Raw genomic sequence first — 115,343 nt, forward strand, 5'->3', positions numbered from 1 at the left:
CCGAGCTGCTGCGCCGGGGCGTACCGATCGACATCGTCACCGACCAGACCAGCGCGCACGACCCGCTGTCGTACCTGCCGGAGGGGATCGAGCTGGCCGACGCCCGCGACTACGCGGCGGCCAAGCCGGCCGAGTTCACCGAGCGGGCCCGGGAGTCGATGGCGAAGCACGTCGAGGCGATGGTCGGCTTCCTCGACGCCGGCGCGGAGGTCTTCGACTACGGCAACTCGATCCGCGGCGAGGCCCGACTCGGCGGGTACCAGCGGGCCTTCGACTTCCCCGGCTTCGTGCCGGCGTACATCCGGCCGCTGTTCTGCGAGGGCAGGGGCCCGTTCCGGTGGGCGGCGCTCTCCGGCGACCCGGCCGACATCGCCGCCACCGACCGGGCGATCCTGGAACTCTTCCCGGAGAACGAGTCCCTCGCCCGGTGGATCCGGCTGGCCGGCGAGCGGGTCGCCTTCCAGGGCCTGCCGGCACGGATCTGCTGGCTGGGCTACGGCGAGCGGGATCGGGCGGGCGTACGGTTCAACGACATGGTCGCCTCGGGCGAGTTGAGCGCACCGGTGGTGATCGGCCGGGACCACCTGGACTGCGGCAGCGTGGCCAGCCCGTACCGGGAGACCGAGGCGATGGCCGACGGCTCCGACGCGATCGCCGACTGGCCGTTGCTCAACGCGCTGGTCAACACGGCGAGCGGCGCGTCCTGGGTGTCCATCCACCACGGCGGTGGGGTGGGCATCGGCCGCTCCATCCACGCCGGACAGGTCTGCGTCGCCGACGGCACCGCCCTGGCCGGGCAGAAGATCGAGCGGGTGCTCACCAACGATCCGGCGATGGGCGTCATCCGGCACGTCGACGCCGGCTACGACGCCGCCCGCGAGGTCGCCGACCGCACCGGCGTCCCCGTCCCGATGGCGGAGGGTTGCCCGTGAGCGGGCTGGCCGGCCGGTTCCGCGCGCTGTGGGACGAGATCGCCCCGATCGGGCGGGACGGCCGCGGCGGTGGGTACCTGCGCTACGCGCTCACCGAGCCGGAGTTGCGGCTGCGGGAGTGGTTCCGGAAGCAGGCCGACGCGCGGGGCATGCCGGTGCGGGACGACGGCAACGGCAACCTCTTCGCCTGGTGGGGTGACCCGGAGGCCGGCGGTGCGATCCTCACCGGCAGCCACTTCGACTCGGTGCCGCACGGCGGCGCGTACGACGGGCCGCTGGGCATCGTCAGCGCCTGGCTCGCCGTGGACGAGTTGCGCGCGGCCGGTGTCACACCGGCCCGGCCCCTCGTCGTCGGCGCGTTCGTCGAGGAGGAAGGCGCCCGGTTCGGCGTACCGTGCCTGGGTTCGCGGCTGCTCACCGGGCAGATCGCGGCGCAGCGGGCGGCCGGGCTGCGCGACGCGGCCGGGGTGAGCTTCGCCGAGGCGCTGGGTGACCGGCCGGCGGGCGCCGACCCGGCGCTGCTCGGCCGGCTGGCCGCCTTCGTGGAACTGCACGTCGAGCAGGGCCGCGCGCTGGTCGACCAGGCCGCGCCGGTCGCGGTGGCCAGCGCGATCTGGCCGCACGGGCGCTGGCGCTTCGACTTCACCGGCGAGGGAAACCACGCCGGTACGACCCGGATGGCCGACCGCCGCGACCCCATGTTGACGTACGCCTTCACGGTGCTGGCGGCGAACAAGGAGGCCCGGCTGCGCGGCGCCCACGCCACCGTGGGTCGGGTGGCGGTGGAGCCGAACGCGACGAACGCGATCCCGTCCCGGGTGACCGGCTGGCTGGACGCGCGGGCGGCCGAGCCGGCCACCCTGACCGGGCTGGTCGAGGCGGTGCGGGCCAAGGTCACCGAGCGGGCCCGGCGCGACGGCACGGAGGTCACCCTGACCGAGGAGTCGGCGACGCCGCTGGTGGCGTTCGACGGCGGGCTGGCCGACCGGCTGGCCCGGCTGCTGGACGCCCCGGTGCTGCCCACCGGGGCGGGGCACGACGCGGGAGTGCTCGCGGCCCACGTGCCGACCGCGATGCTCTTCGTCCGCAACCCGACCGGGGTGTCGCACTCTCCCGCCGAGTCGGCCACCGACGCCGACTGCGCCGCCGGGGTGACCTCCCTGGCCCGCGTGCTGGAGGAGCTGACCAGATGACCTCGACCCGCTGGCTCGCGGAGTACGCCTGGCTGCCGGGGCAGGCCGCACCGACCCCGGACGTGCTGATCGAGACGGTCGACGAGCGGATCACCGGCGTGACCCCGCTGGCCCCGGCCGGCCGGCCGGACGCCGGCGTCGACGTGCTGGCCGACGCGGTGCGGCTGCCCGGGTTGACGCTGCCGGGCCTGGCCAACGCCCACTCGCACGCCTTCCACCGGGCGCTGCGCGGGCGCACCCACGGTGGCCGCGGTGACTTCTGGAGCTGGCGCGACCAGATGTACGCCGTCGCCACCCGGCTGGACCCCGACTCCTGCCTCGCGTTGGCGCGGGCGGTCTACGCCGAGATGGCGCTGGCCGGGATCAGCTGCGTGGGCGAGTTCCACTACCTGCACCACGGGCCCGACGGCACCCCCTATGCCGACCCGAACGCGATGGGTGCGGCGCTGGTCGAGGCCGCGGCGCACGCCGGGATCCGGCTGACCCTGCTGGACGCCTGCTACCTGACCGCGTCGGTGGACGGCCGGCCGCTGGTCGGGCCGCAGCAGCGCTTCGGCGACGGTGACGCGGCGCGCTGGGCGGAGCGGGTCGACGCGTTCGACCCCGACGGTGGGCACGCCCGGCTGGGCGCGGCGATCCACTCGGTCCGCGCGGTGCCGGCCGGACAGCTCGCCACCGTCGCCGGCTGGGCGCAGCGCCGGGACGCGCCGCTGCACGTGCACCTGTCGGAGCAGCCCGCCGAGAACGACGCCTGCCGGGCGGTGCACGGCCGCACCCCGACCCGGCTGCTCGCCGACCACGGTGTGCTCGGCCGGGCCACCACGGCGGTGCATGCCACCCACCCCACCAGCGCCGACGTGAGCCTGCTCGGGGAGAGCCGGACCGGGGTGTGTCTCTGCCCGACCACCGAGCGGGAACTCGCCGACGGCATCGGGCCGGCCCGCCGGTTGGCCGACGCGGGCATCCCGCTCAGCCTGGGCAGCGACAGTCATGCCGTGATCGACCCGTTCGAGGAGGCGCGGGCGGTCGAGTTGGACGAGCGGCTGCGTACCCGGCGGCGCGGCCACTTCGCCCCGGCGGAGTTGCTGGCCGCCGCGAGCGAGGCCGGGCACGCCGCGTTGGGCTGGGCCGACGCCGGCCGGATCGCGGTCGGCGACCGCGCCGACCTGGTCACGGTGCGGCTGGACACGGCACGCACGGCCGGCGTGCCCCGGCGGGCGCCTGGTTCGCGGCGAGCGCCGCCGACGTGGCGCAGGTGGTGGTGGACGGACGGGTGCTGGTCCGCGACGGCCGACACCTGACCGTCGACGTGGCACCGGAACTGTCCACGGCCATCGCGGAGGTGACCGGGTGAGCGCGGGCAGCCTGCTGGTGGACAACATCGGTGAACTGGTCACCAACGACCCCGGCCGGGGCGAGGGCGGTCCGCTGGGGATCCGGCGGCGGGTCGCGGTGCTCGTCGAGGACGGCGAGGTGGCCTGGATCGGCCCGGCCGTCGACGCGCCGGCCGCGGACCGCCGCGTCGACGCGGGCGGGGCCGCGGTGCTGCCCGGCTTCGTGGACAGCCACGCCCACCTGGTCTTCGCCGGCGACCGGGCCACCGAGTTCGCCGCCCGGATGGCCGGGCGGCCGTACACCGGCGGTGGCATCCGGACCACGGTCGGCGCCACCCGCGCCGCGAGCGACGGCGAGCTGCGGGCCACCGTGCGCCGGCTGCACGCGGAGGCGTCGCGACAGGGCACCACCACGATCGAGATCAAGAGCGGGTACGGCTTGACCGTCGCCGACGAGGCCCGCTCGCTGCGGATCGCCGCCGAGGTGACCGCGGAGACCACCTTCCTCGGCGCGCACGTGGTCCCGGCCGAGTACGCCGACCGACCCGACGAGTACGTGGGACTGGTCTGCGGGCCGATGCTGGCCGCCGCCGCCCCGCACGCCCGCTGGATCGACGTGTTCTGCGAGCGGGGCGCCTTCGACGCCGACCACGCCCGCGCGATCCTGACCTGCGGGCAGGCGGTGGGGCTGGGCGTGCGGGTGCACGCCAACCAGCTGAGCCCCGGTCCGGGCGTGCGGCTCGGGGTGGAGCTGGGCGCGGCCAGCGTCGATCACTGCACCCACCTGGCCGACGCCGACGTCGACGCGCTGGCCGGCGCGGAGACCGTGGCCACCCTGCTGCCCGGCGCCGAGTTCTCCACCCGGTCGCCGTATCCGGACGCCCGGCGGCTGCTCGACGCCGGGGTCACCGTGGCCCTGGCCACCGACTGCAACCCCGGCTCGTCGTACACCTCGTCGATGCCGTTCTGCGTCGCGCTGGCCGTCCGCGAGATGCGGATGACCCCGGCGGAGGCCGTCTGGGCCGCGACCGCCGGCGGCGCGCGGGCGCTGCGCCGCGACGACATCGGCGTGCTGCGGCCCGGCGCCCGGGCCGACCTGATCATCCTCGACGCGCCGTCCCACCTGCACCTGGCCTACCGGCCCGGAGTTCCCCTGATCCGCCGGGTCCTGCACAACGGAGTACCGCGATGACCGTGACCATCCAGCCCACCGGGATCTCCCCCACCGACGTGCTCGCCGTGGCGCGCGGCGGCGCCAAGGTCGTCCTCGATCCGGCCGCCGTCGACGCGATGGCGACCAGCCGGTCCATCGTGGACGGGATCGAGGCCGCCGGCCGTCCCGTGTACGGCGTCTCCACGGGCTTCGGTGCCCTCGCCAACACCTTCGTCGCCCCCGAGCGCCGGGCCGAGTTGCAGCACGCACTGATCCGCTCGCACGCCGCCGGGGTGGGCGCGCCGATGCCGCGCGAGGTGGTGCGGGCGATGATGCTGCTGCGGGCCCGCTCGCTGGCCCTGGGCCGCTCCGGGGTGCGCCCGCTTGTCGCCGCCGCGCTGGTGGACCTGCTCAACCACGACGTCACCCCGTGGGTGCCGGAACACGGGTCGCTGGGCGCCTCCGGTGACCTGGCGCCGTTGGCGCACTGCGCGCTGGTGCTGCTCGGCGAGGGCTGGGTGCTCGGCCCGGCCGGCGAACGGGTACCCGCCGCGGACGCCGTGCGCCGGGCCGGCCTCACCCCGGTGCAGCTGGCCGCCAAGGAGGGGCTGGCGCTGATCAACGGCACCGACGGCATGCTCGGCATGCTGCTGCTGGCGATCCACGACGCGGCACACCTGTTCACCATGGCCGACGTGACCGCCGCGCTGGCCATCGAGGCGATGCTCGGCTCGGAACGGCCGTTCCGGCCGGAGTTGCACGCCATCCGCCCGCACCCCGGTCAGGGCGTCTCGGCGGCGAACATCCACCGGTTGTTGCAGGAGTCGGCGGTGATGGACTCGCACCGCGACGACCTGGCGCACGCGGTCCAGGACGCCTACTCGATGCGCTGCGCACCGCAGGTCGCCGGCGCGGCCCGGGACACCCTGGACTTCGTCCGCACCGTCGCCGCCCGGGAGTTGGTCTCGGTGGTGGACAACCCGGTGGTGCTCACCGACGGCCAGGTGGAGTCGACCGGCAACTTCCACGGCGCACCGCTGGGCTTCGGGGCGGACTTCCTGGCCATCGCCGCCGCCGAGGTGGGCGCGATCTCCGAACGCCGGGTGGACCGGCTGCTCGACGTCACCCGTTCCCGGGACCTGCCGGCGTTCCTCTCCCCCGACGCGGGAGTCAACTCCGGCCTGATGATCGCCCAGTACACGGCGGCCGGCATCGTCGCGGAGAATCGCCGCCTCGCCGCGCCCGCCTCGGTGGACTCGCTGCCCACCAGCGGCATGCAGGAGGACCACGTCTCGATGGGCTGGGCGGCGGCCAAGAAGCTGCGCACCGTCCTGGACAACCTGACCAGCCTGCTCGCGGTGGAGCTGCTCGCCGGCGTACGCGGGTTGCAGCTGCGGGCGCCGCTGACGCCGTCGCCGGCCGGCCGGGCGGCGATCGCGGCGCTGGGCGACATCGTCGGTGAGCCCGGCCCGGACGTCTTCCTCGCCCCGCTGATGGAAGCCGCCCGCGCCGTGGTGGCCAGCCCCGACCTCCGCGCCGCCATCGAAGTCGAGCTGGGTCCGCTCGGCTAGCCGGCCGGGTGGTCAGGGTGTGGGTGGGAGCACCTTGGCGACCAGGGCGGCCAGCTCGCGCAGCGCCTTGCCGCGGTGGCTGATGGCGTCCTTCTCCTCCGGGGTCAGCTCGGCGTTGGTGCGGTCCTGGCCGTCGCCGAGGAAGATCGGGTCGTAACCGAAGCCGCCGTCGCCACGCGGGGCGCGCAGCAGCCGACCCGCCTGCCGGCCGTCGACCAGGTGCTCCTTGCCGCCGGGCAGCACCAGTGCGACCGTGCAGACGAAGGAGGCGCCCCGGTGCTCGTCCGGCACGTCGCCGATCTGGTCGAGGACCAGTTGGAGGTTGGCCTGGTCGTCACCGTGCCGGCCGGCCCAGCGGGCGCTGAACACCCCCGGCATCCCGTTGAGCGCGTCGACGGCCAGCCCGGAGTCGTCGGCGATCGTCGGCAGACCGGTACGCCGGCAGCCCTCCCGCGCCTTGATCAGCGCGTTCTCGCCGAAGGTCAGCCCGGTCTCCGGCAGCTCCGGATAGGCCTCGACGTCGTCCAGCCCGATCAGGGCGACCCGGTGCGCGCCCAGCGCCCCGTCCAGGATCCGCTGCAGCTCGATCAGCTTCTTGCGGTTCCGGGTGGCGAGCAGGACTGTGTTCATGGGGTGAGCGCCTTCCGCTGGGCTTCGGCGAGGTCAAGACAACCGAGGACGGCCAGGTCGAGCAGGTCGTCGAGCTGCTTGCGGGCGAACACGCCGGCCTCGCCGGTGCCCTGCACCTCGACGAAGTCCCCGGTGCCGGTGCAGACCACGTTCATGTCGACCTCGGCGGCCACATCCTCCTCGTAACACAGGTCCAGCCGCGGCGCGCCGTCGATCACGCCGACGCTGATCGCGGCCACCGAACGGTGCATCACGTTCTCCGGCTTGCCGGCCAGCGCCTTACGTGCGGCGAGCCAGCTCACCGCGTCGTGCAGCGCCACGTAGGCGCCGGTGATCGCCGCGGTCCGGGTGCCGCCGTCGGCCTGTAGGACGTCGCAGTCGAGCACGATCGAGTTCTCGCCGAGCGCCTTGAGGTCGACGGCCGCCCGCAGACTCCGGCCGACCAGCCGGGAGATCTCGTGGGTACGCCCACCGACCCGGCCCTTGACACTCTCCCGGTCGGAGCGGGTGTTGGTGGCCCGGGGCAGCATCGCGTACTCCGCGGTGACCCAGCCCTGGCCGGAACCACGGCGCCAGCGGGGCACGCCCTCCGTCACGCTCGCGGTGCAGAGCACCCGCGTCGCGCCGAACTCGACCAGCACCGACCCCTCCGGATGGGTGCTCCAGCCACGGGTCAGGGTCACGGGTCGAAGTTGGTCGGGTCGCCGCCCGTCAGGTCGCGCCATGCCTGCACCCTATGCGGTGCGCCGAGCGGACCGAGCCCGGGTGCCGCTCAGCCGCGCCGACCGGCCGCCTGGATCACCGGGAGGTGACCGTCAACGACGGATCGCCGGACGGCTGACCGGTGTCGATGCCGTGCGCGCGCAGGAAGCCGGTGACCGCGCCCGGCCAGCCGAACTCCTCGGCCCGGCGACGGGCAGCCGTGCGCCGATCCACCTCGGACCGTTCCAGCAGACGCACCACGGCCGCGGCGATCGCCGACGGCGTGCCGTCGGCGGCCCGCCCGCCCGGCCCGATCACCTCGGGCAGGGCACTGGCGGCGTTGGCCACCACCGGGGTGCCGCTGGCGAGCGCCTCCAGGCCGGCCAGGCCGAAGGTCTCCACCGGGCCGGGCGCCAGCACCACATCCGCCGTGGCGAGCAGCGCCGCGAGGGTCGCCCGGTCCGGCAGGAAGCCGGTGAAGTGCACCGGCAGGCCCGCCGCACGCCGGGCCAGCGCCGGCCGCAGCGGCCCGTCGCCGGCCATCACCAGCACCGCGGGCACGCCGTCGGCACGCAGCCGGGCGAGGGCGGCCAGCGCCAGCTCGGGGCGCTTCTCCACGGACAGCCGGGCACAGTGCACCAGCAGCACCTCGGTGTGGTCGGCGTAGCGCTCGCGCAGCACCGGGTCGGCGCGCCGGGGATGGAAGGTGGACAGGTCGACGCCGAGCGGCACCAGGTCGGCGCCCGGCCCGTCGAGCCGGTCGAACTCCTCGGCCGCCCACCGGGTGGTGCAGACGACCCGGTCGTAGCGGCGCAGGGTCTCCCGGTTGAGCCGGTCCGCGACCTGCCGGGCGGCGGCATCCGGCAGCCGCCACTGGCCGAGCAGGCCGGTCAGGCTCTCGTGGGAGACCATCACCGACGGCACCCCGTGCGCACCGGCCCAGCGGCCGATCCAGCGCAGGGTGCTGCGGTCGGAGACCTCCAGCCGATCAGGGGCCAGGTCGCCCAGGACCCGGGCCAGCCGCCGCCGGTCGGTCAGCACCCGGTAGCCACCGGTGCCGGGCAGCTCCGGGCCGGGCAGCGTGACCTCGCGGCCCCAGGGGCGACGGGTGTCGCCGTACCTGCTGCCGGGAAGGACCAGCACCGGCTCGTGCCCGGCGGCGAGGTAGCCCTCGCCGAGGTGTCGCAGCGCGGTCCGCAGGCCACCGGAGCGGCCGGTCACGAAGTTGGCCACCCGGACGATCCGTGCCGGCCGGGCGGTGGTGGTCGTCCTCACGCCGACAGGCCCATCGCCGGCATCCCGGCCAGCACCGCCTCGTAGTGCCCGATCAGCTCGTCGCCGACGGCGCTCCAGCTGCGCCGGGCGACCGCCGCCCGGGCGGCCCGGCCGTACTCCGCGCGGCGGCTGTGGTCAGCGGCCAGTTCCGCCACGGCGGCGGCGAGGGTCTCGCCGTCCTCCGGCGGCACGAGCAGCCCGGTGACGCCGGAGTCGACCAGGTCGACCGGTCCGCCGCTGGCCGGCGCGACCACCGGTACCCCGCTGGCGAGCGCCTCCTGGACGGTCTGGCCGAACGTCTCGTGCGGGCCGGTGTGCACGAACACGTCGAGGCTGGCGTAGAACCGGGCCAGGGCGTCGCCGTGCTGGACGCCGAGGAAGCGGACGCCGGGCAGGTCCCGTTCGAGCTGGCGGCGGGCCGGACCGTCGCCGGCGACGACGACCCGGACGCCGGGCAGCCGGGCGGTGGCGGCGAGCAGCTCGACCCGCTTCTCCGGGGCCAGCCGCCCGACGTAGCCCACCAGGAGTTCACCGCCGGGCGCGAACGTCCGGCGCAGGTCGGGGCAGCGCCTGTCGGGGTGGAAGCGCTCGGCGTCGACACCCCGGCGCCACAGCCAGACCCGCTGCACCCCGTGGGCGGCGAGGTCGGCGGCGGCCCAGGTCGAGGGGGCCAGGGTGCGCCACGCCGAATTGTGGATCTCCCGCAGGCGCCGCCAGGCCGCGGCCTCGCCCCAGCCGACCCGGTAGGCGCGGGCATAGGCGGCGACGTCGGTCTGGTAGACGGCGATGGTGGGTAACCCGTGCCGGGCCGCGAGCACGGCCGCGCGGCTGCCGAGGATGAACGGGCTGGCCAGGTGCACCACGTCGGGTGCGTGTTCCAGCAGCACGCCGGCCAGCCGGTTGTTCGTCGGCACGCCGAGCCGGAAGCCCTGGTAGCGCGGCAGCGGCACGCTCGGGATACGGACCACCGGGTAGGGATACCGGTCGGTGTCACGACTCAGCGTCCCCGGCGGGGCGGGCGCGATCACCAGCGGCTGGTGGCCGCGGGCGACGAGGTGCTCGGCGGCCCGCACGACCGAGTTGGCGACACCGTTGACGTCCGGCGGGAACGACTCGGTCACGATGGCGATCCGCATGCCTCCCACCGTGGGGGCACCAGCGAAGATCCAGGAGACGTCCGGCTGACGGGCCGGCGAACAGTGCGGCACGAACCCGCGTCGGGCCGGTCAGATCTCGTAGCTGGCGCCGGGGCGGACCACTTCCAGCGGGCCGGCGTACGCGGCGGAGGCGGCGGCGACCGTGTGCGCCTCACTGCCCCAGGCGGGGACGAGGTGGGTCAGCAGCAACCGCCCGACGTTGGCCTTCGACGCCGCCTCGCCCGCCTCCCCGCCGGTGAGGTGCAGGTCCGGCGGGTTGTCGACGCCGTCGAGGTAGCTGGCCTCGCAGAGGAAGACGTCGGCGTTCTGCGCCAGGCGCAGCAGGGACTCGCAGGGGGCGGTGTCCGAGGAGTAGCAGAGCACCCGCCCGCCGTGTTCCAGGCGCACCCCGTAGGTCTCCACCGGATGCAGCACCCGGTCGACGGTGACGCTGAACGGGCCGATCGGGAAGGTGCCGGGTTGCAGCGCATAGAACTGGTACACGTCCTCGACCGTGCTGTCCTCCTGCCCGTACGCGGCGGCGAGCCGGTCCGGGGCGCCGGCCGGGGCGTAGACCGGCAGCGGCGGGTAGGGGCCGTCCGGTGCGTACCGTCGCACCACCACGTACGTCGCGGCGTCGAGGATGTGGTCGCAGTGCAGGTGGGTCAGGAGGATCGCGTCGGGGGCGTGCAGCCCGGCGTAACGCTGCAGGGTGGACAGCGAGCCCGAGCCGAAGTCGACCAGGAGCCGGAAGTCCTCGGCCTCGACCAGATAGGCCGAGCAGGGGGACTCGGGTCCGGGGAAGCTGCCCGCACAGCCCAGGACGGTCAGTCGCATCGAGTTGTCTCGCTGTCACGGTAGGTAGTGATCGTGCTGGCCGCCGCTCCGGCCATGATCACTACCGACGCGTACGCCACGCTGCGCAGCCTACGCCCGCCCACGCGAGGGCAAGAATGATCTGCTGGAAGTTGTCATCAACGTGACACCGGGTTTCGGCCGTCCGATCGAGTCCCACTCACCGGAGTGGCCGGTCCGGACGGACCGACGCGACGAGGGCCACCGGCGGCCTGCCGGTGACCCTCGTCGATGCCACTCCCCGCGCAGGTCAGGCCCAGAGCTGACCGTCGAGCGCCGCCTCGGCGTCGGCGAGCGTGCCGCCGTACGCCCCGGTGCTCAGATACTTCCAGCCGCCGTCGCTGACCACGAAGGCCACGTCGGCGCGGCGGCCGTCGCGCACCGCCTCGTGCGCCACCGCCAACGCGGCGTGCAGGACCGCACCGGTGGAGAAGCCCACGAAGAGGCCCTCCACCTCCACCAACTGCCGGGTACGCAGCACCGCGTCCCGGGTGCCGACGGAGAACCGCCGGGTGAGCACGGTCGCGTCGTAGAGTTCCGGGACGTACCCCTCGTCGATGTTGCGCAGCCCGTAGACCAACTCGCCGTAGCGCGGCTCGGCGGCGATGACCTGGATGCCCTCGACCTTCTCGCGAAGGTATCGCCCGGTGCCCATCAGGGTGCCGGTGGTGCCCAGGCCGGCCACGAAGTGGGTGACGGTCGGCAGGTCGTGCAACAGCTCGGGGCCGGTCGTCTCGTAGTGCGCCCGGGCGTTCGCCTCGTTGCCGTACTGGAAGAGCATCACCCAGTCGGGGTGCTCGGCGGCGATCTGCTTGGCGGTCGCCACCGCCTGGTTGGAGCCGCCTGCCGCCGACGAGAAGATGATCTCCGCGCCGTACATCCGCAGCAGTTGCACCCGCTCGCTGGAGACGTTCTCCGGCATCACGCAGACCAGCCGGTAGCCGCGCAGCTTGGCCACCATGGCCAGGGAGATGCCGGTGTTGCCGCTGGTCGGCTCCAGGATCGTGTCGCCCGGCCGGAGCCGTCCGGCGGCCTCGGCGGCCCGGACCATGAACAGGGCCGCTCGATCCTTGATGCTGCCGGTCGGGTTACGGTCCTCGAGCTTCGCCCAGAGCCGCACCGGCGGCGCCCCGTCCGGCACCGTCGGCGACAGCCGGGGCAGCCCCACCAGGGGCGTACCGCCGCAGGCGTCCAGCAGGCTGTCGTACCGCGCCATCGCGGGCCGCCTCAGCCAGCCGCGACGGGCGCCCGGCGCCCGGCCGACGTGGCGGCGGCGTGTTGCGCGATCGCCGCGGCGGCCGCGAAGCCGAACGCGCCGCCGGCCACCGCGGGCAGGATGGTGACGCTGTCGCCGTCGTTGAGCTTGGCGTCCAGCGCGCCGAGGAAGCGAACGTCCTCGTCGTTGACGTAGACGTTGACGAAGCGGTGCAGCGCGCCGGCCTCGGTGACCAGCCGCCCGCGCAGCCCGCCGTGCCGGGAGTCCAGGTCGGTGAGCAGGTCGTCCAGCGTGTCGCCGCTGCCCTCGACGACCTTCGTGCCGCCGGTGTAGCTGCGCAGGATGGTGGGGATGCGAACCTCGATGGCCATGGTGTCGTACTCCTCGATCGGGTGCTCGGTGACGGGAAGGGGCGTGCGGGGGCTGAGAGGGTCAGCGGCCCGAACACTCGTAGTCGACCGTCGCCGGGCTCTGCCCGAACATGTAGGACTGCACGGCGTGCGGATCCACCCCGGCGTCGAGGATCCGCACCGGCTCCTCCGTCACCACGCCGTCCACGATCCGGAAGGAGCGGATCTCCTCGGTGTCGGGCTCGCGGGTGGAGACGAGCAGGTAGTGCGCGCCCGGCTCACCGGCGAAGGAGATGTCCGTCCGCGACGGGTACGCCTCGGTGGCGGTGTGCGAGTGGTAGATGACGATGGGCTCTTCGTCCCCGTCGTCCATCTCACGCCAGACCCGCAGCTGCTCCATCGAGTCGAACTCGTAGAAGGTCATCGAGCGGGCGGCGTTCTCCATCGGGATGTGCCGGGTCGGCGTGTCACTGCCGACGGGGCCGGCCACCACGCCACAGGCCTCGTCGGGATGATCCCGGCGGGCGTGGGCGACGATCGCGTCGACGATCGACCGGTCGATGCTCAGCACGCCGCCAAGCGTAGCGCCCGGCGGCGGCCAACCGCGAGGCGGCGCCGGTCACAGTCAGTCGATCAAGGCGTTGAGCAGGGATTCCTGGAGGTAGCCAAGATAGGCGTAGACCGAAAGCTGGAACACCCGGCTGGAGGTCGGATCGTCGGAGACCGCGTCGTCGAGTTCCACGCCCAGGTCCGTCCCGTCCTTGATCTCCAGCCGGACGCCCATCGCCAGCCGGGCGTCGTTGAGTGCCCGCAGCCACGCCTCGGCCGCCTCGGCGTCAAGGCGCACCTCCCCGCCGCTGTCGCCGGGCAACGCGGCCAGGATCGCCCCGGCCTGATCGATCTTGCTGGTCTTCAGGTCGCCCTCGGTGTACCGGCGGAACTCCGCGGTGCCCGTCGCGTCGTCGGGGTACGCCTCGGGGAAGAGCCGGCACACGACCGGGTCGGAGTGGTCGAAGCCCTCGGTGAGCAGGCCGACCACCTCGGAGGCGACCTTGCGGAGCACCCGCACCTCGTCCATGGCGAAGGTGGCGACGTACCGGTCACCCCGGCGGCGGAACATGCTCACGACCGGTCCACCGTCGCCCACAGGCCGTACGCGTGCAGCTGGGAGGCGTCGTGTTCCATGCGTTCCCGGGCACCGCTGGAGACGACGGCCTTGCCCTTGTGGTGCACGTCCAGCATGAGCTGCTCGGCCCTCTCCCGGCTGTAACCGAAAAGCTTCTGGAACACCCAGGTCACGTAGGCCATCAGGTTGACCGGGTCGTCCCACACGATCGTCACCCACGGCCGGTCCGAAGCCGGCACCTCATCGGTGTCCGGAGTCTCGACCGGTGCAACCTGCGGAGCCGCCATGCCTCCCATCGTGCCACCGGATCCGCGGAACCGAGGAACCGGAACGCCGGACCGGCCCGGAACGCCGCCGACGGCCGCGCCGCCACCGCGGCCGGTCACCCGGGCAGCGCACGTGCACCCCGCCGGCGCTGCCGGCGGGGTGGACGGCGGAACCCTCAGGCGAGCAGGAGGCCGTGTTCGGCGGCATCCGACAGCACCGTGCCGAGCGAGCGGCGGATCGCCTCGAACCGGCGGGCGACCTCCCGCGACAGTTCCAGTTCGATCTCCCGGAGCGCCCGTTGGGCCCAGGCCCGCGCGGCGCTCGTGTCGTTGTTGCCGGGGGCGCGCCAGTGCTGCCAGCAGCCGCCGGCCAGCGCCACCGCGACCGGCGGGAGCACCGCCGCGCGGGCCGGCGCGGGATAGGCGGACAGCACGTCGATCGCCGCGGCGCCGGTCAGCGACGTCACCCCCGCGGAGCTGGTGACGAGCAGCGCCCGCTCCAGTTCCTGCCCGGTGGTGTCGTCGGCCCAGCCCCAGCGGACCGCCTGCTCGATGCGCCGGCGGACACCCTCCGGCAGCGGCGTGCCGAAGAGCCGGCCCGCGACGTCGTCCACGAGTTCCCGTGCGTGGTGGTCGCACTGCGCGGTGGCCAGCAGCGACAGCGCCGCCATCTCCCGGTCGAGCAGCTGGGGAAGGCCGGCGCAACCGACCCCGAAGACGATCTCCTGCACCACCCGCAGGTGCATCTTGGCCAGCTCCAGCGCGAGGTGCTGACGGATGCGCTGGGCGGCGGTGCGGGCCTGCCGGTCCAACCGCTCGGCCCACTCACCCGGCTCGGCCAGCACCGGCACCCGGCCATGCGCGCCGGGCAACTCGGGCGGTTCCAGGCTGGCGCGGCGCAGCCCTCGTCCGACGCCCACCCGACCAGCGCCCGCTTCAGGTCGGCCGCACCGCCGCTGACCATCGCGAACCAGCGGGCCTCGGCCAGCCCGGGCACGGCGGCGAGCAGCGCGGCCCGGTATGCCTCGACGGTGACCGCGACCGGATCCACCGCCGGGCCCCCGGACTCCCCGAACCCTGCATCGCCGCCGCGCCTCGCCGACCGCCGCCCAACCGTCGACGCCCGGCGTGACCGCGAAGAAGACCCGCACCGCAGTCCCCGCGACCTCGGACAGCAGGCTCAGCTCGGCTGCGCTGAAGGTCTGGTCCGCCGCGATCACGAACAGGAGCGCGCCGGCCCGACCCACCGCGTCGAGCAGCACGCCGGAGCCGGCCGGACCCGGCGCGGCGATGTCCGGCGTGTCGACCAGGACGAAGCGTTTCAGCAACGGCTCGGGCAGGCTCAGCTCGACCCGGCGGGGCGGCCTGGCCAGCGCCGGCCCGGCGGCCGGCAGGTCCGGCCGGTAGGAGTGCGGCAACCGGTAGCCGGGCACGTAGGCGGCCCGGGTGGGTTTCGCGGAGTGGCGCACGACCAGCCAGCTGCCGGCCGGCGCGGTGAGTATCGCGGCGTCGATCTCCAGCAGTGCGGCGAGCACGCTCGCGCGTCCGGCGGCGGCGGGACCCGCGGCGATCACCGCCAGCGGCTCGCTCGCGCCGGTGCCGGAGACGCCGAGCCGCTCCGGGAGGGGTCGCGACCAGGCGGCCCGGCCGCGTCGTCGGGCGTGCCGAGGTCGTGAAGAGGGCCCGGCTTCATCAGGCGGCGGCCTCCGAGGCAAGGCGACCGGCGTGGCCGGTCGCGGTGTGCATCCGGTGACGACACCCGGATTCCGGAAGAGTAAAGGTGCCGGCGTCGGGATCGGGACAATTGCGGTACTCACGGGTAACTCGACGGCTACTCAACTTCACCCGCCCTGGCTACCGGTCCGCTGGCAGTTGCATCGATATGCTGCGCGAATGAGTCGGTGGAGCTTCGTGGGCCGGGCTGAGGAACTCGACCGTCTCCGGTTGGCGGTGACCGGCACCCGGGGCCGGGGCATCTTCTTCACCGGCAGCGCGGGCATCGGCAAGAGCCGGCTGCTGCACGAGGGCGTCGAGGCGCTCCCCGGCGAGGAGTACGCCGTCTGGCGGATCGCGGCCAGCGCGACCACCGCCGCGATGGCCTTCGGCGGCCTGGTCCAGGTGCTCCCCGTCGAGCAGCCGCAGGGCCTGTCCCCGGCGGGCATCCTGCGCTGGGCCGTCGACGTGCTGCAGCAGCAGGCCGCCGGCCGGCGGATCGTGCTCGCGGTCGACGACGCGCACCTGCTCGATCCGCCGTCGGCCGCGCTGGTGCACCTGGTGGCCCGCGCGGAGAACTCCTTCGTGGTCGGCACGCTGCGCGACGGGGAGCAGATCCCGCTGCCGATCCGGGCGCTGTGGACGGACGGGCTGGTCGAGCGTGCCGAGTTGAGCCCGATGACACCGGCCGAGACCAGCGGGCTGCTCGCCGCCATCCTGGGCGGCCAGGTGGACGGCAGCTCCGCCGACCGGCTGGGTCGGCTCAGCGCCGGCAACCCGCTGCTGCTGCGCGAGCTGGTGCACGCCGCCAACAACGGCGGCGAGTTCACCAAGAAGTACGGCGTCTGGGCCTGGACCGGCCGGCTGGAGCTGGCCCCCAGCCTGACCGAGCTGATCGACATCCGGATCGGCCAGCTCACTGCGGGGGTGCGGGCCGTGGTCGAGCTGGTCGCGTTCGGCGAGCCGCTCGGCCTGAGACTGCTGCACCAGGCGGTGGAGACCACCGACGTGGAGTTCGCCGAGGAACGCGGGCTGATCCAGATGGTGGAGTCCGACCGGCGGCTCGACGTGCGGCTGGCCCACCCGCTCTACGGCGAGGTGGTACGCCGGCAGTGCCCGGTCAGTCGTACCCGCCGGTTGCAGGCGCACCTCGCCGATCTGCTGGAGAAGGTCGGCAAGCGACGACGGGAGGACCTCCTGCGGGTCGCGAGGTGGCGGCTGGACTCCGGCACCGCGCAGGACCCGGCGATGCTGATCGCCGCGGCGGGTGAGGCATTCGCGCGCTACGACGTACCGCTGGCGACCCGGCTGGCCCGCGCGGCCCTCGACGCCGGGGGCGGATTCGACGCGGCCGAGTTGCTGGCCACCATCCTGATGTTCGCCGACCGGCCGGCCGAGGCGCTGGGCGTGCTCGACGCCGTCGCCACCGACACCGGCCAGGAGGAGCGGCTCAGCCGGTGGCTGACCGTCCGCGGCATGGTGAGCTACTGGGGGTTGAGCCAGTCGTCGACGGTGGAGGAGATCGCCGCGCAGGGTACGAAGCTGACCGACTCCGCCGCCCAGGCCCGGGTCCGCGCCTTCGAAGCGATCATGCGCCTGCACCGGCTGGACGCACCGACCGCACTGCGGCTCGCCCAGGGCGTCCTGGACCGGCCGGCGGCCAGCGTGGCCGCCCGCGAGCTGGCCCGCTGCACCATCGCCCATCTTCAGGCGGTGCAGGGACAGCTGTACCGCAGCGCCGCGGCGGTGGACCTGGTGCAGGCGAAGGTGGCCAGTTGGCGGGCGGACATGCCGTACCTCCAACTCGCCGTGGAACTGGCCCGGGGCACCCGACTGGCCCTGTCCGGCGACCTGGCCGGCATCGACACGCTGGTCGCCGACGAGTTCGCCGACCTCGCCGACGCGGGTGACTTCCGGCTCGGCACCGGCTACCTGGCGATCCTCCGGGCGTACGCGGCGCGGCTGCGCGGGCGCAGCGACACGGCGCTGCAAGCGGCGCTCGGCGCCTGCGCGGTCCTGGCGACCAGCCGGGTCTATGCGGGACTGGCCCAGGCCGAACGGGCACAGGCCGCCGCGCTGCGCGGCGACGCCCAGCAGGCGGCCGAGGCGATCGCCGAAGCCGACCGGCTCCACTCGCCGAGCATGGGGGTGCTGTATCCGTGGCTGGAACAGGCCCGGGCGGCGGCGCTCGCCGCGGGCGGCGACCTGCCCGGCGCGGTGACCCGGCTGCACGGTCTGGTGGACCGGGTGCGCGCCGACGGGTTCACCGGGCACGAGACCCTGGTGCTGCACGACCTGGTGCGGCTGGGCCAAGCCGGGGCATCGACGGGGCCGAGGTGTTCCGATGGCAGCCGCCGCTCGGTGGCCCAACGGCTCACCGAGCTGTCGGAGCAGGTCGACGGGGAACTGCCGCCGCTGCTGGCCCGGCACGCCCGCGCGGCGGCCGACGGGTCGCCGGAGCAGCTGCTGGCCGCTGCGGACGGTTTCATGGCACTGGGGCTCGCACTCCCGGCCGCCGAGGCCGCGGCCGGCGCCGTGCACCTGCTGCGGCTGCGGCGGTCGCCGGAGGTCGCCGATGCCCGGGAACAGCTCGCCAGCATGCTCGGCTGGTGTGACATGGTGCACACTCCGGCGCTGCGGGCGGCCACCCCGACCCTGACCGAGCGGGAGTGGGAGGTGGCCCGACTCGCGGCGGACGGCGGGACCAGCCGGGCCATCGCCGAGCAGCTGTTTCTCTCCGCCCGCACGGTGGAAAACCACCTGCAGCGCATCTACAGCAAGCTCGGCGTGACCGGCCGGGCCGACCTCAGGGCGGCGCTGCGGACGATCCCGGGCCATGACGGCACGGCGGCGACCTGAACCCTAGGCTGGGGATGTGCACACCCCTCGTCCCGCCCTGTTGACCGATCACTACGAGCTGACCATGGTCAGTGCCGCCCTACGGGACGGCACGGCAGACCGCCGCTGCGTGTTCGAGGTGTTCAGCCGCCGGCTGCCGGCCGGTCGCCGGTACGGCGTGGTCGCCGGCACCGGCCGGCTGGTCGACCTGATCCGCGGGTTCCGCTTCGACCCGGCCGACATCGACTTCCTGCTCCGCACCGGCGTGGTCGACGCGCTGGGCGCCGACTGGCTGGCCGGCTACCGGTTCACCGGCGACGTCGACGGGTACGCCGAGGGTGAGCTGTTCTTCCCCGGCTCGCCGATCCTGACCGTCTCCGGCAGTTTCGCCGAGTGCGTGGTGCTGGAGACGCTGGTGCTGTCGGTGCTCAACCACGACAGCGCGGTGGCCGCCGCCGCGGCGCGGATGGTCACCGCGGCCCGCGGCCGGGCGCTGATCGAGATGGGGTCACGCCGGGCCCACGAGGAGGCGGCGGTCGCGGCGGCCCGCGCCGCCTACCTGGCCGGGTTCCGGTTCACCTCCAACCTGGCCGCCGGCCAGCGGTACGCCGTCCCCACCGCGGGGACCGCCGCGCACGCCTTCACGCTGCTGCACGACGACGAGCGGGCCGCGTTCGCCTCGCAGGTCGCCACGCTGGGCAAGGAGACGACGCTGCTGGTGGACACCTACGACATCAGTCAGGGCATCCGCAGCGCGATCGAGGTGGCCGGGCCGGAGCTGCGGGCGGTCCGGATCGACTCCGGCGACCTGGCCGTGATCGCCCAGCAGTCCCGGCAACTGCTGGACTCGCTCGGCGCCACCGAAACCAAGATCATCGTTTCGGGCGACCTCGACGAGTACGCCATCGCGGCGCTCGCCGCCGAGCCGGTGGACATGTACGGCGCCGGCACCGCCGTGGTGACCGGCTCCGGCGCGCCGACCGCCGGTCTGGTCTACAAGCTGGTCGAGGTCGAGGGCCGTCCGGTGGTCAAGCGGTCCGAACAGAAGGCCACCATCGGCGGTCGCAAGGTCGCCGTCCGCCGGCACAAGCCGACCGGCACCGCGACCGAGGAGGTCGTCGTCCCGCAGGGGGTGCCGGACCGCCGCGCCAACGACCGGTTGCTGCAACGGTCGTACGTCGTGGACGGCGAGCCGGTGATCCTGCCGACGCTGGACGAGTCGCGGGAGCACCTGCGGCAGTGCCTGATCTCCATCCCGTGGGAGGGCCTCAAGCTCTCCGCGGGCGATCCGGCCATCCCGGTCACCGTGGTGCCGGCCTAGTGAGAGGAGTGAAGTCGGTGAGCAACGCGCTGATCGTCGTGGACGTGCAGAAGGACTTCTGCGAGGGCGGCTCGCTGGCCGTGGCCGGCGGTGCGGGTGTCGCGGCCGGGATCTCCCGGTTGCTGGCCGCCGAGCCGGCGCGCTGGGACCACATCGTGGCGACGAAGGACTACCACGTCGACCCCGGCATGCACTTCGCCGACGCGCCGGACTACGTGAGCACCTGGCCCCGGCACTGCGTCGTGGGCACCCCCGGCTCGGAGTTCCATCCCGAGCTGGCCACCGACCGGATCGAGGCGATCTTCCACAAGGGCGAGTACGCCGCCGCGTACTCCGGGTTCGAGGGGCACGCCGACGGTGGCGAGGGCCTGGCCGACTGGCTGCGACGGCACGGCGTGGACCGGGTGGAGATCGTCGGCATCGCCACCGACCACTGCGTGCGGGCCACCGCGTTGGACGCCGCCCGCGAGGGCTTCGCCACCACCGTGCTGCTGGACCTGACCGCGGCCGTCGCGCCGGACACCACCGACGTCGCGCTACGCGCCTTCGAAGGCGCCGGGATCACCACCCACGGCGCTCCTGTGATCAGGGCCGCATGAGCCGATAATCCGTTGGCGAGTGTCGTACCTCCGGTCGAGGATGTCCGGCGGAGGTACGGACCGACGTGAACATGAAGCCTTACCGGGAGGCGCTCGCCCTGCCCGGCCTGCGGTCGCTGCTGCTCGTGGCGGTGCTGGCGCGGGTACCGCTGACCGCGACCGGGGTCACGCTGACGTTCTACGTGGTGCAGGATCTCGGGCGCGGCTACGGCGCGGCCGGGCTGGTCGGTGCCGCGATCACCGTCGGCGCGGCGGTCGGCGGTCCGCTGCTCGGCCGCCTGGTGGACCGTCGCGGCCTGCGTCCCGTCCTCGTCCTCACCGCCGTGGCCGAGGCCATCTTCTGGTCGGCCGCACCGATGCTGTCGTACTTCCTGCTGCTGCCGGCCGCGTTCCTCGCCGGTCTGCTGGCGCTGCCGATCTTCTCGGTGATCCGGCAGTCCGTAGCCGCGCTGGTGCCGGCGGAGCAGCGCCGTCCGGCGTACGCCCTGGACTCGATGTCGGTCGAGCTGTCGTTCATGATCGGCCCCGCCCTGGCCACGGTGGGCGTCACCACCATCTCCGCCCGCCTCACGCTCTACCTGGTCGGCGCCGGCATCGTCGCCGCCGGTGTGGTGTTGTGGCTGCTCGACCCGCCGGTGCGCAGTGCCGGCGAGGCGACGACCGGGCCGCAGCCGCGGATCGCCCGACGGCAGTGGCTCACCTCGCGGCTGGTTGCCGTGTTCGCGGTGAGTGCTGCCGCCACCCTGGTGCTCGGCGGCACCGACGTGGCGGTCATCGCCGTGCTCCGGGAGAACGGTGACGTCGGCTTCACCGGCGCGGTGCTCTCCGTCTGGGCGGTGGCGTCGCTGGTCGGCGGCTTCGCCTACGGCGCCGTCCGCCGTTCGTTCTCCCCGGTGGCGCTGATGGGGGTGCTGAGCCTGTGCACCATCCCGGTCGGGCTGGGCGGCTCGCACTGGTGGCTGCTCTGCCTGGCCCTGATCCCGGCCGGCGCGCTCTGCGCTCCGACGATCGCGGCCACCTCCGACGCGGTGAGCCGGCTCGCCCCGGCCGTCGTCCGCGGTGAGGCGATGGGCCTGCACGGCTCGGCGGTCACCGTCGGCATCGCGGTCGGCGCGCCGCTGGCCGGCGCGGTCATCGACGTCTCGGCGCCGCTGTGGGGTTTCGCGGTCACCGGCGCGATCGGCGCCCTGGTGGCCCTCGCGGTGCTGCCGATCGAGCTGCGCCACCGCCGCGCCGACGTGGCAGCCACCAGCGCGAACACCGGCGGAAACACCGCGCCCGCCCTCACGCCCGCCGCCTCCTGACGCCACCGGCGGCTACCGCGCTCCGGGTTGGCCCGCACCTCGCGGGCGAAGAACCGGGCCGCGGCCACCTTGACCTCCGACCACTACGTTGAGTTGCCGCCGGCCACCGGCGCACCCCTCCCATGCGCCTCCTTTGCTCTGCTTCAACGGACGCAACGAATTACTTTCCGTATATCGGTCTCACTGCCGGTTCCCCACCGCGTCGGCACATCGCAGCAGCTCCTTAGCTGCTGCGTGGATTGAAGCAGAGCAAAGGACCGATAGAGCGATAGATGGAGGCGGGCGGTGACATCACAGAGGGTGACCTCCGCCGGAGAGCATCTTCGTCACGTAGAGTGGACCTCGAACGGGAGGTAGTCGCACCCGCGGCCAGGCGGTCAGGCACGCGAGGCGGGACGGGCGCCGGCCCCCTCAGGAAGGGGACGGCGCCCGTCTTTGCCGCCTGGTGGGTCAGTGCCGGTCGAGGTCGCTGGCGACGTCCTCGGTGTAGCTGGCACCGCCGTCGGATTCCCTGGTCAGCGGCTTGGAGCCGCCCTCGGGCGGGCCGGCCAGGGTGTGCCCGGCGGCCAGCTCGGGGAACTTGTGGTCGAACGCCGGCCGCTCGGAGCGGATCCGCGGCATCCGGTCGAAGTTGCGCAGCGGCGGCGGCGAGCTGGTCGCCCACTCGAGCGAGTTGCCGTGCCCCCACGGGTCGTCGACCTCGACCACCGGGCCGGCCTTGTACGACTTCCAGCAGTTGTAGAGGAACGGCAACGTCGAGATGCCGGTGATGAAGGCGCCGATCGTGGAGACCATGTTCAGCGTGGTGAAGCCGTCGCCGGGCAGGTAGTCGGCGTATCGCCGGGGCATGCCCTCGCTGCCCAGCCAGTGCTGCACCAGGAACGTGGTGTGGAAGCCAATCATGGTCAGCCAGAAGTGAATCTTGCCGAGCCGCTCGTCGAGCATCCGGCCGAACATCTTCGGGAACCAGAAGTAGATGCCGGCGAAGACCGCGAAGACGATCGTGCCGAAGAGCACGTAGTGGAAGTGCGCCACCACGAAGTAGGAGTCGTGCAGGTGGAAGTCGATCGGCGGGGCGGCCAGCAGCACGCCGGTCAGGCCACCGAAGAGGAAGGTGACCAGGAAGCCGACCGACCACAGCATCGGCGTCTCGAAGCTGATCTGGCCCCGCCACATCGTGCCGAGCCAGTTGAAGAACTTCATTCCGGTCGGCACGGCGATCAGGTAGCTCAGGAAGCTGAAGAACGGCAACAGCACCTGGCCGGTGGCGAACATGTGGTGCGCCCACACGCTCATCGACAGGCCGGCGATGGCGATGGTCGCGGCGACCAGGCCCTTGTAGCCGAAGATCGGCTTGCGGGAGAAGACCGGGATGATCTCGCTGATGATGCCGAAGAACGGCAGCGCGATGATGTAGACCTCGGGGTGACCGAAGAACCAGAACAGGTGCTGCCAGAGCATCGGCCCGCCGGTCTCCGGGCTGTACACGTGCGCGCCGAGGAGGCGGTCGGCGGCCAGCGCGAACAGCGCGGCGGCCAGCAGCGGGAAGACCAGGATCACCAGCAGGCTGGTGACCAGCATGTTCCAGGTGAAGATCGGCATCCGGAACATGGTCATGCCCGGCGCGCGCAGGGTCAGGATCGTGGTGATCAGGTTGACCGCGCCCAGGATGGTGCCCAAACCGGAGATGGCCAGCCCGACCACCCACATGTTGGCGCCGACGCCCGGGGCGTGCTCGCTGGTGCTCAGCGGGGTGTATGCGGTCCAACCGAAGTCCGCCGCCCCGCCCGGGGTGAGGAAACCGGCGGTGGCCATGGTGCCGCCGAACAGGTACAGCCAGTAGGCGAAGCTGTTCAGGCGCGGGAACGAGACGTCGGGAGCGCCGATCTGGATGGGCACGACGTAGTTGCCGAACGCGAACACGATGGGCGTCGCGAAGAACAGCAACATGATCGTGCCGTGCATGGTGAACAGCTGGTTGTACTGTTCGGGCGACAGGAACTGCAGCCCGGGCCGGGCCAGTTCGGCCCGCATGATCAGGGCCATCAGGCCACCGATCATGAAGAACACGAACGCCGTGACCATGTACATGATCCCGATTTGCTTCGCGTCCGTGGTCCGCAACAGCCGCGCGATAGCCGACCCCTTGACCGGCTCCCGGACCGGCCAGGGCCGGGTCACGACCGGCTTGGGTGCGACGGTGGTCACGAGTGGCCTCCGGTTCTGGGTTGTCCCGCTCGGCACGCGCTGGCTCGGCGGGCCGTCATCCGCAAGGAGGATAGTCCCCGGCAGGTGACAGCACCGCGTGGGGTCGTCAGCGGTGGATCACAGCGGGCCGAGGAGCAACCGGTAGTGCTCGCCGAAGATGCGGTTGCCGCGACCGCGCAGCAGCGGGTCGCGCAGCGCCGGCGGGACGTCGCGGGTGCGGTTACGGTCCCGGGTCCGGTCCTGCACCCATCGGGTACGCGGCCGGCGGCGGCTCTCGTACGCGGTCAGCGCCGCCTCCACGCTGCCCGCCGCGTGCAGCGACTCGGCGAGCACCACCGCGTCCTCCAGGGCCATCGCGGCGCCCTGCGACAGCGTCGGCGCGGTGGCGTGGGCGGCGTCACCGACCAGCAGCACCCGACCCCGGTACCAGCGTCCGAGTTCGACCTCGTCGGTGGTGCTGGCGCGCACCCCGTCGAGCGCGTCGAGCACCTCCGGCACCGGGCCGCCGTAGTCGCCGAACAGCTCGCGCAGCCGGGCCAGCGGGTCGCTCGGCAGTTCGGTGCCGGCCTCGTCGGCGTAGCAGTGCAGCCGGCCGGCGCCGATCGGCACCACGAGGAAGCCACAGCGCCGCCCGAGCAGGGCGGTCCACTCGTCGATCACCGGGCCGTCGCGTACGACAGCGCGGTAGACCACCTGCCCGGCAGGGCGGGGCGGACCGCCGAGGGCGGCCAGCGCACGGAGTGCGGAGCGCGGCCCGTCGGCGCCGATCACCAGGTCGTACTCGGTCTGGGTGCCGTCGACGAAGGTCACGCCGACGGCCGCCGGCAGCAGGTCGATGGTGCGCACCTCGGCGCCGTGCCGGACCGCGCCACCGGCCCCGCTCAACAGCACCCGGTGCAGGTCGGAGCGGGGCAGCGCGCGACACTCGCCGACCCCGGCCCAGAGCGTGTCGAGGTCGACCTCGCACAGCGGCGCGCCGGCCGAGTCCAGGAAACGTTGCCGGTGGATGACCTGCCCGAAGGGGCGTACCGGGCCGTCGAGGTCCAGCCGGCGCAGCGCGCGGGCCGCGTTGCCCGGCAGGTAGAGGCCGGCGTCGGTGAGGTCTCCCGGCGGCGCCTTGTCCGTGAGGTCGGGCCGGAAGCCGGCCAGGCGCAGCGCCCGGGCCACGGCCAGACCGGCGATGCCCGCGCCGACGACGAGGATGCGCAGGGGGGAGCCACGCATGGGGGTGTACGCCTCCGGGGGGATTCGGCACGCTTTGGAGGCAAGACACTACTCGGCGCAATCGGCGCACACCAGAGGCGACCGGCCGGCCCCGGACCCCCTCGGCGGCGGCTGCTGCCCCCGTCGGCGCTGGCCACCGGCCACCTGGGGACGACCGGGTAGCCGATGGTCCCGTCCGTGACACACGTCATATTCGGCACCATTCGCCCTCACCAGTTGCGCCCTTTGTTTCAAGTATGTAAATGTAACGATGAGCATGGGAGCGCTCCCGAGCCACCCCCGTCGGCGTTGCGTTCCGACCGCTCCGTCCGCATCCGTCCCGGCGTCCAGGTGGACGTCGCAGCGCAAGGAGCATCATGAGACGTCCCCTGCGGGCCATCATGGCCGTCGGCCTGCTCGCCGCCGGCTCGATCGTCGCCGTGGCCCTCGGCGGCACCGCCTCCGCCGACACCCAGATCTGCGACCAGTACGGCAGCACGGTGATCCAGAACCGGTACGTGGTGCAGAACAACCGCTGGGGCACCACCGCCCAGCAGTGCATCAACGTCACCGGGACCGGGTTCGAGATCACCACCCAGAACGGCAGCAGCCCGACCAACGGGGCGCCCACCGCGTACCCGTCGGTCTTCGTCGGCTGCCACTACACCAACTGCTCCCCCGGCACCAACCTGCCGATCCAGGTCAGCCAGATCAGCAGCGCCACCAGCAGCATCAACTACCGGTACGTCAGCGGGGCCACCTACAACGCCTCGTACGACATCTGGCTCGACCCGTCGCCCAAGCGGGACGGGGTGAACCAGATGGAGATCATGATCTGGTTCAACCGGCAGGGCCCGATCCAGCCCATCGGCTCGGCCGTGGGCACGGCCAACATCGCCGGCCGGAGCTGGGAGGTCTGGCGAGGCAACAACGGCGGCAACAACGTCATCTCGTACGTCGCACCGTCAGCGATCACCAGCCTGAACTTCAGCGTGCTGGACTTCATCAACGACACCCGCAACCGGGGCGCGATCACCAACTCCTGGTACCTGACCAGCATCCAGGCCGGCTTCGAGCCCTGGCAGGGCGGCGTCGGCCTGGCGGTGACCAACTTCTCGGCCACGGTCAACGGCGGCGGCAACCCCACCACCCCGCCGCCGAGCAGCCCGCCGCCCACCACGCCCCCGCCGTCGGGTGGCGGCTCGTGCGCGGTGGCCTACACGCCGAACTCGTGGAACAGCGGCTTCACCGCCGACGTGCGGATCACCAACACCGGGTCGAGCACCATCAACGGCTGGACGCTGGCGTACTCGCTGCCCTCCGGCCAGCAGGTGACCAACGCCTGGAACGCCACGGTGAGCCAGAGCGGATCATCGGTGACCGCCCGCAACGTCGGCTACAACGGCACGATCGCCCCCGGCGGCACGGCCAGCTTCGGCTATCAGGGCACGCTGAACGGGGGGTACTCCTCGCCCACCAGCTTTACCCTCAACGGCGCCGCCTGCTCGCGCTCCTGATGGGCTCCGGGTGGGGGTACGGCACGAGCCGCACCCCCACCGCAGGCCAGGCGGTGCCATCCACGAGCGGAAACTGGGAGACCTCGAAGGCGGGGAGGACGACGTGCGTCTGGAGGGGGACGGGGTCGTCCTGCGTCAGTGGTCGGAGCGCGACCTGGCGCAGCTGGTGACGATCTTCGACCACGACGAGATGGCCTACCGCCTGCCAATGGCCTCGCCGTTCGACCTGGCCGCCGCCAAGGCTTACCTGGCCACCGCCCGGCGGGCGCGGGAGGCCGAGGCCCGGATCTACCTCGCGATCACCAGCGGCGACGACCTGGCCCGTGGCGAGATCATGATCAACCTCGCCGCCGGCACGGTCGGCTACGCAGTCGGTCCGGCCTACCGGGGTCGGGGCCTGGCCGGTCGGGCCCTGCGGTTGATCACCGCGTACGCCCACACGGTGGCGGGTCTGCCGGCGGTTTATCTGGAGATCGAGGCGGACAACGCGGGCAGCACGGCCGTGGCGCGGTCAGCCGGCTTCCGGCCGACCGGCGGCGAGCCGGTGTTCGTGGAGGACAAGGGACGGCGCTACGCGCTGCACCGCTGGGCACACACGCGCCAACCACCCCCGCGCCGACCACCCCGGCGCCGGCCACCGGCTGAGGCTGCCATCGGGCACGGCCCGGCTCAGCCGGTGGCCGCCGTGCGTCGGGCGGCGGCAGTGGCGGTGACGGTCAGGACCTGCCGAGGGCGTCGATGTCGCGGATCTCCTCGGCGGTCAGCGAGAAACCGAACACGTCCGCGTTGGCCCGGATCCGCTCCGGGGTAACCGACTTGGGGATCGCCACGATCTCGTGGTCGACGTGCCAGCGCAGCACCACCTGGGCGGGCGAGACGTTGTGCGCGCCGGCGATCCGGGCCAGCACCGGGTCGGACAGATCGCTGGTCTTGAACGGGCTGTAGCCCTCCAGCACCACCCCGCGGTCCCGGTGCTCGGCGTGCCGCCGTCGGTCGTACAGCCATGGGCTCCACTTGATCTGGTTGACCGCCGGATTCTCCTCGGTGGCCTGGATCAGCTCGTCGATCTGGGCGGTGCTGAAGTTGCTGACCCCGACTGCGCGGGCCAGATTCGCGTCGCGGGCCGCGAGCATCTCCCGCCAGACCGGGATCAGGTCGCCGGCATCGCTTGGCGGCCAGTGCACCAGCCACAGGTCGACGTAGTCGACGCCGAGGGCGCGCAGGCTCGCCTCGATCGTCTCCCGTTCCCGGCCGACGCGCTCGGGTGGCAGCTTGGTGGTGATGAAGACGTCCTCCCGGCGCAGCCCGCTCTCGCGTACCGCCCGGCCGACCTCCTCCTCGTTGCCGTACATGGTGGCGGTGTCGAGGTGCCGGTAGCCGGCGTCGAGCGCGGCGAGCACCGCCTTGAAGCCCTCCTCCCCGGTGGCCTGCCAGGTGCCGAAGCCGAGCAGGGGGATCCGGACGTCACCGGGAAGAATGGCGGTCGGGTGGTCAGCATGGTCCATACCGACTGTTCTACCCCTGATGACCGGTGGCATGCCCGTAATCGGGTCCGGCGCCGGGCACACCGGTCCGGTTTGCCGGAGAATACGGGTGTGGCCGACCGGCTGCCGGAGCACCGCCGCAAGCGCGGCGCAGCCGCGCCTGGCGCAGCGTGGACGTGAGCTGAGACGGCGAGGAGCAGCAGCGTGTACCTGACCCACCTCGAATGCCCGCGCTGCGGCCGGGAGCACGACGCCGCCGTACCGCAGAACCTCTGCGGGTGCGGCTCGCCGCTGCTGGCGCGATACGACCTCGCGGCGGCGGCGCGGGTGGTCGAGCCGGAGCGGTTCGGGCTGCGCCCGGCCGACCTGTGGCGCTACCGGGAGCTGCTGCCGGTAACCGACCCGACGTGTGTCACGACGCTCGGCGAGGGGTGGACACCGATGCTGCCGGCCCCGGCCTACGGCGCGGACATCGGGGTCGACGACCTGCTGGTCAAGGACGAGGGCCTGACCCCGACCGGTTCGTTCAAGGCACGCGGGGCCGCCGTCGGCGTGAGCCGGGCCCGCGAGTTGGGCATCCGGCGGATCGCCATGCCGACCAACGGCAACGCGGGCGCCGCCTGGGCCACCTACGCGGCCCGCGCCGGGATGGGCGCCACGATCGCGATGCCGCTGTCGGCGCCGACCATCTGCCGCCGGGAGTGCGTCGCCGCCGGCGCCGACCTGCGCCTGGTGGACGGACTGATCAGCGACGCCGGGCGCCAGGTCGCCGCGCTCGTCGCGGCCTCGGGGGGCACCATCTTCGACGCCGGTACGCTGCGCGAGCCGTACCGCCTGGAGGGCAAGAAGACGATGGGGTACGAGATCGCCGAGCAGTTGGGCTGGCAGGTGCCCGACGTGATCGTCTACCCGACCGGCGGCGGGGTGGGGCTGATCGGCATCCACAAGGCCCTCGGCGAGCTGCGGGAACTGGGCTGGGTCGAGGATCGGCTGCCCCGGCTGGTGGCGGTGCAGTCCACCGGTTGCGCGCCGATCGTGCGCGCCTTCGCCGCCGGGGAGGACCGGGCCCAGCCGTGGGTGGACGCGCACACGGCGGCGTTCGGCATCACCGTCCCCGCCCCGCTGGGCGACGAGCTGATCCTGAGCGCGCTGCGGGCCACCGCCGGCACGGCGATCGCCGTCGACGACGCCGAGATCCTCGCCGACCTGCGGGCTTTCGCCGCCCGGGAGGGCCTGTTGCTCTGCCCGGAGGGGGCGGCCTGCCTGACCGCCACCCGCCAGCTGCGGGCCGGCGGATGGATCCGCGCGGGCGAGCGGGTGGTGGTGCTCAACACCGGGTCGGGCCTGAAGTACCCGGAGACGATCGACGTCACCGGCGTGCCGGTCCTGCCGGGCTGAGGCCGCCGGGCGGACCGGCGCGGGCGGTCAGCCCACGGTGGGGTCGGTCAGCCGCCAGGCGGCGTTGACCAGGCCGATGTGCGACAGCGCCTGCGGCATGTTGCCCCGGTGGGCTCCGCTGCTCAGGTCGATCTGTTCGCTGAACAGCCCGACGTCGTTGGCATGCCCGGTCACCCGCTCGAACAGCCGCGCGGCGCGGTCCCCCTCGCCGGCCAGCACCAGGCACTCCACCAGCCAGAACGAGCAGAGCACGAAGCCGGCCGGGTCGTCGTCCCAGCGGCGGACCAGTCCGCTGTCACCGCCCAGTTCCCGCTCCACCACGGTTATGGTGGCCCGCATTCGCGGGTCGGTGGCCGGCAGGAAGCCCACCACCGGCAGGTACAGGGCCGCGGCGTCCAGCTCGGACGAGCCGAAGGCGCCGGTGAAGACACCCCGGCGCTCGTCGAAGCCCTCGCGGAGCACGGTGGCCCGGATCTCGTCCCGGACCCCTGCCCAGCGCCGAGCATCCGCCCGCTCTCCCAGGTGCGGGGCCAGCCGCACCGCCCTGTCCATCGCCACCCAGCAGAGCACCTTCGACGACAGGTAGTGCCGCTCGCGGTCGCGCGGCTCCCAGATGCCCCGGTCGGGCAGCTGCCAGGTGGCGGCGACCTGTTCGGTCAGGCCCAGCACCAGATCACGCAGCTCGGCGGTGAACTCGTCGCCGAGGTAGTCGCGCAACCGCCAGACCGCCGAGACGATCTCGCCCGGCACGTCGAGCTGCCGCTGCCGCCAGGCGTCGTTGCCGATGCGCACCGGCCGACTGCCGGCGTACCCGCTCAGGTGGGGGCAGGCGTGCTCGGAGACGTCCCGCTCCCCCTCCAGCCCGAACAGCACGGGCACCGGGTCCGCGCCGACCCGGCCGACCGAGCGGGCCACCCAGTCGAACAGCCGGGACGCCTCGGTCGGGCATGCGGCCACCCACAGGGCGCGCATCGTCATCGCGAAGTCACGCAGCCAGGCGAAGCGGTAGTCGTAGTTGCGGTCTCCGCCGAGCCGCTCCGGCAGTGACGTGGTCAGCGCCGCGGCGACCGCGCCGCTGCGGGCGTACGTCAGACCGGTGAGCACCGTCCCGCTGTGCCGCACCACCTCGGGGTACCGGCCCTCGTACCGGTGGCTCTCGCGGAACGCCCGCCAGGCCCGGGTCGTGTCGTCCAGCGCCCGGACCGGATCCAGTTGCGCCGGTGGATCACCGTAGGCGGGCGCGTACGCGAGGTCGAAGCCGAGCACCTGCCCCGCCTCGACCTCGAAGGTGTGCCGGATCCGGTCGTGGTCGGCCCGCAGCCGCAACCCGTCGCAGCGCAGCACCAGCTCGACCGGCCCGGCACCGGCCAGCACCGCACCGTCCGCGCGCTCCCGAAGATACGGCGTGAGCAGGCCGTACTCCGGTCGGGGCCGGCAGTCCACGGCCATCTGCACCCGGCCGGACAACCCCTGCACGACCCTCAGCAACACGGCCGGCGAGCGCAGGCCGAACTCGTGGGCGCGGGCGCCGGGCTCGGCGGCGAGCGCGTCGGTGACCGCGACGCTGCCCTCGGGGGTGTGATGCACGGTGCGCAGCACCAGGGTGTCCGGCTGGTACGACCGCTGCACCCGGTGACCGGTCCGCCGCACGGCGACCGGCGCGAGCCGCCAGTGACCGCCGTCGGGGTCGAGCAGCCGGCCGAAGACCGAGGGCGAGTCGAACCGGTTCGGGCACCACCAGTCGATCGAGCCGTCGCGGCTGACCAGCGCGCCGGAGCGGCAGTCGGAGAGGAACCCGTAGTCGGAGATCGCCGGCTGCTCCATCCGGTGGGCGTACCCGGATCGTCGTTCTCCTCACCGCCGCACCGCCGCACCGCCGACGGTGCGGCGGTCCGCCGGCCCGGACCCCGGGCCGGCGGATGCCCCGTCAGGAGGTCGGGGGCTCGTCCCTGCCGGCTTCCTCGGCGGCGTCGGCCTCCTCCTTGGTCCGGTGGACCGCCTGGTCGGCGTGCTCCGGCGGGCCGTAGACGGTGTAGAGGACCAGCGGGTTCGGCCCGGTGTTGACGAAGTTGTGCCTGGTCCCGGCCGGTACGACCACCAGATCGCCCGGCACCACCTCGCGTTTCTTCCCGGCCACCTGCGCCTCGCCGACGCCGCTGACGAAGGTGAGGATCTGGTCGATGTCCTCGTGGACCTCACTGCCGATCTCCCCGCCCGGCGGAATCGTCATGATCACCAGCTGGGTGTGCTCCCCGGTCCACAGCACGCGCCGGAAGTCCGGGCTCTTCTCGGCGACGGTGGCGATAGTGAAGTGCTCCATGGTCGCTGGATACCCCGTTGCGGGCCCGGCCACGCCATGCTTCGCAAATGGTGGAATACCCCACGGCCGGAGGGTTTGGACCGTCGCCCAGCGGGGATCGACACGAGCGATCGGCTCCGTCCGGTCACGCCAGGTCCCCGCTGACGTACCGCCCTACGGCTGCGGCGGTGGGAGACGGCCGAGCGCGGCGACGTTCGACCCTCGGGTCAACGGCGCCGCGCGCTCGTGTGCGTCGCGGCACCGGGTTGACGTCAGGAGAGCACGGCCAGGTGGAAGGGCCGGTCGGCGGACGTTCCGGCGCCGTCGAAGGTGGTCACGAAGACCGCGTTCGGGATCCCGGTACGGCCGGCGACCGCGACCTGCCCGGCAGGGGCGAGCCCGGCGCTACCCGGCAGGCCGACGGTGCCGACGAAGCTGGCCCCGGTCACGTCCTGGTCGAAGACCACCTGGTACATCCCGGTGCTCAGCCGGTTGGCCGACGCCGCACCCAGTCCCCGGACCAACACGCCATCGGAGTTGACCACCGCGAACAACACCCTCGCGGTCAGGGGCATGCCGGCGCCGGCGCAGGTGGTGTGTTCGGCCTCGGCGCGGGCAGCGGCCTCCTCCGCGGGCACCGGCTGGCCTCTGCTCCTGGCCCTCGCGCTGGACATCGCTCTCCTCCCCAGCCCGGCCGAGCCGTCCTGGCATGTCTGGTTGTGGCGACTAAGGGGGATCAGCGCCGATCAGCCCCCTTTGTACCTCGAACGTATGTCCCGTTCCCCGCCGGCAGCCAGCCGGACGGCTGTCCGATACGGGACAGCGGAGCCGCGTCTATGCGGGCCAGCAGTGCGTCGCAGGCGCGGATCCGGCCCGGCAGGTTCGTTGCCCGGTGCAGCTCGCGGGCAGCCCGGCCGTGCCAGGAGGCGGCGTGCCGGTCGCCCATCGCCAGAGCCGCCCGGGCGAGCACGAGCAGCGCATCGCCCTGCACCGCCCGGTATGCCTTGCGGCCGGCGGTCTCGCAGGCCTCCTGCGCGGTCGCGTACGCCTGACCGATCGCGTCGTCGTACAGCAGCGTCTCGCTCAGGCCGACCCCGGCCTGCGCCTCGTAGTAGCGGTAACCGTACCGGCGGCTCAGCGCGAGCGCCTCGGTGAACCGCTCCTGCGCGTCGCTGACCGCCCGGGTGCCGAGCAGCGCGAATCCCAACGTGTTGAGGATTCCGGCCTCGGACCGGACATCGCGAAGCTCCCGGGCTATGCGGAGCGCGGCGACGGCCGTCTCCACCGCGGGGAACCACTCACCGAGCTGACGGTACAGCTGGCTGAGCTCGTCCAGCACGGCCATCTGACCGTTGCGCGAGCCGGTGGCACGGTAGTGCTCCAGCGCGGCGTCGAGGTGACCGCGGGCCGCGTCGAAGTCCTCCAACTGGCGTAACACCATGCCCAGATTCGCGCGGTTCGCGATCGACGACGGGCGACGGGCTGCCCCCCGGTTGATGGCCAGCGCCGCCTCGAAGTAGCGCACCGCCTCGTGGAACTCGCCCCGCTCCTGGCACATCGTGCCGAGGTCGTTCAGCGTGACCGCGCGGATGTGGTCGAACCCTGGGCCGGTGCTGATCCGCAGCGTGCGCTGATACAGCGCCTCCGCCTCGTCCAACCGGCCACGCTCGGCGTGTACCAGGCCGAGATTGTGCACCAGGTACGCCTCGCCGACCAGCCAGCCGCTGCGCGCAGCCGCGGCCACGCCCCGTCCGTATGCCTCTCCCGCCGGCTCCGGGCGGCCGATCGCCCAGTACGCCTGCCCGATCGTCTGGTGCATGGCGGCCTGCGCGCGTTCGTCGCCGGCCGCCTCCGCCGCGGCGAGCCCGGCCTCTCCACTGGCCAGCCACGCCACGGCGTCCCGGCGCACGAAGAAGTAGCCGCGCAGCTGATCGGCGAGCTGCCAGGCGCGAGCCCGGTGCGGACCGGCGGCGGCCGCCTCGATCCCGGCGACCAGATTGTCGATCTCCTCGTTGAGCCAGGCCATCGCCGCGTCGGTGTCCGGGAACGGCGACGGACCGAGCTCGACGTCGACCGGGAGCCTGACCATCTCCGCGTACACCAGCTGCATCGCGGCCACGGTCCGGGTCAGGTACCAGGTGAACAGCCGGCCGAGCGCGGCCGAGCGGTCCGCCGGGCTCTGCGCCTGCTCCGCGGACCGGGCTGCGTGGAGGCGCAGCAGGTCGTGGAAGCGGTAGCGTCCGTTGCCGTCGGCCTGCAACAGGTGGTCGGCTGTCAGGGCGCTCAGCGCCCGCCGGACCGCCGGCTCGCCTGCCGGCACCAGGGCCGCCACCGCGGCCGCGGAGAAGGACGCGCCAGGGATGAGCGCGGCGGACCGGAACACCTCGGCCGGCAGCGGTGCCAGCTCCCGGTGGCCGAGCTCGAAGCTGGTGGTCACGGCCACGTCGCCGATGGCGAGCTGCGTCATCCGGGCCCGCTCGTCGGCGAAGCGGTCGAGCAGGTCACCCAGCGTACGGTCAGGGTGTACGGCCAGCCAACTGGCGACGACCCGCAACGCCACCGGTAGCCGTCCGCACGCCTCGACGAGCGCCTGCGCGTTCGCCCGGTCCGCCTGCACCCGAGACCGGCCGATCCGTGCCGCGAGCATGCCGAGCGCCTCGTCGATGCCGGGCACCGGTAGGTCCACCAACGACGCGCCGTCCAGCTCGGCACAGCGGTTGCGGCTGGTGACCAGCACCGCGCTGCCTCCCGGGCCGGGCAGCAGCCAGCGCACCTGAGCCGCGTTGCGGGCGTTGTCGAGGATCACCAGAACTCGGCGGTCGATCAGCACGCTGCGGTACAACGCGGCCGCCTCGTCGACGTCGCCGGGGATGGCGCGTCCCTCGACGCCGAGTGCGCGGAGCAGTCGGGCGAGGGCGTACGGGACGTCCACCGGCCGCTGGTCGGCCCCGCGCAGGTCCAGGTAGATCTGGCCGTCCGGGAAGTCGGACCGCACGGACCGGGCGACCTGCAGGGCCAGGCTCGTCTTGCCCACCCCGGCCATTCCGGAGATCACGCACACCACCATCGGCGGGGCGCCGCGGCCGTGCGGCGGGTATCGCAGGAGCCACTTCACCCGGTCCAGCTCGGCGTCGCGCCCGGTGAAGTCGAGCGGCGGAGCGGGCGCCTGCCACGGCCGCGTCGGGCCGGCGGTGATATGCCCGCGCGGCACTCCCTGCCCGGTAAGAACGGACTGGCGGGCGTCGATCAGCTCGGTGCCGGGGTCGATGCCCAGTTCCTCGGTGAGTCGGCGGTGGACGCCGTCGTACGCATCGAGCGCGGCGGCCTGCTGCCCGGACTCGGCGAGCGCCACGACGAGCCGGGCATGCAGCGACTCGTGCCAGGGATGCTGGGCGGCCAGCCGGCGCAGCAGCGGCAGCACCTGCGACTGTCGGCGCAGGGTCTCGCCCAGCCGGGCCAGCCGGATGGTTGCCTCGACGCGTTCGTCGCCCAACGCGGTGACCAACGGATCGCCATCCAGCTCTGGCACATCCTCGGCGGCCTGGTCGCCACGCCACCGGTCCAGGGCGTCGTCCAGCAGGTCGAACGCGCGTTGCGGTTCGAGGCCGGGCCGGCGGGCCTGAGCCAGCCGGGACCGGTACGCCACCAGATCGAGTTGGTCGTCGTCGACGCACAGGCGGTATCCGCCGGGTGCGAGCGTGAGCAGCGCCGGACGGTCCGGCTCGTTCCGCGATGTGAGTAGCCGCCGCAGGCGGCTGACGTGGGTCTGCACGACGTTCGCCGCGGACGGTGGTGCGCCATCGCCCCACAGCAGAGCGATCAGCTCCTCGATGCTCACCGGACGGTTCGGCGTGAGGGCGAGTCGCGCGAGGACGATCTGGTGACGGCCGGAGCCGAGCGGCACCGCCTCGCCCGCGCGCGTCGCGGTGAGCGGGCCGAGCACCGCGAGGCGTACCGGTCCGCTGGGCGCAGCGGCGCGGGGCGGTCGTCCATGGGCCAGCTGCTGCAGCTCGGCGCGGCGCCGCCGGCTCAGCTGAGTGCGCCCGCGAGCGCCTGCACGGAGCTGGCTCGCGGACGGCTGCTGCGTCCCTGTTCCAGGTCGCGGACCGTGCCGACGCCGACGCCAGCCCGCACGGCCAACTCCTGCTGGGTGAGGCCGCGCTCTACGCGTGCGTCGCGCAGCAGCCGACCCAGACCCAACTCCCCGTGTCCATCCATGTACGACCGTTACCGCCTTCGATAGATCGAATGGTGAGCCTAGTACGGATCCGGTACGGGAGTTGTCCCTCCAGCCGACCAACAGCCACGGTTGGCAGGCTCTCGGTGAAGCGGTGCCGGCCTGGCCCCGCAGACATCACGGGAGGACTGTTGAGGACGCATTATCAATATTCGGTCGGCCGAGCCCGACGGCTGGCCGCCGGGCTCGCACTGCCGCTGGCGCTGCTCGCCGGCCCGGCCCTGTCCGCGCCGGTGCTGGCGGCCCCGCCGGCGGCGCCTGACGCGGCGGAGCCGGCCCCGCCCGGTAACCCGCCACTGCCGTTCTACCCGGACCTGCCCCCGCTGCCGAACCGGACCTTCCTCGCGGTGGACACCACGCCGACGCCGTGCGACAACAACGGCGCCGACCGGAATATGTCCCGGTCACAGGCGCTCACCCGCGCCCGGAGCTGGCTGAACGTCGGAGTCCCATACAGCCAGGTCCGCTGCTACGGCAACCAGTACGGTGACTACCGCACCGACTGCTCCGGCTTCGTCGCGATGGCGTGGGGCCTGGGCGGTTCGGGCAGCGCGTTCTGGACCGGCAACCTGATGGACCGCGCCTACACGATCTCCCGCGGCTCACTGAAGTCGGGCGACGCGCTGCTGCGGCACACGGGTGACCCGAGCGAGAACCACGTGGCGCTGTTCGTCGAGTGGGCGGACTCGGCGCACACCCAGCCGGTGGTGATCGAGCAGACGGGCAGCCGGGACACCGTGCAGCGCACCTGGACGCAGTCGTACGCCGGGCTCTACACCCCGATCCGGTACGACAACATCGTCGAGGACGATCGTCCGGCTGGGCCGACGGTCGTGTACGACCAGGGCGACGGGACGATGCGGATCTACCGCTGGACCTCCGACGGCAACTCATTCAACCGCGCCACCGACTACAACTCCGGAACCTTCGCCCTCAACAACGTCGGAGACCGAGTCGCCTCAGGCGACGTCGACGGCGACGGCCGAGACGACATCGTCATGGCCTACCAAAACACCGACGGCACCTGGGGCCTACACACATTCCTCAACGGCAACGACTGGGACGGCATCTGGTACACCGGCGGCCAGATGAACCTCGACCGCGTCGCCGGCCGACTCGTCCTCAGCGACGTCAACGGCGACGGCCGCAGCGAACCCGCACTCGTCTACGACATGGGCGACGGAACCATGCGCATCTACCGCTGGACCTCCGACGGCAACTCATTCAACCGCGCCACCGACTACAACTCCGGAACCTTCGCCCTCAACAACGTCGGAGACCGAGTCGCCTCAGGCGACGTCGACGGCGACGGCCGAGACGACATCGTCATGGCCTACCAAAACACCGACGGCACCTGGGGCCTACACACATTCCTCAACGGCAACGACTGGGACGGCATCTGGTACACCGGCGGCCAGATGAACCTCGACCGCGTCGCCGGCCGACTCGTCCTCAGCGACGTCAACGGCGACGGCCGCAGCGAACCCGCACTCGTCTACGACATGGGCGACGGAACCATGCGCATCTACCGCTGGACCTCCGACGGCAACTCATTCAACCGCGCCACCGACTACAACTCCGGAACCTTCGCCCTCAACAACGTCGGAGACCGAGTCGCCTCAGGCGACGTCGACGGCGACGGCCGAGACGACATCGTCATGGCCTACCAAAACACCGACGGCACCTGGGGCCTACACACATTCCTCAACGGCAACGACTGGGACGGCATCTGGTACACCGGCGGCCAGATGAACCTCGACCGCGTCGCCGGCCGACTCGTCCTCGGCAGCTGGTAGCCCTCTCATCCACTCGGGCGGCCGTGGCACCGCGCCCGGCCGCCCGGGATCCGCACCCCTTAAGGACGACGATGCTTCCTGGCCTTCGTACCACTCTTGGGCTGACTCTTCCGCTCACCGTCGCCGCCGTCGTGACCGCGCCGGCACCCGCCCTCGCCGAGCCGAGCCCGCAGCTGCTCCTCGCCGCGGCCGTCGCGCCCTGCGTGGAGAGCGGTCCCACCGCCGGTGACCAGGCTGTCGCCGACTTCGTCAACCCTCGGCTCTCCGCCAAGATGCGCAATGCGGTCAGCGCCTACACCGCCTCCTGCCTGCGGGCGGTGGTCACCGCCGTGCAGAAGCGCGGGCTGCCCAAACGCGCCGCGGTGATCGCGATCACCACCGCGATCGTGGAAAGCTCCATCCGCAACATCAGCGAGGAGGTCGACCATGACAGCCTCGGGATCTTCCAGCAGCGGGCGTCGTGGGGCTCGCGGTCACAGCGGCTGGACCCGGAGTGGGCCACCAATGCGTTCCTCAACAAGATGATCAGCCTGTACCCGAACGGGGCCTGGCAGACCGCGCCGATCGGCGTGGTCTGCCAGCGGGTTCAGGTGTCCGCGTTTCCTGAGCGCTACCAACCGCAGGCCGGCGACGCACAGATTCTGGTCGACGCGGTGTGGCGCCGTCCGGCTGGGCCGACGGTCGTGTACGACCAGGGCGACGGGACGATGCGGATCTACCGCTGGACCTCCGACGGCAACTCATTCAACCGCGCCACCGACTACAACTCCGGAACCTTCGCCCTCAACAACGTCGGAGACCGAGTCGCCTCAGGCGACGTCGACGGCGACGGCCGAGACGACATCGTCATGGCCTACCAAAACACCGACGGCACCTGGGGCCTACACACATTCCTCAACGGCAACGACTGGGACGGCATCTGGTACACCGGCGGCCAGATGAACCTCGACCGCGTCGCCGGCCGACTCGTCCTCAGCGACGTCAACGGCGACGGCCGCAGCGAACCCGCACTCGTCTACGACATGGGCGACGGAACCATGCGCATCTACCGCTGGACCTCCGACGGCAACTCATTCAACCGCGCCACCGACTACAACTCCGGAACCTTCGCCCTCAACAACGTCGGAGACCGAGTCGCCTCAGGCGACGTCGACGGCGACGGCCGAGACGACATCGTCATGGCCTACCAAAACACCGACGGCACCTGGGGCCTACACACATTCCTCAACGGCAACGACTGGGACGGCATCTGGTACACCGGCGGCCAGATGAACCTCGACCGCGTCGCCGGCCGACTCGTCCTCGGCAGCTGGTAGCAGCACCGGAGGCCCGCCCGGTCGATGCGGGCGGGCCTCCGGCGTCGGTCGGCGGCGCGACGGCGGTGCTCACCGCGGCCGGAGTGTTCCTGAGCGTGGCGGCGGCCGACGACAACCGGTCGCGGCAGTCGACGCTGACCGCCGCGACCAGCGCCGCGACGACCGGCACGACGACTGACCGGGCGGGCCGGGGCCGGATCAGCGCGGCCGGGCCGGGCCGCGGTGCAGCCAGGACAGCAGGTCCGGCGGCGCCAGCGCGGCGGCACGGGCGCGGTACCGGTCCCGGGTCTCCTCGTCGAGCAGGGCGTTGCCCTGGCCAGAGCGACCGCTGCGGAAGAAGGCCCGCCGGTCCTTCAACACCCCCGCCGGGTCCGGCGCAAGCAGGTCGGCCCGGGCGCGCATCCGATCGAACGTCGCCGCCTCGACCAGGTCGGGCCCGGGCGGTTGGAGGCCCAGCCGCTCGGCGAGCCGGTGCATCTGCCCGGGCAGGTCGGCACGGAGGTCGTCGTAGTGCACGAGGTGAACGTTGGGCCGGTGGCGGCGGGCCCAGGCGCCCCGCAGGTGCCACATGACGCCGGGCAGCGAGTCCAACTCGGCCCGGGGGTCCGGATCGGCGTCGATCCAGCGTACGAGCGCCTGCTCGACCGGCTGCCGGGGGCCGCTCTGCTGCGGCACCGCGGGTTGGCCGGTCAGTTCGGCCAGGCGGGCGCGGTCCAGGTTGACGCTCTGGTGGTGCAGGGACACCGCCATGTCGAGCGGGTGGCGGGCCACCACCACGTAGTGCGCGCGAGGATCGCCCGGCACGCCGTCCAGCGGGGTGTGGGTCTTGATGAACCGACGGTGCCGCTGGGCCGCCAGCCGCGCGTACACCACTTCCTGCGGTTCGACCAGCCAGTCCAGCCAGGGTGACAGCTCGGTCAGCGGTGCCGGCAGTTCCGGTGTGCGCAGCACCAGCAGCGCGCAGACCATCTGCATCCAGGTCGTCCCACTCTTCGAGCGAGTGCTGATCACGATGTCCCCCGGGCGGAAGGGGAACTCCTGCCAGCGGGCGCTGTCCTCGTCGGCGGACCTGTATCGGGTCAGGGCGTCGGACACCGCGGTGACATTAGTCGGAGAGCTGACACCCCGCCCGGGATTTGCGGCCACCCGCCCCTGTGAGCTGGGTAATCGTTTGGCTACATTGAATTATGGTGCCCGCCCGCAGGGGTCGGGCGGAGGAACCGGTCTACCGCCCCGTCCTCGCCGCCCGGCGAGGAGAGCTGGAGGCCCTCGGCGAGTTGCCCGAGTTGGCGGGATCCGAGTTGGCCCCGCTGGGGTGCGCCGCTGCTACCGGTCATCGGGCTGGCGGACGGCGAGCGGCGGTTGGCGGCGCTCGGCTTCGCGGCCCGGGCCCACGCCCGGCGGGCCGTGGTTCGGCTGCGGGTCCGTCAGCACCGGACAGGCCCGGACACCACCACCGTGGCGGTGGAGCGGATCTGGCGGTACGGACGGCTGGCCCCCGAGCAGTGCGACCTGCTGATCGACTGCGGTGACGTGTGCTGCGCGGCGGACGTCCGGGCGGTTGAGCCCCGGGTCCGGCGAGCGCTGGGCTGGGCCCGCCGGTACGCCTGGCGCTCGGCGAGCGTGGTGGCCGGCGGCATGCCAGCGACGCGCGTGGAGCACCTCGCACCACCTGGCCCACGTGCTGGACGCGCTGGGTCCGGTGGTGCGGGCGGAGCCGGGCGCCCCGGCGCGACGCCGAACCGCCACCGCAAGCAGCGCGGCGGGGAGACCCGCCGCGCCGGTTGACCGCCGGATCTACTCCTTCTCGCTGAACCCGAACTGCACGACGCCCTCGTCGTCGACGCTCGCATCGACCGAAGCCTCGCCGAGCAGGTCCGCGGCGTCGGAGTCGAGGAAGATCCGGGCGCCCTGGTTGTCGACCACATGGTCACCGTCCACCGGCGCGGGGACCAGTTCGACGGTGAGGGAACCGGCCGTGGTGTCCGCGGCGATGCGTACGCCACCACCCTCGGAAACTTCCTGCTGAGCGGCGAGATCACGGATCACCAGAACGGCGTTGTCGGTCATCGTGAGCATGGCGGGACTCCTCATGGGTTCTCTCGGCTCCCGGCGCGGACGCATTTTTCGCTTATCCGCCGGCGGGCCGATATCGGCCCGCGCACCGGCACAGATGTGTCGGCGGCATTCCGCGCTGGCCAAGCCCGGCAGCGTACGGCCGGGCAGTGGCCACCCACCGCCGCATCGGGGCAGCTCGGGCCCCTTCCACCACCCACGGTGCCCGGTTCAGGGGAATCCGTCAAATAGGCAACCACCGATGCGATGGCGGGCATGACGACCCGCCGGGCGGGTATCCGTACCGTCGGCCGCGACCCCGGCCTCAGGCGGTGGGTGGCAGTGGAGCGGCGGGGTCGCCGCGTTCGATCAGCGCGGCGATGTCTGCGGCGTGCAGGCCACGCAGCGTGAGAACCCGGGTGCCCCAGCGGTGCAGGCGGCACGGATGCGGGCTGGCGTCGTTGCGGCAGACCGTGCCCCCCGACCAGTTCCGGGGCGCGTGCACCACGACGGCCCGGACGGCGAACTGAGCGTCCTCGGCGGTCACGTACGGCGGCAGCGGGATCTCCCGCAGCCCCACTCCGGGCCGCTCGCCGGTGGGCGGACAGACGGTCCTGCTGCTGTTGTTCATCGGCCTGGCCTCCACACAGGACAGTCGAACACGGACAGCAGGACGTTACGATCCGCCGGAGACCGGGTGACGGACAAACTGTCCCGCCGGCTCAGCCGGCCGGCTGGGTGCGCAGCCAACCCGCAGCCGCCCCGACGATGCCGGCTGCGGGCGCTAGATCGCAGGTCAGACGCGTTCGAGCAGCACCACCGGGATCTCCCGGTCGGTCCTGGCCTGGTAGTCGTCGTAGGCCGGCCAGATGGCGGCCATCGCCGGCCACAGTTGCGCCCGCTCCGGCGCGCTGGCGGTCCGGGATCGGGCGGTGAACCGCTCGGCACCGACCTGCACCTGCACCTGTGGCTCGGCCAACATGTTGAGATACCAGGCCGGGTGCCGGGGATCGCCGCCCTGTGAGGCGACCACGGTGTACGCGTCACCGGCCCGGCCGTAGATCAGGGCGGTCCGCCGTAGTGCGCCGCTGCGCCGGCCACGGGTGGTCAGCAACAACGTGTAGACGCCCGGCCGCCACTCGTGGCCGTCGGCCCCGTCGGTGTCGACGTACCGGTTGATGTGCTCGGCCACCCACCCCGTGGGGCTGTCCAGCACCTGTTCACCTGTGGTCATCGGTCCTCCCGGTTCGTGGTCGATCACCGACCACGCTACTGCTGGACGGCGCCGCTGGCTGCTCAACCCGCGGTCGGCCGGCCCGGCGGCGGCGCGACCCGACTGCCGTCAGCGCAACGCGACGGCCTGCAGGCCGACGTTGCCGCAGTGCCGGGTGAAGCTCTCCTCCACCGTCCAGGTGAGCAGCAGCCGGCCCCCCTCGGGCGCCCGGAACCGGATGGTCGCCCCGGCGGACCGGCTGGTGTGCCGCTCCTCCAGCCGCAGCGTCCGGCTGGGGCCGCCGGTCAGCCGCGCCTCCAACCGGCCACGGGCCATCCACACACCGAGGTAGACGGTGGCGGTGCGGTACCGGCCGTCGGTGGTCACGGCGAGAGTGAAGCCGCTGTCCACCCCGCAGGTGTAGACCCCGTCGGGGGTGGCGTCGACGGACCTCACCGGCGCGCCGTCGCGCCATCGGAACATCTCCTGGTTGCCGTCCCAGCCGCGCCGCTCACCCCGGCCGCCCAGGTCGCGGATCTCCGCGGAACCGTCGCGCTTGCGCACCGTCGCCCGATCGCCACCCAGCCCCCAGTGCACCCAGTCGCGCTCGCCCGACTCGGTCAGGTCCACCGTCGCCGGGATGTCCACCCGGCTGACGCTCACCGACACCGGCACCGCCGGTGGCGACGGCGAGGCCGGGGTGGGGCTGGGGCTCGGCGAGCGTTCGCGGGGCCGCAGACCCGGCACGGCCTGACCGGTGGGTTGGTTGCTGGGCAGGCTCGGGCGGCCGACCACGGCCGGCAGGCCGTCCGGCTCGGCCGGGTCCTCCCCGGTGGGCTCCGACCACCAGTTCACGTAGCCGACCAGGGCCAGCAGGCCGGCGACGGCCGCGACCGTCTCCACCGCGCCGCGGCGCCGCCTGCGGGCCCGGTCGAGCCGGCGGGCCGAGGCACGGGTCGCGCCCTCCCGACCGGGCGCGGGCCGCCGGGTCGCCGGGTCGCGGTGCCGGCCGGATCCGCCGCGATCAGTTGCCCGTGCCTGGTCTTCCTCCGCCACCGACCCTCCACTTCCGCCGGACCGGACTCGCGCCGGCACGCTCCACCCGGTTCGCGTGGACGACTCACATTCGCATTGGGGAGACCCTGCGCGCTAGGGCGAAGCCCCCGGTTGGGCCGCGGGTCAGCCGCGGATGTCGAAGCCGAGAGCCCGCGCGAGGCTCACGGACTGCACCACGTCGATGACCGTGCCGGCCCGCTGGACCACCGTCGGATCCAGCCCGGTCAGGTCGCTGCCGCGCAGGTCCGCACCGGACAGCCGGGCACCACGCCACGCCACGTCGGACAGGTCGGCCCCGGTCACCGTCGCCCCCGTCAGGTCGGCGCCGGACAGGTCGGTCTCCCGCATGCGTACGGCGGTGAACCGCCCGCCGCGCAGATCGGCCCCGGCCAGGGTGACGAACGACCAGTCGCCCCCGGTGACCGTCAGCGGTCGCAGGTCGCAGCGATCGAAGGTGCTGCCCACGAGCTTGCAGCCGGTGAACTCCGCCTCGAACAGGTTGCACCGGGTGAAGACGCACCGGGTGAAGGCCGAATCGGTGTGCCGGGAGACGTTGAACTGCACGTCGCCGAAGGTGCAGCCGTCGAAGACCGCTCCTGCGCTGGTCGCCTCGGTCAGATCCAGCCGGTGGAAGGTGCAGCCGATGAAATGCCGGTCGGCCAGCTCCTCCGCGTACCAGTCCTCGTCGTGGAAGGTGACGTCCTCGATCGGCTCCGGCATGCGAGGAGGCTAACCAGTGACACCGACAACGACGCCTTCCCGACCCCCGGTACCGGCCGGTAGGTTCGGTCGGGTGAGCATGGCACCCAGCATCGAGCCGGAGCAGGTCGGCTTCGACCCGGCCCGGTTGTCCCGGATCGACGAGCACTTCGGCGGGTACGTCGACGACGGCCGGCTGGCCGGCTGGCAGGCGGTGGTGACCCGGCGCGGCGAGATCGTGCACAGCTCGACGTACGGGCTGCGCGACCGCGAGGCCGGCACCGCGGTCGAGCCGGACACCCTCTGGCGGATCTACTCCATGACCAAGCCGGTCACCTCGGTGGCGGCGATGATGCTCTGGGAGGAGGGCCGCTTCGAGCTGACCGACGAGGTCGGGCGCTGGCTGCCCGAATTCGCCGACATGCGGGTCTACTCGAAGGGATCGACGCTCAAGCCGTACACCGTGCCGGCGATCGAGCCGATCCGGGTCTGGCACCTGCTCACCCACACCGCCGGGCTGACGTACGGCTTCATGCAGACCTCGGTGGTCGACGGCCTGTACCGCGCCGCCGGCTACGACCTGTACCCACCGACGGAGGTCGACCTGGCCGAGGCGTGCCGGGTCTTCGGCGAGCTGCCGCTCCTGTTCCAGCCCGGCACCGCCTGGGGATACTCGGTCGCCACCGACGTGCTCGGCCGGCTGATCGAGGTGGTGTCCGGGCAGAGCCTGGACACCTTCCTCACCGAACGGATCCTGCGCCCGCTGGGCATGGGCGACACCCGCTGGCACGTCGACGGCACCGACGCCGACCGGCTCGCCGCGCTGTACGCGGCGGACCCGGCGACCGGCCGCGCGGTGCGCCACGACGCGCTCGGTGAGCTGGCGTACGAGAAGCCGACACTGCTCTCCGGTGGCGGCGGGCTGATCTCGTCGGCCGCCGACTACCACCGGTTCACCCAGCTGCTGCTGCGCGGCGGAGAACTGGACGGGACGCGCCTGCTCGGCCCGCGCACGGTGCGTTTCATGGCCCGCAACCAACTGCCCGGCGGTCAGGACCTGGGCACCCTGTCCACCGGCGGGTTCGCCGAGACGACCCTGGACGGCATCGGCTTCGGCCTCGGCTTCGCGGTGGTGGACGACCCGGTACCGAGCCGGTTGCCGAGCAGCGTCGGAGAGTACTACTGGGGCGGTGTGGCCAGCACCGCGTTCTGGGTCGACCCGGCGGAGGAGGTCACCGCCATGTTCTTCACCCAGCTGATGCCGTCGAGCACCTGGCCGATCCGGCCGCAGCTGCGCCAGCTGGTCTACTCCGCGCTGGTCGGCTGAGCGCCGGGATCGCCGTTCCCCCGCCGACCACCGGGCCTGGTCCATAGCCTGGTGGACGTGAGCGACATCGTCGTGTTCGGCGCGGGCGGCACCGCCGGTTCGCGGATCGTCAGCGAGGCGTTCAACCGGGGACACCGGGTGGTGGCCGCGGTACGCCGACCGGAGGCGGACGCGCCGTACCTGCCGGCCGGGGTCCGGGTCGTCACCGCGGATCCCACCAGCGACCGCAGCGTACGAGAGTTGGCCCCGGAGGCGGACGCGCTGGTCGTGACGATCGGCGGTGGGGCCCGCTCGCTCTGGCCCGACGCGGCGCGGACCCTGGTCGACGTGCTGCGGTCGATGCCGGCCGCGCCGCGGGTCATCCACGTCGGCGGCGGGGCCACCCTGCTCACGCCGACCGGGACCCGCCTGGTGGACGAGCCGGACTTTCCCGACGAGTACCGTGACGCCGCCCTGGGCCAGGCGGAGGCCCTGGAGGTCTACCGTTCCTCGGCCGACGGAGTGACCTGGACCTACCTCTGCCCGCCGCCGCTGGAGTTCCACCCGGGCGAGCGCACCGGTCGGTACCGCACCGGCACCGACCGGCCGGTGACCGACGCGCAGGGCCGCAGCGTGCTCAGCTATGAGGACCTGGCCGTCGCGGTGCTCGACGAGATCGAGAACCCGCGCTTCCGCAACATGCGTTTCACCGCCGCCTACTGATTCACGATCTTGGGTATTGCCGGCTCGCCGGAGAGATTCGAGGTCCGCGGAGGCCGGCCATGTGGGTGCGGAACCTGTCGAGCTGACGGCACAAACGGATCGCGGGGTTGTCCGATCCCCGGGCGCCTCGCGTGACGGCACAGACGGATCAGCGCGACAGTCGCCGCAGGGGGCAAGCCGCCCACCCGGCGCACGCGCCCGCCGCGCGGAAGCAAGGCCGCACGGGAGCAAGCCGCCCGCCCGGACGAGAGCAAGCGGCTGCGGCCGAGCCCCGACCAGTCGCGGCTAGTCGGCCAGCCGGGCCGGGAAGCCGCCGGTGGCGACCGGGCCCCAGCCGGTGATGCTGACCCGGATCAGGGACTTGCCCTGGCGCAGCATCGCCTGCCGGTACTCGTCCCAGTCGGGGTGCTCGCCGGAGATGCTGCGGAAGTACTCCACCAGCGGTTCGAGGGCCGCCGGCAGGTCGAGCACCTCGGCGGTGCCGTCGACCTGCACCCACGGGCCGTCCCAGTCGTCGGAGAGCACGCATGCCGACACCCGTGGATCCCGGCGGATGTTGGCGACCTTCGCCCGCTCCGGATAGGTGGCGACCACCAGCCGGCCCTCGGTGTCGACGCCGGCCGCGACCGGTGAGGACTGCGGCCGGCCGTCGGCGCGGGTGGTCATCAGCAGCACCCGGTGGCGGGGGCGGATGAAGTCGAGCAGGCCGTCCCGGTCGACCCGGGCGTTACGAGCGATCGTGCGTGGCATCGTTCGTTTCTACCAGGCGTCAGGTGGGGTGGCTGGCGGACGGCTGGCTGGGCACCCGGGGGCGCACCGACGGCCGCCAGGCCCGGCCGTTGGCGTAGATGATCCGGAAGCCTAGGTACGACGCCAGGGGCGCCCAGTGCGCCGAACCCATCCGCAACTCGGCGGCGTTGTGCCGCTGGCCGTTGGCGAGCACGTCGAGCAGGACGGTCTCGAAGGCCGCCGACTCGACCCAGTCCACCTCGCGGGTGAAGCCGCAGATCAACGCGGCGCCGGTCACGTCGAGGAACTCACGCAGCACCGGCTCGGGGGCGCGCAGCACCGAACAGCTGCCGAAGTAGAGTCGCCGCCCCTCGCTGCGCCCGGCCATCAGCTCGGCCACCTCGGTGAGTTCGACCGACTGCCAGTCGGTCAGGCACAGCCGGTTCGGCTCGCCGTGCATCGCGAAGAAGCCCAGCCGATGGTCCGCGTACTGCTTGAGCAGCCAGCGATCGATGAAGTAGAACAGCTCGTCCCGGGTGGCCGCGTCCTTGTGGATGAAGCGAACCTTGCCCAGCCGTTCGAGCAGTTCGAGGGTGGGCAGCACGGATCCGCGATCGTTGAGATCCCGGTGCCACTGACCCTCGACGCAGAAGATGCCACCGCGCGCCACGCCGCCTCCCTCGTCACCCGCGCTGACGTTACCGGGCCCGCCAGGCCAGGAAACATCACCCTCCGTGTCATCCGCTGCGACTTTCCGCGCGCTAGTAACGGTTCTGCGGCGACTCGGGGGCGAATGCCCGTTTCGCAAATAAGCGCAATTCCCAGGCAAGGCTCAGGTACGACAAATCGTGAGGACAATTCTCGTTAATTGCCGCCAAACGGCCCGGCCGGTGCGAGGGTGGATTCACGGGACGGTCCGGTCGAAGTCCCGGATGCCACCCCAATCGCTGCTTAACGGGAGGACTTCTGTGCGCGTACACACCTTGAAACGGGCTGTCGTCGCCCTTGCCCTGGCCCTGCCGGGCGCCGCGATCGCCACGGTGGTCGCCGCACCAACGGCCCACGCGGACGCCTGCTACACCTGGAACCGCAACCTCTATCAGGGGCGCTCCGGTAGCGACGTGCGTGAGCTGCAACTGCGGCTGGCCGGCTGGGCCGGCAACCGCGACATCGTCGAACTCGACGGGCGGTTCGGCCCGAAGACCGCCGCGGCGTTGCGTCGCTTCCAGTCCGCGTACGGCATCAAGGTCGACGGAATCGCCGGCCCGCAGACCTTCGGGAAGCTGTACCAGATCCAGGACAGCGACTGCACGCCGCAGCACTTCACCTGGAGCGAGATGGACAACGGCTGCGGCGGGAGCGGATGGAGTGGCGGACCGCTCACCAGCTCGCAGACCCGGCAGAACGCCCTGCGCACGATGTGGAAGCTGGAGGCGTTGCGGAAGAGCCTCGGCGAGCAGCCACTCATCGTCACCAGCGGCTTCCGCAGCCGCACCTGCAACATCCAGGTCGGCGGGGCGTCCGACAGCCAGCACCTGTACGGCAACGCCGCCGACCTCATCTCGCGCGACAGGTCGCTGTGCCAGATCGCCCGCCAGGCCCGCAACCACGGCTTCAGCGGGATCATCGGGCCGGGCGTGCGAGGCCACAACACCCACGTCCACGTCGACTCGCGGCGGGAGAACAACCAGGACCGCAACGCGAACGGCACCTACTGGGCCGCGCCGGACTGCGGAATTCCGGCCGGCTGACACCGGGGCCGCGACGCCGGCCCGGGCGGGCGGGAACGACCGCGCGCTCCGGGCCGGCGTCGTACGGCCGGCGGGCGAGCCCTCTCAGCTCGCCCGCGGCCAGCGCGGCGCGGTGGCGGGGGTGCCACCGGCCGGCCGGAGCCGGGAGCCCGGACACCGGACCGCGCCGCCGGAGCGGCGGCGACCCGGGGGCCGGACCACGCGCCGGGTAACCGGCGGCCCGGTCCGGCCGCACCGGGCGGCCCGCGGTCCGGTCGGTACGCGGCGGCGGGTAGCCACGATCGGCACCCGCCGGACGTGCGGCGGGGTACGCCCCGCCGCCGGCCCGTTGACCAGGAACGGGAACGGCACGTGCACGAACGGGTTGCCGTGCCGGATGAGGGCGTCGAGCTGTCGCTCGTTGAGCCCGTGGTTCAGCAGCACCTGCCGGCCCCAACGGTGCAGCCGGCAGGGGAACCGGGCCCCGTCGTTGCGGCACAGTGCCCCGGACGGCCACTCCTCCGCCGCGTGCACGACCACTGCCCGGACGGCCAGCCGGACGTCCTCAGGGGTCAACGGCGTCGGGACCGGCAACTCCCCCAGAATCTGATCGATGGGATCCGTCGACTGCTCATCAACTCGCACGGCAGACCTCCCGCAGCTCCGGTAGCGGTGCGCTTGAGCACCGCACCTCGCAGAGTGGTACGGCCCCCGGGGCGGGAAAGTTCAAATCGTTATCGGGGCCGTCCTCGGTCGACCGCCGGCCGCGCCCGCCGCGGGCTCAGACCAGCCCGGCGTCGTGGACGAGCAGGGCCACCTGCACCCGGTTGTTGAGGCCGAGGCGGGTCAGCAGGCGCGAGACGTACGCCTTGACGGTGGCCACGCTCATGAACAGCGCCGCGGCGATCTCGGCGTTGGTGCGGCCCTGCCCCAGCGCCACCGCGACGGCACGTTCCCGCTCGGTCAGGCCGGCGAGCAGCCGGGCGGCCCGTTCCCGGCCCGGATCGACCGCCGCCCCCGCCGTGACGTGCTCGATGAGCATGCGGGTGACCGTCGGGGACAGCGTCGCCTCGCCCGCCGCCACCCGGCGCACCGCCCGCACGATCTCGACCGGTGGGGTGTCCTTCAGCAGGAAACCGCCGGCCCCCGCCCGCAGCGCCCGCAGGACGTGCTCGTCGGCGTCGAAGGTGGTCAGCACGAGCACCTCGGGTGGCCGGGGTCGCGCCCGCAGCGTCTCGGTGGCGGCCAGCCCGTCCAGCCGCGGCATCCGGATGTCCATCAGCACCACGTCCGGCCGGCAGGCGGCCACGGCCCGGACGACCTCGCTGCCGTCGGCCGCCTCGCCGACCACCTTGAGGTCGGGCGTGCCGCCCAGGATCATCGACAGACCGGCCCGTACCAACGCGTCGTCGTCCACGATAAGGACCCGGACCGGACCGGCGCCGCTCGTCGCGGCGGGGCCGGTGACGTGGGCGGGGCCGGTCACGGCGCCGGCCATGGCAGCCAGGCGGCGAGCCGGAAGTCGCCCCGTTCGTCGCGGCCGTGCTCCAGCCGCCCGCCGACGAGGTTGACCCGCTCGGCGATGCCGACCAGGCCGGTACCGGTGCCGGGGATCGGCGCACCGGCGGTCTCGCCGACCGGCCAACGGTTGCGGATCTCCACGGTCAACCCGTCGCCGGGTCGCCCGTTCAGACCGACGGTGACGGCGGCGCCGCCGGCGTGCTTGCGGGCGTTGGTGAGCCCCTCCTGGACGATCCGGTAGACGCTGCGGCCGAGGGCGGCCGGCAGCCGGTCCGGCCCCGCGACCTGGTCCCGCAGGTCGACGCGGACCCCGGCGGTCCGGGACTCGGCGACCAGCGCGGGCAGGTCTTCGAGGGTGGGCTGGGGGCGTTCCGGGTCGTCCGTGAGCGACGCCTCGGCGCGCAGCACCCCGATCACCTCGCGGAGGGGCGCGGTAGCGGCGCCACTCGTCGGGGCGGATGCCCCGCCGCCGACCCGCGACCAGCCCCCACAGCCGCGCCAGCACGGATCTGATCCAGTCGGCGAAGAACTGCTGCACCACGCCGAGGAGCAGCGCCAACAGGAAGAGCCCGAGTGCCGCGTACTCCAGCCCGAACGGCAGGTCCGGCATTTGCGGCACGGTACGACTCCTCTACCCATTGAGATCAGACAGGAACACACGGTATGGGGACGGCCCGCAGCTGCGCACCGGACTCCGGTGCCGCGGCCGATGGACCTTCGGGCGGACTTCGAGCTGGACGACGCCGCGATGGAGCGGAGCACCCAGCTGGACCGGGGCGAGTCCGGCCGGCGGGGCTGGCACCCGGACACCTTCGACTACCTCCCGGCCTGAACGACCGGTGCTGGCCGGATGCGGGGTTGACCTCGAGTGCGCTCGAAGACGCAGGCTGGTGCCGCGTCCATCCGTTCGGGCGCACGAAAGGGGTTTCCATGCGGTACCGCACCATCGGCACCGACCCGCGCACCCGCCGCGAGGTCAGCGTGCTCAGCCTCGGCGCCATGCTCTTCGGCACCAGGACCGACGAGGCCACCTCCTACGCGATCCTGGACCGCTTCGTCGAGGCGGGTGGCACCTTCATCGACACGTCGGACAACTACGCGTTCTGGACGAACGGCGGGCAGGGCGGGGAGAGCGAGGAACTGCTCGGCCGGTGGCGGCGCAGCCGCGGCGTCGGTGACGAGATCGTCATCGCCACCAAGCTCGGCGCGCGGCCGCTGGCCCCCGGCACCAGCTACCTCGACAACCCGGAGGGGTTGTCGGCGAAGGTCATCCGGGAGTCCGCCGAGCGCAGCCGGGAGCGCCTCGGTGTCGCGCGGCTGGACCTGCTCTACGCCCACATCGAGGATCACCAGGTCCCGGTCTCCGAGACCGTGGAGGGCTTCGCCGAGCTGGTCGGCGAGGGCACGGTCGGGCTGCTCGGCGCGAGCAACCACCGCGCCTGGCGGCTGGAGCGGGCCCGTGCCCTGGCCGCCGCGGCCGGGCTGCCCGGATACGAGGTGCTCCAGTACCACCGCAGCTACCTGGCGTCCCGCCTGGACGGGCCCAGCGACCTGGACCAGGACGGCAACGTGGGCGCGGCCGGCGGCGACCTGACCAGCTACCTGCGGACCGAGCCCGGCCTGACCCTGGTGTCGTACGGGTCGCTGCTGCAGGGCGCCTACACCCGGTCGGACAAGCCGCTGGGCGCGGCGTACGACCTGCCGAGCGCGCCGGTCCGGCTGGCCGCGCTGCGGGAGGTGGCGGAGCAGACCGGGGCGACGGCCAACCAGGTGGTGCTGGCCTGGCTGATCGGTGGCGAGATCCCCACCGTCCCGCTGGTCGGGGCCTCGTCGGTGGCGCAGTTGGAGGAGAGCCTCGGCGCCGTCGACCTGGAGCTGACGCCCGAGCAGCGGCACCGGCTCGACACCGCCTGGTAACCGGGGGCCGACAACGGCCTCCGGGCCGCTGCCGGCCGGTGGTGTGCGGACCGGCACCGTGGGCGCGGGCAGCCGCCGCTAGATCCGATCTAGCGGCGGCTGTCCGCTGTCTCGCGCCTGTGGGGTGGGCGGGCCACCCATCGCCGGCCGCGCTCGTTGTAGCAGGCGGACGGCCGGGCGAGCGACGATTGTGTCGTACCGGTGGGGTGTTGTGGGACGGCGGGCCGCGGAAGTGACGCGCGGCCGGCTCGCGGACGTGGCGATCGGAAGGAAAGATCAAGATCATGAGTAGACGCACCGGCCTCGCAATCGAGGCCGAGGGCCTGACCCGGTCGTTCGGCGAGACCCGCGCGCTCGCCGGCATCGACCTCGAGGTGCCCGCCGGCGCGGTGTACGGGCTGCTCGGCCCGAACGGGGCCGGCAAGACCACGGCGGTACGCGTGCTGGCCACGCTGCTACGCCCGGACGGCGGGCGGGCGCGGGTGTTCGGCCACGACGTGGTCGCCGAGGCCGACGCGGTCCGCGCCCGGGTCAGCCTCACCGGCCAGTACGCCTCGGTGGACGAGGATCTGACCGGCACGGAGAACCTGATCCTGCTGGGCCGGTTGCTCGGGCTGCGCAAGCCGGCCGCCCAGCAGCGGGCGGAGCAGCTGCTGGCCGCGTTCGGGCTGACCGAGGCGGCCGGGCGGCAGGTCAAGAAGTATTCGGGCGGCATGCGGCGGCGCATCGACATTGCGGCGAGCATCCTCAACACGCCTGATCTGCTGTTCCTGGACGAGCCGACGACCGGGCTGGACCCGCGCAGCCGCAACCAGGTGTGGGAGATCATCCGGGCGGTGGTGGCGCACGGCACCACCGTGCTGCTGACCACGCAATATCTCGACGAGGCCGACAAGCTGGCCAGCCGGATCGCGGTGGTCGACCACGGCCGGGTGATCGCGGAGGGCACCCCGGGCGAGTTGAAGTCGTCGGTCGGTTCCGGCACCGTCCACCTGCGGCTGCGGGATCCGGGCCAGCGGCCCGAGGCCGAGGAGGTGCTACGGGCGGCGCTGGGCGTGCCGGTGCAGTTGGAGGCCGATCCGGTGGCGATGACCGCCCGGGTCGGCGGTGACGGCAGCGACCTGGACGCCGGCGCGCAGGCCGCCCGGGCGCTGGGCGAGCTGTCCCGCGCCGGGATAGTGGTGGACGACTTCTCCCTCGGCCAGCCGAGCCTGGACGAGGTCTTCCTGGCCCTGACCGACCACCCTGCCGTAGCAACCGAGGACGAGCGGGACGACGAGCTGGAGGCAGCCCGATGAGCAGCGAAACCGCCACCTCGACCGGTCGGGCGCCGACGGTCTACGTGCCCTCGTCGGAGGCGCTGGCGACGGTCCTCGCACCGGGTGCGCGACCGCCCCGGCCGAGCCCGCTGTCGGCCTCGCTGACCTTCAGCTGGCGGGCGCTGCTGAAGATCAAGCACGTGCCGGAGCAGTTGTTCGACGTGACGGCGTTCCCGATCATCATGGTGCTGATGTTCACGTACCTCTTCGGCGGCGCGCTCGCCGACAGCCCGCGTGACTACCTGCAGTTCTTCCTGCCGGGCATCATGGTGACCAGCGTCGTCATGATCACCATGTACACGGGTGTCGGGCTGAACACCGACATCGAGAAGGGCGTCTTCGACAGGTTCCGGACGTTGCCGGTCTGGCGGCCGGCGGCCCTGGTCGGCATGATCGTCGGCGATGTGCTGCGCTACGTCCTCGCGGCGCTGGTGATCCTGACCGTCGGGGTGGTGCTCGGCTTCCGTCCCGACGGCGGGGTGGTCGGTGTTCTCGCCGGGATCGGCCTGCTGGTGGTCTTCTCGTTCGCGTTCTCCTGGGTCTGGACGTTCTTCGGGCTGATCCTGCGCAGCGAGAAGTCCGTGATGGGGGTCAGCATGATGGTGCTGTTCCCACTGACCTTCCTGAGCAACGTCTTCGTCGACCCGTCCACCATGCCCGGCTGGCTACAGGCGTTCGTCAAGGCCAACCCGATCACGCACCTCGTCTCGTCGGTGCGCGCGGCGATGGCCGGGACCACGGACGCCTCGGCCATGATGTGGATCATGGTCTGGAGCGCGGTGTTCGTGGTGGTCTTCGGCACCCTCACCATGTACCGCTACAACCGGCGCTGACCCGCCAGCACCACCGGCGCGGCCCGGATCTTGGTGCGGAGACGCCCTCCCGGCGGTTTCGCACCAAGATCTGTGGTCGGCGGTGTCAGAAGCGCCAGGGGAGGCGGGTGGGCGGGAGGTAGCGGCAGGCGGCACCGGTGGCGACGGTGTCGCGCAGGTGGGCGGCGAGCGGCGGGTGCCCCTCGTCGAGACGACGCAACGTGTCGCGGATCCGGGCGGTGACCGTCTTGCGGGCCCGTTCCGCCTCGTCGCCGAGCCGGCGGGTGCGTCCGGCCAGCCCGGCCGCCGCGCGCAACTGGTCGAGCAGAGCCTGCCGCTCGGCGTCCAACGCGGCAATCCTCGCCCGGTCGCCCCGCCCGGCCGCCCGGTCGATCTCGTCGTCGAGCCGCTCCAGATGACGCCGGTAGCGGTTCTTCGCCTCGTCGTCGAGCACCTCGTCGCCACCCATCCGACGGGCGGCGACGAGTTCCGGCCCGGCCGCCGGGTCCAGCATCTCCACCGCGGGCACGTCGACGCCCGGGCGGCCGAGCAGCAGCCGCAGGTCGTGCAGTCCCTTGGCGTCGGGCAGGTGGGCGGTGGCGCCGTCGTAGGTGAGCCGCCAGACGGCACCGTCGCGGCGGAACTCGTACGCCGGGCCCGACGCACCGTCGTTGCCCACCGCCCCTCCAGCGCCGGCCCGGCCGCCCCACCGCCGCCGACCCGATCGCCACCCGCCCCTGGGCCGACCTTGCCACCACCGACCCGGCCGCCACCGATCTTGCCGCCGCCGGCTCCTTCGGCGCGATTTCGGTGAGTCGGGTGAGTATCTGCGGCATGTCGAGTTCCCGCGCCGCCCGCTCGGTGTCGGCGCGCAGGGCGGCGGCGGTCGCCGCGTCACCCGGGTCACCCCGGCGGGTCAGGGCGTCGACGAGCGCGGCCCGGGCGATCAGTGACCACGGGCGGGCACCCATCCGGTCGGCGTCGGCGCGAGCGGCGGAGAACCCGGCGACCGCCGCGTCCCAGCGCTGCTCCGCGGCGTCGATCACGGCGAGCCAGTGGTCGACCGGGCCGCTGAGGTCGCAGCCGAACAGCGAGACGAGCCACTGCCCCCGGTAGGGCAGCAGCGCCTGTCGGGCCCCGGCGCAGCGGCTCGGGTCGGCGACCGTGGCCTGGGCGCGCAGCCGCAGCCACAACGGGGCGACCGGCCCGGCGTACCCGGTGCCGGCGGCCTCGATCTGCGCGGTGAGCCGGGCGGCGGTCCGGTGGTCGCCGCGTTCGGCGGCGGTGAGCGCCCGGAGCAGCTCCAGCTGCGGGTGGTCGGTGATGTTGAGCGCGCCGAGCAGAGTGTCGATCTCGTCGAAGCGGCCCCGCAGCAGCAGCAACGACCAGCGCAGGTGATGGCCGAGGAAGGCGTGGTCGTTGTGTTCCCGCTCGCCGAGTTCGTCGAGCTCGGCGAAGCAGGCTTCGGCGCCGGCGAAGTCGCCCCGGAAGGCGCGGATGATGCCGCTGTCGATGGCGCCGGCCATCCGGTGCCGGACCTTCTCGGTCTGCCGGCCCGCGGTCACGAACGCGTCGAGTTCGTCCAGGTATCGGCGGTCGCCGAGCTCCAGCAGGGCAACCCAGCGCAGCGAGGTGGACCACAGCTCGGACTCCCGGTCGCCGCCGCGACGGGCCACGTCACGGATCTCCGCGGTCAGGGCGGCCCGGTCCTGCGCCGTGCCCAAGCCCCAGGTGGAGTCGTGCCGGGCCCACAGGCTGAAGGTGAGTGCCTCGTCGTCGCGGACCCGGCGGGCCAGGGCCTCGGTGGCGGTGATCAGGTCGGCTTCGAGGGAGGCCACCGAGGTGACGTCGTCGGGCGGGCCGACGAGCCGCCGGTAGGCCTCCCGGACCAGCGCCTCGGCGTCGGCGACGAGCACCGGGTTGAGCTGGCACTGGCGGTGCACGCTGAGCGCGAACCGGGCCAGCAGCGGGGCGTCGTCGATCGTCAGGGCCAGCGCGCTGGCCTGCGCGAGCAGCCGGTGGGCCTGCTCACGCTCGGCGCTGTGGAACAGCCGGTCGGCCAGCTCCATCATGGTCCTGACTCGCTGCGAGTCGTCCCGCACCACCTCCAGCGCGCGACGGAGGTGGACGCAGGACTCCTCCAGCGCCAACCGGCAGCTGGCGTCCCGGGCGGCGACGAGCAGCAGTTCGGTGCACCGGGACGCGTCGAGGTGCTCGCCGGCGAGCCAGGCGTGGCGGGCGAGGTCCGCCGGGATCAGCAACTGGTCCAGCGCGGTGTGCTCGTCCACCGCCCGGACCACGGCGGCGTGCCGGGCCCTGCGGTCCTCGTCGCCGAGACCGTCGTACAGCGTCTCGCGCACCAGGTCGTGGGCGAACGAGTAGCGGCCGTCGCTCCCGGCGAGCACCAGCCGCGCGGTGACCGCGACGTCGAGGAGCTCGTCGACCCGGGTCCCGGGCAGACCGGCGCTGGCCGCGAGGACCTCGCCGTGGAACTCCCGGCCCAGCACGGCGGCCTGGGTGAGCGCGTCGACCACCATCGCCGGCAGATGGTCCAGCCGACGGCTCACCACCTCGCGTACGCCGGGAGGGATCGTGGTCAACGCGCCGTCGATGTGCCACAGCCGGGCGGTCTGCTCGACGAAGAAGGGGTTGCCGCCGGTGCGCCGGTGCACGTCGTCGACGCAGTGGGCGTCGGGCTGCCGGCCTGCGGTGCGGGTCATCAGCGCGCCGACCTCGTCCCGGGACAGACCGGTGAGGGTGACCGTGGTGGCCTTGGCCACCAGCGACATCAGCAGCGGGCGCAGCGGGTGGTCGCCGGCCTCGACCTCGGCGTCGCGGTAGGTGCCGACGAGCAGCAGCCGCTCGAACCAGGTGTGCTGGGCGGCGAACCGGAGCAGCCGCATCGACGCCGCGTCGGCCCAGTGCAGGTCGTCGAGGATCACCATGACCGGCCGGCGCTGGGAGACCGCGACCAGCGCGGTGGTGACCGCGTCGAAGAGGGCGAACGCCTCCTGCTCGCCACCGTCGCCCCCGTCGGCCGGCGACAACGATCCGCCGGCCGACCCGGTCGGCGACGACGGCTCCGGCGTGCGCCGCGGCCGGGTGCAGCGCCGCCTGGTCGGCGGTCACCGGGGCGGTCACCTCGCCGAGCAGCAACGCGAGTGCCGGCTCGGCGGACTCCCGGGCCACCGCCCAGTCGTCGGGCGACCGCCGCAGCCCGCGCAACACCTGCGTCCAGGGCCAGTAACCGGGGGCGCTCGCGGAATCCCAGCAGGCGGCCCCGAGCACCAGCGCGCCCTGCCGGCGGGCCTCGTCGGCGGCGGCGGTCACCAGGGTGGTCTTGCCGATGCCCGGTTCGCCGGTCACCAGGACGAGACCGCCGTGGCTGGCCGTGGCCCGGTCGACCTCGGCGCGCAGCAGGCTGGCGGGGTGATCCCGCCCGATCATGACCCCGCCGGACCGAGCCCTCATGGCAACCGACGGTAGCCGACACCACCGACACGGCGCGGCTGCCGAGCCTCAGCGGGCGTCGGTGACGACGTGGGCGCAGGCCGCGCAGGCGGCCGGTCCCTGTTCGGCGAACCAGCGGCAGGTCCGCCGGATGGCGCAGCGCGGCAGGTCGACCTCCGGTTCACCGACGGTCTCCGCGTACGAGGCGACGAGGCGTTCGCCGAGCCCGCAGTGCTCACCGGTCCAGAAGCCGCACCGGCTGGTGACGCAGGGACCGGCGAGCCGGTACTGCGCCTGGACCGGGGCGCCCGCCTCTGCCGCCGCGCTGACCGCCACCTCGGCGGGCAACGCCGGAGTGACGTAGGCGACCCGGCCCGCCGGAGTGATCATGCCGAGGAAGACCGTGGCGTTCGCCGCGGGCGTACTCGGGCACATCCGCTCCGGTGGGGCGGGCCGGTCCGGCGGTCCGGTCACTTCTGTAGCCAGAAGCCGATGTCGTTGATCTTCTCGCCGAGGTCCTGGGCGAACGGGCCGTCGATCACCCAGAGGCCGTACCACTCCGGCCTCAGTCGCAGGTTGGCGTGGCCGAGGGCGAGGGGGTTGGTGAGCTTCGTGCCGGCGATCGATAGCGCGGCCAGACCCGCCTTCTGGATCTCACCGGCGATCTGGCTCTGCTGCTCGGATGTGAGGTCGACGCCGTCGACCACGAAGCGGAACTCGTGGCGTGCCATGTCTTTTCCTCCGGTTCGTCAGTACGTGTCGGTCCGCAGTCCGCGCCGCAGGGCCGTCCTGGTGAAGGCCGCCCAGCCGGAGCGGGAAGCGGCGTCGACGTGCCCGGCCAGGTGCCGCCAGGTGGCGACCCGGGCGGTACGCACGCCCCACAGTTGGTGACAGGCCGCGAACGCGAACGCGACCTGTTCGGGTGAGTCGGTGAACCCGGCCTCGCCGTCGACCACCCGCAGCCCGCCGCCGGCCACGACGGTGACCTGCCCGAAGTGGTGGTGCAGGCTGGCCAGGGTGCCTAGGTGGGCGTGGTCGATCCGGCCGGCGAGGAAGGCCTCGACCGGCCGGTCGGCCACCACGACCCGGATGGCGTGCAGGGTGAAGGCGTCACCGGCGGGGTCGGCCTGGCCGGCCACCTCGGTGGGGACACTCCACCCGCGCGGCGAGTTCGCCGACCAGAACGCCAGCCAGGCGCCCAGCCGCTCGTGCAGGTCGGGTTGGAGGGCCGCCGGGACGGCCAGTCGGGCGGTGGCGATCCCGTTGCGGGTGACCGCCGGTAGTGCCGCGCGGGCCGGGCTGGCCGCGCGGGCGGGTGCGGTGGCGACGGGTGCGGTGACGGCGGCGGCCGAGACGACCGCGGTGCCGGCGAGCAGCCCGCGTCGGGACAACGGAGCAGATGGGGATCTCACCCGTCTCACGCTATAGACGGGGACAGATCATCTGAATCGCCGTTCTATCGGGACACCGACATGAATCCCGGTGATCGACGACGGCGTGAATCCGTTCATCCTGCATGCCGTCGCCGCTTGTCAGCGCGCCGGGCGGGCCACCGTGGCCAGGTGGGCCAGGACGGCCTGGTTGGCCTCCCAGCCGTCGGGGAACCTGACCGGCACGTCCAGCTGCGGCGCCTCGGTCGACGGGTGGGCGTCCAGCAGCTCGGCGATGCCGGCGCGGGCCACCACCACGCAGGCCTGCCGGTGCCGGGAGGCGAGCACGCAGAGCCGCCCCGACTCCAGGTGGAAGGCGGTCGCGTCGCGCCGGCCCGACAGCGGATGCAGCACGATCGTCACGTCGTACTCGCGGCCCTGGAGGCGGTTGGCGGTGTCGACGGTGACGTCCGCGCCGGCCTCGCCCAGCTGCGCCCGGATGACCGCGACCTGGTCACGGTGCGCGGCCCCGACGGCGATCCGGTCCGCGGTGACCGGCGCGCCGCCGGGCGCCCGCTCGCAGACCGCGACCGCGCCGCGCCGCAGCACCCTCAGCGCGAGCGCGGCACAGGCGCCGGCAGCCTCGGCATCGGTACGCAGGGCGTGTCGGGCCGGCAGCTCGTGCAGCGCCCACCCGGTGGCGGCGGCCAGCTCGACCGCCCGGTCGACCGTGTCACCGGGCCCGGCCTCGGTCAGTTGCAGCGCCCGGTCGGCGGGCGCGGTGCCGGCGCGGAAGCCGGTGAACGGGTAGAAGGCCCGGGACACGACCGGTGCGGCCGAGGCGGGCAGCCGCCACGACACGGGCAGCCGGTGCACCGGCAGCTGTGGGTTGTGGCGCAGCAGCACCGCCACCGCCGACTGCATCGGATCCCAGGTCAGCCCCGCCCACCGGCCGGTCTCCACGGTGGAGAAGGGGTCGAGCTGCCCCGGATCCCCCACGAACAGGGCCCGCTCGAACCGGCCGGCCACGCGCAGCAGGGCGTCCGAGCGCATCTGGTACGCCTCGTCCACGATCGCCCACGGCCAGCAGCCCTCGGTGACCGTGGCCCACTTGGCGGCCGTACCGATGACCACGGCCGAGGCGGCGAGGTCGGTGACCTTCGCGGCGACCCGGACGTGCCGGTGGGTCGTCACCCGTGGCGACGGCCGGTAGTCCGCGGCGGAGAGCCGACCGACGCGCAGCTCTGGGGCCTTCCCGGCGAGCCGGTCGATCAGGTCGTCAACCTGCTCGTTGGTCTGCGCGATGACCATCAACGGCGCACCGCCACCGGCCAGCTCGACGGCGGCCCGGACGACCAGGGTCGACTTGCCGGCACCGGGCGGCGAGTCGACCACCACCCCCCGGTGGTCACCCGAACGCAGCTCCGCCAGCACGGCGGTGATCACCCGCTCGGCCTCGACCGCCGGCGGCACCGCCAGCTGCGGCGTCAAGCCCATCTCCCCCACCGGCCGCACCCTACCCGCCAGCCGCCTACCCCCGCGCCGCCTCCCGGCCCGCCCGGGATACGGCAGGTCAGGGCCTCCGCCTCGCCGGGGCCCGACCTGCCGCAACCCGACGGCGGTCGGCGCCTCCGCCTCGCCGGGGCCCGACCTGCCGCAACCCGACGGCGGTCGGCATGGGCGGAGGTCAGTGCACGACGACCGGCGTCCTCGGCTGGTCACCCGGCTGGTCGCCGAGCTGGTCGTCCAGCAGGTGCGACCGCTCACGCCGGCGCGGCAGGAACGCGGCCGGGATGAACGTCGCCGCCACCAGCGCGAACGCCACCCAGAAGGTGGTGGCGAAGGAGTTGGCGGCGAAGTCGAGACCCCGCTCGATGAGCGACGGGTCGGGAACCTGCTGCGCCAACTCCGGCCGCTGCTGGGCGGCGATCGCCAGGCCGGCCTCGGTGACCGGCTCGCCGTTCGGGCCGGTCAGGCCGGGGATCGGCCGGGAGCCGTTCAGCTCGTTGGTGAGGATCACCGACATCGTCGCGGCGCCGACGGAGCCGCCGATCTGCTGGAGGATGTTCACCAGCGTGGAACCTCGGGCCACGTCGTGCCCGGTCAGCGTCTTCAACGCCGAGGTCATGATCGGCATCATGGTGCCGCCCATGCCCAGGCCCATCACGAACAGCGCGCCGCAGAGCAGTACGTACGAGGTGTCCGCGTCGAGCTGGGTGAAGGTGAAGAACCCGGCGAGGATGAGCAGCAGCGCGAACGGCACCGTCCGGCCGACCGGCACCTTGTCGGCGAGCATGCCGGCGATCGGCATGGTGACCATGGCGCCGATGCCCTGCGGGGCCATCAGCAGGCCGGCGTGCAGCGTCGACTCGCCGCGCACCTGGAGGAAGTAGCTCGGGAACAGCAGCCCGGCGCCCATGAACGCGATGATGAAGACGAACATGGTCACCGCCGCGACGGTGAGCCTGGGGTTGCGGAACAGCCGCAGGTCGAGCAGCGGGTGCCGGGGCTTGAAGGAGTAGAGGACGAACGCCACCACCAGCGCGGCACCGATCAGCATCGGCACCCACACCTCCGGGTCGGCGAACGTGCCGGCCTCGGGCAGCGTGGAGACGCCGTAGAGGAACAGGGCGAGGCCCGGCGAGAGCATCAGCATGCCGAGGAAGTCGAACGACTCGGACGGCTGGGGACTGTCCGCCGGCAGCGCCAGCTGCGCGTAGACCAGCGCGATGACGCCGATCGGCAGGTTGATCAGGAAGATCCAGTGCCAGCTCGCCACGTCGATCAGCCAGCCGCCGAGGATCGGGCCGCCGATCGGGCCGAGCAGCATCGGGATGCCGAGCACGGCCATCAACCGGCCGATCCGGTTCGGCCCGGCCGCCCGCGTCATGATCGCCATACCGATCGGCATGAGCATGCCGCCGCCGAGGCCCTGCAACACCCGGTAAGTGATCAACTCGCCGATCGTGTCGGCGGTGGCGCACAGGCCCGAGCCGATGGTGAACAGCGCCAGGGCCATCATGTAGAGGCGTTTGGTGCCGAACCGGTCGGCGGCCCACCCGCTGAGCGGGATCACCGTGGCCAGCGCGAGCGTGTAACCCGTCATCGTCCACGCCACCCGGGCGTACGACGCGTCGAACTCGCTCTGGAACGTCGGCAGCGCGACGCTGACCACCGTCACGTCGAGGATCGACATCAGCGCACCGAGCACGACGACGCCGGCCACCTTGAGCACCGCGGCGTCGAGCTTGTCCGATGTCGGGACAGGCTGCGGTGCCGCGACAGATTGCTGTGTCACGAGGTCTCCTGTTGTGGGATCTGACCGAAGGGACGAGCGGTGGTGGCCGACGTGGTGGCCGGTTGCGACCCCGGCGCGACGTGCGAAAAGGGTGAAGCCCGCAGCGCACAGTAGCTCCCGCCACCGACACTTCGCCGCCGGTTTTGCGGCCAGCAGAGCGTTCTGTGAGCACGGCCACGGCGGCTCCCACAGCGCGATGGCGTAACCGGCCGAAAAGCGGGTAGCCGCGGCGAGCGCGGTCGGGACGGTCCGCGCGGCGCGCCGGCACGGTCGAGGGCGGCCGGCACGGTCGAGGGCGGTCGAAGCGGTCCAGGCTAGGGAAGGTGGTGCCAGCGTGGCGAAGTTCCTGGTCACGGCGACCTACACGATCCCGGGGATGGAGGGGCTGGCCAAGGAGGGCGGAACGGCGCGGGCCGAGGTGATCGGGTCCCTCATCGAGAACGCCGGCGGCCAGGTGGAGGCCGTCTACTACGCGCTCGGCCAGGTCGACCTCTACGTGATCTGCGAGGTGCCGGACACCGTGACCGCCGCCGCACTCGGAATCGCCGTGCGGGCGGCGGGCGGCGTGGACACCCGCACCGTTCCGCTGCTGACCGCGGAGGAGATCGACGCGGCGGTCCGGCTACCCATCACCTACCAGCCCCCGGGCCACTGACACGGCCCCTACTCCACCAACCCTGACCGCGGCAGGTCCCCCCGTCGATCATGAAATTGTGGCACTGGATAGAAGGTACATAAGCTCACCATTCGGGAGCCACAGCTCCATGATCGCGGAAGCCGAGGAGGCCGGCGCCCGAACTGGACCGCGATCGAGGCTGTGCGAGACGGTGCCGGCGGGGACCGCGCGGACGTGCAACTCGACGGTGCCGTCGGGGCGCGGCGCATTGGCCGGGCAGTACCAGCGCCGCCGGCCGGGGTGCTGCGGCACGCAGACCGGCACCGCCTGACCGGGTCGGAACGGCAGCCGCCGCCAGGGGCGTACCGTCAGGATCGCGGTGCCCTCGGCGGCCAGGTCGCGGCCGATGACCTCGGCCGGCCAGAACGCCGGCCCGTCGCCCATCCGCCCGGCGGCGGGCACAGCAGCGGCGCAACCGCTGCCAGCGCGGCACCGAGCAGTGGGCCGTGTTCGGGTCGCAGCCGGTACCGGCGGTGGACCCGCCCGAGCACCGCCAGCAGCGCCAACCGCCCGGCCCGGTCACCACCGCCACCGACCAGCCGGGCCAACGCGGCGACGACCAATGCCGCCACCGGCTCCGGCAGCAGCCCCGGGCAGCGCTCCTCCAGGCTGCCCGGAAGCTCGCGGCAACCTGCGTGATCACCGCCTGGTCGCCCGACGCGAGCACCCCGTCCAGGTAGTCGGCGGCCCGCCGCCGCTGCGCCTCCGGCAGCCCCGGCCAGCCGTCCAGCACCGCTCCGCCGGCCGCGAGCCGCCGGGCCAGGTGCGCGGCGAGCCGTTCCAGATCAACCCCGATGAGGTACGCCGACAGCTCCGCGTCCGCCCCGACCAGCCGCAGCCAACGGGTCACCGCCTCGCGGCTCACCGCTGCTCCCCCGTTGGGTGGTCGTAGGTTGCCGACCGGCAGTCGGCGTGAGCGTGGCCCGGCGGCGCGGCCTCGAACCGCCGGGATGCGGCCTGCCGGCAGTCGGCGTGCCGGGACTGCCACTGCCGCAACGCCTGCCGGATCCGCTCGGCCTCGGTGTTGGCGGTCGTCAACTCCCGATGCAGTCTGTCGATCTCGTCGGCTGCCCGGTTCAGGTAGTCATGCACGTGGTGCGGGCCGAGGCCCCGCCAGCGCCGGTCGATGTCAACGGCGCGTATGTGGTGCGCGTGCAGGCGCTCCCCGGTCACGTAGATCATCGCCGCGGTGCCTCCTGCTCGGCGATCAGCGCCTGCACCTGCCGGTCGCTGAGGCCACGCCGGTCCAGCACCCGCCGCCCCCAGCGGTGCAGCCGGCACGGATGCGGCGCACGATCGTTACGGCAGCGCGGCCCCTCGGGCCACTGCTCAGCGGCATGCACGGTCATTGCCTTCACGGCGAAACCGACGTCCTCGGCGGTCACGTACGGCGGCATCGGCAACTCGCCGAGCAGCCCGTCGATCGAATCCATGTCCCTCCCCTGGTCTGGTGTGGCACCGAGGCGGGCGGGGACAGCGCAGCCACGACGGGGGACGCAGTACCGCCGGAGCCCAGCACCCGCCCCGGGCCATGTCCTGCAGAGTTGTGGATCAGTAGGGCGGGCCGTATGACGTGGGCGAAGTAGGCGACATGCACATGTCGTATGCGGTCGGGCTACCGACCGTTGCGGCTCACCCGGTGGTCCCGCCATCGGCGGGCGGCATCAATCAGCGGTCCATGGTGCGGGCCGGGTGCGGACCGTTGCTTGCGTTCCCACAGGCGCACCAGCCCGTCGGCGAAGGCGTGCAGCGCTTCGTCGGAGGCGTGCGCCCATGTCGGGATCTGCGCGGCCCATGCTTCGGCTCCGGCGGGAGGATGGCCAGTGCGGACGAGACGGACCAGCATGAGGGCGGTGTCGATCCACGCCGCACCGCGCGCCGGGCTGGACCAGTCGACGAGTCGCAGTCGGTCGGCGACGAGGAAGTTCCGCGGCGTCACGTCGGTGTGCAGAAGCGTCTCGCCGTTGACCAGGTCGGGAGCGATCAGCCCTCGCCAACGGTCAGCGAAGTGCTGCACCTGGACGGGCGGGCTGGGTGTGAGCAGGCGGCTCTGGATGGCGAGCAGTTCCGCGACCGCAGTCAGATCCGGCGATCCTGGAGCGAGGTCGGGATGCCGGCCGGCAACGTACTCGAAGCCGAGGATCAACCAGCCGTGCGCTTCGACTGTCCAGCGCAGACGGGGAGCCACATCAGGCAGCCAGGGATTGACGCGGGCCTCGTTGCGATAGAGCCAGGCGGTCGGGCCCTCAGTCTCGCCACCCTTGCAGAAGACCCGGCCGGTGTCGGTGTCGACAACGGCGGCCAGGTCGCAGGAAGCACCGGTCGGTACGGAGTAGACCGCATGGACAGCCCCGGTGCGTTGTTCGATCTGCCAGCGTACCTCCCCGGGAAGCTCGTGCCAGTCGCGGCGACGCGGCATCCGGTGGCCTCCCGAGGGCGAACGGTCCCGGGCAGTGTATGCCCGGGACCGCTGGTGGCCTGCCTAGCGAGTCGGGCTGTCGGTGCAGCCAGCGTGGCACTGGGTGCAGTCGGCCACCCGGCCGCCCCACAGCTCATGATCGACAGCGAAGCCGGCGGCGGTGATCGCGGCGACCGTCCGGGAGATCGGAGCGCCGATCGGCTCAGGTCCGGAGGGCGGCTCCTCCGATGTGGACTCCGGCTGGTGGTGGATGAACCGCCCGGCGACGCGCTGGCAGAACTCGGCGTACTCACGGGTGTGCAGGATGAACGTGTGCCAGCCGATGTCGACCATGTCGCTCGGACCGAGGGGTCCGGTGGCGGTGGCGCAGGTCCCGAGGAAGGCGAGCGCCTGATCCAGGATCCTGGCCGGCAGGTCGGGGACCAGTTCGGGGTGGTCGTGGGCGATGCGGGCGGTCAGCTGGGTGAACAGCTCGTCGGAGACGAGCGCTCGGCCGGAACTGACCCGATCGATGGTGAGCATCCTGCTCCTTCCGTTGGTGGTCTCACCGCAGGCTGCGCCCAGATGCCATCGAAGGTCATAACGCTGTAAGCATTGCCGATATACGCGGTGCGTATACCGCGAGCCCAGAAAGGCGTTTGAATGGTTAGGCTCGACGGAGCGCAATGGACAGCCGCGAACGGCGAGGTTGCCGGTGACACCTGCGAACTGCCCCCGCTGCGGGGCACGCCTGGCCCGCGACAACGACAGCGGACGCTGCGCACCCTGCCAGTCCGCCGAACGCGACAGGCTGAGCGCACCGCCGGAGGTGCCGGCGTCGTTCTGGTCGCACCCGCCGCTGCGGGCGGCCCTGGTGGAGCGACACCTCGGACGGGTGATCCGGGCGTACCGACACCACCCGTATCACGGGCGGGCCGCGTTGCCGCAGGCCGTGGTGGCGAGCTGGTTGGGCATCACCCAGGCCCAGCTCAGCCGCGTGGAAAACGGCCCCCCTCTGGTGCACTTGGACCGACTCTCACATTGGGCGGCGCTGCTACGGGTTCCAGAGGTTCAACTGTGGTTCAGCCTGCCCTCGCGAACGCTGACGATGCAGACCGGGCAAATCGCAGCCGAGGTTCCGCCAGACGAGCCTCCTGCGACCGGTGTCCCCGCCGTGGTGCCAACTACCCTGGAGGCGGCTCCCGATGAAGGAGGTGGCACCACGGACCGCCGCCGATTCACCGCGCTTGCCGCCCTAGCTGGTCTCGCGGGCAACAGTCTGCTTGACACATTGGCGAAGGCGGACCGCAACGCTGACGCCATCGGCATGGAGCACATCCGTCTCGCCGGCTCGCTGGTCGAGCGGTTCAGGCAGGCCGACGCCGCGCTTGGGGCCGATGAGTTGTGCGATGTGGCGATGGGTATCCACACCCGCCTCTCTGCCTGGGCAGCGACCTCCCAATACGGTCGCGGGCTCGGCGAAGCCCTCCAATCCGCGCTGGCTGATCTTGCTAACCAAGTTGCCTGGCTGGCAGTCGACGCAGACCGCCGCCACCAAGCACGCCCGTACCTGAACGACGCAATCACCCGTGCCAGGATCGCCGACGATCCGCGCGAGGAGGTTCGTGCGCTGGCCTGCCTGTCCTTGCTGACTCGCGAAGATCACCCCGCCGAGTCACTGCACTGCGCCGAAGCCGCGCTCCGCGCCTCCCGAGGCTGGGCGGCCCCCCGACTGAGGACTTTGTTGCGGCTGCGAGCGGCCCACGCCTACGCACATCTCAACGACGTGGGCGGGTTCAACCGGGAGATGACGAAGGCGCGTCACGAATTCGACCACGGGCTCCACGAGGACGACCTGCCGTTTCTTCAGTTCGTCACCGCCCAGGAGCTGACCGGCATCCAAGGGCTGTCATTCCTCGCTCTCGGCAAGCCAACCCGTGCCGCCGAGTCCTTCAGGGCCATCAGCAGCGGCCCCCACGCCGCGCATCGCCGCAACCAGGTGCACTACACGGTCCGCCTCGCGGAGGCCGAATATCGATCCGGTGATGTCCAGTCAGCCGCGCTGACTGGGCTTCAGGTACTGCCAGCGGTCAAGGGGCTCTGTTCAGGGCGAACCATGCGTCACTTTGCCCAGGTCAAGTCGCACCTCGGTCGTGAACAGTCGAATCCGGCGCGTACGTTCATTGAGGCATACAGCAGGGTGTTCAAGCAATGAACGAACTAGAGATGCGACAGCACGACGCCGTCGCGGCACAAGCCCTGGTCGACGTCTTGGTCCAGGTCTACCTCGACGCCCATGCCGGCGACGGAGCGTTCTACAACGAAGAACGCTACCGACAGCAGCTTGCCGGGCACATGAAGGTTGCTGGCTGGACGTTGCTTACCGCTGAGGTCGACGGACACCTAGTGGGCTATGCGTACGGTTTTCCCCTGTCGCCGAAGACTCGCTGGTGGGAGGGCATCCGGGGCGACGTTCCTCCGGACTTCACCCGCGAGGACGGCCACCGCACTTTCGCCCTGAGCGAGTTGCTCGTACGCCCAGCCTGGCAGCGAAAAGGTATCGCGCGAGCGCTCCACGACAAGCTGGTCGAAAGCCGTCCAGAAAAGCGGCTGACCCTACTCGTCCGCCCCGACAATGCTCGAGCCCAGGAGGCATACCGAGCTTGGGGATGGAAGAAGATGGCGCAGCTCCATCCGGCATGGGAGGGCGCGCCGATCTTCGACGTGCTGATGTGCGCAGAGTTCACCGGCCGTCGCTAGGCCGAGAACTCCGGTACGCCGATCGTTCGTAACCCACGCTGTGACTTGCCCTACGCTAGAACCCGCGAGGATTGCGCCGTGACAGGACGTAACCGCGGTACGAGCAGAGTTCCTGCCACGCCTCTTCATCCACGGCCGAAAAGTTGCGGCCCCTAGCCTGGCAGATTCTCCGCCACCCGCTGCTGCTCGCCAGGTCTTCCGCGTCGATTGAGCCGCTGTTGATCGCACGCACGATCTCGGCATCGGACGCCGAGCTCAAGTTCACCGATTTGCCCCTTCTGCCGCCTTGCCGCTATCCGACCCGGTCCCTGTAAGTCCTCAAGGGACGGCTCACGAGGACCGTGGCCAGCAGTTCCCGAGATCCTTCTACGGATTCCACTAGTGCGCCATAGTTGTTCAAGTCTGGTGGCCAAGCGGGTCGGTCAAGACGATCAGCCAGCGGGCATGATCCTTCATCAGTGCGGCTTCGGCACCTGCCGGTTGAAGCGCGGCTTGAGGGCCAGTATCAGGGCTTCCTTCGTACCCTCCGGGTTGTCGGTCTCCTGCCAGCGGACCTCGCGCTGGCCGAGCCAGCCGGCGATGTCCCGTGCTGTCGCCACCGGTCCCTGCTTGTCGAGGAGCTGGCCGACCTGGTCGTGCAGCACCGACGACTCGCGGTTGCCGGTCAGGTGCTGACGGAGGCGGTTGCGCAGGTTCCCGGTCCGGCCGACGTAGATGACCGCGCCGCCGTCGAGGAGCACGTGCACGCCGGGCGCGCGGAGAGCGTCGGCGGCGGCTTCCATCGTGTACGGCCGGGGCGCCGTGAAGCCGGCCAGCAGGTCGTCGATCAAGGGGTCGGGCATGCCCGGAGGCTACTCCCCCATGGCCCCGTACGGGCCGTCGTGGTCGTTGCGACGTCGGCAGCGGCCGGCGCCTTTGAGCTTGGCGTCTCACCAGATCCGGGTACGCAGGAACTGGCGATCCTCCTCGCTGAGCGTGGTCTCACCGAAGTCAATGGCGGTGACGTGGCCGAGCGACTCTCGGAGTGCGGTGGCGAGGATGACTGTGCCGTCGAAGCTGGTCAGCAGGTGGACAGGTGGATGACCCAGGGGGTGCGGTCATTGCGGACCCCGGCTGTTTGGTGAAAACGGTGCGGTGTGGCGGGACTGCCACTGCCGCAGCGCCTGGCGGATGCGTTCGAACCTCGGTGTTCGCGGTGGCAACTCGCGGTGCAGGCGGTCGAGTTCGTCGGCGACCCGGTTGAGGTAGTCGTTGACCTGGTCCGGGTCGACGCCGCGCCAGCGGGTGTCGAAGGCGGCGCGGACGTGGACGTGGTGTGGGTGCAGGCGTTCGCCGCTCACGTAGATCATCGCTGCGGCGCCTCCTTGTCCGTCGACTGCATGACCCTCCTTTGCGCTGCATGAGGTGGCACCGAGGCGGGCGGGGACGGTCGGTACGACCGCGCTCCGTATCGACCGGAGCCCAGCACCTTCCCGGGTCTGCCTGTTTCACTACCGATGGATCATCGCCGATATCAGGGGCACATTGCTTCGGGCGTGTGGCCGCCCGGCCACAAGCTGCCGTCGACGAAGGCGCCCGCCGAGATGTACGAGGTCGCCAGCCCCGACGACCGTCCGCCAGGCCATCACGATCCTCATCGAGACCGGCGAGCTATACGGCGACCAGGGCTCAGGCAAGGACTCTGTTGGCTAACTCGCTGTGATCTTGGCTTTCCGGCAGAGGCTCTTGAAGGGTGTCCGGGGCCGGGTGGGGGCGGGGTGGTTGTTGCGGTGGGTCCAGTCGGCGATCCGGGCGGCGTTCATGCCGCAGGCGGTGAGGATGTGTTGGACGCGGGTCTTGGGCAGGCCGGTGTAACGGTTGCGGCGTAGGTGGTGGGCGCGGGCTGCTGGGGAGATGGTGCCCTCGATCCCGGCTCGGGTGTTGTAGCGCTGCTGCCAGTCGGGGTCGTTGCGGGCAGCGCGGTTGTCAGTTGGATCTCGGAGAGTTCGCGGCTGGGGATGACGATCTGCCTGCCGGTGGTGGTGCTGGTCGTGCAGTGGGCGCGCATCGGGCATAGGCGGCAGTCGGTGTCGGCGAACGCGATCGCGGTGCCGGGTCCGCTGTTGTGGGCGCGGGGCTTCCACGTGGTGCTGATCTTGCCGGCGGGGCAGATCGCGGTGCGGCGGTCGAAGTCGAGGCGGAAGCTGTCACGGTCGAAGCCTCGACCGGCTCGGGCTTGCCAGGAGGTGTCACGGGCGAGCGGCCCGATGATCTCGGTGCCCTGGAGGGCGGCGCGGGCGACGGCGTCGGCGGTGACGTAGCCCTCGTCCAGGTAGTGCTCGGTCGGGGTGAGGTCGCGGGCTTCCAGGTCGGCGCTGATCGAGGGCAGGGTGGCGTTGTCGGGGTCGGTGGCCGATGTGGTGCGGACCGCGATGATCAGGTGCGGGCCGCTGGTGTCGCAGGTCTCGGTCAGGTGGGCCTTGTAGCCCTGCCAGGTCGTGTCGCGTTTACGGCTCCATCGTGAGTCGAGGTCGAAAGGGGATTCCAGGAAGTCTGCTCCTTCCCGGATCCGCCCGTGTCGCAGCATCCAGGCGCCGTGCTGGTCCAGGACGCATTCCTGGTCCCAGATCTTGCGGAGGGCGTCGATCGCCGGAAGGTTGTTCAGCCATGCCGCATCGGGGTCGGCGTCGATGGCCGCGAGCAGGGCCGCACCGTCGGCGGACACTGCCTGCCCGAACCGGTCGCGGGCCTGTTCGGCGGCGGGTAGATGCGCGGAGTCGATGCGTCGGCTATACCGCTGTTCCCACTCGGGATGGATCCGCGGTGCCAGCCAGCCCGGCGCGACCTGGGTGAGCTGGTTCAACGCGGCCCGGACCGTCTCACCGACGCGTTCCAGCCGACCCAGCATGCTGATCTTGGCCAGGACATGGGTGGAATCGGTACGCGCCTTGCCGCCGCCGCGCAGCAGACCCACGCGTTTGGCCGCGTCCAGCATCAACTCCAGCAGACGTACCGCCCGCTCGTCAACGGCCAGGCGGTCGCGGAACTCCGAGAGCACCGAGTAGTGGAACCCGGTGTCGTCCAACGCCAAGCCCAGCGCGTACTTCCAGTCCATCCGGGTCCGGACCGCGTCGGCGGCATCCCGATCGGTCAGATCCTCCATCGCCTGCAACACGCACACCATCGCCAGCAGGCCCGGCGCCACCGCGCTACGCCCCTCGGCCGCGAACCAGCCGGCGAACTCCTGATCGTCGAAGATCGGCCCGAGCGCGTCACGGACCCGGGTCACCCGGGTACCACCCGGACAAGCCGCCTGAACCACCGCCACCGTCTGCGCTGGGATCTCCACCGACACCCAGGGCCTCATCGACATCCGGGCACCATATTCCATACAGGACATACGACCGCCGCCAAGGTCAAGCAACCACCCGCTACAGCGAGTTAGCCAACAGAGTCCTTGCCTGAGCCCTGGGGTCTCCTCGCCCTCAAGTGTAGGAAGCCGCCGAGGCATTGCTTTGGTTCCAGCGGTGCCTGCGGCTTCTGTCCGAGATGTGGCATCTCGGACAGAAGCCGACATGCCGCCAACTTGGGGCGAAGCCCGGCCAGTCGAGCCCTTGGTCATTGTCGACGAGTTCCACCACGCGGAGGCGCCGACGTACGCCCGGCTGCTGGAGCGGCTACGGCCGCGCGTACTGCTGGGATTGACGGCGACGCCCGACCGCAGTGACGGCGGCGACGTGCGGCGGTGGTTCGATGGTCGCGCCGCCGTTGAGCTGCATCTGTGGGAGGCGCTGGAGCGGCAACTGCTCGCGCCGTTCCAGTATTTCGGGCTGCACGACGATGTCGACCTGTCGCAGCTTCGGTGGAAGCGCGGGCAGGGGTACGACCCGACCGAGCTGGACGGCGTCTACACCGGCAACGACGCGCGGGCACGGATGGTGCTGCGGGCGGTACGGGACAGCGTCGACGTCGACCGGATGCGGGCGCTCGGATTCTGCGTGAGCATCGGGCACGCCGAGTTCATGGCGGACTGGTTCAGCAGGCATGGTGTGCCGTCGGCGGCGGTGACCTCCCGGACGGTGGATCGGCAAGCGCTGCTGAAGGACTTCAAGGACGGCACGCGTCGGGTGCTGTTCACAGTCGACCTGTTCAACGAGGGTGTCGACCTGCCGATGGTCGACACGATCCTGATGCTGCGACCCACCGAGAGCGCCACGATCTTCCTTCAGCAGCTCGGCCGTGGGCTGCGGCTGGACGACGACAAACCGTGCCTGACCGTGCTCGACTTCATCGGCGGGCAGCACGCCAACTTCCGCTTCGACCTCCGCTGGCGCGCTCTGACCGGGGTCAGCCGCCGCGCGATAACCGAAGCGGTACGCGACGACTTCCCGTCCCTGCCGAGCGGCTGCCACATCCAGCTCGACCGGGTGGCCAAGGACATCGTGCTGGCCAACCTGCGCTCAGCGATGCCGACCTCGAAGACCGGGCTGGTGAAGGAGCTGCGGCTGCTCGGGGACGTGAGCCTGGGCGAGTTCCTGCGCGAGGCTGGCGTGGAGATCGAGGACGTCTACCGGTCGGCGAGCTACGGCGGGTGGACCGGGCTGCGGCGGCTCGCCGGGTTGGAAGCCTCGCCGGGTGGGTCGGATGACCGCGAGTTGGGCCGGGCCATCGGGCGGCTGCTGCACCTGGACGATCCGGACCGGCTCGACCTTTTAGCTCGGGTGGCGGCGGGCGAGCGGCCGGCGGCCGGACCGCTGTGGGACATGCTGCACTTCGACCTCTGGGGGCCGAACGCACCGCTCACCGAACGCGAGGAACGGCTGACGCGGCTCTGGGCCGAGCCGGCGCGCTGTGCCGAGCTGCGGCAGGTGGCCGAGGTGCTCCGCGACCGGATACACCGGGTCACGCGGCCGGTCGAAGGGCTGCCGCTGAAGGTGTACGCCCGGTACAGCCGCAACGAGGCGTGCGCCGCCTTCGGCATGCCGAACCCGGGATCGTTGCGGGAAGGGGTGAAGTGGCTACCGGACGCCAAGGCCGACATCTTCTTCGTCACCCTGGTCAAGTCAGCACAGCACTACTCCCCCACCACGATGTACGCCGACCGGGCCGTCACCGACACGCTGTTCCAGTGGGAGTCGCAGAGCACCACGTCGTCAGCGTCAGCCACCGGGCAGCGCTACATCCACCACGTCTCCCGCGGCTCCACCGTCCATCTCTTCGTACGGGAGACCCGGGTGCCGGACCGTGACCTGGGCGCACCTGCCTACCTGTACGCCGGGCCTATGACGCACCAGGAGCACACCGACGACCGTCCGATGCGGATCATGTGGCGGCTACGCCACCCGCTGCCTGCCGACATGTTCGCCGCCGCCCGCGCCATCGCCGCCTGAGCCCTGTGTCGCCATGGAACCGGCACCACTTCTCTCACCAAGGCCTGCATTCGGATGCAGTCCGCAGTGCGGGCAGACATCTACCTCAGGCCAGCCGCTTGGGGTGTGCCGAAGAAGCGGTGCAGCACCTCTGCGGCCTGACGGCCGGTAACGCTGCCCGGCCAGTCCGCGACCCGCAGCCCGGCCGCATAGGCAGCGTTGATGAGTCGCCACATTGCTGCCCGCCGAGGCTGACCGGCATCGCCGAATGCCCGGCCTCGAATTCCGCAAAAGGTGGCCGATCGACTCGTCCCGGCTGATCGATGGCGGCGAAGGGTTGCCTCATCCGGGGCGACGTGGACAGGATACGGAGACGTTCGATCAGCGTGCGCAGATCCACCGGCTCCTGGGTCACCCCTGGCCGGGTGGGTCTTCCACCTATGAGGAGGTTTCGTGGCACGACGCCGCTTCGCGGGGATAGCAGCCAGCGCCATCGTCCTACCGTTACTCTACGTCATCACCCAGCCGGCCACCGCATCGGCCAGCCCGGAGGCCGCAGCGGTGAAGCCCGTTCCGGCACCGGCCAGCGGGCTCGCCAGCGATGTCCGCGAACTCACCCGCAAGGAGTTCACCCTCAACGGTGAGCGGGTCGAGGCGCCCACCCAGTACCAGCCTCGCAGCCAGGCGCGGCAGTCCCAGGCCGCCGAGACGCCGCCGGTCGGCACGGTGCGGCAGTGGCTCGCGCTCGACGACTACAACGGCGTGATCTACTTCAAGGACTACACGCTGCGTGGCGTGGGCGACAACATCGAGGTCTGGGTCGCCAACGACACCGCGTTCCCGGAGGGTGACTGCCGCCGGCAGATCGAGAACTCGACGGTCGTCACGGACCAGCAGGTCGCGCACCTGGTCAACGAGTTCGACACCAACATGTATCCGAAGTCGACGGCCGCGTTCAGCACCCCGCCGGACCGGGACGGCAGCAACGCCTCGATCGCCGGCGACTTCACCGGCGCCGGCAACCGGACGGTCACGCTCGTCGACAACGTCCGGGACGACAACTTCTACGACTTCCCGGCCGCCCCGACCTACATCGCCGGGTTCCACTTCTCGCTCTTCAACGAGCTGCTCGACCGCAACATCATGACGATCGACGCGTTCGACTGGGCGCACCGCACCGGTGCGAACCCGCCGAACGAGCCGACCGACGACCTGTGCACCAGCCGGCCTGCCCGCCCCAGCCTGTACGAGGGCACGTTCATCCACGAGTGGCAGCACCTGGCGCACTACTACACCGACCCATTCGAGACCACCTGGCTCAACGAGGGTCTCTCCGACTTCGCCCAGACGCTCGGCGGCTACGTCGATGCCACGGCCACCGTGGCCGAGCCCGGCGCGGACAGCCACATCTACTGCTTCCAGGGCTTCGGCACGGTGCAGACGGAGTACAACACCAACCCCCGGGACTGCGGCGGCCCGGAGAACTCCATCAACCTCTGGAACGAGGGGAACAATCCGAGCGCGGTCCTTGCCGACTACGGCAACGTCTACGCGTTCAGCCTGTTCCTCTTCGACCGGTACGGCCTGGACTTCATCTCCCGGCTGCACCAGGACGGCGACCTGCAGGGGCTTGCCAGCCTTGAGGCGGCGCTCAAGGACGAGGGCGTCAAGGACATGTACGACGTGATCCACGACTACCAGACGATGAACCTGGTCGACCGGATCGTGGGCAACTCGAAGTTCGGCATCATGCTCGGGGCCGACAAGCGCAAGGTCACCACGGCCAGCCTCGACGCCACGGTCAACCTGGCCAACCCGGCGTCGTACGCGACCGCGGGTGCGGCGCCGAACGGCGCCGACTACATTCCGTTGCAGAAGGCCAACGGCAAGCCGCTGGGCCGGGGCGACCTGCGTTCGATCAAGTTCGCGGGTGCGAAGGCGCTGCCGCCGGTCCCGCTGGCCTGGACGACCGTGACCGACGACCCGGACCAGCCGGGCAACTCGGTGCTCTGGTCCGGCAACGGCAACAGCCTCGACGTCGCCGCCGTCACGCCGGTGACCGTGCCGGCCGCCGACCCGACGCTGACCTTCCTCGCGAAGTACGGCGCCGAGACCGGCTACGACTACGGCTACGTGAGCGTCTCGACCGACGGTGGCGAGAGCTACACCGTCATCCCCGGTGAGGAGACCGTCGCCGGTCCGCTCGGCCCGGCGTTGAACGGCACCACCGAGGGCTTCGAGCCGCACTCGTTCGACCTGTCGGCGTACGCCGGACAGGAGGTGCTGCTCAGCTTCCGCTACGTCAGTGACGGTGGCGTCAACGAGGGTGGCCTGCTCATCGACGACATCGCCGTCGGTGGCACGCTGGTCAGCGACGGGTCGAGCCTCGAACCGTTCGACTCGCCCTCGGAGATCCACCCGACGCCGGTGGCGAACTGGAACGTCCGGTTCGTCGGCATCGACGAGCGGCTCAAGCTGGCCCTGCAATTCGAGGTCGACGGCAAGTCGGGCTTCACCCTCGGGCTGATCCAGACGGCGCTGCTGACCGCCTTCCCCAAGGTGGTCGCCATCGTCGCCTACGACGAGCCCACCGAGCAGGTGACGCAGTACGCGCCGTACACCCTGACGGTGAACAAGGTGGTGCAGCCCGGCGGTGCGCCGCTGAGCTGACCCGGACAGGAACTCCCGGTGTCGCGTCCCGCGGCACCGGGAGTTCTCTGTGTTCCGGGTGAAGGCGCCGGAACCGGCGGCGCAAGCCGGCGGCGGTCCCTAGCCTGGCGGGCAGGGGCATCGTCGAGGGCAGGCACCGGAGGACATCATGACCAACGCGATCGGGGACGCACTCCAGGACGTACGCGAGGTCGAGCTGACCGTGACCGGCCGCCGGACCGGGCGGCAGATCACCCATCCGGTGTGGTTCGTCCAGGAAGACGACAACGTCTTCCTGGTGCCGGTGACCGGCTCGGACAGCCAGTGGTACAAGAACGTCCGGCAGACGCCGATGGTCCAACTGGCCGTTGACGGCACCGCGTTGAGTTCGAGCGCCACGCCCATCACCGAGGCCGATCGGGTCGACCACGTGGTGACGATGTTCCGCGACAAGTACGGCGCCGACCAGATCGCGTCGCTCTACCCGAGACACGACGTCGCCGTCCAGGTCCCCCTCGGCTGACGCTCCGTCGACCGACAGATCTTGGTACGAGACCGCCCCTCAGGGGGCGTGACCGTACCAAGATCTGATCAACGGATGCCGCGGGCCAGGGTGATGGCGGCAGGGTCAGCCTCGCCGCCGGGCCGGCCCTGTCCCGCCTGGCCGACCGGGCCGCCGAGCAGCACTGACCACACTGACCGGGGGCGGGCCGCGGGTCAGCGCCAGACGGTGCGGCGCACGCCGCCGTGCGCCCCGCAGGCCCGGGAGCTGCCGCCGGCGAGGCTGACCTTGCTGTCCTCGCACTGCACCAGGTAGCCGCGCCCCTCCCAGAACCCGGGCACGCAGTCGAAGTGGTCGCACACCTCACGGGCGGGCTCGCGGATCCGCTTCCCGCCGCAGAAGTCGTACCCCATCGGGTTCGTCGGGGCACCGCAGCGTCGCTCCGGCGTCGGGCTGGCCCGCCGCGGCTCCGGTGAACCGGTCGCGCGCGGCGCCTTCGACGCGGTGCTCTTCGACGCGGTGCTCTTCGGCCCGGGGCGGCGGCCGGCGGTGCCGGAGTCGCGGCGACGGCGGTTTCCGAGCTGGTCGGGTCGGACGGGCCGGAGTTGGCCAGCGCGACCGGCACCATCACCGCGAGAGCGGCGGCGACCACCGCGGTCCGCCGGCCGCCGGGTATCAGCGCCAACAGCCGGGCCTGGCCCGGGTGGCGATGCCCGGCCGCGACGGGCGCGACCGGGCGTGCTCGGTGATCAGCTCGTCGAGCTGGGCGATGACCGCCTGGCGCTGCTCGATGGCGTCGGCGAAGGCCAGGGTGAGCACGAACCGGAACTCGGCCGCCGCGTCCGGGCGCAGCAACACCCCGGAGGTGCGCCGCCGGTCCAGCACCTGGATCAGGGTGACGGACGCGTGCGGGTCGTGCGCGAGACCGGTCATCCGGCCGTACGCCCAGTCGCGCCGGCCCCGCCCGCCGAGCAGGACAAGCCGGCGGTTGGTGATCACCGCCATGCCGGCGTCGGTGACCCGCACCCCGTCGGGAAGGCGCTGACCCAGCCGGCCGGCCTCGGCGGCGACGCTCAGGTCGGGGGCGGGCAGCACGGCGGTGTGCCGCACCTCGACCAGTTGCGCTGCCGGCACCACCCGGAGCACGACCTCGTCGGGGGCAAGTTCCAGCGGGAGGCCGTCACCCGCGCCGGCCGTGCCAAGGCACTGCTCGGCCAGCGTACGCAGGCGGCGCAGTTCGTCGTCGCGCCGCCGCCAGCTTCCCTCGGCGCTGCGGAACAACCGCAGCCGGCGCTCGTTCTGCCGGCGCGCCCACCGGTACCGCCATGTCGAACCCGTCGAATCAGTCCTCGCCACGCCGAACTCCTTCGCCGTGAATGCCACCAACCGCAGGCCACCAGATGGGGTGTCACAGTGTTAACGGCTGCGGACACCACCATGGACACGGCCAAGACCGGGCGAATTACCCGATCGGTGGACTAATTAGGGCGATACGGCGGTTTCGCCTGGCTGGCGAGTAGCGCAGCCGCGCCCGCACGCCCACCAATCACGCGCGGGTGATCGCGTTGGCGTGGATCGCCTCGGCGAGATACTCGGCCAGCCCCGGTGCCATCGCCTCGTAGTGCGCGGTGAACCGCTCGTCGGCCAGGTACATGTCGGCCAGACCGGTGTGGATCTCGTACGAGCACTCGTAGAACCAGCGGCTGATCTGCTGCCGGTGCTCCTCGGCCAGTTCCCGGGCCGCCGGGCCGTCCGCCGGCGCTCCGGCGGCCAGCAGCGCGACGACGCGCCGCCCCCAGTCCTCCGTCTCGCCCTTGATCCGCAGCCAGTCCTGCCTGGTGTAGCGCGACGCCCGCCGGTTCGACTCCCGGTATGCGTCGGTGCCGCCCCACCGCTGCTCCGCCTCCTCGGCGTGCGCCTCCGGGTCGAAGTCACCGAACACCTCGAAGCGCTCCTGCGGGGTCAGTCGGATGTCCAACTTACTCGCCTCCATCGCGAACTCGATCGCCGCGACCATCTCCTGCAGGCGCCCGATCCGCGCCGTCAGCAGCTCGTGCTGGCGGCGCAGGTGCGCCCCCGGGTCGCTCGCCGGGTCGTCGAGGATCACGGCGATCTCTTCCAACGGGAACCCCAGCTCGCGGTAGTACCGGATCAGCTGCAACCGCTCCAGGTCCGCCTCGGAGTAGCGGCGGTAGCCCGCCCCGGTACGACCGCTCGGCGTCAGCAACCCGATCTCGTCGTAGTGGTGCAGCGTCCGGACCGTCACGCCGGCGAGCTTCGCCACCTGACCAACCGTGTGGGCCATGGTTCCCCCTTTCCGGAACCACGGTCCCGGCTGCCGTTAGGTGAGGGTCAAGCCCGATTCTGCGACGCCGGACACACCCGGCGGGTCGGAGTTCACCAGCACGCTACGCAGCTCGGCCAGGGTGGTCGGTCGGCCGTAGCGGTAGCCCTGTCCCTGCACGCAGCCGATCGCCGCCACCGCCTCGTGCTGCCGTTCGGTCTCCACCCCCTCGGCCACCACGCCCAGGTCGAACGCGCCGGCCAGCCGGGTCACCATCTCCACCGTCGCGTACGCCCGGGTGTCCTCGGAGATCCGGGCCACGAACGAGCGGTCGATCTTCAACTCGGTCGCCGGGATCCGGTGCAGGTAGCTCAACGACGAGTAGCCGGTGCCGAAGTCGTCGATGGCGATCCGGATGCCCAGCTCCCGCAGCTGCCCCAACCGGTCGAGCACCGCGTCGCTGCCCTCGATCAGGGCCGACTCGGTCAGCTCCAGGGTCAGCGCCCGCGGTGCCAGCCCGGCCCCGGCGGTGGCCTCGGTGACCGTGGCGATCAGGTCGGGACGGCGCAGGTGCGAGGCGGCGATGTTCACCGCCACCGTCGCCGAGGAAACCCGGTCCTGCCAGGTGGCCGCCGCCCGGCACGCCTCGTGGATCACCCACCGGTCGATCGGCAGGATCAGGCCGGTCTCCTCGGCCAGCGGCAGGAACCGTGCCGGGCTGAGCACGCCCAGCCGGGGATGCCGCCACCGCACCAACGCCTCCGCGCTGCGTACCTCGCCGGTGGCCAGGTCCACGATCGGCTGGAACTCCAGGTGCAACTGCTCCTCGTCGACCGCCCGCCGCAGGTCGGCGATCAGCTCCGCCCGGCTCACCGCCGACTCCCGCAGCGCCTGGGTGCACCGCCGGTACGCGGACTTGCCCGCCGCCTTGGCCGCGTACATGGCGATGTCCGCGTCGCGCAGCAGGTCCGTGTGCGAAATGTGCTGCGGGCCGTACTCGGCGATGCCGATGCTGGCCGACGGGTGCACCCCGACCAGTTCCTCACCGGGCGACGGTTGCAGCGCCGCCAGCAACCGCTCGGCCAACCGTTCCGGTGCCGCCGGTCGTCCACCGGTGACCAGCACCGCGAACTCGTCGCCGCCGATCCGGGCGATCATCCCGTCGGTGCCGACCGCCCGGCGCATCCGCCGGGACAGGCCAGACAGCAGCGTGTCGCCGGTGGTGTGCCCGAACCGGTCGTTGACCTGCTTGAAGCCGTCGAGGTCCAGCAGCAGCACGGCGACCCGGTTGGCCCCCCGCAGGGCACCGCGCAGCCGGCGGGTGAACGCCAGCCGGTTGGGCAGCCCGGTGAGCTGGTCGACGTAGGCGAGCTGCCGCAGCCGGGCCACCAGGCGCAGATTCTCGTTCGCCGCCAGCCCCTGCCGCAGCGCCAGCGTCGCCAGCAGCGCCATCATCGCCAGGAAGACCGGCAACGGGGTGTGCCCGCCGGCGTCGCGGGCCAGCATGGTCGCCACGATCGCCCCGCCCACCGGCAGGTAGGGCAACACCACCCGCCACCACGGCGGCAACGGTGCATCCCCCGCCTCCTCGGCGGCGCCGTAGTCGGGCAGCCGGGAGGTCCGGGCAGCCGCGACGATCAGCAGGTAGCTCAACGGCCAGAGCACGTCGATCGGGGTGCCGGGCTGGTAGGTGCCGGCGGCCACCAGCGACACGTACGCCGCGTCGGCCACCGCGCGTACCGTCAGGCTCACCCCGAGCAGCGCCATCGGCCGCCACACCGGGCGGCCCGGGCCGACGACCGCGACCAGAATGGTCAGCTGCATCAGGTCGAACATCGGATAGAGCAGACCGGCGGTGCGCAGCGGCTCGTCGAGGTCCGCCAGGGTGACGTTGCGGAAGATCAACAGCCAGCCGACCGGGATCAACGCCAGCCCGACGATCACCCCGTCGAGCAGGGTCCGGGCGCGGCCCACCGCGGTCCGTGGTGCGGTCGGTGAGCAGAACAGCGCGCCGGTGCCGGTCAGCAGGCTGGCCGTGAAGATCAGCCCGATCGGCAACGTGTGCGGCAGGCCCTCCCCGAGAAGCCGCTGCGCCGTCCACAGTGCCCGCCCAGCCATCGACAACGCCATGGTGGCCGCCAACAGCAACCAGAACCGGCGCACCGCAGCCGGATGCCGGCGGCCCGCCCCGGCGCACGCCACCGCGGCCCAGCCCGCCACGGCAATCGCACCCAAGTCGCTGACCAGAGCCCCGGCGGGCAGCGCCAGCACCAGCCAGAGCGCCTCGACCGCGACGACGACGCCGGCACCGACCAGCCCCACGCGACCGGCCCGGTCCGACCGCGCGGCACCCTGCTCGACGTCCTTTCGCGACACAGCGATCGCTCCGGCTCTCCCTCTTCGTGCACCCTCGCCGGCGAGGACCGGTCCTGGCAAACCCCGAAAGCCTAGCCACGGGCGCAACCGCCCCGCCAGGTCCACGGGCCCGAAGTCCACAACCGGACGGCCAACCGCCCATTGGCAATCAACAGCGCGTCGCCGTGACACACAGCGAGCATCCCGAGTGGTAACCCAAGGTGACATATCCCGCCCTCACCCATCTTGCTATCCAGCCCCTTTGCTCTGCTTACCTACACGCAACCCCACCGTGAGCTGGCGTTACAGTCAGGCGCAGCGCGCACTGACGACTACCGAGAGCAACCGGTGCGTATAGGTAAGCAGAGCAAAGGGCCGGTAGGGGAGTTCGGCGGGCGGGGGCGTCGGTGACGACGGGTGACGGGTGCCCGGGGACCGACCGCTCAATCCCATTCCTCGTCGGGTGCAGGCTCAAGCTCCGGCGCCGCCCCGACAGCAGCTCCGCCGGCCACCGCTACCGGTTCCGCCACAGGTGGGCCGCCGTGTGTCCACGGGGTCTGCTCCGCCGGCGGGAACGCCCCGCTCGGCACGTACGCCTCGCTCAGTGTGGTGTAGCAGTGCCGCTCCCCCACCTCCGGCACGCTTCCCGGGCTGGCCGTCAACCCGCGCCCCATCCCGCCGGAGAGTTCCAGCACCACCTCGGTCTTGCCGTCCGCCGCCGGCGTCACGAAGATCACCCGCGCTTTCTGCCCCGGCCGGGCGGGGCTGAACAGGGTCGCCCCGACCGGCACCAGCACCGGCTCGGTGGTCACCAGCTGGATGCGCGGGCGCAACACCGGCCGTCGGCCGCTGTCGTCCACCCGGGCCGGGTCGGCCAGCGCCACCTCGCCGACGAACGCCTCCCCGGTGAGCCGGTGCTCCGCCATCACCAGCGGATCGTCGAAGGCGCGCTGCACGGCGTAGGTCGCCGCCGCCCGCTCCAGACGGTGCAGCCGGGCGGCGGCGGCCACCGCGCCGTCGCGGGCCGGCTGCGGCGCACCGTCGTTGTCCAGGTGCTCGGCGTGGGCGGTGAAGGCGTCCCGGTCGCCGGTCCACCGCCCGGCCACCCGGGCTCCCGCCGGCAGGGCCCGCAGCAGTCCCAGGCCGCGCCAGATCAGCTCCCAGGTGGGCGTCAGCTGGTCCCGCAGCAGCCCTGCCAGCCACGTGTACGCCTCGGCACGCGCCGCCTCGTCGTCCCCGGCAACGGCGTACGCCTCGATGGCCGGGGCCAGCAGCCGGTTGTCGAAATCGGGATCGGTGGCCGGGCCGGCCGGCGGACACACCGCCGGGTCCTCGGCCCGGGCCGCCGCGTCGGCTCCCGACAGCCCCGCCGGAGGGGCGATCCAGCCCAGCAGCGCCGGCAGGTGCAGATCCTCCACCGCGCTCTGCCCGGTCGCCCAGTGCAGCGTGAGTGCCTGCGTCATCGCCACCAGCGCGGACGAGCCGGAATGTTCGGCCCGCTCGGCAAAGAAGGTCAGCCATCGACCCAGCAGCGGCACCTGCGGTGGCACCGGGTACTCGCCGTCGACCCGGCGGAACCGGGTGGAGCGACCGAGCAGCCGCAGGAACGTCACCGCCGCCGCGTTCGGCACCAGTAGCTGTGGCGCGTCGAGAAAGCGGTAACGGACGTCCCGGCCCCGGTCCACGGCGACCGCCTCGGTGCCGGTGCGGTGCGCGTCGACGTACGGCAACACGATCGCGGCCAGCTCGGCGGCGAACGCGAACCGTTGGTCCCGGTTGCGGGGCTGCGGCACGATCAGCAGCCGGCCCTCGCCGGGCGCGGCGCCGACCATCGCGGCGACGGGGGCGTTCGCCTCGCCGGCCATCGCCAACGGCACCAGCACCAGGGGCCGCCTCGACAGGTGCAGGTGCCGGACGGTGGCCACCGGTTGGGCCGTCCCGGCGGCCACGGCCTGCGCCGCCGCCAGCGCCCGCAGCGTACTCATGCCGGCGCGCCGAGGGCGTCGGCGCGCAGACGGGCGGCGGCGCGCAGCAGCGCCGCGGCCTCCTCCTGCTCCGGGTCGGCGGCGCGCTCGCCGCCGGCGAGCGCCAGGACCACGTCCACCTCGGCGACCCCGCCGAGTGCCTCGCGAACCGGGCGGCCGAGCACGCCGGTCTGCCCGCGCGCCTCGTGCCGACAGAAGTACGCCAGTTCGCAGCTGGCGAGGCAGTCCGGGGCGTAGCGGGCCGGCACCTGGGCCAGCGAACCCGCCAAGCCGGCCGGGTCGGCGCCGGGATCGGCGGTGAAGTCCGCCGGCACGTCGGCGAGCAGCGTGTCGAGCCGATCCATCCGGTCCAGCTGCCGGCGCACGACCAGCACCTGCTTGCGGACGTCGAGCAGGTGCGCCACCGGGTGGTTGGTGAAATCGTGGGGACAGACCAGCACCGCCTCGTGCGACACCAGCCGCGGATCGTGGCCCCGCGCGGCGAGCAGCTCCCGCAGGGCCAGCACGTAGACGGCGGACTGCACCGCCGCGGCGGCCAGCTTCGCCGGGTCGGCCTGCCCGTCGACCACGGGAAACGACTTGATCTCCACGACGTGGTACCGGCCGTCCAGCCGGGCCGCCACCAGGTCCGGCTCCAGGTGCACCCGCCGCCCGGCGACCTCCAGCCCGAGCAACGGATGGTCGAACAACGCCGCCGGCTCGTCGGCGCGGAACGGCTCGTCGGCGCGGAACGCGGCGGGCGGCTGGGCACCGGGCGGCAGGGCGGCGGTCAGCAGGGCGGCCGAACGTCGGGCCCGACCGGTCGGGTCGTCGCCGCCGCCGAGGTCCGTCCAAGTCGCCGCCGCCGGCACCGGTACGCCCAGCCGCCCGGCGACCAGCCGCAGCAACTCGGCACCGCCGTCGGCCTTCACCCGCGCCTCGAACGCGTTGCCGCGGGTGATGGCGAACCGGGACTGGCCGAACCGCGCGGGAACGCCGAGCCGCTCGGCCAGCAACGGTTTGTCCACCCCGGCGCCGTCCAGGACCGCCCGGCGGGTGCAGCCCGGGTTGCCGGTCAGGGCTGCGATCGTGCGGGCGTTGTGCCGTCGCGGGGGCACTGCGCCCCGGATCTCGGCCAGTCGCTGCTCGCTGCTCGTCACGACAGGCCACGATAGCCGCGACGGCGACGTCCCGGCCGGAGCCGGACGGCGCGGCTCAGCCAGCGGAGGTGGCGAACTCCTCCGGCAACCAGATCGACTGCCAGTCCGGCACCTCGTGGAAGCGCCGCAGTTCGGCCAGCCCGGAGACCGTCCCCGACCAGGCCGCGTAGGGCGGGTTCTGCTCGTCGAAGCCGCTCTGCACCAAGGTGAGCCTCGTCTTCCCCGCCGACTCGGCCAGCTCCCAGCTGGTGACGCCGGGCGATCCCCAGTCGACAGACATCCGCCGGCCCGGCTCCAGGTCGACCACCTTGGCGGCGTGCCCGCTCTCGAAGCCACCCATGGCGTACCGGCCGCCGACCCAGGGCTCGATCCCGATCGGGTAGCCGAACCAGGCGCTGGCCTGCTCGGAGTCGGTCAGCGACTCCCACACCTTGTCGGCCGGCGCGGCGATCACCAGCTCAGCGCGGAAGTCGGTGCTGGTGAAGTCGGTCTTCGGCAGCAGCGGGTTGCCGCTCAGGTGGGCGTCGAGATTGGCGACCGCCAGGGCCCAGTAGGTCTGGAGCACACCCCGGATGCTGGTGCCGTTGACCACGTCGGCGAAGTCGAAGTGGGTCTGCGACAGGGTCAGCACGGTGGCGTCCGGCCCGTCCGGACGCAGCGTGATCTCGGTGGTGGTCTCCACGCCGTCGAGCAGCCAGGCGAAGCGCAGCCGGCCGTCGTCGGCGTGCAGCAGCCGCTGGTGGGCGGCGTCGCCCTCCGGCGTGTAGCGGCCCCAGAACTCGTACCGCTCGGGCAGCTCGACCTCGGCGTGCTCGGCCAGCCAGATGCGCAGTTCGGCCGGGTCGGTCAGGGCCTGGCGCACCCGCGCGATCGGCGCGGCGAGGCGGACGGCGATGATCATGGGTTCAGTCACGGTCGGTTCCCTTCGGGTAACAGGCCACGGCGAGTTTGAAGGCGTCACCTTCGGCACCGCCGTAGCGTGTGAACAGGTCCTGCAGCGCGGACTGCAGGTCGTGCAGGAATTCCTGCCGGCGCTCGGCCGGCACGCGGATCTCGCCGGAGACGCCGATCGACGGCAGTTCCGGTGCGGTGCGGTCCAGGGCGGCGACGTCGGCCTGGACCTCCTCCATCAGGTCCAGCAGGTAACCCAGGCTCAGCTCGTCGCGCGCCCGGCGCAGCCCGATCCGCCCCACCAGGCGGGGCGAGAGCCAGTACGACCGGGCGACGGCCTGGTAGATGCCCTCGGTGATGCCCCGGACCTTGCGCTGGTCGATCTGCTCGACCAGGCCGGCCGCGACGAGTTGCTTGACGTGGTAGTAGACGCGCTGCGGCGTCTGCTCCAGCCGGGCGGCCACCTCGGTGCAGGTGCGTGGCTCGGCCAGCTGCCGCAGGATCTCGACGCGCTGCGGCTTGAGCAGCACCTCGGCCTGCTCCAACTGCTCCAGGTACAGGACGTCTCTCATAACAAAATCAGTTTGTACGTAAAAAACTTCCTTGTCAATAGGGTCGACGAAGGCCGCGCCGGCAATCCGGCGCGGCCGTCGAGTCGTCAGCTCAGGGCAGCCAGTCCGGACGCAGCGGATAGCCGCTGGCCGCCTCCAGGTCGTTCCGCGTCGCCACCACCTGGTGCAGTTGGATGCCGTTGCGCTCGAACGCCAACCGCGACCCGGCCATGTAGAGACCCCACACCCGGGCCGTGGCCGCGCCCACCTCGGCGACGCAGGAGTCCCAGTGCCGCACGAGGTTGCGGCACCAGGCCGCCAGCGTCAGCGCGTAGTGCTGCCGCAGGTTCTCCTCGTGGTGCACCTCGAGCCCGACGTCGTGGATCTCACTGATCACCCTCCCCGGTCCGGCCAGCTCGCCGTCGGGGAATACGTACCTGTCGATGAAGGCGCCCGAGCGGTGCGGCGCCCGGCTGTCCGCCCGGGTGATGCAGTGGTTGAGCAGGCGCCCGTGCGGGCGCAGCCGGTCCCGCAGGAAGCCGAAGTAGGCGGGGTAGTTGCGCACCCCGATGTGCTCGGTCAGACCGATCGAGGAGACCGCGTCGAACTGCTCACGCGGGGCGTCGCGGTAATCCAGGTGCCGCACCTCGGCCAGCCCGGTCAGCCCCTCCCGCTCGATCGCCGCCTGCGCCCACTGCGCCTGCGCCCGGGACAGCGTCACCCCGAGCGCCTTGACGCCGTACTCGCGGGCGGCGTGCCGGACCATGCCGCCCCAGCCGCAGCCCACATCCAGCAGCCGCATCCCCTGACGCAGCGCCAACTTGCCGGCGACCAGGTCGTACTTGCTCGCCTGAGCCTGTTCGAGGGTGTCGTCGGGGCTGCGGAAGACCGCGCAGGTGTACGTCATCGACGGCCCGAGCACCTTCTCGTAGAAGGCGTTCGAGACGTCGTAGTGGTGCGAGACGGCGTTGCTGTCGCGGCCCCGCGAGTGCCGCAGGCCGCCCAGCACCCGCTTCCAGCGCGGCAGCGCCTCCTGTGGCGGCGCCGGCGGCGGCAGCAGCCGCTCCCAGCCCAGCCCCCGCACCAGCGCCAGCGCCTCGGCCAGCGCCGGTGCCCGGACCCGCACCTCGTCCTTGAGCACCCGCAACGCCTCGTACGGGTCGCCCGGGTGCACCCCCTCCATGGCCAGGTCACCACTGACGTAGGCGCGCGCCATGCCCAGGTCACCCGGTGCGGTGAGGAGGTACGACAGACCTCGCTCGGATCGGATCGACAGGGTGATCCCGGCGTCGGCGGGGCCGATGGCGCTGCCGTCGTACCCACGAACGCGGACCGGTAGTGGGCCCGCGGTCAACGTCCGGACGATGTCCGCCACGGTCGGTCCGCCCCGCCGGCCCCCGGCGGCGGACTGGCGGGAGCGCCGGCCGCTCCCTGGCTTCGGTCGGTGAGGCTCATGCTCGTGCTACCGCCTTTTCGTACAGTCCGGTGAGCCGATGCGCCGGGTCGTACCGGTCCCGGACGGCACGCCACGTGTCGCCGCCGTAGAGCCGGTCGAACGAATCCCGGTCGTAGTACGCGTCGGAGTAGAGCGACTTGTGCCCGCCCGCCTCCGACACCGCGCGCTCGATCTCGCGGTTGACGTCGCCGTCGGCGGCGCCCTCGGCGATCGGCACGCTCCCCCAGAACCCGATGTTGACGTAGTCCTGCCCCGACCGCAGCGGGTACAGCGGCCAGGACCAGGCCGATCCGGGGCCCGCGGGCTCACGCAGCCGCAGCGGGCACAACCACACCGGCGTCATCCGGACCCGCCGGGCGAACCAGTGCAGGAACTCGGCGGTGTGCTCCAGCGGGACCTCCACGTCCTGCACGACCCGCTCCCGGGCCGGCTGGCCGCGCCACCGGTCGATCCGGGCGGCCACCCGGTGCCGGTGCTCCAGGCGCACGATGCGGTGGTAGACGTCGCTGCGTCGCCACCGGGCCGGCCACAACCGCCGCACCACCGGGTGCTGGGCGCCGAACGCGGCCGAGCACCAGAACCAGTCGGTGTCCCAGCGCCACAGATAGTCGTGGACGGTGAGCGCGTCGTCCCGGCGGCGGCGCAGCGACCGGTAGTAGATGTCCTGGCCGGTGTAGTCGGAGACCGCGGGCACCTCGTCGGTGAAGGTCGCCAGTGCGAGGTACGCCTCGTCGGGGCTGAACATCACCCCGTCCATCGCGTCGACGCTCTCGCCGGCCCAGGAACGGGTGGCGGTGATCCTCGCGATCGCCTCGGTCAGCTCGGTCAGGCCGGTGAACCGCAGGTTGCGCAGCGCGACGTACCGCCGCACGGGTTGCAGCTCGATGCGCAGCCGGGTGGCATAGCCGAGGCTGCCCAACGAGTTGGGGAAGGCCCGGTAGAGGTCGGCGTGCTCGCCCTCGGGCCGGGCGGTGACCACCTCCCCGGCCCCGGTGAGCACGTCCATCTCGATCACCGACTCGTGCGGCAGGCCGTTGCGGAACGAGGTCGACTCGATGCCCAGCCCGGTCACCGCCCCGCCCAGGGTGATGGTGCGCAACTGCGGCACCACCAGCGGCATCAGGCCGTTCGCGAGGGTCGCGTCGACCAGCCGTTCGTAGGTGCACATGCCCTGCACGTCGGCGGTGCGGGCGACCGGGTCGACGCCCAGCACCCGGCCGAGCCCGCTGACGTCGAGCCCCGTGGTGGGCGCGCTGCGCGGGCGGAACAGGTTGGAGGTGCGCTTGGCCAGCCGCACCGGCTGGCCGGGCGGCACCGCTGCGTACGACCGTCGCAGCTGAGCCATCGCCAGTTCATGATCACGCACGGCGTGCATGGGATCACTTTACGCGCCGCCGGTGACACTGGCGGGATGTCCACGGGAGACGTTTCGCATCCGGATGGGCGTGGCGCCCTCGCCGGCGGGCGGGGGCGGCTGGCCGGCACCGGCCGCCGTGGGACAGGATGCCGGCATGTCGGAAACCGATGGATCGGGCACCGTCTACGGCACCAGCCGCCGCCGACCGCCCCTCGACCCGGTGCTGCTGGTGGCGGGGGCGGTCGGGCTGGTCGGCGTACTGGCCGGGGTGCTCTTCGCCACCGGCGTGCTCGGTGCCGCCGACCCGGCACCGGCGCCGACGGTGCCCGCGCCCAGCCCGGCAAGGGCACAACCGGAGCCGACCGAGAGCGAGCCGCCACCCACCACGGCGCCGCCCGAGCCGACCCCCACCCACACCGAGCGCCGACCCGGACGCGGTCGCCGGGCCGAAGGTGTTCCGTGGTGTCGGCTCGGGCCTCTGCCTCGGCCTGGACGGCACCGGCGAGAAGGCCGTCGCCAGGCTGGCCGCGTGCGGCGGCGGCCCGGAGCAGCAGTGGGTGGTCACCGCGTTCGGCCCGGAGACGGTGACGCTGACCAACGCCGCCCACAACCAGTGCCTCGACGTCGAGGGCGGCAGCGGCGACGACGGCGCCCGGTTGCAGCAGTTCGGCTGCCACGGCGAGGCCAACCAGCAGTGGCGGCTGCAACCGGTCGACGGCGGCGCGACCGTGCTGGTGGCCGCGCACAGCGGCAAGTGCGCCCAGGCCCGCGACGGTGGCACCGAGGCCGGCACCGACATCGTCCAGGCGCCCTGCGACGGCAATCCGGCCCAACGTTGGGCGCTCCAGTAGCCGCGAACGTGGTCAACCGCGGTAGCTCCACGCCTTCGGCGCGGCGGCGACCGGTGTCGGCTCGGGGACGGCGGTGCCCCGGCTGCGCAGCAGCATCAGCGACAGCACGGCCGCGCCCACCGACAGCGTTCCCGCCACGTACCAGGCGAGGTGGTAGGTGCCGAGCTGGTCCCGGACCAGGCCGGCCCCGGTGGCGGCCACCGCCGCGCCGAGCTGGTGGGCGGCGAACACCCAGCCGAAGACCACCGCACCGGAGGCGCCGAAGTACTCCCGGCACAGCGCTACGGTCGGCGGCACGGTGGCCACCCAGTCCAGGCCGTAGAAGATGACGAAGACCAGCATGCTCGGCTCGGTGGTGGCCGCGAACAGGCCGGGCAGCAGCATCAGCGAACCGCCGCGCAGCGCGTAGTACGCCACCAGCAGCAGCCGGGGGTCGAACCGGTCGGTGAGCCAGCCGGAGGCGATGGTGCCGGCGATGTCGAAGAGGCCGACCAGCGCCAGCAGCCCGGCCGCCGTGGTCTGCGGCATCCCGTGGTCGTGCGCGGCCGGGATGAAGTGCGTACCGACCAGGCCGTTGGTGGTCGCCCCGCAGATCGCGAAGCCGGCGGCCAGCAGCCAGAACGGCCGGGTGCGCGCCGCCTGGACCAGCGCGCCCACGGCGCGGGCGGCGGCCCCACCCGCGGGCCTGGTCACGGGCTCGATCTCCGCCGCACCGTACGGGGGCAGCCCGAGATCCGCCGGGTGTTCCCGCAGCAGCCGCAGCACCAGCGGTACGACCAGCAGAGCCGTCCCGGCGACGACCAGTGCCGCCGATCGCCAGCCGTACGCCTGCACCAGCAGCGCCAGCAGCGGCAGGAAGACCAGTTGGCCGGCCGCCCCACCGGCGGTGAGCACACCGGTGACCAGGCCACGGCGGCGCACGAACCAGCGCCCGGTGATCGTCGCCACGAAGGCCAGCGCCATCGACCCGGTGCCCAGCCCGACCAGCACGCCCCAGCACAAGATGAGTTGCCAGCTCGCGGTCATGAAGACGGTCAGCCCGCTGCCGGCGGCGACCAGGGCCAGCGCGGTGGCCACCACCCGGCGGATGCCGAAGCGGTCCATCAGCGCCGCGGCGAACGGCGCGGTCAGCCCGTAGAGGAGCAGGTTCACCGAGACGGCGGCGGAGATGGTGGCCAGCGGCCAGCGGAACTCGGCGTGCAGCGGGTGCAGCAGCACGGACGGGGTGGCCCGGAACCCGGCGGCGCCGACCAGCGCCACGAAGGCGACCGCGGCGACGACCCAGGCCGGATGCGGACGGACAGCTCTTTTCACCAGGTGAGTCTGGTGGAGGGCGGGCTGCTCCAGCGAGTGGCCGGAAAGCCATGCTGCGCAATAATCGGGCCATGACTCCGCATCGCGTCGCCGTCCTCGCCGTCGACCAGGTGGTCGGCCTCGACCTCGGCGCACCCGCACAGGTCTTCAGCACCGCCCGGGACAGCGCCGACCAGCACTACTACGCCGTCGACACGTGCACCCCGGGCGGCCGGCCGGTACGCAGCACCGCCGGCTTCCGGGTGTTGCCCGAGCACGGCCTGGAGCTGCTGGATCGGGCCGACACCGTGGTGGTGCCCGGGGTCGGCGGCGATGCCACGTTCCGCTCCGACGACGTCGAACCCGAGGTGACCCAGGCGCTGCGGTCCGCGTACGACCGGGGCGCCCGGATCATGTCCACCTGCACCGGCGCCTTCGTGCTGGCCGCCGCCGGGCTGCTCGACGGGCGGCGGGCCACCACCCACTGGGCGTACGCCGACCGCTTCCGCCGGCTGCACCCACGGGTGAACCTCGACCCCGACGTGCTCTTCGTGGCCGACGACCGGGTGCTCACCTCGGCCGGCGTCGTCGCCGGCATCGACCTGTGCCTGCACGTGGTCCGCACCGACCACGGCAGCGAGGTGGCCAACCAGGCGGCCCGCCGCTGCGTGATGCCGCCGTGGCGCGACGGCGGTCAGGCCCAATACATCGAACGCCCGGTGCCGCTGGTGCCCGACTCCAGCACCGCCGGCGCCCGGGAGTGGGCCCGCCAGCGGCTGCACGAGCCGGTGAGCCTGCGCGACCTGGCCGGGCGGGCGCGGATGAGCGTACGCACCTTCACCCGCCGGTTCCGGGCGGAGACCGGGCTGAGCCCGGCCCAGTGGCTACTGCACGAACGCACCGACCACGCCCGGCTGCTGCTGGAGAGCACCGACCTCACCGTCGACCAGATCGCCCACCGCAGCGGCTTCGGCACCACCGCCGCGCTGCGCCAGCAACTGCACCAGCGCATCGGCGTCGCGCCCTCGGCGTACCGGCGCACCTTCCGCCGCACACCGCCCGTCGCACCCGAGAAGGTGGGATCGATCGGCGGAGCCTAGCGGCGGCCTCGGCGGGCCCGTAGGTAGTCGCTGACCACGTACTCCCCGAGGTCGTCTGCCTCCGGCGTGAAGACCCGGCCACCGCTGCGCCGGGCCACCGCGTCGACGAACCGGCGCAGCCCGGGGTCGTCACCGAGCATGAACAGGTTCAGCGTCGCCCCGTACCGGCCGAGCCGGTCCACCTCACGGATCGTCGCCTCGATCGTCTCCGGCAACGAGGGCCACGCGAACAGCGCCTCCCCGTCGTCCGGGTCCAGGTGGGCGGTCGGCTCCCCGTCGGTGACCACCAGCACCACCGGCTCGGCGTCCGAATGGCGCCGCAGGTGCTGCCCGGCCAGCCGCAACGCGTGCTGCAGGTTGGTCCCCTGGGTCATGTCCGGCTCGACCGCGGCCAACTCCTGCTGGGTCAGTGTCGCCGCCCGCCGGCCGAACCCGATGATCTGCAACGCGTCCTGCGGGAATCGGGTCGCCATCAGGTGCGCCAGGGCCAGCCCGGTCTGCTTCATCGGCCCCCACCGCCCCTGCGAGATCATCGAGTACGACAGGTCGACGCAGAGCGCCACCGCCGCCGACGCCCGGCGCTCGGTCTCGACGACCTCGAAATCCTCCACGGCCAGCTGAACCGGCACCCCCTGGCCGGTCCGGCGCACCGCCCGGGTCAGCGTCCGCACCACGTCCAGCGGCTGCTCGTCGCCGTACTCCCAGGGCCGGGAGGCACCGCTGACCTCGCCGGCCGCCCCGGCCGAACGCAGGTCGTGGCGCCCCCGCGGGCCGGCGGTCAGCTCGGCGAAGACCCGCCGCAGCGCGGTGCCGCCGAGCCGGCGCAGCGCCTTCGGGCTGAGTGTCAGGCCCTCGGCGTCCCGGGTCACCCAGCCCTGCCGGCGCAGCTCGCGCTCCAGTTCCCGCAGCCGGCGTACGTCGTCGGCGGCGTCGCGGCCCAGCGAGCGGGCCACCGCGTCGACGTCGATGTCGTCCAGGGTCGCCCCGGGGTGCGCCTGGCCGAGCTGGTCGAGCAGGTCGTCCAGCTCGGCGACCTCGTCGAGGGCGCCGGTCGCCTCGCCGTAACCCAGCGGACGGCCACCCTGCATCCGTTCACCCCGACCCCAGCGCTGGTCGGGCCGCAGCGCCCGCAGGTTGCCCTCCAGTGCGGCCAGCTCACCGTCGAGCCGGTCGCCGAGCGACTCGCGCATCAGGCCGGCCAGCTCGTCGCGCTGCCGCTCCGACAGCGAGTTCATCAGCCGCCGCCCGGCCGCCGACCGGCGCGCCAGCAGGTCGATCAGTTCGTCGACGTCGCGCGGGCCCTCCGGGAAGAACTCGCCGTGCCTGCGCATGAACTCGGCGAACGCGTCGGTGGTGTCCTCCGCACGGGCGTGCCGGGCCAGCAGGGCGTTGAGGTCCCGCATCATCTCGGCCACCCGCTCCTGCACCGCCGGGTCGGCCGCCAGCCGCGCCGAGTCGCGCAGCCCGGCGAAACGCTGGCCGAGCACCTCGTCGCGCAGCCCGTCGAGAATCCGCTGATAGGTCTGCCGCGCCTCGTCGCTGGCCCACTGGTAGCCGGACAGCTCCCGGACCGCCTGCGCGGTGGAGCGGGGCAGGTTGCCCAGCTCCGTCTCGGCGAACCGGGCCGCCTCGTCCGGGCGGCCGGCCAGCTCGTCCCGCTCGGCGGCCAGGGCCTGGTCGAGCAGGGCACGGGCCCGGGTCACCGCGCCGTCCAGATCACCCCGGCGCAGCGCCTCGCGCCGCAGCCGGCGGGCGCGGGCGGTCAGCCCGTCCAACCCACCCCGCCCCTGCGGGCCCCGGCGCAGCAGGTCTCGCAGCGCGTCGCGCAGGCTGCCGCCGGCCAGCACCTCCGCGCCGACCTGGTCCACCGCGGCCTGCACGTCGTACGGCGGCGCCAGCGGGTCGGGGCCGCCGTGCCACTGTCCGTACCGGAACCGGTTGCCGGCCATGCTCAGTCCCGGCCGCCGTACCGGGTGCGACCCGAATCGGTCACGTCCTTGCCCAACCGGCGGTTGAGGTGCAGCCCCTCCAGCACGAACTCGACCGCGGCGGCGGCCTGCCCGGGGCTCGGCGCGTCGCCGATGCCGAGCCGATCGAGCACCTTGGCCAGCCCCGGCACCGTCCCCACCTGGCGCAGCAGCTCGTCGGCCGACACCAGCTCGCCGGTCTCGACGGCCTGCCCGTCGTCGACGAGCGCGGTGAAGCCGGACAGGTCCAGCCCGGCCAGCCGGGCCCGGAACGTCTCGGCGGTCGCGGTGCGCAGCAGATGACCGAGGACCTCGATCTCCCGGCCCTCCTCGCCGCTCTCGAACTCCACCTTGCCGCGCAGCGTCGACGTCACCGATACCGCGTCACCCACCCGCGCCACCGCCTCCGGCGAACCGGACACCCCACCACCGGCGGACGGCCCACCCGGCGCGGCGCCGAGCAGGCTGGCCCGCCGCAGCGCGGCGGCGGCGACCGTCTCGGCGGCGGCGATGGCGAACCGGGCGGAGACGCCGGAACGAGGGTCGACCGACGGCGAGTCGCGCAGCGCCCGGGCGAACCGGGCGAGCACCTCCAGCACGTGTTCCGGCACCTCGGCGACCAGGTCTGCCTCCTGCCGGATCAACTCCAGCTCAAGCTCCAGGTCGGTGGGGTAGTGGGTACGGATCTCGGCACCGAACCGGTCCTTGAGCGGGGTGATGATCCGGCCCCGGTTGGTGTAGTCCTCCGGGTTGGCGCTGGCCACCAGGAGCAGGTCCAGCGGCAGCCGCAGCTGGTAGCCGCGGACCTGGATGTCCCGCTCCTCCAGGACGTTGAGCAGCGCCACCTGGATCCGCTCGGCCAGGTCCGGCAGCTCGTTCACCGCGAAGATGCCCCGGTTGGTGCGCGGCACCAGGCCGAAGTGGATCGTCTCGGGGTCGCCGAGCGTACGCCCCTGGGCCAGCCGGATCGGGTCGACGTCGCCGATCAGGTCACCGACGCTGGTGTCCGGGGTGGCCAGCTTCTCGCCGTACCGCATCGAGCGGTGCAGCCAGCCGACGGGCAGCTCGTCGCCGGCCTCGGCGACCAGCGCCCGCGACGCCGGGGTGACCGGGTGCAGTGGGTGCTCGTTGAGCACCGAATCGGCGATCACCGGGGTCCATTCGTCCAGCAACGTCACCAGCGACCGGATCAGCCGGGTCTTGCCCTGGCCCCGCTCGCCGAGCAGCACCATGTCGTGCCCGGCGAGCAGCGCCCGCTCCACCTCGGGCAGCACCGTGTCGTCGTAGCCGACGATGCCGGCGAACCGTGGCCCGCCGTCGCGCAGGCGGGTCAGCAGGTTGTCGCGCAGCTCCTGCTTGACGGTGCGGTACCGGTACCCGGCCGCGCGCAGCGCGCCGAGCGTCGCCGGCAGGTCGACCGGGGGCACCGGAGTTACCGGGGATGCAGTCACCCGCCCAACGCTAGCGCGTCGCCACGGCGATGAGTACGCCGTCCCGCGACCGGCCACCGCGGATACGACAGTTCAGCGGGCTGCCACGCCCCGCTTCCGCCCCTATACTCGCGGTGAAGCTCCCGCCGCCACGGCCGCTGGCACCTGGCCCGCCCGGCGACGGCCACGACCCAGCCACCCCATGGCCAGAGTCCAGGCGCGGAGGTGCGGTGCTGTACTTCTTCCTCAGCTACGCGAGGGGCGACGAGGACGCACTCGTCCAACGTTTCTACGAGGATCTCAGTGCCGAGGTGCGACTGCTCGCCGGGCTGTCCCGGGACGAGCGGGTGGGATTCGTGGACCGGACAATCCTGCTCGGCGAGCGGTGGCCGCAGCGACTGGTCGAGGCGTTGGGCAGCTGCCGATCCTTCCTCGCCCTGATGACGCCACGATATTTCCAGAGCCGGGTGTGCGGGCAGGAGTGGCAACTCTTCGCCGACCGCACCGCCCGGTTCGAGAGCCAGCGACGGGTGGACACCTCACTGCTCAAGCCGTTGATGTGGATTCCGGCGCAGCCGGGGCGGATCCACCCGGTGGCCCGTCCCCTGCAGTATTCCTCGGACAGCCTCGGCGACCTCTACCAGCGTCTCGGCGTCCGGCAGCTGATGCGCCTGCAGCGGCACAGCGACGACTACCGCAGCTTCCTGTTCGAGCTGGCCACCCAGATCGTGTCGAGCGTGGAGGCGCATCCACTGCCGGACCACCACCGCCCGGTCGAGTTGCAGGCCGTCGAGAGCGCCTTCCACACCGAGCGGCCCACGAACGGGGCGGACCGCGTCCCGGCCGCCGCCGGTGCGGACGCCACCAGCCCGATGCTGGTGCACTTCGTGGTGGCGGCGTCGAGCCGGGACGAGATGCGCGGCGTGCGGCAGCACGTCGGGGTGTACGGCGACGACCCCTTGCAGTGGGCGCCCTACCGGCCCCCGATGCCCGAGCCGCTTGTCGACTACGCCCGGGAGATCGCCGCCGATCACAGCTATCAGTCCACCGTGGTCCAGATGGACGGGCTGCCACAGAGCGCCGAGGTGGCCGCCCGCTACAACCAGATCCTGGTGCTGATCGTCGACGCCTGGATGACCCGCCTGCCGCAGCGGCGGCAGGCCCTGCTCGCCCACGCCGCGGCGGCGCTCGGCCATCAGCGCGCCGCCACCGCGGTCCTCATTCCCAGCAGCCGCGACGACCCGGAGACCCGGGAGCACTGGCAGACCCTCTCCCGCGCCTGCCGGGAGATCTTCGACGAGTTCACCTCCGACGACGAACTGTATCGATCGAACATCATCACCCACCGCGCCTTCGAGGAGGAGCTTCCGGAGGTGCTGGAGGTCGCCCGGAACCGGGTGTTCAGCCGAGGCTCGGTGCACCGGCACCCCGACCCGTCGACGGACACCGTGCCGCCCCGACTCGACGGCCCGTGGGCGGCGACGAGACCGGAACGGGAGGACCAGCGTGACGACCACTGACCGAACCACGACCACCACCGGCGGCAGGGAGGGCCGGATCATCACGTTCTACTCGTACAAGGGCGGCACCGGACGCACCATGGCGCTGGCGAACGTGGCCTGGATCCTCGCCGCGAACGGCCACCGGGTCCTCGCCGTGGACTGGGACCTGGAGTCACCCGGTCTGCACCGGTACTTCCACCCGTTCCTGCTGGACAAGGACCTGCGCACCTCGCGCGGGGTGATCGACATGGCGCGCGACTACGCCGACGCCGCCGTCCGTCCCTTCGACGAGACGGAGGACCCGGACTGGATCGGTACCGCGGCCGACGTGCTGCGGCACGCGGTGTCGCTGGAGTGGCGCTTCCCGCTGCCGCCGCGGGACGTGACCGGCGGCGCCCACCCCGTCCGGCCCGGCTTCCTGGACCTGCTGCCCGCCGGACGGCAGGACCCGTCGTACACCAAGGCGGTCAGCACCTTCGACTGGCAGGCGTTCTTCGAGAAGCTCGGCGGCAACAGCTTCCTGGACGCGCTGGCCGCCAGCATGCGGGCCAACTACGACTACGTGCTGATCGACAGCCGCACCGGGGTCAGCGACGGCGCCGGCATCTGCACGGTGCGGCTGCCCGACACGGTCGTCACCTCCTTCACCCTCAACGAGCAGAGCATCGACGGGGCCGTCGCGGTGGCGCGGTCGATCGTCCGACAACGCGGCGACCGGCCCGTGCGGATCCTGCCGGTGCCGATGCGGGTCGACAACGCCGAACAGCTCAAGCTGGAGGCCGGGCGGGATCAGGCGCGCCGGCGGTTCACTCCGCTGCTGCCCCGGCTCTCGCCGGAGGAGAGCGACCGGTACTGGGGTGAGGTCGAGATCCCCTACCAGCCCTACTACGCGTACGAGGAGATCCTCGCCGCCTTCGGGGACCGGGCGCACCACGAGGCGACGCTGCTCGCCGCGTACGAGCGGCTGACCCGGGCCATCACCGACGGCGAGGTCGAGGACCTACCCCCGCTGGACGACCGGCTCCGCCGCAAGTGGCTGGCCAAGTTCGAGCGGCAGCGCCTCGCCGGCAGCGCCCCCGACGTCTTCGTCAGCTACGCGGCCCTGGACCGGGCCTGGGCGGAGTGGATCTGCGACGAACTTCGTGCCACCGGGCTGCGGGCGGTCATGCGGGAGGTCGACTTTCCCGCCAACCCGGCCGGCGGCGACCCGGCCGCCGTCGGCTTCAGCGACGCCGCCGGGCTCATCGTGCTGCTGTCCCAGGAGTACATGCAGTCGCCGAACGCGGCCGAGCTGTGGAGCCGGGCCACCGCCCACGACCCCACCACCGGCACCAGCTACCTGGTGCCCGTCCGGCTGGACAACTCCCGCGCCCCCGGGCTGTTCCTGGAACGCATCCCGGTCGACCTGGTGGGGGTCGACGAGCAGGAGGCGACGGCCCGGCTGCTGGAGGCACTGGACCACCCCGCCCGGCCCGCGCCCGACCCGGAAGGCACCCCGGTGCGCCGCCGCTTTCCGGGCAACGAGCCTCCGGTCTGGCGGGTGCCGCTGCCACGCAACGTCCAGTTCGTCGGGCGTGGCCCGCTGCTGGAGGGGATGCGCGACTGGCTCTCCGGTTCCGAGGCGGGTCACGTGCCGCTGGCGCTACACGGCCTCGGCGGTGTCGGCAAGAGCCAGATCGCCCTGGAGTACGCCTACCGGTTCCGCGCCGAGTACGACATCGTCTGGTGGATATCGGCGCAGCAGCCGAGCGTCCTGCGTCTCGCCCTGGGCGCGCTCGCCGACCGGCTCGCCGCCGAGCTGGACACGCCGCTGAGCGGCAGCGTCAGCGAACGGGTCAACTGGATCCTCGACGTGCTGCGCCGCGGGGTGCCGTTCCGGCGCTGGCTGCTCATCCTCGACAACGCCGACGAGCCCTCGGAGCTGCCCGAACTGATCCCGCAGGGTCCCGGGCACGTGCTGGTCACCACCCGCAACCACGCCTGGAGCCGGCACGCCCGGATGCTGGAGGTGGGCGCCTTCGACCGGGACGAGAGCGTCGACCTGCTCCGCCGTCGGGCCGGGCATCTGGACCGCGGCGACGCCGAGCTGATCGCCGCCCGCCTCGGTGACCTGCCGCTGGCCATCGAACAGGCCAGCGCGTGGCTGGCCACCACCGGCGAGTCTCCCGCCCAGTACCTCGCCCGGGTCGGGCGGTACCTGCCCGACATGCTCGCCGAGGAACTGCCGGCCGACTACCAGCAGACCGGTGCGCAGCCGTGGCTGGTCTCGCTGGACAGCCTGCGCGAGCGCAACCCGGCGGCGGCGAAGCTGTTGGAGGTCTGCGCCTTCTTCGCCAGCGAGCCGATCCCGATGTCGCTGGTCACCGGGGACCGGTTCATCAACGTGCTGCTGCCCCACGATCCCTCGCTGCGCGACCCCCTGCTGATGGGGCGGGCGCTGCGCGACATCGGCCGGTACGCGCTGGCCCGCATCGACAGCGTCCGGGGCGGTGGCCGGGGCCGCGGCCAGGAGCGCGCCGACGAGGCCGGCCAGACCAGCCTGCGCATGCACACGCTGGTGCAGGAGCTGATCCGGGAGTCGCTCTCCGAGCAGGAGAAGGACGAGAACCGCCAGCACGTGCACGCCATCCTGGCGGCGGCCAACCCGAAGGACCCCGACCAGCCCGACTACTGGCCGGTCTACGCGGAGCTGTGGCCGCACCTGCTGCCGTCGCGGACCCTCACCTCGGACCAGCCGGAGGTGCGGCAACTGCTGCTCGACGTGGCCCGCTACATGTGGATCCGGGTCGACTTCGCCACCTGCGCCGAGCTGGCCGAACAGGCGATCGCGCTGTGGCAGGAACGGTACGGCCCGGACGACCCGCAGACGCTGATGATGCGGTTCCAGCTGGCCAACGCCCTGCGCCTGGAGGCCCGCTACCAGACCGCCTACGACATCGACCGGGACGTCTACGACCGGCTCCGCCGCAGCCTCGGGGAGGACCACGAGTACACCGTGATCGCGGCCGGCAGCCTCGCCGCCGACCTGCGTGCGCTCGGATACTTCGAGCGCGCCCGCGACCTGGACGCCCGCACCGAGGAACTGGCCCGGGAGGTCTTCGGCGAGGATCATCCTCGCGCCCTGATCGCGGCGCACAACCTGGCCATCTCCCTGCGCCTGGTCGGTGACCTGCGCGGCGCCCTGAGCCGCAACGAGCGCACCCTGGCCCGGCGCCGGGAGACGCTCGGCCCGATGCACCCGTTCACCCTCTTCTCCGCCGGCCAGTACGGCCGCGACCTGCGCGACACCGGTGATCTCATCGAGTCCCGCCGGGTCCTCGAGGCGGCGGTGGAGGCGAACCGGCTGGTGCTGGGTGAGGAGGATCCGGAGACGCTACGGGCGCTGAAGAACTACGCGGTGACCCTGCGCAAGATCGGCGAGCTGGAGCGGGCGCACACGTTGAGCGCGGACGTGCTGGTGCGGTCCCGCCGGCGGCACGGCCCCGACCACCCCGACGTGCAGGCCAGCGCGATGAACCTGGCCTGCGACGAGTCGGCGATCGGGGACGACGCGGGAGCGCTGCGCCGGGCGCGGCCGGTGCACCGGTGGTACCGGGACAACATGGGCGAGGATCACCTGTTCACCCTCGCCTACGCCAACAATCTGGCGATCTTCCTGCGTAAGGTCGGCGAGACGGAGGCCGCCTTCGACCTCTCCCACGAGGTGGTCGGCCGGTTCACCGAACGCATCGGTGCGGACCATCCGTACACCATGGCGGCCAACATCAACCTGGCGAACTGCTGGTTCGCCCGCCGCGAGTTCGCCGCCGCGCTGGCCAGCGACCAGGAGGCGCACGAGCGCAGCCGGCGGATCCTCGGGCCCGGCCACCCGGACACCCTGGCGGTGGCGAACAACCTCGCCACCAGCCTGAGCGTCACCGGGGATCACCGGGGCGCCCGGGCGTTGCGCGAGCAGGTGATGCCGCTGTACCGCCGGGTGCTCGGCGAGGAGCACCCGAACACCATCGCACTCGTGGAGGCGAACCGGCTCAACTGCGACCTGGAGCCGCCACCTACCTGACCACCGCCGCACGACCCGGCGGCACCGTCGGCGATGGTCGGTCGGGGGTGGATACGCAGGTCACCGGGGCCAGCCAGCGGCACAGCTCCAGCGGATCCGGCGCCGCCGCGACCGCCGCGAGCGCGCGCAGGACCGCCCGGCACAGCTCCGGGTCGGCGTGCACCGCCGCCTCGGCGGCCGGCAGCCGACCGTCGGCGAGGGTCAGTCCGACCCACGCCGCCAACTGGTCCGGCTCGTGCCGCAACTGCCGCTGGTACCACGCCCGGGCCGCCAGATGATCGCCGCCGGCCAGCGCCAGGTCGCCGGCCGAGGCCTCTGGTAGCGCGTCGGTGAGGCGTTCGGCACCGCTGCGCAGCCGGTCGAAGCGTTCCGGATCGGCCAACCGCAGCCGCACCAGATCCAGCCGAGGGCTCCGGCTCAGCCACCTGCCGTCGGCCGGCCGCACCCGAACCGGGACGGTGATCGCGGGGCAGTCCACCCCGGCCCGCCAGGCCTCGACGAGCCGGTCCACCAGCCCCGGATCGGGCCGCCGGTTTCGCAGTCGCCACACCGTCCAGTGATCGTCCGCCGCCTCGCGGGCCAGCGCGGCAGCCCCGGCCGGCACCGGATCGTCCCGCCAGCCGTCGATGACCGCGTCCAGCCCCTCGACGAAGCGGCGGCCGGCCGAGGTCAGCCGCCCGTGCGACCGGATGTCCGCGCAGGTCCGCCCGACCCGGTCCCGCCAGCGCGCGAACTCCACCTCGGCCAGTCGAATCCGCCCCGCCGGGGCCACCGCCCGCCGGGTCCGCCAGAACTCGGTCACCGCGACGAAGGCGTACACCCCTTGCAGGGCGGCACCCAACGGCCGCGGATCGTCGCGCCAGGGCGCGTAGTAGTACCGCCGGTCGTCGGGTTCGTACAGCGGCTCGATGTCGATGGCGGCGCCGAGTTTCGCGTGCTGGAACTCGTGCAGCAGGCCGAGGGCCAGCCCTTGGCCGTCGGCCGGCGGGGTCATCGAGACCGCACCGAAGGCGTCCATGCTCGTGACGTTCACCCCCGCGCTGGCCGTGTCGGACTGCAACGGCACGATGGTCCGCAGCCCCTCGGAGATCGCGGCGGCATGCCCGCGGTGGTGCCGCACCAGGATCGGCCAGGCCTCGTCGAGCAGCCGCTGCCACTGCCTCACCACGGCCGGGTCCAACCGGCCGCTGGCGCAGAGCCGGTGGCAGTCGCGGCACGGATCGAGGTCGTCGAGACACAGCTGGACGGTGAGGCCGTCGGCGCTGCCGTGCAGCCGGTGCAGGCCGGACCAGCCGTCCGAGTCGATCCCCGCGCCGGGCGGTTCCGCGCCGGGCGGTGGCACCTCGACCGAACCCACCCGCACCCGATCACCAGTTCGGGACACCGTCACCCGGCCGGCACGGCCGCTGCGGGCCCGGCCGAGGGAGGGCAGGAAGACCTCGCCGTCCACGGCCGTCACCGGCAACTCGAACTCCAGGCCGGCCCGGATCGCCGCCGCGGCGGCCAGCCCGCCGAGGTACCCCAGATCGGCGGCGACCGGGCCGACCGCGTCGGGAGTCGGCTCCAGGCCGGTCGTGGTCCGTCCGGCGAGCGGCGCCGGGACGGTGGATGGGCCGGCCTGCCGACGCAGCCGGCGCAGGGTGACCGCGAGCCACGCGCCGGTGTGCGGCAGGGCGAGCACTGCCCGGCCGACCGCCGGATCCCGCCGCGCCGCGGCGGTGAGCAGCGCGAAGTACCGACCGGTCTCGGCCGGATCGGCCAGGTCCAGCACGGCGCGCAACTGCAGCATCCGCTTGCTGACCTGCCCGCCGCGCAGGGTACGCACGAGTTCGGCGCTGCCCGGGCCGGCGGCGAGTGCGTCGAGGTCGGCCGGCCGGAGCCGGTGGTAGCCGCTCACCGGCCGCGTCTGGGCAGGCCGGCCAGGTCGGTCCGGAGCCGGCCCGCGACATGCTCGATCAGCAGGCGCAGGTCGTGGCAGTAGACGGAGGGGTTGTGGAAACTGCCGTCCCGATAGCGGTGCGGATAGTTGCCGCCTCCGCAGACCCGGTGCACGGGACAGGCCCGGCAGCCGGGGGCGAGCGCCGACAGCCCGGCCTGCCGGATGGCCACGGCGGGGTGGCGCAGCACGTCGTCGAAGGTGTGGTCGAAGACCGTCAGGTCGGTGTCGACCGCGCCCGGATAGCTGGACCGCAGGGTGTCGACCTGTTCGTACCCGCCGTCGGTGTTGACCACCACGGCGGCGACCGGGCTCAACCCCATGGACTCGGTACGGCTGCTTCCGCCGAGCAGCAGGTTGATCAGTTCCTCGAAGATCCGGACCCGGGTGAGCCGCACCGGCGCGTCGTACCACCCGTCGAAGGCCTCGGCCAACCAGCTGCCGTAGGCGCTCGCGTCACGCCCGCCCCGGGGCGGCGGGGCATCCCAGTTGGCGTGCGGGAGCAGGAAGTCCACCATCGGCGGGCGGTACGCCAGCAACGCCTCGTACGTCCGTCGCGGGTCGGCGTCGAGGTCGACGACGCAGAGAATTCCCGCGTACGCCTCGGCGCGGCCGGCCAGCAGCCGCAGCGCCCCGTCGACGGCGTCGAAGCTGCCGCGCCCCGAGGCGTAGCGGCGGTGCCGGTCGTTGGCGACCCGCTCGCCGTCCAGGCTCACCCCGATCAGCACGCCCGCGTCGGCCAGCACGGACAGTGCCCGCTCGTCGAGCAGGGTGCCGTTGGTCTGCACGGTGATCCGGGCCTGCGCCGGCGCGAGCGCGCCCCGCAGCCGGTCGGCCATCCGCGCCAGGGTCGGGGCACCGGCCAGCAACGGCTCACCGCCGTGCAGCACGATGCGCGTCACGGCCAGCTCGTGCGCATGGACGTGCTCCGCCATCCGCCGGCAGGTGCGATCGAAGATGTCGGGGGACATCAGCGGCGGATCGGTGCGGGCGCTACGGTCCGCCAGCTCGTACATGTAGCAGTAGTCGCAGGCCAGGTTGCACCTGCTGTGCACCTTGAGGATGAACTCGGAGAAGGGCACCGGCCGCACCGGTGCCGGCCCGTCCGCCACCGCCTGAGCACGCCCCTCGCCCCGCACGGTCACATCGCCGAGTTCCACCCGGCGACCGCGTCCTGCGGGCGGTCGACCTCGTCCAGGATCCGGCGTAGCGAACATGCGAACGGCGACCCGTCCAACTCCGGCAGATCGGCGAGGCTCACGTCGCCGAGGTCCACGAGGACACCCAGCGAGCCGTCTTCGGTCGTATCCATAATGATCCGTCCACCCGCGAAAAAGACTCACGCCCGAATGAGCGACAACTTGTGCGGGAGCCGCCGGACCAGAGCCCGCCCCTACCGCCGAACCCGCCAACGAACCGGGCCATCGTAGCGGCATCACGCAACGCAGGAATTCGGGCGGGTCACCCGGTTCAACGCCCCAGCGGTGCGGTGGACATTCTCCGGCCCGTCACCGTCCCATTCGGGCCCGGACGAACTCCGGCACGGCGGCCAGGCCGGTGACCGGACGGAAGGCCCGCGCCGCGTTGACCAGGGCGGCGTACTCGTCCTCGGTAAGGTCGATCTCCGCGGCGGCGGCGTTGCGCTCCACCTGCGCCACGCTCGACGCACCGGGAATGGCCACCACGTTCGGGTGGCGCAGCACGTACGCCAGGGCGATCTGGCTCGGCGTGGCATCGTGCGCGGCGGCCACCTGACGCAGTGTCTCGATCAACGCGGCGCCGCGTTCCAGGTTCTCCGGCAGGAAGTGCGGGTTGGCCCGGCGCACCGCGCCGACCGGCGGATGGTCGGCGTCGTACCGCCCGGAGAGGAACCCCTGCGCCAGCGGACTGTACGCGATGACCAACCGGCCGGCCTGCTCCGCGTACGGCAGCAGATTCTCCTCCGGTTTGCGGTCGAGCATGCTGTAGCGAACCTGGTTGCTCAGCACCCGCCGACCCAACGCGGCCTCGGCCACCTGCCAGCGGCGCAGGCTGTAGTTGCTCACCCCCACCTCGCCGACCAGGCCGACGTCCTGCAACGCCCGCATGCCCCGCATGGTCCGGTGGTCGCCGACCACGGGGTTGTGATGGTGCAACTGGTAGAGGTCGATGCTGCTGACGCCGAGCCGGGCCGCCGAGGCGACCGCCCGCTGCTGCACCACCGACGCCACCGGCAGCACCGGGAAGATCTTGGTGGCCACGGTCACCTTGTCCCGGTCGGCGGCCAGTGCCGCGCCCAGGATCCGTTCGCTGCGGCCGAAGCCGTACAACTCGGCGGTGTCGAAGACGGTGACGCCCAGCTCGACCGCGCGTCGGACGATGTCCGCCGCCAACCGCTCGTAGTCAGGGCCGTAGCCCCACTCGCGCGAACCGAACTGCCAGGTACCGAGGCCGATCTTGGACAGGGGTTTCGGGGTGTCGAGCCGCACGTAGCGCATGCCGTCGACGCTACCCGCCGCAGACCACGACGACCGCCGATCCGCTGCGCGACCGCGACTATCCGTGACCCACGCCGGTGTCGCCACCATCCTCCCTGCGGGCAAGGGTCAAGGGGTGACGAGTCACGGTGACGTCCAGTTCGACCGCGCCGGGCGTCCGGCCCGGACGGGTGTCGCGCGTCCGGCCTCGGGCTATGGTCATGATCGTGACCTACCTCGCCGACGACACGCGTTACGACCAGATGCCCTACCGGCGCAGCGGAGCCAGCGGGCTGCGCCTGCCGGCGATCTCGCTCGGACTGTGGCACAACTTCGGGCCGGATCGTCCCTTCGAGCGCCAGCGGGACATCGTCCGGCGCGCCTTCGATCTCGGCGTCACCCACTTCGACCTGGCCAACAACTACGGGCCACCGCCCGGTGCCGCCGAGGAGAACTTCGGCCGGATGCTGGCCGGTGACCTCGGGCCGTACCGGGACGAGCTGATCATCTCCAGCAAGGCCGGCTATCTGATGTGGCCCGGCCCGTACGGCGAGTGGGGCTCCCGCAAGAACCTGGTCTCCTCGCTCGACCAGTCACTGCGTCGGCTCGGCCTGGACTACGTGGACATCTTCTACAGCCACCGGTACGACCCGGACACGCCGCTGGAGGAGACGATGGGTGCCCTGGACGCCGCCGTCCGATCCGGCAAGGCGCTCTACGTCGGCATCTCCAACTACAACTCCGAGCAGACCCAGCGGGCCGCGGCGATCCTTCGCGACCTGGGTACGCCGCTGCTGATCAACCAACCCGCCTACTCCATGTTCAACCGCTGGACGGAGGAGGACGGCCTGCTCGACACGCTGGAGCGCGTCGGAGCGGGCTGCATCGCGTACAGCCCGCTGGCCCAGGGCCTGCTCACCGACCGATACCTCGACGGCATCCCCGCCGACTCCCGGGTGCGCACCAGCGTCTTCCTCTCGGAGAACGACGTCAGCTCGCAGCGGCTGGCGACGATCCGGGCCCTGGCCGCCGTCGCCGAGCGGCGTGGGCAGTCCCTGGCGCAGCTCGCGCTCGCCTGGGCGTTGCGGGACCCCCGGATGACCAGCCTGATCATCGGCGCCAGCAGTGTCTCCCAGTTGGAGGCGAACATCGCCGCCGTGGAGGGCCTCGACCTGACCGCCGAGGACCTGGCCGAGATCGACGTCCAGTTGGGCTGACGGCGACCGAGGCGTCCCACCGGGCGAGGCGCGGTCCGGGTCGACGGCGGTCGGCGGACAGGACGCAAGACCCTGCCCCCGCCCGGCAGCCCGCCGTAGCGTGAGGGGCGGAGGTGGCCGATGCGAGTGGCGGTGTTCAGCACGAAGCCGTACGACCGGGAGTTCCTCACCGCGGCCAACGCCGCGACGGGTCACGAACTCACCTTCCTGGAGGCCCGGCTCACCGCGCAGACCGCTCGGCATCGTCGGCACCGGACGGATCGGTGTCTGCGTCGCCCAGATCATGGCCGGCTTCGGCTGTCGGGTGCTGGCCAGCGACCCGTACCCGAGCGACGCGGCGACCGCCGCCGGGGCCGAGTACGTCCCGCTGGAACGGCTGCTCGCCGAGTCGCACGTCGTCACCCTGCACTGCCCGCTCACGCCGGAGACCCGGCACCTGATCGACGCCGAGCGGATCGGCCTGCTCCGCGACGGCGTCATGCTGATCAACACTGGCCGGGGGCGCTGATCGACACCCGGGCCGTGATCGACGGGCTGAAGAGCGGACGGATCGGCTATCTGGGTCTCGACGTGTACGAGGAGGAGGACGACCTGTTCTTCGAGGACCGCTCCGAACGGATCCTCAGCGACGACGACTTCGCCCGGCTCACCACCTTTCCCAACGTGCTGGTCACCGGGCATCAGGCGTTCTTCACCGAGGACGGCCTGCACAACATCGCCGCCACCACCGTCGCCAACCTCACCGCCGTCGACCGCACCGGCCCCGGCGTCGTCACCGGCCCCGCCCGCGTCTGCTGACCGGCGGGACGGCCGTTCCCTCGCCGCCGGAACCGGGACGGCCGTCAGCGCTGGATGGACTTGGTCTCCAGGAACTCCTCAAGACCCTGGCGGCCGAACTCGCGGCCGTTGCCCGACTGCTTGTAGCCGCCGAACGGGGCGTACGGGTTCCACTGGCCGGCGTTGACGTCGACCTGGCCGGCGCGCAGCCGCCTGGCCACGGCGAGGGCGTGCTCGGGCTCACCGAAGACGCCGCCGGTGAGGCCGTACGGGGTGCCGTTGGCGATCTCGACCGCCTCGTCCTCGTCGAGGTACGGGATGATCGTCAGGACCGGCCCGAAGATCTCCTCCTGGGCGATCACCGAGTTCGGGTCGACGTTGGCGAAGACGGTGGGCCGGACATAGGCGCCCTTCTCCAGCCCCTCCGGCCGGCCGGGGCCACCGAACACCAGCCTCGCCCCGTCGGCGACGCCGCGCCGGATGTAGCCGTCGACCTTCGCCCGGTGCGCCTCGGAGGCCATCGGGCCGATCCGGGTCGCCTCGTCGGTCGGCTCGCCGACGGTGTACTGCCTGGCGGTGGCCACCACCAGCGCCACGATCTCGTCGTGCCGCGACGCCGGTACGAGCATCCGGGGCCAGGCTCCGCAGACCTGTCCGCCGTTGGCGAACGCCATCATCACGCCGGTCTCGACCGCCCTGGGCAGATCCGCGTCGTCAAGGACCACGTTGGCGCCCTTGCCGCCGAGTTCGAGCGCGACCCGCTTGACCGTCTCGGCGGCCACGGCGGAGATGCGCCGGCCGGCCCGGGTGGAGCCGGTGAAGGAGACCATGTCGATGTCCGGGTGCGCGGAGATGGCCTCGCCGACCACCGCTCCGGTGCCGTACACCACGTTGAAGACCCCGGCCGGCAGGCCCGCCTCGGCCGTGACCTCGGCGAGGATCCGCGCGGTCAGCGGCGCCACCTCGGACGGCTTGAAGACCATGGTGTCACCGGCGACCAGCGCGGGAGCCAGCTTCGACACGACCTGCTGCAACGGGAAGTTCCACGGCGTGATCGCGCCGACCACGCCGATCGGCTCGCGCACGACCAGCGATGTCCCCACCTCCTCGGTCCAGGCGAAGTCATCGGCCAACGTGGCGAACGACTCGACGACGGCGACCGGGAAGCCGACCTGAGCGGCCCGGGACATGGTCAGGGGGGAGCCCATCTCGGCGGTGATCGCGGCGGCGATCTCCTCGCCCCGGGCCCGCAGGCCCGCGCCGATGCGCCGCAGCACGGCGGCCCGCTCGGCGGGCGGGTGGCCGCCCAGCCGGGGAAGGCGGCCCGGGCGGCGGCGACGGCACGGTCGACGTCGGCGGTGGTGCCGGCCGGTACCTCGGCGACGATCTCCCCGGTCGCCGGGTTGACGACGCTGGTGGTGTCGGCGGATCCGGCGGGGACCACCTCGCCGTTGATCCAGTGTCCGGTGGGTGTGTGGGTGTCGGTAGTCATGGATCCGAGTCTTGGCTGCTCACGGCGCCTCAGCCAGGCACAACCGATCCCTGGACAGCCGGCCCCGCCGGCCGCCCCCGATCCCCGGACAACCGGAACATGGCTGACCACCGCCGGTCGATGCCAGGGTGGCGACCGGCGGTCACGGCGACGGGGAGGTCGCGGCATGCTGCCGGGCCGGACCCCGGAAACAGTCCCGAGCCGGCGCGTGTTGACCGGAGGGTGCGACCCACGGCACGGCCGCAGGCGCATCGGCGACCAGGAGGCGGAAGGAGTCGCCATGGACCGCGTACGACTGGCCGAGTTCCTCCGGACCCGGCGCGAGGCGCTACAGCCGGAGGACGTCGGGCTGCCCCGTGGGCAGCGGCGGCGGCGCACCGGCGGGCTACGGCGCGAGGAGGTCGCCGCGCTCAGCGACATGTCGACCGACTACTACAGCCGGATCGAGCAGCAGCGCGGGCCGCACCCCTCCGAGCAGATGCTCGCCTCGATCGCCCGCGGGCTGCGGCTGTCCCTGGCGGAGCGGGACCACCTGTTCCGGCTCGGCGGATACCCCACGCCGCAGCGGGTGCGCCGCAACGACCACCTCAACCCCGGGATGATGCGCGTCTTCGACGGCCTCGGCGACGCCGCCGCCCAGGTGGTGAGCGACCTCGGCGAGACGCTGGCGCAGACCCGGCTGGCAAGTGCGCTGCTCGGCGACGAAACCGCCTACACCGGCCTCGCCCGCAGCCTGCACTACCGCTGGTTCACCGATCCGGACACCCGGCGCATCCATCCCGAACCGGACCATGCCCGGCACAGCCGACTCGTCGCCGCAGACCTGCATCGCGCGTACACCAGGGACGGGCGGCACTCCCGGGCAGCGGAGATCGTCGACGCGCTGCTCACCGGCAGCCCGGAGTTCGTCGAGTTGTGGGGCGAACATCCGGTGACCGGCCCGTACTGCGCGCCGAAGCGGATCCAGCATCCGCAGCTCGGGCTCCTCGAACTGCACTGCCAGGTCCTCGTCGACCCCGACCAGTCGCAGTTGTTGCAGGTCTTCACCGCGACCCCGGGCACCGAGAGCCACGAGAAGCTCCAGCTCCTCTCGGTCGTCGCCGGCCAGCAGCTCTGACCCCGCAGTCCCGGGCGACCCCTGATCAGGATTCCGACCGGACGGAGCAGCGGACCTGACCGGTGGCCGGCCACCGCCCGTCACGGGCGGTGGCCGGCCACGCGGGTGTCACCGGTTGGCGCAGTAGCCGATGCTGAAGGTGCGGGCGCCCGGTGCCAGGGTCCGGTTCCAGTCCACGCCACCGATCTGGTAGCCGCCGTCGGTGAGGTGTTCCCGTTCGAAGTTCCACGCGGTGTAGATGTCGCCGTCCAGATCGACGATGGCGGTCCACTCGACGGGCTTGTCGCTGTTGTTGGTAGCGGTGATGGTGGCGCAGTAGCCGCCGCCGCTGTCGGAGTTCCACTCGGTGAACCTGGCCAGCGTGACGTCCACGTTCGAGCCCTGCACCAGCCGGCCGACGCCCCACCGGGCGGTGCTCTGGTAACCCACGCCGTTCTGCTCGGCCCAGTTGCGGATCGCCGTACGGGCGCCGTCCGACGCGTCGTTGACCTGGAAGTCCAGGCCGTGGAACGTGTCGAGGCCACCGTATTCGAGCAGGCTGATCGCCGCCTCGACGGTGTAGCCCGTCTCGGTGCGCACGACCGCGCTGTCCAACCGGCCCGCCTGGAACGCCTCGTCACCGGTGCCGAACGAGACGACGTTGTCGGCGTTGATCCGGATCTGGGTGTCGTCGTAGCGGTAGGCGCCGTTCTTGGCGTTGCCGGCGTCGACGTAGATCTCGACCGAGTCCTGGGTCCACGGATCGGAACCGGAGACGTCCACCACCGGGTCGGTGACCTCGGCCAGCACGTAGAGCGTCTGGTCCCGCCAGAGGGTACGGAACTTTCCGATCGCGCCGTCGGTGCCGGAGACCTCCTTGGTCGTGGTCACCGCGGTGGCGTGGGCCCAGCCGGTGTCGACCGCGCCGTCGATGACCGGCGCGCCGGCGGTCTCCCGCACCTCCAGGTAGGACAGTTCCTCGACCAGGGTGAGGGTGCCGACCGCTCCCGGGGTGTTCCAACCGGACGTGGCGCCGTTGTCGCTGACCTGCACGTCCAGGGTGGGCGTGGCGCCCTCGGCGGCACCGGTCAGCGGCAGGTGGGCGACCAGGTGGTAGCCACCGTCCCGCTCGGCCGCGACGGCCGGCACGTCACCGCCGCCGTCGCGGGAGACCTGGTACGTCTCGCCGTCCAGGACGAAGCTCACCCGGTCGTCGGCGGAGACCGTGGCGTCGGTGACCGTGACGTAGCCGGTCAGCTGCTCCGGGGCCCAGCGCAGCTGGAACCGGGCCGTGTCCTCCACCGGATGCAGCGGGAGCTTGCGCCAGGTCGGATCCGTCGGTGCGCCGGCGGTGAGGGCGACGTCACCGGCGAAGACGTTGGCGGTACGCAGCCGGGCGGGCAGTTCGCCGTCCACCGCCCCGTGGTAGGCGGGCTTGGCCCGCAGGGTGTCGTCGAACAGCAGCGGTGCGCCGTTGCCCGACCGCCACGAGCGGCCGTCGGTGAGGCCCCACACCGTCACGGCCAGCAGGTCGTCGGTATGCGCCCGGAAGATCCGGAAGGCGTCCCGGTAGTAGTAGCCCTGCTCGATCAGGTTCGCCTGGGTGACCGGGGTGCCCGTGGTGACGTCGAGTTCGGTGACGGCCTGGGTCACCGGCAGGTCGACGAACGCCTCCAGCGCGGCCTCCAGGCTGCCGACCGGCGTGGCCAGCGAGACGTGGAACTGGTGGCCCACCCCGTCGACCGGCACGCCACGTGCGAGCAGCCGATCGACGAGCGCCCGGTAGCGGGCCTGCTTGCCACTCTGCTCGGTGTTGTAGTCGTTGATGAACAGGGTGACCGGGTCGCTGCCCTCGACCGCGTGGACGTCGTTGAACGCCTCGTCCGCGTACTCGAACGTCAGGTCGATGAAGCTCTCCCCGAGGATCCGGTACCACTCGCTGCGGCGCAGACCGTCGGCGTGCTCTCCGCTGTCGCTTACCACCTCGTTGACCGCGTCGAAGGCGTACAGCGGGTTGGTGGCGGAGCCGAACGCGCCGTACCGCTCGCTCAGCGACCCGGCGACGTCGAAGATGTGGGTCCGCAGCCGGTCGCGCAGCAGCTGCTGGTGTGTCGCGGACGTGGTCAGCGGCTCACCCGCCGAGTCCTGGAAGAACCAGGCCGGGGTCTGGCTGTGCCAGACCAGCACGTGGCCGTAGACGCGCAGGTCGTTGTCCCGGGCGAAGTCCATCAGCGCGAGCGCCTGCTCGTGCGGGCGGAAGGCGCCCTCGTCGTCGTACCACGCCTCGGGCTTCATGTGGTTCTCTGCCGTGATCTGGTTGAAGTGCCGGGTCAGCAGCTCGGCCGCACCGCCCACCGTCTCCCGGCTGTCGATCGCCACGCCGACCGGGAACTCGGTGGTCTCGTGGATGCCGGTGAGGTCCTCGATGACCGGCTGCTCGGGCACCCGTACGACGATGTCGTCGATGAGGAAGTCGCTGGTGTTGCCGGCCACGTCCGCACCCTGCCAGCGGGTCTCGAAGTAGAGCAGCGCGCTGTCCGCCACCGGCATGGTGAAGCGGGCGGTCACCTCCGTCCACCCGGTGCTGGTGACGGTCTCGAACTGGGCGAGGGTGCTGAACGACTGGCTGCCGTCGGCGGTGCTGGCCAGGCTGAGCCAGATCTGGTCGGTCGGCTGGCCCTCGGCGAACCGCAGCCAGGCACCGAACTCGTAGGTCACCCCCGCCTCGAAGAGACCGGACACGTCACGACCGATGCCGGCACCCTGGTTGATCCGGTCGGTGACCAGCGCGGCGGCCTCGCCGCCGTGCGCGACATCGGTGATCTCGACCGTGGGGGCACCCGGGCCGCTGTCGCGCGGGCTCCAGCCGTCGAGCCCGTCCTCGAAGTCGGTGTCGATGACGACGGTGCCCGGTTCCGGCCCGCCACCGCCACCGTCCGGCCCGGTGATCAGGATGTTGTCGACGAGGAACGGGATGTCCTCCGCCGCCTCGACGTAGACGGTGGCGGAGCTGAGCCCTTCGGGCAGCACGTAGTCGCCGCCGATCTGGACCCAGCCGTCCGCGCTGGTGGGCACGTCGCCGCCGATCCAGGTGTAGGTGTTGTCGCCACCGGCGGCCGGTGTCGCCTCGACGGTGAAGTGCACACCCGCGGTCCCCTCGGTGCCGGCCGGCAGCTTCACCCAGGCGGTGACCGTGTACGGCGTACCGGGTTGGAACAGTGCGGTCGCGCTCGTCGCCGGGCCCTGCCAGTTGGCGGTGCGGCCGGTGACGGACAGGCTGCTGTCGCTCTCGTGGCCCTCGTCGGCGATGGCGAGCGTCACGTCACCACGTGGCCCCCACGGGGCGTACGAGCCGGACTCGAAGTCGTTGGACAGGACGACCTCCGCGGCGACTGCCGGGGTGGGTGCCGCGGTGACGGCCGCGACGAGCAGGCTCGAACAGAGTACGGCGAGGGTTCGCGACCGGCGTCGTGATCGATGGGAAGAATTCCAGAGGCGCATCGGTGGTCCCTTACGCGAATGCGGCGGTGGTGGGGTCTGCCTGGCATCCACTCCTCCGGGGATCCAAGCGCGTGCATGCTATGCCGAGACCAGCGCGGTGGCCAGGACTTCCGGAAGTCGGCGGCCTGCCCGCGCCGGAGCACCACCGCCAGGGCGGCCGGCTCGGTCAGGCGGAGGCCGACCGCACCTGGAACTCCACCTCGGCGACGACCCGCCAGACCTGGGCCGCGAGCCAGTCGTTCAGCTGGTCCAGGCCGACCTCGTCCTGGTGGTCGAACCACCAGACGATGCCGGCGTCGACCATGCCGACGACGCTGGCGACCACGTACGCGGGCAGGTGCGCCTCGTATCCGGCGGCGCGCAGGTTGGCCTCGGCCGCCTCGGTGAGCTCGGGGACGGCCTGCGTGCTGCCGAGGCGCGCCCGGAAGCGGTAGAGGTTCGGATGGTCCACGGCCCAGCTCAACACCTGGCCGATGACGCCGTGCACCACCTCGGGCGGCGCGCCCGGGGCCGACAGCGACGGGCGGATCCACGCGCTCAGCAGGCGTGCCGCGTGCCGGGCGACGGCCTGGTCGAGGTCGTCCCTGCTGGTGAAGTGGCGGTAGACGTGCGGCCTGGGGAGCCCGGCCCGGTCGGCCACCGTGCCCAGCCCGGTGTCGGTGCCGTGTTCCTCGATCGCGCGGGCGGCGGCTTCCACGATCAACTGTCGTCGCCGGGCCCGCTCGTGGGGGCGCCGCCGGCGCGGCGGGCGGCGATGGTGTCCCGATTCATCGCCGTGTCGCTCACCCGGCCACTGTAGCGGCTCGGTACCCTTGATTGGGTACGAGCTGTACCCACAATCGTCCCCGCGAGGTAGCCATGCCCAGTCAAGCGCCCGGCCCCGTCGACCCCGCCCGCCTGCGGGAAGTGCTCGACGGGTCGTGGGCCGAGGTCCGCAAGGCGCACCGGGACCACCTCGACACGCGCTTCCTTCCCGTGTACGGCGAGACCGGCGACCAGGCACGTGAGCGGATCACCAGGCTGCTCACCCAACTCCCCGTCGAGCTGGGTGTCGCATCGGCCTTCCCCACCGAGTACGGCGGCAGATCCGACGTCGGCGGTTCGATCGTCGCCAGCGAGATGCTGGCACAGGTCGATATGTCGCTGATGGTCAAGGCGGGCGTGCAGTGGGGCCTGTTCGGCGGTGCCGTGATGGCCCTCGGCACCCGGCGGCACCACGACGCCCATCTTCGGGACATCATCGCCGCCAGGACCTTCGGCTGCTTCGCGATGACCGAGACCGGTCACGGCTCCGACGTCCAGCAGCTGCGCACCACCTGCACGTACGACCCGCAGACGCAGACCTTCGACCTGCACACCCCGCACGAGGCGGCCCGCAAGGACTACATCGGCAACGCGGCCCGGGACGGGCGGATGGCGGTGGTCTTCGCGCAATTGACCACCAGGGGACGGCGGCACGGCGTACACGCCTGGCTGGTGCCGATCCGCGACGCGCAGGGCAACCCGATGCCCGGCGTGACCATCGGCGACGCCGGGCCCAAGGCCGGCCTGCTCGGCGTGGACAACGGACGGCTCACCTTCGACCACGTACGGGTGCCGCGGGACATGCTGCTCGACCGGTACGGTCAGGTCGCGCCGGACGGCACGTACTCCAGCCCGATCGAGAACGACTCCCGGCGCTTCTTCACCATGCTCGGCACCCTGGTCCGCGGCAGGGTCAGCGTGGGCGGCGCCGCGTCGGCGGCCACCAAGTCGGCGCTGACCATCGCGGTCCGCTACGGCGACATCCGCCGCCAGTTCAGCGCGCCCGACACCGATCGCGAGGTACCGCTCAACGACTACCTGGCCCACCAGCGCAAGCTGCTGCCGGCCCTGGCCACCACGTACGCGCTCCACTTCGCCCAGGCCGAACTGGTCGCCGCGCTCAGCGCGGTGCAGGGCGGCGACGGCCCGCTCGACGAGCACCGGCAGCGCGAGCTGGAGTCCCGGGCCGCCGGTCTCAAGGCCGCGCAGACCTGGCACGCCACCCGCACCATCCAGATGTGCCGCGAGGCGTGCGGCGGCGCCGGCTACCTGGCCGAGAACCGGCTGCCCAGCCTCAAGGCCGACACCGACGTCTTCACGACCTTCGAGGGCGACAACAC

91 protein-coding genes and 10 pseudogenes (2 of these 101 only partly in view) are annotated in these 115,343 nt (G+C 72.4%); 36 read left to right on the forward strand and 65 right to left on the reverse strand.

Features of this window, described 5'->3' with window-relative positions; genetic code table 11:
* From hutU to hutH, 5 genes and pseudogenes are all read left to right on the forward strand, one after another.
* Positions 1-932: the 3' portion of a urocanate hydratase gene (hutU, locus tag KIF24_RS23530; RefSeq protein WP_221085878.1), read on the forward strand. The gene continues 781 nt to the left of window position 1, outside the view; only the last 932 of its 1,713 coding nucleotides appear in the window; the start codon falls outside the window, past its left edge; it ends in the stop codon at positions 930-932.
* Positions 929-2,125, forward strand: coding sequence for an allantoate amidohydrolase (locus tag KIF24_RS23535; protein ID WP_331461255.1), 1,197 nt, complete (start codon positions 929-931; stop codon positions 2,123-2,125). The genes hutU and KIF24_RS23535 overlap by 4 nt, the downstream gene beginning before the upstream one ends.
* Positions 2,122-3,479 (forward strand): annotated as a pseudogene (locus KIF24_RS23540) (formimidoylglutamate deiminase). The gene KIF24_RS23535 and the pseudogene KIF24_RS23540 overlap by 4 nt, the downstream one beginning before the upstream one ends.
* Positions 3,476-4,651 (forward strand): imidazolonepropionase, encoded by a 1,176-nt coding sequence (hutI, locus tag KIF24_RS23545; protein WP_221085880.1) that lies wholly within the window; start codon positions 3,476-3,478, stop codon positions 4,649-4,651. The pseudogene KIF24_RS23540 and the gene hutI overlap by 4 nt, the downstream one beginning before the upstream one ends.
* Positions 4,648-6,183 carry a histidine ammonia-lyase gene (hutH, locus tag KIF24_RS23550; RefSeq protein ID WP_221085881.1) on the forward strand — a complete coding sequence of 512 codons (1,536 nt, stop codon included), beginning with the start codon at positions 4,648-4,650 and terminating at the stop codon, positions 6,181-6,183. The genes hutI and hutH overlap by 4 nt, the downstream gene beginning before the upstream one ends.
* A gap of 12 nt (positions 6,184-6,195) precedes the next feature.
* Here hutH and rdgB read toward each other — a convergent pair whose 3' ends face one another.
* The 11 genes from rdgB to KIF24_RS23605 all read right to left on the reverse strand — a co-directional run bounded on the left by rdgB (position 6,196) and on the right by KIF24_RS23605 (position 15,313).
* On the reverse strand, positions 6,196-6,813 hold the full coding sequence (rdgB, locus tag KIF24_RS23555) for an RdgB/HAM1 family non-canonical purine NTP pyrophosphatase (protein WP_221085882.1): 618 nt from the start codon (positions 6,811-6,813) through the stop codon (positions 6,196-6,198).
* Positions 6,810-7,538, reverse strand: a complete 729-nt coding sequence (gene rph / locus KIF24_RS23560; protein WP_221085883.1) for a ribonuclease PH — start codon at positions 7,536-7,538, stop codon at positions 6,810-6,812. Before rph ends, rdgB begins: the two co-directional genes overlap by 4 nt.
* Positions 7,539-7,611: 73 nt before the next feature.
* Positions 7,612-8,790: a glycosyltransferase gene (locus tag KIF24_RS23565; protein WP_331461256.1), complete on the reverse strand. Its 1,179-nt coding sequence runs from the start codon at positions 8,788-8,790 to the stop codon at positions 7,612-7,614.
* Complete coding sequence (locus tag KIF24_RS23570) at positions 8,787-9,926, reverse strand: glycosyltransferase family 4 protein (RefSeq protein WP_221085884.1); 1,140 nt, start codon at positions 9,924-9,926, stop codon at positions 8,787-8,789. The genes KIF24_RS23565 and KIF24_RS23570 overlap by 4 nt, the downstream gene beginning before the upstream one ends.
* Positions 9,927-10,016: 90 nt before the next feature.
* Positions 10,017-10,763 (reverse strand): MBL fold metallo-hydrolase, encoded by a 747-nt coding sequence (locus tag KIF24_RS23575; RefSeq protein ID WP_221085885.1) that lies wholly within the window; start codon positions 10,761-10,763, stop codon positions 10,017-10,019.
* A gap of 268 nt (positions 10,764-11,031) precedes the next feature.
* Positions 11,032-11,997 (reverse strand): PLP-dependent cysteine synthase family protein, encoded by a 966-nt coding sequence (locus tag KIF24_RS23580; protein ID WP_221085886.1) that lies wholly within the window; start codon positions 11,995-11,997, stop codon positions 11,032-11,034.
* Positions 11,998-12,008: 11 nt separating this feature from the next.
* Entirely contained in the window at positions 12,009-12,368 is a 360-nt protein-coding gene (locus tag KIF24_RS23585) for a MoaD family protein (RefSeq protein ID WP_221085887.1), read from the reverse strand.
* A gap of 61 nt (positions 12,369-12,429) precedes the next feature.
* On the reverse strand, positions 12,430-12,918 hold the full coding sequence (locus KIF24_RS23590; RefSeq protein WP_221085888.1) for a Mov34/MPN/PAD-1 family protein: 489 nt from the start codon (positions 12,916-12,918) through the stop codon (positions 12,430-12,432).
* Between the two features lie 54 nt (positions 12,919-12,972).
* On the reverse strand, positions 12,973-13,467 hold the full coding sequence (locus KIF24_RS23595; RefSeq protein ID WP_221087519.1) for a DUF2017 domain-containing protein: 495 nt from the start codon (positions 13,465-13,467) through the stop codon (positions 12,973-12,975).
* Positions 13,468-13,469: 2 nt separating this feature from the next.
* On the reverse strand, positions 13,470-13,760 hold the full coding sequence (gene clpS / locus KIF24_RS23600) for an ATP-dependent Clp protease adapter ClpS (protein ID WP_221085889.1): 291 nt from the start codon (positions 13,758-13,760) through the stop codon (positions 13,470-13,472).
* Between the two features lie 155 nt (positions 13,761-13,915).
* Entirely contained in the window at positions 13,916-15,313 is a 1,398-nt protein-coding gene (locus tag KIF24_RS23605; RefSeq protein WP_230415857.1) for a P-loop NTPase family protein, read from the reverse strand.
* Positions 15,314-15,632: 319 nt separating this feature from the next.
* Between KIF24_RS23605 and KIF24_RS23610 the strand changes: the two genes are divergently transcribed.
* The 4 genes from KIF24_RS23610 (at position 15,633) to KIF24_RS23625 (ending at position 21,514) form a co-directional block, all read left to right on the forward strand.
* Positions 15,633-18,311, forward strand: a complete 2,679-nt coding sequence (locus KIF24_RS23610; protein ID WP_221085890.1) for a helix-turn-helix transcriptional regulator — start codon at positions 15,633-15,635, stop codon at positions 18,309-18,311.
* 16 nt (positions 18,312-18,327) lie between these two features.
* Positions 18,328-19,611, forward strand: a complete 1,284-nt coding sequence (locus KIF24_RS23615; RefSeq protein ID WP_221085891.1) for a nicotinate phosphoribosyltransferase — start codon at positions 18,328-18,330, stop codon at positions 19,609-19,611.
* 17 nt (positions 19,612-19,628) lie between these two features.
* Positions 19,629-20,210: an isochorismatase family protein gene (locus KIF24_RS23620; protein WP_221085892.1), complete on the forward strand. Its 582-nt coding sequence runs from the start codon at positions 19,629-19,631 to the stop codon at positions 20,208-20,210.
* 71 nt (positions 20,211-20,281) lie between these two features.
* Positions 20,282-21,514, forward strand: a complete 1,233-nt coding sequence (locus tag KIF24_RS23625; protein WP_221087520.1) for an MFS transporter — start codon at positions 20,282-20,284, stop codon at positions 21,512-21,514.
* 450 nt (positions 21,515-21,964) lie between these two features.
* Here KIF24_RS23625 and ctaD read toward each other — a convergent pair whose 3' ends face one another.
* Together ctaD and KIF24_RS23635 are read right to left on the reverse strand one after the other, a co-directional pair.
* Positions 21,965-23,722 (reverse strand): aa3-type cytochrome oxidase subunit I, encoded by a 1,758-nt coding sequence (ctaD, locus tag KIF24_RS23630; RefSeq protein ID WP_221085893.1) that lies wholly within the window; start codon positions 23,720-23,722, stop codon positions 21,965-21,967.
* Between the two features lie 117 nt (positions 23,723-23,839).
* Positions 23,840-24,946, reverse strand: coding sequence for an FAD-dependent monooxygenase (locus tag KIF24_RS23635; protein ID WP_221085894.1), 1,107 nt, complete (start codon positions 24,944-24,946; stop codon positions 23,840-23,842).
* Between the two features lie 356 nt (positions 24,947-25,302).
* On the opposite strand from KIF24_RS23635, the gene KIF24_RS23640 reads away from it, so the two are divergent.
* Positions 25,303-26,442 carry a GH12 family glycosyl hydrolase domain-containing protein gene (locus tag KIF24_RS23640; RefSeq protein WP_221085895.1) on the forward strand — a complete coding sequence of 380 codons (1,140 nt, stop codon included), beginning with the start codon at positions 25,303-25,305 and terminating at the stop codon, positions 26,440-26,442.
* A gap of 103 nt (positions 26,443-26,545) precedes the next feature.
* Positions 26,546-27,253: a GNAT family N-acetyltransferase gene (locus tag KIF24_RS23645; protein ID WP_221085896.1), complete on the forward strand. Its 708-nt coding sequence runs from the start codon at positions 26,546-26,548 to the stop codon at positions 27,251-27,253.
* Here the strand turns inward: KIF24_RS23645 and KIF24_RS23650 are convergent.
* Positions 27,159-27,947 carry an aldo/keto reductase gene (locus KIF24_RS23650; protein ID WP_221085897.1) on the reverse strand — a complete coding sequence of 263 codons (789 nt, stop codon included), beginning with the start codon at positions 27,945-27,947 and terminating at the stop codon, positions 27,159-27,161. The two genes, KIF24_RS23645 and KIF24_RS23650, sit on opposite strands and share 95 nt — an antisense overlap.
* Before the next feature lie 183 nt (positions 27,948-28,130).
* Here KIF24_RS23650 and KIF24_RS23655 point away from each other — a divergent pair, with 183 nt between their 5' ends.
* Positions 28,131-29,324: a threonine synthase gene (locus KIF24_RS23655; protein ID WP_221085898.1), complete on the forward strand. Its 1,194-nt coding sequence runs from the start codon at positions 28,131-28,133 to the stop codon at positions 29,322-29,324.
* Between the two features lie 27 nt (positions 29,325-29,351).
* Here the strand turns inward: KIF24_RS23655 and KIF24_RS23660 are convergent, their stop codons facing one another.
* The 5 genes from KIF24_RS23660 to KIF24_RS23680 form a co-directional block, all read right to left on the reverse strand.
* The gene (locus KIF24_RS23660) at positions 29,352-31,148 is read right to left on the reverse strand and encodes a glycoside hydrolase family 15 protein (RefSeq protein WP_221085899.1); all 1,797 of its coding nucleotides are present in this window, start codon (positions 31,146-31,148) and stop codon (positions 29,352-29,354) included.
* Positions 31,149-31,251: 103 nt separating this feature from the next.
* A complete protein-coding gene (locus tag KIF24_RS23665; protein ID WP_221085900.1) occupies positions 31,252-31,644 on the reverse strand; it encodes a cupin domain-containing protein in 393 nt (130 codons plus the stop codon).
* A 251-nt stretch (positions 31,645-31,895) separates the two neighbouring features.
* Positions 31,896-32,297: a hypothetical protein gene (locus KIF24_RS23670; RefSeq protein ID WP_221085901.1), complete on the reverse strand. Its 402-nt coding sequence runs from the start codon at positions 32,295-32,297 to the stop codon at positions 31,896-31,898.
* Between the two features lie 62 nt (positions 32,298-32,359).
* Positions 32,360-35,566 carry an AfsR/SARP family transcriptional regulator gene (locus KIF24_RS23675; RefSeq protein WP_221085902.1) on the reverse strand — a complete coding sequence of 1,069 codons (3,207 nt, stop codon included), beginning with the start codon at positions 35,564-35,566 and terminating at the stop codon, positions 32,360-32,362.
* A gap of 86 nt (positions 35,567-35,652) precedes the next feature.
* A complete protein-coding gene (locus KIF24_RS23680) occupies positions 35,653-35,841 on the reverse strand; it encodes a helix-turn-helix domain-containing protein (protein ID WP_221085903.1) in 189 nt (62 codons plus the stop codon).
* Positions 35,842-35,991: 150 nt separating this feature from the next.
* Between KIF24_RS23680 and KIF24_RS23685 the strand changes: the two genes are divergently transcribed.
* Positions 35,992-37,656, forward strand: coding sequence for an FG-GAP-like repeat-containing protein (locus tag KIF24_RS23685; protein ID WP_221085904.1), 1,665 nt, complete (start codon positions 35,992-35,994; stop codon positions 37,654-37,656).
* 71 nt (positions 37,657-37,727) lie between these two features.
* Positions 37,728-38,972, forward strand: a complete 1,245-nt coding sequence (locus KIF24_RS23690; RefSeq protein WP_221085905.1) for an FG-GAP-like repeat-containing protein — start codon at positions 37,728-37,730, stop codon at positions 38,970-38,972.
* Positions 38,973-39,170: 198 nt separating this feature from the next.
* Here the strand turns inward: KIF24_RS23690 and KIF24_RS23695 are convergent, their stop codons facing one another.
* Positions 39,171-40,067, reverse strand: coding sequence for a sulfotransferase domain-containing protein (locus KIF24_RS23695; RefSeq protein WP_221085906.1), 897 nt, complete (start codon positions 40,065-40,067; stop codon positions 39,171-39,173).
* Between the two features lie 267 nt (positions 40,068-40,334).
* Here KIF24_RS23695 and KIF24_RS23700 point away from each other — a divergent pair, with 267 nt between their 5' ends.
* On the forward strand, positions 40,335-40,760 hold the full coding sequence (locus tag KIF24_RS23700; RefSeq protein ID WP_230415858.1) for a beta family protein: 426 nt from the start codon (positions 40,335-40,337) through the stop codon (positions 40,758-40,760).
* A gap of 9 nt (positions 40,761-40,769) precedes the next feature.
* Here the strand turns inward: KIF24_RS23700 and KIF24_RS23705 are convergent, their stop codons facing one another.
* The 5 genes from KIF24_RS23705 to KIF24_RS23725 all read right to left on the reverse strand — a co-directional run bounded on the left by KIF24_RS23705 (position 40,770) and on the right by KIF24_RS23725 (position 44,016).
* On the reverse strand, positions 40,770-41,051 hold the full coding sequence (locus KIF24_RS23705; RefSeq protein WP_221085907.1) for an adhesin: 282 nt from the start codon (positions 41,049-41,051) through the stop codon (positions 40,770-40,772).
* Between the two features lie 301 nt (positions 41,052-41,352).
* On the reverse strand, positions 41,353-41,658 hold the full coding sequence (locus KIF24_RS23710; protein WP_221085908.1) for a hypothetical protein: 306 nt from the start codon (positions 41,656-41,658) through the stop codon (positions 41,353-41,355).
* A gap of 165 nt (positions 41,659-41,823) precedes the next feature.
* Positions 41,824-42,261, reverse strand: coding sequence for a nitroreductase family deazaflavin-dependent oxidoreductase (locus KIF24_RS23715; RefSeq protein WP_221085909.1), 438 nt, complete (start codon positions 42,259-42,261; stop codon positions 41,824-41,826).
* A gap of 108 nt (positions 42,262-42,369) precedes the next feature.
* Positions 42,370-43,296, reverse strand: a complete 927-nt coding sequence (locus tag KIF24_RS23720; protein ID WP_331461257.1) for a hypothetical protein — start codon at positions 43,294-43,296, stop codon at positions 42,370-42,372.
* A 123-nt stretch (positions 43,297-43,419) separates the two neighbouring features.
* Positions 43,420-44,016 carry a pentapeptide repeat-containing protein gene (locus tag KIF24_RS23725; protein ID WP_221085911.1) on the reverse strand — a complete coding sequence of 199 codons (597 nt, stop codon included), beginning with the start codon at positions 44,014-44,016 and terminating at the stop codon, positions 43,420-43,422.
* A 79-nt stretch (positions 44,017-44,095) separates the two neighbouring features.
* Here KIF24_RS23725 and KIF24_RS23730 point away from each other — a divergent pair, with 79 nt between their 5' ends.
* Both KIF24_RS23730 and KIF24_RS23735 read left to right on the forward strand, forming a co-directional pair.
* Positions 44,096-45,322: a serine hydrolase domain-containing protein gene (locus KIF24_RS23730; protein WP_230416877.1), complete on the forward strand. Its 1,227-nt coding sequence runs from the start codon at positions 44,096-44,098 to the stop codon at positions 45,320-45,322.
* A 57-nt stretch (positions 45,323-45,379) separates the two neighbouring features.
* On the forward strand, positions 45,380-46,024 hold the full coding sequence (locus KIF24_RS23735) for an NAD(P)-dependent oxidoreductase (protein WP_221085913.1): 645 nt from the start codon (positions 45,380-45,382) through the stop codon (positions 46,022-46,024).
* Between the two features lie 285 nt (positions 46,025-46,309).
* On the opposite strand, the gene KIF24_RS23740 is transcribed toward KIF24_RS23735, so the two are convergent.
* Both KIF24_RS23740 and KIF24_RS23745 read right to left on the reverse strand, forming a co-directional pair.
* Entirely contained in the window at positions 46,310-46,774 is a 465-nt protein-coding gene (locus tag KIF24_RS23740) for a PPOX class F420-dependent oxidoreductase (RefSeq protein WP_221085914.1), read from the reverse strand.
* Between the two features lie 19 nt (positions 46,775-46,793).
* Complete coding sequence (locus KIF24_RS23745) at positions 46,794-47,423, reverse strand: DUF6642 family protein (protein WP_221085915.1); 630 nt, start codon at positions 47,421-47,423, stop codon at positions 46,794-46,796.
* 298 nt (positions 47,424-47,721) lie between these two features.
* On the opposite strand from KIF24_RS23745, the gene KIF24_RS23750 reads away from it, so the two are divergent.
* Entirely contained in the window at positions 47,722-48,504 is a 783-nt protein-coding gene (locus tag KIF24_RS23750) for a D-Ala-D-Ala carboxypeptidase family metallohydrolase (protein ID WP_221085916.1), read from the forward strand.
* Positions 48,505-48,588: 84 nt separating this feature from the next.
* On the opposite strand, the gene KIF24_RS23755 is transcribed toward KIF24_RS23750, so the two are convergent.
* From KIF24_RS23755 to KIF24_RS23765, 3 genes and pseudogenes are all read right to left on the reverse strand, one after another.
* A complete protein-coding gene (locus tag KIF24_RS23755) occupies positions 48,589-49,128 on the reverse strand; it encodes a hypothetical protein (RefSeq protein ID WP_221085917.1) in 540 nt (179 codons plus the stop codon).
* A 136-nt stretch (positions 49,129-49,264) separates the two neighbouring features.
* Positions 49,265-49,990 carry a response regulator gene (locus KIF24_RS23760; protein ID WP_221087521.1) on the reverse strand — a complete coding sequence of 242 codons (726 nt, stop codon included), beginning with the start codon at positions 49,988-49,990 and terminating at the stop codon, positions 49,265-49,267.
* A pseudogene (locus tag KIF24_RS23765) lies at positions 49,966-50,469 on the reverse strand (sensor histidine kinase); the annotation flags it as partial. The gene KIF24_RS23760 and the pseudogene KIF24_RS23765, both read right to left, overlap by 25 nt.
* A gap of 244 nt (positions 50,470-50,713) precedes the next feature.
* On the opposite strand from KIF24_RS23765, the gene KIF24_RS34150 reads away from it, so the two are divergent.
* The 4 genes from KIF24_RS34150 (at position 50,714) to KIF24_RS23785 (ending at position 54,073) form a co-directional block, all read left to right on the forward strand.
* Positions 50,714-50,836: a hypothetical protein gene (locus KIF24_RS34150; RefSeq protein WP_269440637.1), complete on the forward strand. Its 123-nt coding sequence runs from the start codon at positions 50,714-50,716 to the stop codon at positions 50,834-50,836.
* A gap of 98 nt (positions 50,837-50,934) precedes the next feature.
* A complete protein-coding gene (locus KIF24_RS23775; protein WP_221085918.1) occupies positions 50,935-51,921 on the forward strand; it encodes an aldo/keto reductase in 987 nt (328 codons plus the stop codon).
* Positions 51,922-52,205: 284 nt separating this feature from the next.
* Positions 52,206-53,219 carry an ATP-binding cassette domain-containing protein gene (locus tag KIF24_RS23780; RefSeq protein WP_221085919.1) on the forward strand — a complete coding sequence of 338 codons (1,014 nt, stop codon included), beginning with the start codon at positions 52,206-52,208 and terminating at the stop codon, positions 53,217-53,219.
* Entirely contained in the window at positions 53,216-54,073 is an 858-nt protein-coding gene (locus tag KIF24_RS23785) for an ABC transporter permease (protein ID WP_221085920.1), read from the forward strand. Before KIF24_RS23780 ends, KIF24_RS23785 begins: the two co-directional genes overlap by 4 nt.
* 85 nt (positions 54,074-54,158) lie before the next feature.
* On the opposite strand, the pseudogene KIF24_RS23790 reads toward KIF24_RS23785, so the two are convergent.
* The 6 genes and pseudogenes from KIF24_RS23790 to KIF24_RS23815 all read right to left on the reverse strand — a co-directional run bounded on the left by KIF24_RS23790 (position 54,159) and on the right by KIF24_RS23815 (position 62,170).
* Positions 54,159-57,523, reverse strand: a pseudogene (locus KIF24_RS23790) (ATP-binding protein).
* Positions 57,524-57,571: 48 nt separating this feature from the next.
* Entirely contained in the window at positions 57,572-57,976 is a 405-nt protein-coding gene (locus tag KIF24_RS23795; RefSeq protein ID WP_331461258.1) for a hypothetical protein, read from the reverse strand.
* Positions 57,973-58,233 carry a hypothetical protein gene (locus KIF24_RS23800; RefSeq protein ID WP_221085921.1) on the reverse strand — a complete coding sequence of 87 codons (261 nt, stop codon included), beginning with the start codon at positions 58,231-58,233 and terminating at the stop codon, positions 57,973-57,975. The genes KIF24_RS23795 and KIF24_RS23800 overlap by 4 nt, the downstream gene beginning before the upstream one ends.
* 18 nt (positions 58,234-58,251) lie before the next feature.
* Positions 58,252-58,914: a hypothetical protein gene (locus KIF24_RS23805; RefSeq protein WP_221085922.1), complete on the reverse strand. Its 663-nt coding sequence runs from the start codon at positions 58,912-58,914 to the stop codon at positions 58,252-58,254.
* A 120-nt stretch (positions 58,915-59,034) separates the two neighbouring features.
* On the reverse strand, positions 59,035-60,363 hold the full coding sequence (locus KIF24_RS23810; protein ID WP_230415860.1) for an AAA domain-containing protein: 1,329 nt from the start codon (positions 60,361-60,363) through the stop codon (positions 59,035-59,037).
* 196 nt (positions 60,364-60,559) lie between these two features.
* Positions 60,560-62,170, reverse strand: coding sequence for a DHA2 family efflux MFS transporter permease subunit (locus KIF24_RS23815; RefSeq protein WP_221085923.1), 1,611 nt, complete (start codon positions 62,168-62,170; stop codon positions 60,560-60,562).
* Positions 62,171-62,504: 334 nt separating this feature from the next.
* Here KIF24_RS23815 and KIF24_RS23820 point away from each other — a divergent pair, with 334 nt between their 5' ends.
* Positions 62,505-62,825 (forward strand): GYD domain-containing protein, encoded by a 321-nt coding sequence (locus KIF24_RS23820; protein WP_221085924.1) that lies wholly within the window; start codon positions 62,505-62,507, stop codon positions 62,823-62,825.
* A gap of 48 nt (positions 62,826-62,873) precedes the next feature.
* Here KIF24_RS23820 and KIF24_RS33385 read toward each other — a convergent pair whose 3' ends face one another.
* From KIF24_RS33385 to KIF24_RS23845, 5 genes are all read right to left on the reverse strand, one after another.
* Positions 62,874-63,230 (reverse strand): FAD-binding oxidoreductase, encoded by a 357-nt coding sequence (locus KIF24_RS33385; RefSeq protein WP_230415861.1) that lies wholly within the window; start codon positions 63,228-63,230, stop codon positions 62,874-62,876.
* A gap of 477 nt (positions 63,231-63,707) precedes the next feature.
* The gene (locus KIF24_RS23830; protein ID WP_230415862.1) at positions 63,708-64,028 is read right to left on the reverse strand and encodes a cell division protein DivIVA; all 321 of its coding nucleotides are present in this window, start codon (positions 64,026-64,028) and stop codon (positions 63,708-63,710) included.
* The gene (locus KIF24_RS23835) at positions 64,025-64,279 is read right to left on the reverse strand and encodes a hypothetical protein (protein ID WP_221085925.1); all 255 of its coding nucleotides are present in this window, start codon (positions 64,277-64,279) and stop codon (positions 64,025-64,027) included. The genes KIF24_RS23830 and KIF24_RS23835 overlap by 4 nt, the downstream gene beginning before the upstream one ends.
* Before the next feature lie 182 nt (positions 64,280-64,461).
* Complete coding sequence (locus tag KIF24_RS23840; RefSeq protein WP_221085926.1) at positions 64,462-65,265, reverse strand: protein kinase family protein; 804 nt, start codon at positions 65,263-65,265, stop codon at positions 64,462-64,464.
* A gap of 63 nt (positions 65,266-65,328) precedes the next feature.
* Positions 65,329-65,787 (reverse strand): glycine-rich domain-containing protein, encoded by a 459-nt coding sequence (locus tag KIF24_RS23845; RefSeq protein ID WP_221085927.1) that lies wholly within the window; start codon positions 65,785-65,787, stop codon positions 65,329-65,331.
* A 172-nt stretch (positions 65,788-65,959) separates the two neighbouring features.
* Between KIF24_RS23845 and KIF24_RS33390 the strand changes: the two genes are divergently transcribed.
* A complete protein-coding gene (locus KIF24_RS33390; RefSeq protein WP_331461259.1) occupies positions 65,960-67,459 on the forward strand; it encodes a helix-turn-helix domain-containing protein in 1,500 nt (499 codons plus the stop codon).
* Entirely contained in the window at positions 67,456-68,004 is a 549-nt protein-coding gene (locus tag KIF24_RS23855; RefSeq protein ID WP_221085928.1) for a GNAT family N-acetyltransferase, read from the forward strand. The genes KIF24_RS33390 and KIF24_RS23855 overlap by 4 nt, the downstream gene beginning before the upstream one ends.
* A 455-nt stretch (positions 68,005-68,459) precedes the next feature.
* Here the strand turns inward: KIF24_RS23855 and KIF24_RS23860 are convergent, their stop codons facing one another.
* From KIF24_RS23860 to KIF24_RS23875, 4 genes and pseudogenes are all read right to left on the reverse strand, one after another.
* Positions 68,460-68,846, reverse strand: a complete 387-nt coding sequence (locus KIF24_RS23860; RefSeq protein WP_221085929.1) for a GIY-YIG nuclease family protein — start codon at positions 68,844-68,846, stop codon at positions 68,460-68,462.
* A 24-nt stretch (positions 68,847-68,870) separates the two neighbouring features.
* Positions 68,871-69,085 (reverse strand): annotated as a pseudogene (locus KIF24_RS35185) (hypothetical protein); the annotation flags it as partial.
* 16 nt (positions 69,086-69,101) lie between these two features.
* Complete coding sequence (locus KIF24_RS23870) at positions 69,102-69,353, reverse strand: DivIVA domain-containing protein (protein ID WP_221085930.1); 252 nt, start codon at positions 69,351-69,353, stop codon at positions 69,102-69,104.
* A gap of 339 nt (positions 69,354-69,692) precedes the next feature.
* Positions 69,693-71,605: pseudogene (locus KIF24_RS23875) on the reverse strand (IS1182 family transposase).
* Here KIF24_RS23875 and KIF24_RS23880 point away from each other — a divergent pair.
* The 3 genes and pseudogenes from KIF24_RS23880 to KIF24_RS23890 form a co-directional block, all read left to right on the forward strand.
* A pseudogene (locus tag KIF24_RS23880) lies at positions 71,598-73,373 on the forward strand (DUF3427 domain-containing protein); the annotation flags it as partial. The pseudogenes KIF24_RS23875 and KIF24_RS23880 overlap by 8 nt on opposite strands.
* 432 nt (positions 73,374-73,805) lie before the next feature.
* A complete protein-coding gene (locus KIF24_RS34725) occupies positions 73,806-76,022 on the forward strand; it encodes a peptidase M6 immune inhibitor A (RefSeq protein WP_331461260.1) in 2,217 nt (738 codons plus the stop codon).
* Positions 76,023-76,170: 148 nt separating this feature from the next.
* On the forward strand, positions 76,171-76,524 hold the full coding sequence (locus tag KIF24_RS23890; RefSeq protein ID WP_221085932.1) for a nitroreductase/quinone reductase family protein: 354 nt from the start codon (positions 76,171-76,173) through the stop codon (positions 76,522-76,524).
* A gap of 194 nt (positions 76,525-76,718) precedes the next feature.
* Here KIF24_RS23890 and KIF24_RS23895 read toward each other — a convergent pair.
* The 10 genes and pseudogenes from KIF24_RS23895 to KIF24_RS34730 form a co-directional block, all read right to left on the reverse strand.
* A pseudogene (locus KIF24_RS23895) lies at positions 76,719-77,859 on the reverse strand (hypothetical protein).
* 190 nt (positions 77,860-78,049) lie between these two features.
* Positions 78,050-78,808, reverse strand: a complete 759-nt coding sequence (locus KIF24_RS23900) for a MerR family transcriptional regulator (RefSeq protein WP_221085933.1) — start codon at positions 78,806-78,808, stop codon at positions 78,050-78,052.
* A 36-nt stretch (positions 78,809-78,844) separates the two neighbouring features.
* Positions 78,845-81,163 carry a putative bifunctional diguanylate cyclase/phosphodiesterase gene (locus KIF24_RS23905; RefSeq protein WP_221085934.1) on the reverse strand — a complete coding sequence of 773 codons (2,319 nt, stop codon included), beginning with the start codon at positions 81,161-81,163 and terminating at the stop codon, positions 78,845-78,847.
* A 422-nt stretch (positions 81,164-81,585) separates the two neighbouring features.
* On the reverse strand, positions 81,586-83,127 hold the full coding sequence (locus tag KIF24_RS23910) for a hypothetical protein (protein ID WP_221085935.1): 1,542 nt from the start codon (positions 83,125-83,127) through the stop codon (positions 81,586-81,588).
* Positions 83,124-84,266, reverse strand: coding sequence for a hypothetical protein (locus tag KIF24_RS23915; RefSeq protein WP_221085936.1), 1,143 nt, complete (start codon positions 84,264-84,266; stop codon positions 83,124-83,126). Before KIF24_RS23915 ends, KIF24_RS23910 begins: the two co-directional genes overlap by 4 nt.
* Before the next feature lie 55 nt (positions 84,267-84,321).
* Positions 84,322-85,179, reverse strand: a complete 858-nt coding sequence (locus KIF24_RS23920; protein WP_221085937.1) for an SRPBCC family protein — start codon at positions 85,177-85,179, stop codon at positions 84,322-84,324.
* Positions 85,172-85,729 (reverse strand): winged helix-turn-helix domain-containing protein, encoded by a 558-nt coding sequence (locus KIF24_RS23925; RefSeq protein ID WP_221085938.1) that lies wholly within the window; start codon positions 85,727-85,729, stop codon positions 85,172-85,174. The genes KIF24_RS23920 and KIF24_RS23925 overlap by 8 nt, the downstream gene beginning before the upstream one ends.
* Before the next feature lie 91 nt (positions 85,730-85,820).
* Positions 85,821-87,163: pseudogene (locus KIF24_RS23930) on the reverse strand (class I SAM-dependent methyltransferase).
* A complete protein-coding gene (locus KIF24_RS23935; protein ID WP_221085940.1) occupies positions 87,160-88,539 on the reverse strand; it encodes an FAD-binding oxidoreductase in 1,380 nt (459 codons plus the stop codon). Before KIF24_RS23935 ends, KIF24_RS23930 begins: the two are co-directional and overlap by 4 nt.
* Positions 88,540-88,704: 165 nt before the next feature.
* Positions 88,705-88,932 carry a hypothetical protein gene (locus KIF24_RS34730; protein ID WP_331461261.1) on the reverse strand — a complete coding sequence of 76 codons (228 nt, stop codon included), beginning with the start codon at positions 88,930-88,932 and terminating at the stop codon, positions 88,705-88,707.
* Positions 88,933-88,973: 41 nt separating this feature from the next.
* On the opposite strand from KIF24_RS34730, the gene KIF24_RS34735 reads away from it, so the two are divergent.
* Positions 88,974-89,372 (forward strand): RICIN domain-containing protein, encoded by a 399-nt coding sequence (locus KIF24_RS34735; RefSeq protein WP_331461262.1) that lies wholly within the window; start codon positions 88,974-88,976, stop codon positions 89,370-89,372.
* Between the two features lie 12 nt (positions 89,373-89,384).
* Here KIF24_RS34735 and KIF24_RS23945 read toward each other — a convergent pair whose 3' ends face one another.
* Complete coding sequence (locus KIF24_RS23945; RefSeq protein WP_221085941.1) at positions 89,385-90,686, reverse strand: MFS transporter; 1,302 nt, start codon at positions 90,684-90,686, stop codon at positions 89,385-89,387.
* Positions 90,687-90,757: 71 nt separating this feature from the next.
* Between KIF24_RS23945 and KIF24_RS23950 the strand changes: the two genes are divergently transcribed.
* Positions 90,758-91,765, forward strand: a complete 1,008-nt coding sequence (locus KIF24_RS23950; RefSeq protein ID WP_221085942.1) for a GlxA family transcriptional regulator — start codon at positions 90,758-90,760, stop codon at positions 91,763-91,765.
* On the opposite strand, the gene KIF24_RS23955 is transcribed toward KIF24_RS23950, so the two are convergent.
* Both KIF24_RS23955 and KIF24_RS23960 read right to left on the reverse strand, forming a co-directional pair.
* Positions 91,762-93,714 carry a vWA domain-containing protein gene (locus tag KIF24_RS23955; RefSeq protein ID WP_221085943.1) on the reverse strand — a complete coding sequence of 651 codons (1,953 nt, stop codon included), beginning with the start codon at positions 93,712-93,714 and terminating at the stop codon, positions 91,762-91,764. The two genes, KIF24_RS23950 and KIF24_RS23955, sit on opposite strands and share 4 nt — an antisense overlap.
* A 2-nt stretch (positions 93,715-93,716) precedes the next feature.
* Positions 93,717-95,183 carry a sigma 54-interacting transcriptional regulator gene (locus tag KIF24_RS23960; RefSeq protein WP_221085944.1) on the reverse strand — a complete coding sequence of 489 codons (1,467 nt, stop codon included), beginning with the start codon at positions 95,181-95,183 and terminating at the stop codon, positions 93,717-93,719.
* A gap of 209 nt (positions 95,184-95,392) precedes the next feature.
* Here KIF24_RS23960 and KIF24_RS23965 point away from each other — a divergent pair, with 209 nt between their 5' ends.
* Together KIF24_RS23965 and fxsT are read left to right on the forward strand one after the other, a co-directional pair.
* Entirely contained in the window at positions 95,393-96,682 is a 1,290-nt protein-coding gene (locus tag KIF24_RS23965; protein ID WP_221085945.1) for a TIR-like protein FxsC, read from the forward strand.
* On the forward strand, positions 96,669-100,724 hold the full coding sequence (fxsT, locus tag KIF24_RS34740; protein ID WP_221085946.1) for an FxSxx-COOH system tetratricopeptide repeat protein: 4,056 nt from the start codon (positions 96,669-96,671) through the stop codon (positions 100,722-100,724). The genes KIF24_RS23965 and fxsT overlap by 14 nt, the downstream gene beginning before the upstream one ends.
* Here fxsT and KIF24_RS23975 read toward each other — a convergent pair.
* From KIF24_RS23975 to KIF24_RS23990, 4 genes are all read right to left on the reverse strand, one after another.
* On the reverse strand, positions 100,717-102,621 hold the full coding sequence (locus KIF24_RS23975; protein WP_221085947.1) for an HEXXH motif domain-containing protein: 1,905 nt from the start codon (positions 102,619-102,621) through the stop codon (positions 100,717-100,719). The genes fxsT and KIF24_RS23975 overlap by 8 nt on opposite strands.
* Positions 102,618-103,820, reverse strand: a complete 1,203-nt coding sequence (locus KIF24_RS23980; protein ID WP_331461263.1) for an FxsB family cyclophane-forming radical SAM/SPASM peptide maturase — start codon at positions 103,818-103,820, stop codon at positions 102,618-102,620. The genes KIF24_RS23975 and KIF24_RS23980 overlap by 4 nt, the downstream gene beginning before the upstream one ends.
* The gene (gene fxsA / locus KIF24_RS23985; protein ID WP_221085949.1) at positions 103,802-103,972 is read right to left on the reverse strand and encodes an FxSxx-COOH cyclophane-containing RiPP peptide; all 171 of its coding nucleotides are present in this window, start codon (positions 103,970-103,972) and stop codon (positions 103,802-103,804) included. The genes KIF24_RS23980 and fxsA overlap by 19 nt, the downstream gene beginning before the upstream one ends.
* A gap of 196 nt (positions 103,973-104,168) precedes the next feature.
* The gene (locus tag KIF24_RS23990) at positions 104,169-105,137 is read right to left on the reverse strand and encodes an aldo/keto reductase (RefSeq protein ID WP_221085950.1); all 969 of its coding nucleotides are present in this window, start codon (positions 105,135-105,137) and stop codon (positions 104,169-104,171) included.
* 200 nt (positions 105,138-105,337) lie between these two features.
* Between KIF24_RS23990 and mgrA the strand changes: the two genes are divergently transcribed.
* Positions 105,338-106,333 carry an L-glyceraldehyde 3-phosphate reductase gene (mgrA, locus tag KIF24_RS23995; protein WP_221087525.1) on the forward strand — a complete coding sequence of 332 codons (996 nt, stop codon included), beginning with the start codon at positions 105,338-105,340 and terminating at the stop codon, positions 106,331-106,333.
* Positions 106,334-106,453: 120 nt separating this feature from the next.
* A pseudogene (locus tag KIF24_RS24000) lies at positions 106,454-107,131 on the forward strand (NAD(P)-dependent oxidoreductase).
* Between the two features lie 44 nt (positions 107,132-107,175).
* Here KIF24_RS24000 and KIF24_RS24005 read toward each other — a convergent pair.
* Positions 107,176-108,884, reverse strand: a pseudogene (locus tag KIF24_RS24005) (aldehyde dehydrogenase family protein).
* Here KIF24_RS24005 and KIF24_RS24010 point away from each other — a divergent pair.
* Positions 108,883-109,719, forward strand: a complete 837-nt coding sequence (locus KIF24_RS24010; protein ID WP_221085951.1) for a helix-turn-helix transcriptional regulator — start codon at positions 108,883-108,885, stop codon at positions 109,717-109,719. The pseudogene KIF24_RS24005 and the gene KIF24_RS24010 sit on opposite strands and share 2 nt — an antisense overlap.
* A gap of 108 nt (positions 109,720-109,827) precedes the next feature.
* On the opposite strand, the gene KIF24_RS24015 is transcribed toward KIF24_RS24010, so the two are convergent.
* Complete coding sequence (locus KIF24_RS24015; RefSeq protein WP_221085952.1) at positions 109,828-113,199, reverse strand: endo-1,4-beta-xylanase; 3,372 nt, start codon at positions 113,197-113,199, stop codon at positions 109,828-109,830.
* 166 nt (positions 113,200-113,365) lie between these two features.
* Positions 113,366-113,896 (reverse strand): TetR/AcrR family transcriptional regulator, encoded by a 531-nt coding sequence (locus KIF24_RS24020; RefSeq protein WP_331461393.1) that lies wholly within the window; start codon positions 113,894-113,896, stop codon positions 113,366-113,368.
* 161 nt (positions 113,897-114,057) lie between these two features.
* Here KIF24_RS24020 and KIF24_RS24025 point away from each other — a divergent pair, with 161 nt between their 5' ends.
* Positions 114,058-115,343: the 5' portion of an acyl-CoA dehydrogenase family protein gene (locus tag KIF24_RS24025; RefSeq protein WP_221085954.1), read on the forward strand. 706 nt of this gene lie beyond the right edge of the window; only the first 1,286 of its 1,992 coding nucleotides appear in the window; its start codon is at positions 114,058-114,060; its stop codon lies off the right edge, out of view.

The organism is Micromonospora tarapacensis, from assembly GCF_019697375.1.
Classification (GTDB): Bacteria; Actinomycetota; Actinomycetes; order Mycobacteriales; family Micromonosporaceae; genus Micromonospora; species Micromonospora tarapacensis.

Bases quoted from the DNA above. Each gene is read 5' to 3' on its own strand.
- hutH (WP_221085881.1), top strand. From the start codon at position 4,648: ATGACCGTGACCATCCAGCCCACCGGGATCTCCCCCACCGACGTGCTC.
- rdgB (WP_221085882.1), bottom strand. From the start codon at position 6,813: ATGAACACAGTCCTGCTCGCCACCCGGAACCGCAAGAAGCTGATCGAG.
- rph (WP_221085883.1), bottom strand. From the start codon at position 7,538: ATGGCGCGACCTGACGGGCGGCGACCCGACCAACTTCGACCCGTGACC.
- KIF24_RS23570 (WP_221085884.1), bottom strand. From the start codon at position 9,926: ATGCGGATCGCCATCGTGACCGAGTCGTTCCCGCCGGACGTCAACGGT.
- KIF24_RS23575 (WP_221085885.1), bottom strand. From the start codon at position 10,763: ATGCGACTGACCGTCCTGGGCTGTGCGGGCAGCTTCCCCGGACCCGAG.
- KIF24_RS23580 (WP_221085886.1), bottom strand. From the start codon at position 11,997: ATGGCGCGGTACGACAGCCTGCTGGACGCCTGCGGCGGTACGCCCCTG.
- KIF24_RS23585 (WP_221085887.1), bottom strand. From the start codon at position 12,368: ATGGCCATCGAGGTTCGCATCCCCACCATCCTGCGCAGCTACACCGGC.
- KIF24_RS23595 (WP_221087519.1), bottom strand. From the start codon at position 13,467: ATGTTCCGCCGCCGGGGTGACCGGTACGTCGCCACCTTCGCCATGGAC.
- clpS (WP_221085889.1), bottom strand. From the start codon at position 13,760: ATGGCGGCTCCGCAGGTTGCACCGGTCGAGACTCCGGACACCGATGAG.
- KIF24_RS23610 (WP_221085890.1), top strand. From the start codon at position 15,633: ATGAGTCGGTGGAGCTTCGTGGGCCGGGCTGAGGAACTCGACCGTCTC.
- KIF24_RS23625 (WP_221087520.1), top strand. From the start codon at position 20,282: ATGAAGCCTTACCGGGAGGCGCTCGCCCTGCCCGGCCTGCGGTCGCTG.
- KIF24_RS23635 (WP_221085894.1), bottom strand. From the start codon at position 24,946: ATGCGTGGCTCCCCCCTGCGCATCCTCGTCGTCGGCGCGGGCATCGCC.
- KIF24_RS23640 (WP_221085895.1), top strand. From the start codon at position 25,303: ATGAGACGTCCCCTGCGGGCCATCATGGCCGTCGGCCTGCTCGCCGCC.
- KIF24_RS23650 (WP_221085897.1), bottom strand. From the start codon at position 27,947: ATGGACCATGCTGACCACCCGACCGCCATTCTTCCCGGTGACGTCCGG.
- KIF24_RS23660 (WP_221085899.1), bottom strand. From the start codon at position 31,148: ATGGAGCAGCCGGCGATCTCCGACTACGGGTTCCTCTCCGACTGCCGC.
- KIF24_RS23665 (WP_221085900.1), bottom strand. From the start codon at position 31,644: ATGGAGCACTTCACTATCGCCACCGTCGCCGAGAAGAGCCCGGACTTC.
- KIF24_RS23670 (WP_221085901.1), bottom strand. From the start codon at position 32,297: ATGTCCAGCGCGAGGGCCAGGAGCAGAGGCCAGCCGGTGCCCGCGGAG.
- KIF24_RS23680 (WP_221085903.1), bottom strand. From the start codon at position 35,841: ATGGATGGACACGGGGAGTTGGGTCTGGGTCGGCTGCTGCGCGACGCA.
- KIF24_RS23690 (WP_221085905.1), top strand. From the start codon at position 37,728: ATGCTTCCTGGCCTTCGTACCACTCTTGGGCTGACTCTTCCGCTCACC.
- KIF24_RS23705 (WP_221085907.1), bottom strand. From the start codon at position 41,051: ATGCTCACGATGACCGACAACGCCGTTCTGGTGATCCGTGATCTCGCC.
- KIF24_RS23710 (WP_221085908.1), bottom strand. From the start codon at position 41,658: ATGAACAACAGCAGCAGGACCGTCTGTCCGCCCACCGGCGAGCGGCCC.
- KIF24_RS23715 (WP_221085909.1), bottom strand. From the start codon at position 42,261: ATGACCACAGGTGAACAGGTGCTGGACAGCCCCACGGGGTGGGTGGCC.
- KIF24_RS23725 (WP_221085911.1), bottom strand. From the start codon at position 44,016: ATGCCGGAGCCGATCGAGGACGTCACCTTCCACGACGAGGACTGGTAC.
- KIF24_RS23730 (WP_230416877.1), top strand. From the start codon at position 44,096: ATGGCACCCAGCATCGAGCCGGAGCAGGTCGGCTTCGACCCGGCCCGG.
- KIF24_RS23740 (WP_221085914.1), bottom strand. From the start codon at position 46,774: ATGCCACGCACGATCGCTCGTAACGCCCGGGTCGACCGGGACGGCCTG.
- KIF24_RS34150 (WP_269440637.1), top strand. From the start codon at position 50,714: ATGGACCTTCGGGCGGACTTCGAGCTGGACGACGCCGCGATGGAGCGG.
- KIF24_RS23775 (WP_221085918.1), top strand. From the start codon at position 50,935: ATGCGGTACCGCACCATCGGCACCGACCCGCGCACCCGCCGCGAGGTC.
- KIF24_RS23780 (WP_221085919.1), top strand. From the start codon at position 52,206: ATGAGTAGACGCACCGGCCTCGCAATCGAGGCCGAGGGCCTGACCCGG.
- KIF24_RS23785 (WP_221085920.1), top strand. From the start codon at position 53,216: ATGAGCAGCGAAACCGCCACCTCGACCGGTCGGGCGCCGACGGTCTAC.
- KIF24_RS23800 (WP_221085921.1), bottom strand. From the start codon at position 58,233: ATGGCACGCCACGAGTTCCGCTTCGTGGTCGACGGCGTCGACCTCACA.
- KIF24_RS33385 (WP_230415861.1), bottom strand. From the start codon at position 63,230: ATGGGCGACGGGCCGGCGTTCTGGCCGGCCGAGGTCATCGGCCGCGAC.
- KIF24_RS23830 (WP_230415862.1), bottom strand. From the start codon at position 64,028: ATGATCTACGTGACCGGGGAGCGCCTGCACGCGCACCACATACGCGCC.
- KIF24_RS23835 (WP_221085925.1), bottom strand. From the start codon at position 64,279: ATGGATTCGATCGACGGGCTGCTCGGCGAGTTGCCGATGCCGCCGTAC.
- KIF24_RS23840 (WP_221085926.1), bottom strand. From the start codon at position 65,265: ATGCCGCGTCGCCGCGACTGGCACGAGCTTCCCGGGGAGGTACGCTGG.
- KIF24_RS23845 (WP_221085927.1), bottom strand. From the start codon at position 65,787: ATGCTCACCATCGATCGGGTCAGTTCCGGCCGAGCGCTCGTCTCCGAC.
- KIF24_RS23855 (WP_221085928.1), top strand. From the start codon at position 67,456: ATGAACGAACTAGAGATGCGACAGCACGACGCCGTCGCGGCACAAGCC.
- KIF24_RS23860 (WP_221085929.1), bottom strand. From the start codon at position 68,846: ATGCCCGACCCCTTGATCGACGACCTGCTGGCCGGCTTCACGGCGCCC.
- KIF24_RS23870 (WP_221085930.1), bottom strand. From the start codon at position 69,353: ATGATCTACGTGAGCGGCGAACGCCTGCACCCACACCACGTCCACGTC.
- KIF24_RS23890 (WP_221085932.1), top strand. From the start codon at position 76,171: ATGACCAACGCGATCGGGGACGCACTCCAGGACGTACGCGAGGTCGAG.
- KIF24_RS23900 (WP_221085933.1), bottom strand. From the start codon at position 78,808: ATGGCCCACACGGTTGGTCAGGTGGCGAAGCTCGCCGGCGTGACGGTC.
- KIF24_RS23910 (WP_221085935.1), bottom strand. From the start codon at position 83,127: ATGAGTACGCTGCGGGCGCTGGCGGCGGCGCAGGCCGTGGCCGCCGGG.
- KIF24_RS23925 (WP_221085938.1), bottom strand. From the start codon at position 85,729: ATGAGAGACGTCCTGTACCTGGAGCAGTTGGAGCAGGCCGAGGTGCTG.
- KIF24_RS23935 (WP_221085940.1), bottom strand. From the start codon at position 88,539: ATGCACGCCGTGCGTGATCATGAACTGGCGATGGCTCAGCTGCGACGG.
- KIF24_RS23950 (WP_221085942.1), top strand. From the start codon at position 90,758: ATGACTCCGCATCGCGTCGCCGTCCTCGCCGTCGACCAGGTGGTCGGC.
- KIF24_RS23955 (WP_221085943.1), bottom strand. From the start codon at position 93,714: ATGGCCGGCAACCGGTTCCGGTACGGACAGTGGCACGGCGGCCCCGAC.
- fxsA (WP_221085949.1), bottom strand. From the start codon at position 103,972: ATGGATACGACCGAAGACGGCTCGCTGGGTGTCCTCGTGGACCTCGGC.
- KIF24_RS23990 (WP_221085950.1), bottom strand. From the start codon at position 105,137: ATGCGCTACGTGCGGCTCGACACCCCGAAACCCCTGTCCAAGATCGGC.
- mgrA (WP_221087525.1), top strand. From the start codon at position 105,338: ATGATCGTGACCTACCTCGCCGACGACACGCGTTACGACCAGATGCCC.
- KIF24_RS24010 (WP_221085951.1), top strand. From the start codon at position 108,883: ATGGACCGCGTACGACTGGCCGAGTTCCTCCGGACCCGGCGCGAGGCG.
- KIF24_RS24015 (WP_221085952.1), bottom strand. From the start codon at position 113,199: ATGCGCCTCTGGAATTCTTCCCATCGATCACGACGCCGGTCGCGAACC.